The 93,875-nt window shown below is 50.5% G+C and carries 78 protein-coding genes and 1 tRNA gene (1 of these 79 cut by a window edge); 53 read left to right on the top strand and 26 right to left on the bottom strand.

The genetic code is table 11. From position 1 onward, the window contains the following. Positions 1-11: 11 nt before the first annotated feature. From BMY09_RS07780 to BMY09_RS07730, 11 genes are all read left to right on the top strand, one after another. Positions 12-5,903, top strand: coding sequence for a Calx-beta domain-containing protein (locus BMY09_RS07780; RefSeq protein WP_091356218.1), 5,892 nt, complete (start codon positions 12-14; stop codon positions 5,901-5,903). Positions 5,904-6,036: 133 nt separating this feature from the next. Further along, positions 6,037-8,217 (top strand): type I secretion system permease/ATPase, encoded by a 2,181-nt coding sequence (locus BMY09_RS07775; RefSeq protein ID WP_091356215.1) that lies wholly within the window; start codon positions 6,037-6,039, stop codon positions 8,215-8,217. After that, entirely contained in the window at positions 8,217-9,698 is a 1,482-nt protein-coding gene (locus BMY09_RS07770) for an HlyD family type I secretion periplasmic adaptor subunit (RefSeq protein WP_091356212.1), read from the top strand. Before BMY09_RS07775 ends, BMY09_RS07770 begins: the two co-directional genes overlap by 1 nt. A 35-nt stretch (positions 9,699-9,733) precedes the next feature. Then, complete coding sequence (locus tag BMY09_RS07765; protein WP_091356209.1) at positions 9,734-11,086, top strand: TolC family outer membrane protein; 1,353 nt, start codon at positions 9,734-9,736, stop codon at positions 11,084-11,086. A 118-nt stretch (positions 11,087-11,204) separates the two neighbouring features. After that, positions 11,205-12,089 carry a tRNA 2-thiocytidine(32) synthetase TtcA gene (ttcA, locus tag BMY09_RS07760; RefSeq protein WP_091356206.1) on the top strand — a complete coding sequence of 295 codons (885 nt, stop codon included), beginning with the start codon at positions 11,205-11,207 and terminating at the stop codon, positions 12,087-12,089. A gap of 18 nt (positions 12,090-12,107) precedes the next feature. Further along, positions 12,108-12,560, top strand: coding sequence for a YaiI/YqxD family protein (locus BMY09_RS07755; RefSeq protein WP_091356203.1), 453 nt, complete (start codon positions 12,108-12,110; stop codon positions 12,558-12,560). Positions 12,561-12,672: 112 nt separating this feature from the next. Then, positions 12,673-13,452 carry an enoyl-CoA hydratase gene (locus BMY09_RS07750; protein WP_091356201.1) on the top strand — a complete coding sequence of 260 codons (780 nt, stop codon included), beginning with the start codon at positions 12,673-12,675 and terminating at the stop codon, positions 13,450-13,452. Between the two features lie 170 nt (positions 13,453-13,622). Further along, positions 13,623-14,078, top strand: coding sequence for a thiosulfate oxidation carrier protein SoxY (gene soxY / locus BMY09_RS07745; protein WP_091356198.1), 456 nt, complete (start codon positions 13,623-13,625; stop codon positions 14,076-14,078). Next, positions 14,071-14,385, top strand: coding sequence for a thiosulfate oxidation carrier complex protein SoxZ (gene soxZ / locus BMY09_RS07740; protein WP_091356195.1), 315 nt, complete (start codon positions 14,071-14,073; stop codon positions 14,383-14,385). Before soxY ends, soxZ begins: the two co-directional genes overlap by 8 nt. A 200-nt stretch (positions 14,386-14,585) precedes the next feature. Continuing rightward, positions 14,586-15,260, top strand: a complete 675-nt coding sequence (locus tag BMY09_RS07735) for a hypothetical protein (RefSeq protein WP_091356193.1) — start codon at positions 14,586-14,588, stop codon at positions 15,258-15,260. 13 nt (positions 15,261-15,273) lie between these two features. Continuing rightward, positions 15,274-15,810 (top strand): elongation factor P hydroxylase, encoded by a 537-nt coding sequence (locus tag BMY09_RS07730; RefSeq protein ID WP_091356190.1) that lies wholly within the window; start codon positions 15,274-15,276, stop codon positions 15,808-15,810. 39 nt (positions 15,811-15,849) lie between these two features. On the opposite strand, the gene BMY09_RS07725 is transcribed toward BMY09_RS07730, so the two are convergent. The 3 genes from BMY09_RS07725 to BMY09_RS07715 all read right to left on the bottom strand — a co-directional run bounded on the left by BMY09_RS07725 (position 15,850) and on the right by BMY09_RS07715 (position 17,473). Next, positions 15,850-16,320, bottom strand: a complete 471-nt coding sequence (locus tag BMY09_RS07725) for a copper chaperone PCu(A)C (RefSeq protein ID WP_091356272.1) — start codon at positions 16,318-16,320, stop codon at positions 15,850-15,852. 74 nt (positions 16,321-16,394) lie between these two features. Further along, on the bottom strand, positions 16,395-16,997 hold the full coding sequence (locus BMY09_RS07720) for an SCO family protein (protein WP_091356187.1): 603 nt from the start codon (positions 16,995-16,997) through the stop codon (positions 16,395-16,397). After that, positions 16,997-17,473, bottom strand: coding sequence for a hypothetical protein (locus BMY09_RS07715; RefSeq protein ID WP_091356185.1), 477 nt, complete (start codon positions 17,471-17,473; stop codon positions 16,997-16,999). The genes BMY09_RS07720 and BMY09_RS07715 overlap by 1 nt, the downstream gene beginning before the upstream one ends. 303 nt (positions 17,474-17,776) lie before the next feature. On the opposite strand from BMY09_RS07715, the gene BMY09_RS07710 reads away from it, so the two are divergent. The 4 genes from BMY09_RS07710 to BMY09_RS07695 all read left to right on the top strand — a co-directional run bounded on the left by BMY09_RS07710 (position 17,777) and on the right by BMY09_RS07695 (position 20,710). Beyond that, positions 17,777-17,977, top strand: a complete 201-nt coding sequence (locus BMY09_RS07710) for a hypothetical protein (protein ID WP_091356183.1) — start codon at positions 17,777-17,779, stop codon at positions 17,975-17,977. 86 nt (positions 17,978-18,063) lie between these two features. Beyond that, positions 18,064-19,383 (top strand): deoxyguanosinetriphosphate triphosphohydrolase, encoded by a 1,320-nt coding sequence (locus BMY09_RS07705; protein ID WP_091356181.1) that lies wholly within the window; start codon positions 18,064-18,066, stop codon positions 19,381-19,383. Positions 19,384-19,419: 36 nt separating this feature from the next. Continuing rightward, positions 19,420-19,785, top strand: a complete 366-nt coding sequence (locus BMY09_RS07700; RefSeq protein WP_091356179.1) for a translation initiation factor Sui1 — start codon at positions 19,420-19,422, stop codon at positions 19,783-19,785. A 172-nt stretch (positions 19,786-19,957) separates the two neighbouring features. Next, positions 19,958-20,710, top strand: a complete 753-nt coding sequence (locus BMY09_RS07695) for a retropepsin-like aspartic protease (RefSeq protein ID WP_091356177.1) — start codon at positions 19,958-19,960, stop codon at positions 20,708-20,710. Between the two features lie 51 nt (positions 20,711-20,761). On the opposite strand, the gene BMY09_RS07690 is transcribed toward BMY09_RS07695, so the two are convergent. Next, a complete protein-coding gene (locus BMY09_RS07690; RefSeq protein ID WP_091356176.1) occupies positions 20,762-21,718 on the bottom strand; it encodes a methylenetetrahydrofolate reductase in 957 nt (318 codons plus the stop codon). Between the two features lie 234 nt (positions 21,719-21,952). Here BMY09_RS07690 and BMY09_RS07685 point away from each other — a divergent pair, with 234 nt between their 5' ends. Both BMY09_RS07685 and BMY09_RS07680 read left to right on the top strand, forming a co-directional pair. Beyond that, complete coding sequence (locus BMY09_RS07685; protein WP_091356173.1) at positions 21,953-22,510, top strand: DUF1285 domain-containing protein; 558 nt, start codon at positions 21,953-21,955, stop codon at positions 22,508-22,510. Positions 22,511-22,667: 157 nt separating this feature from the next. Further along, a complete protein-coding gene (locus tag BMY09_RS07680) occupies positions 22,668-23,519 on the top strand; it encodes an alpha/beta hydrolase (RefSeq protein WP_091356169.1) in 852 nt (283 codons plus the stop codon). Positions 23,520-23,640: 121 nt separating this feature from the next. Here the strand turns inward: BMY09_RS07680 and BMY09_RS07675 are convergent, their stop codons facing one another. From BMY09_RS07675 to metG, 5 genes are all read right to left on the bottom strand, one after another. Then, complete coding sequence (locus BMY09_RS07675) at positions 23,641-27,153, bottom strand: autotransporter outer membrane beta-barrel domain-containing protein (RefSeq protein ID WP_091356166.1); 3,513 nt, start codon at positions 27,151-27,153, stop codon at positions 23,641-23,643. Positions 27,154-27,365: 212 nt separating this feature from the next. Next, entirely contained in the window at positions 27,366-28,448 is a 1,083-nt protein-coding gene (locus BMY09_RS07670; RefSeq protein WP_091356163.1) for a TIGR03032 family protein, read from the bottom strand. A gap of 157 nt (positions 28,449-28,605) precedes the next feature. Further along, a complete protein-coding gene (locus BMY09_RS07665) occupies positions 28,606-29,589 on the bottom strand; it encodes a serine/threonine protein kinase (protein WP_091356161.1) in 984 nt (327 codons plus the stop codon). Positions 29,590-29,593: 4 nt separating this feature from the next. Then, on the bottom strand, positions 29,594-30,058 hold the full coding sequence (locus tag BMY09_RS07660; RefSeq protein WP_091356158.1) for a CYTH domain-containing protein: 465 nt from the start codon (positions 30,056-30,058) through the stop codon (positions 29,594-29,596). A gap of 194 nt (positions 30,059-30,252) precedes the next feature. Next, complete coding sequence (gene metG / locus BMY09_RS07655) at positions 30,253-32,298, bottom strand: methionine--tRNA ligase (protein WP_091356156.1); 2,046 nt, start codon at positions 32,296-32,298, stop codon at positions 30,253-30,255. A 507-nt stretch (positions 32,299-32,805) separates the two neighbouring features. On the opposite strand from metG, the gene BMY09_RS07650 reads away from it, so the two are divergent. The 11 genes from BMY09_RS07650 to BMY09_RS07600 all read left to right on the top strand — a co-directional run bounded on the left by BMY09_RS07650 (position 32,806) and on the right by BMY09_RS07600 (position 45,764). After that, complete coding sequence (locus BMY09_RS07650; protein WP_091356155.1) at positions 32,806-34,056, top strand: HDOD domain-containing protein; 1,251 nt, start codon at positions 32,806-32,808, stop codon at positions 34,054-34,056. 90 nt (positions 34,057-34,146) lie between these two features. Then, positions 34,147-35,241, top strand: a complete 1,095-nt coding sequence (gene trmA / locus BMY09_RS07645) for a tRNA (uridine(54)-C5)-methyltransferase TrmA (RefSeq protein WP_091356152.1) — start codon at positions 34,147-34,149, stop codon at positions 35,239-35,241. 219 nt (positions 35,242-35,460) lie between these two features. Next, positions 35,461-38,919, top strand: a complete 3,459-nt coding sequence (locus BMY09_RS07640) for an acyl-[ACP]--phospholipid O-acyltransferase (RefSeq protein ID WP_091356150.1) — start codon at positions 35,461-35,463, stop codon at positions 38,917-38,919. A 231-nt stretch (positions 38,920-39,150) separates the two neighbouring features. After that, positions 39,151-39,855 carry a DUF2796 domain-containing protein gene (locus BMY09_RS07635; protein ID WP_091356148.1) on the top strand — a complete coding sequence of 235 codons (705 nt, stop codon included), beginning with the start codon at positions 39,151-39,153 and terminating at the stop codon, positions 39,853-39,855. Positions 39,856-39,867: 12 nt separating this feature from the next. After that, a complete protein-coding gene (locus BMY09_RS07630) occupies positions 39,868-40,572 on the top strand; it encodes an ABC transporter ATP-binding protein (protein ID WP_091356269.1) in 705 nt (234 codons plus the stop codon). After that, the gene (locus BMY09_RS07625) at positions 40,569-41,828 is read left to right on the top strand and encodes an ABC transporter permease (protein WP_091356146.1); all 1,260 of its coding nucleotides are present in this window, start codon (positions 40,569-40,571) and stop codon (positions 41,826-41,828) included. The genes BMY09_RS07630 and BMY09_RS07625 overlap by 4 nt, the downstream gene beginning before the upstream one ends. 40 nt (positions 41,829-41,868) lie before the next feature. Then, the gene (locus BMY09_RS07620; protein ID WP_245756526.1) at positions 41,869-42,381 is read left to right on the top strand and encodes a DUF3299 domain-containing protein; all 513 of its coding nucleotides are present in this window, start codon (positions 41,869-41,871) and stop codon (positions 42,379-42,381) included. 147 nt (positions 42,382-42,528) lie between these two features. After that, a complete protein-coding gene (apbC, locus tag BMY09_RS07615) occupies positions 42,529-43,341 on the top strand; it encodes an iron-sulfur cluster carrier protein ApbC (protein ID WP_091356141.1) in 813 nt (270 codons plus the stop codon). Between the two features lie 120 nt (positions 43,342-43,461). Next, positions 43,462-44,028, top strand: a complete 567-nt coding sequence (dcd, locus tag BMY09_RS07610) for a dCTP deaminase (RefSeq protein ID WP_091356140.1) — start codon at positions 43,462-43,464, stop codon at positions 44,026-44,028. Beyond that, positions 44,025-44,666, top strand: a complete 642-nt coding sequence (locus BMY09_RS07605; RefSeq protein WP_091356137.1) for a hypothetical protein — start codon at positions 44,025-44,027, stop codon at positions 44,664-44,666. Before dcd ends, BMY09_RS07605 begins: the two co-directional genes overlap by 4 nt. 297 nt (positions 44,667-44,963) lie before the next feature. Beyond that, positions 44,964-45,764 carry a hypothetical protein gene (locus BMY09_RS07600; RefSeq protein WP_091356131.1) on the top strand — a complete coding sequence of 267 codons (801 nt, stop codon included), beginning with the start codon at positions 44,964-44,966 and terminating at the stop codon, positions 45,762-45,764. A gap of 43 nt (positions 45,765-45,807) precedes the next feature. Here the strand turns inward: BMY09_RS07600 and BMY09_RS07595 are convergent, their stop codons facing one another. Continuing rightward, on the bottom strand, positions 45,808-46,302 hold the full coding sequence (locus BMY09_RS07595) for a MarR family winged helix-turn-helix transcriptional regulator (RefSeq protein ID WP_091356128.1): 495 nt from the start codon (positions 46,300-46,302) through the stop codon (positions 45,808-45,810). Positions 46,303-46,528: 226 nt separating this feature from the next. Between BMY09_RS07595 and ectA the strand changes: the two genes are divergently transcribed. The 8 genes from ectA to BMY09_RS07560 all read left to right on the top strand — a co-directional run bounded on the left by ectA (position 46,529) and on the right by BMY09_RS07560 (position 53,742). Continuing rightward, the gene (ectA, locus tag BMY09_RS07590; protein ID WP_091356125.1) at positions 46,529-47,023 is read left to right on the top strand and encodes a diaminobutyrate acetyltransferase; all 495 of its coding nucleotides are present in this window, start codon (positions 46,529-46,531) and stop codon (positions 47,021-47,023) included. 56 nt (positions 47,024-47,079) lie between these two features. Further along, the gene (gene ectB / locus BMY09_RS07585; RefSeq protein ID WP_091356122.1) at positions 47,080-48,387 is read left to right on the top strand and encodes a diaminobutyrate--2-oxoglutarate transaminase; all 1,308 of its coding nucleotides are present in this window, start codon (positions 47,080-47,082) and stop codon (positions 48,385-48,387) included. 119 nt (positions 48,388-48,506) lie between these two features. After that, entirely contained in the window at positions 48,507-48,647 is a 141-nt protein-coding gene (locus BMY09_RS22130; RefSeq protein WP_175483465.1) for a hypothetical protein, read from the top strand. Positions 48,648-48,663: 16 nt separating this feature from the next. After that, positions 48,664-49,068 carry an ectoine synthase gene (locus BMY09_RS07580; protein ID WP_091356119.1) on the top strand — a complete coding sequence of 135 codons (405 nt, stop codon included), beginning with the start codon at positions 48,664-48,666 and terminating at the stop codon, positions 49,066-49,068. Positions 49,069-49,091: 23 nt separating this feature from the next. After that, complete coding sequence (gene thpD / locus BMY09_RS07575; protein WP_091356116.1) at positions 49,092-50,000, top strand: ectoine hydroxylase; 909 nt, start codon at positions 49,092-49,094, stop codon at positions 49,998-50,000. Between the two features lie 81 nt (positions 50,001-50,081). After that, a complete protein-coding gene (locus BMY09_RS07570) occupies positions 50,082-51,539 on the top strand; it encodes an aspartate kinase (RefSeq protein ID WP_091356114.1) in 1,458 nt (485 codons plus the stop codon). Between the two features lie 182 nt (positions 51,540-51,721). After that, positions 51,722-53,071 carry a magnesium transporter gene (mgtE, locus tag BMY09_RS07565; protein ID WP_091356112.1) on the top strand — a complete coding sequence of 450 codons (1,350 nt, stop codon included), beginning with the start codon at positions 51,722-51,724 and terminating at the stop codon, positions 53,069-53,071. A gap of 200 nt (positions 53,072-53,271) precedes the next feature. Beyond that, a complete protein-coding gene (locus tag BMY09_RS07560) occupies positions 53,272-53,742 on the top strand; it encodes a hypothetical protein (RefSeq protein WP_091356109.1) in 471 nt (156 codons plus the stop codon). A 74-nt stretch (positions 53,743-53,816) separates the two neighbouring features. On the opposite strand, the gene BMY09_RS07555 is transcribed toward BMY09_RS07560, so the two are convergent. Beyond that, positions 53,817-56,840, bottom strand: coding sequence for an EAL domain-containing protein (locus BMY09_RS07555; protein WP_091356107.1), 3,024 nt, complete (start codon positions 56,838-56,840; stop codon positions 53,817-53,819). A 117-nt stretch (positions 56,841-56,957) separates the two neighbouring features. On the opposite strand from BMY09_RS07555, the gene BMY09_RS07550 reads away from it, so the two are divergent. Further along, on the top strand, positions 56,958-57,767 hold the full coding sequence (locus BMY09_RS07550) for a substrate-binding periplasmic protein (RefSeq protein ID WP_245756525.1): 810 nt from the start codon (positions 56,958-56,960) through the stop codon (positions 57,765-57,767). 116 nt (positions 57,768-57,883) lie between these two features. Here BMY09_RS07550 and BMY09_RS07545 read toward each other — a convergent pair whose 3' ends face one another. From BMY09_RS07545 to BMY09_RS07525, 5 genes are all read right to left on the bottom strand, one after another. After that, complete coding sequence (locus BMY09_RS07545) at positions 57,884-59,194, bottom strand: TolC family outer membrane protein (protein ID WP_245756524.1); 1,311 nt, start codon at positions 59,192-59,194, stop codon at positions 57,884-57,886. After that, on the bottom strand, positions 59,191-62,265 hold the full coding sequence (locus BMY09_RS07540; RefSeq protein ID WP_091356104.1) for an efflux RND transporter permease subunit: 3,075 nt from the start codon (positions 62,263-62,265) through the stop codon (positions 59,191-59,193). Before BMY09_RS07540 ends, BMY09_RS07545 begins: the two co-directional genes overlap by 4 nt. 2 nt (positions 62,266-62,267) lie before the next feature. Next, positions 62,268-63,329 (bottom strand): efflux RND transporter periplasmic adaptor subunit, encoded by a 1,062-nt coding sequence (locus BMY09_RS07535; protein WP_245756523.1) that lies wholly within the window; start codon positions 63,327-63,329, stop codon positions 62,268-62,270. Further along, positions 63,319-63,954: a TetR/AcrR family transcriptional regulator gene (locus tag BMY09_RS07530; protein WP_091356099.1), complete on the bottom strand. Its 636-nt coding sequence runs from the start codon at positions 63,952-63,954 to the stop codon at positions 63,319-63,321. The genes BMY09_RS07535 and BMY09_RS07530 overlap by 11 nt, the downstream gene beginning before the upstream one ends. Before the next feature lie 184 nt (positions 63,955-64,138). Continuing rightward, positions 64,139-65,320 (bottom strand): pyridoxal phosphate-dependent aminotransferase, encoded by a 1,182-nt coding sequence (locus tag BMY09_RS07525; RefSeq protein WP_091356096.1) that lies wholly within the window; start codon positions 65,318-65,320, stop codon positions 64,139-64,141. A 251-nt stretch (positions 65,321-65,571) separates the two neighbouring features. On the opposite strand from BMY09_RS07525, the gene uvrB reads away from it, so the two are divergent. Next, positions 65,572-67,584, top strand: coding sequence for an excinuclease ABC subunit UvrB (uvrB, locus tag BMY09_RS07520; RefSeq protein WP_091356094.1), 2,013 nt, complete (start codon positions 65,572-65,574; stop codon positions 67,582-67,584). A 315-nt stretch (positions 67,585-67,899) separates the two neighbouring features. Then, on the top strand, positions 67,900-70,545 hold the full coding sequence (locus BMY09_RS07515; protein WP_091356091.1) for a bifunctional diguanylate cyclase/phosphodiesterase: 2,646 nt from the start codon (positions 67,900-67,902) through the stop codon (positions 70,543-70,545). A gap of 93 nt (positions 70,546-70,638) precedes the next feature. Here the strand turns inward: BMY09_RS07515 and ald are convergent, their stop codons facing one another. After that, on the bottom strand, positions 70,639-71,757 hold the full coding sequence (gene ald / locus BMY09_RS07510; RefSeq protein WP_091356089.1) for an alanine dehydrogenase: 1,119 nt from the start codon (positions 71,755-71,757) through the stop codon (positions 70,639-70,641). A gap of 450 nt (positions 71,758-72,207) precedes the next feature. Between ald and BMY09_RS07505 the strand changes: the two genes are divergently transcribed. From BMY09_RS07505 to BMY09_RS07495, 3 genes are all read left to right on the top strand, one after another. Next, positions 72,208-73,218, top strand: coding sequence for a response regulator (locus tag BMY09_RS07505; RefSeq protein WP_091356085.1), 1,011 nt, complete (start codon positions 72,208-72,210; stop codon positions 73,216-73,218). After that, the gene (locus BMY09_RS07500; RefSeq protein WP_091356083.1) at positions 73,215-74,183 is read left to right on the top strand and encodes a sensor domain-containing diguanylate cyclase; all 969 of its coding nucleotides are present in this window, start codon (positions 73,215-73,217) and stop codon (positions 74,181-74,183) included. Before BMY09_RS07505 ends, BMY09_RS07500 begins: the two co-directional genes overlap by 4 nt. 183 nt (positions 74,184-74,366) lie before the next feature. Next, positions 74,367-74,443 (top strand) — tRNA-Val (locus BMY09_RS07495). Between the two features lie 212 nt (positions 74,444-74,655). On the opposite strand, the gene BMY09_RS07490 is transcribed toward BMY09_RS07495, so the two are convergent. The 4 genes from BMY09_RS07490 to BMY09_RS07475 all read right to left on the bottom strand — a co-directional run bounded on the left by BMY09_RS07490 (position 74,656) and on the right by BMY09_RS07475 (position 79,652). Next, positions 74,656-75,843, bottom strand: a complete 1,188-nt coding sequence (locus BMY09_RS07490) for an FAD-dependent oxidoreductase (protein ID WP_091356080.1) — start codon at positions 75,841-75,843, stop codon at positions 74,656-74,658. A 146-nt stretch (positions 75,844-75,989) separates the two neighbouring features. Next, positions 75,990-77,183: an RDD family protein gene (locus tag BMY09_RS07485; protein ID WP_091356077.1), complete on the bottom strand. Its 1,194-nt coding sequence runs from the start codon at positions 77,181-77,183 to the stop codon at positions 75,990-75,992. After that, a complete protein-coding gene (locus BMY09_RS07480; protein ID WP_091356074.1) occupies positions 77,180-78,883 on the bottom strand; it encodes a molecular chaperone HscC in 1,704 nt (567 codons plus the stop codon). Before BMY09_RS07480 ends, BMY09_RS07485 begins: the two co-directional genes overlap by 4 nt. 136 nt (positions 78,884-79,019) lie before the next feature. After that, positions 79,020-79,652 (bottom strand): MarC family protein, encoded by a 633-nt coding sequence (locus BMY09_RS07475; RefSeq protein WP_091356071.1) that lies wholly within the window; start codon positions 79,650-79,652, stop codon positions 79,020-79,022. Positions 79,653-79,920: 268 nt separating this feature from the next. On the opposite strand from BMY09_RS07475, the gene BMY09_RS07470 reads away from it, so the two are divergent. The 11 genes from BMY09_RS07470 (at position 79,921) to BMY09_RS07420 (ending at position 88,470) form a co-directional block, all read left to right on the top strand. Continuing rightward, the gene (locus BMY09_RS07470; RefSeq protein ID WP_091356069.1) at positions 79,921-81,072 is read left to right on the top strand and encodes an iron-containing alcohol dehydrogenase; all 1,152 of its coding nucleotides are present in this window, start codon (positions 79,921-79,923) and stop codon (positions 81,070-81,072) included. Between the two features lie 322 nt (positions 81,073-81,394). After that, the gene (locus tag BMY09_RS07465; protein WP_091356066.1) at positions 81,395-82,729 is read left to right on the top strand and encodes a ferredoxin reductase family protein; all 1,335 of its coding nucleotides are present in this window, start codon (positions 81,395-81,397) and stop codon (positions 82,727-82,729) included. Positions 82,730-83,034: 305 nt separating this feature from the next. Beyond that, complete coding sequence (locus BMY09_RS07460) at positions 83,035-84,582, top strand: SLC13 family permease (RefSeq protein WP_091356063.1); 1,548 nt, start codon at positions 83,035-83,037, stop codon at positions 84,580-84,582. A 138-nt stretch (positions 84,583-84,720) separates the two neighbouring features. Then, complete coding sequence (locus tag BMY09_RS07455) at positions 84,721-85,035, top strand: hypothetical protein (protein ID WP_091356061.1); 315 nt, start codon at positions 84,721-84,723, stop codon at positions 85,033-85,035. A 109-nt stretch (positions 85,036-85,144) separates the two neighbouring features. Next, positions 85,145-85,741: a M15 family metallopeptidase gene (locus BMY09_RS07450; protein WP_091356058.1), complete on the top strand. Its 597-nt coding sequence runs from the start codon at positions 85,145-85,147 to the stop codon at positions 85,739-85,741. 103 nt (positions 85,742-85,844) lie between these two features. Next, positions 85,845-86,312 carry a zinc ribbon domain-containing protein gene (locus BMY09_RS07445; RefSeq protein ID WP_091356055.1) on the top strand — a complete coding sequence of 156 codons (468 nt, stop codon included), beginning with the start codon at positions 85,845-85,847 and terminating at the stop codon, positions 86,310-86,312. A gap of 80 nt (positions 86,313-86,392) precedes the next feature. Then, complete coding sequence (locus BMY09_RS07440) at positions 86,393-86,725, top strand: YnfA family protein (protein ID WP_091356053.1); 333 nt, start codon at positions 86,393-86,395, stop codon at positions 86,723-86,725. Between the two features lie 28 nt (positions 86,726-86,753). Beyond that, positions 86,754-87,137, top strand: coding sequence for an SMU1112c/YaeR family gloxylase I-like metalloprotein (gene gloA2, locus BMY09_RS07435; RefSeq protein ID WP_091356048.1), 384 nt, complete (start codon positions 86,754-86,756; stop codon positions 87,135-87,137). A gap of 36 nt (positions 87,138-87,173) precedes the next feature. Further along, entirely contained in the window at positions 87,174-87,482 is a 309-nt protein-coding gene (locus BMY09_RS07430) for a DUF1272 domain-containing protein (RefSeq protein ID WP_091356045.1), read from the top strand. A gap of 59 nt (positions 87,483-87,541) precedes the next feature. Beyond that, positions 87,542-88,093: a DinB family protein gene (locus tag BMY09_RS07425; RefSeq protein WP_091356044.1), complete on the top strand. Its 552-nt coding sequence runs from the start codon at positions 87,542-87,544 to the stop codon at positions 88,091-88,093. A gap of 8 nt (positions 88,094-88,101) precedes the next feature. Then, complete coding sequence (locus tag BMY09_RS07420) at positions 88,102-88,470, top strand: DUF2306 domain-containing protein (RefSeq protein ID WP_091356041.1); 369 nt, start codon at positions 88,102-88,104, stop codon at positions 88,468-88,470. A gap of 21 nt (positions 88,471-88,491) precedes the next feature. Here the strand turns inward: BMY09_RS07420 and BMY09_RS07415 are convergent, their stop codons facing one another. The 5 genes from BMY09_RS07415 to BMY09_RS07395 form a co-directional block, all read right to left on the bottom strand. Continuing rightward, on the bottom strand, positions 88,492-89,697 hold the full coding sequence (locus tag BMY09_RS07415; protein WP_091356038.1) for a multidrug effflux MFS transporter: 1,206 nt from the start codon (positions 89,695-89,697) through the stop codon (positions 88,492-88,494). Positions 89,698-89,815: 118 nt separating this feature from the next. Continuing rightward, on the bottom strand, positions 89,816-91,156 hold the full coding sequence (locus BMY09_RS07410) for an aspartate aminotransferase family protein (protein ID WP_091356036.1): 1,341 nt from the start codon (positions 91,154-91,156) through the stop codon (positions 89,816-89,818). Between the two features lie 182 nt (positions 91,157-91,338). After that, positions 91,339-92,049, bottom strand: coding sequence for a response regulator transcription factor (locus tag BMY09_RS07405; RefSeq protein ID WP_091356033.1), 711 nt, complete (start codon positions 92,047-92,049; stop codon positions 91,339-91,341). A gap of 154 nt (positions 92,050-92,203) precedes the next feature. Beyond that, positions 92,204-93,679, bottom strand: a complete 1,476-nt coding sequence (locus tag BMY09_RS07400; protein ID WP_091356030.1) for a tripartite tricarboxylate transporter permease — start codon at positions 93,677-93,679, stop codon at positions 92,204-92,206. A gap of 20 nt (positions 93,680-93,699) precedes the next feature. Next, positions 93,700-93,875, bottom strand: the end of a protein-coding gene (locus BMY09_RS07395; RefSeq protein WP_245756522.1) for a hypothetical protein. The gene runs 391 nt beyond the window's last position; 176 of the gene's 567 nt are visible here — the last part of the coding sequence; its start codon lies off the right edge, out of view; its stop codon occupies positions 93,700-93,702.

The raw sequence follows: 93,875 nt of genomic DNA, 5'->3' as shown, positions 1-93,875 counted from the left end.
TGACCTTCACCGTGACCCGGAGCGGGGATGCGGCGGATGCCCAGACCATCGACTTTGCCACCAGCATTGGGGCAGGTGATAGCGCCGAAGCCAATGACTTCACTGGCAACAGCGGTACGCTGACCTTTGCGCCCGGCGTGACCAGCCAGACCTTCACTGTGCAGACCACACAGGACGGTATCTATGAAGGTGGTGAGACCTTCACTGCGACCCTGAGCAACAACTCAGCGGGCAGCACCATAGCGGATGCCACCGCCACCGGTACTATCCTGGATGACGGCACTGGCCCGGGTCCATTCGACCCAACCGGTCCGGGAACACCTGATAATGACGTTCCAACGCTGTCTGTCAGTAGCCCAACTGAGGGTGAAGGTGGACAGATGGAGTTCATTATCAGTCTGAGTAACCCGAGTCTTGAGACGGTCAGCTTCAGTGTTGCGACAGTTGATACTGGCAGCGCAACGGATACCACTGATTACAGTCCGGCTCTTGAATACTTCAATACGGGGTCTGGTTTGTGGGAACCTGTTTCAGGTGATCTCAGCTTTGCGCCTGGCACAACAACCCTTCAGGTTCGTTCTGCTACCGTGCAGGATGCCCTGGTTGAAGGCCCTGAAAGTTTCGATCTGACAGCAACGGTTACCGGCGGCAGCACTACAAACAGCAGTGCAACCGGAACAGGTACTATCACTGATGATGACCATACACCTGATGCTGTTAACAGCAGCGCTTCAACTCTGGAAGACACAACACTGACGTTTAGTGCTGCTGACTTCGGTTTCAGTGATGTTGATACCGGTAATACTTTACAGGCTGTTCGGATTGAGTCTCTGCCAACTGATGGCACGCTGTTCTTCAATGGCGTCGAGATTACGGCTGCGAACCTGGCCAGCTTTAATGCGGGTAGCAATGAGATAAGCAGTACTGATATCGGTTTGCTGACCTTTGAGCCTGCTCTGCATGATTCCGGTTATGACAGCTATAGTGCTGCGGGTGAGGGCGATCAGTTAAATGACTACGACAGCATTACCTTCAGTGTGTCCGACGGTGTTAACTGGAGCGTGACTCCTGCGACGCTGACGATCGATGTCACTCCGGTCGCTGATGCTCCGACACTCACCGTCGATGGCACACAGACCAGTGGTGGTGTTGATCTTGTTGATCTGATTACCGTTCCGGCTTCCGAAGGTCTGGTTAAAACAGTTTATACCAATGTGGGGATCAGTCCGGCCACAATCGATAGCAGTACGATTGAAACGATTGCTGATGGTCTGATCGGCGGCACAGCGACTGTCGAAACTCAGCCTTATCGCGATGGCGGTAATGGTGTAGATAATATTCCTGTCGATAATCTCGAAGTCACTACAGGTGTTATTTATCTTGAAGCGGGTACAACCCTGTCGTTCAATGGTTATTCCGATGATGCTTTCCGCATAGAGCTCGGTGGTACTACATTGATTGATACCACTGGAGATGCCTATGGAGACTACGATACGTCTACTGTAGGTACTGCAGCGGTGGGATCCGGTACTGTATCTACCTATGGCGACTTTACTGCGGCATCAGCCGGCTACTACACCTTCGAGATGTATATCTACAACCATATTGGTGCAGGTGACCTGTCGGTTAACGTCAGTGTTAATGGTGGTGCAAGTCAGCCATTCGATACTGCTGCGGTTAATATGTACACCGGTATTGATGCGGTAGATGCCGCTCAGGGACAGCATTCAGATCTGATTCTGACGTCCGGCAGTGATGGTGGTTATTATCCTGTAGAGCTGAATAAAGGGTATGAAGGTACTCCGATCAAATTGACGGCTGTCGATTCTGCTTTGGTCGATACCGATGGTTCTGAAGTGCTTAGCAGTATTGTTATCTCCTCTATTCCTGACGGTTCAGTGTTGACCGATGGCACTAATAGCTTTACGGCTACTGCAGGTAATACCAGCGTTGATGTGACCAGCTGGAATCTGGATAACCTGAGCTATACCGGTTATACCGATCTGCCGAATGGAGCTAGTGAGGTTCATACACTGGTCGTAACGGCTACCTCTCAGGAGCTGGCGAATGGTGCCGTGGTTGATACAGCTACTTCAACCGCTAATCTCAATATTACGGTGATCGAAACTGACGACCCATCAGTGATTACCTCTGTTGATACCGTTTCAGTCTCTGAAGAGGGGCTGATAAATGGACTTATCGATAATACTGGTGATCCGGTTGATACGACCGATGATGCGTTCGCAACAGGCGTTATCAACTTCACTGACTCGGATAGCAGTACGTTTAGTGTGTCTCTGACAGGACTTACAAGTGTTACGTCTGAGGGTAACCCAATCAACCTTACCTCTGGTGGTGATGATGTTGATAGCTGGAGCTGGGATGCGGCTAGTCAGACGCTGACAGGAAGTACCTCTGCCGGGGTCGATGTTCTGACGATTACGCTTGATCCGGTTGTTTCTTCCGGATCAAACAACAGTGTGTCATACACCGTTAATCTGCTTGCGCCAGTTGATCACCCGGTGAACAGTACAGAGGATATTATGGATCTGCAGTTTGGCGTTGCTATCTCTGATGGCTCTAATACTGTGAATTCCAGCCTTAATGTTCGCATTGAAGATGACCGCCCAGTGAGCGGTGATCTGAGCAACTCGCTTGAGGTGCCACTGGCACAGTCCAACGTTATGCTGGTTCTGGACTTCTCTGGAAGTATGTCAGGTAGTAACCTGGCGAATATGAAGGCAGCAGTAATCTCGATGCTGGATTCCTACGATAATGCGGGTTATACCGCAATTCAGATTGTCAACTTCAGCAGTACAGCAACTGTGCCAGGCGATGGTGGCTGGATCAGTGTCGCCGATGCGAAGTCCTATATCAACGCTTTAACTGATGCCGATATGGGCGGGGCAACAAATTACGATGCAGCCCTGGCAGCAGCACAGACCGCTTTTGCCGAAACAAACGGTTATATCGCAGGTGGCAAGAATATATCTTACTTCCTCTCTGATGGTGTACCTACTTCCGGTAATGAGGTCGATACTGCGGGTGACCAGGCCGCATGGGAAACCTTTGTTACTAACAACAACATTGATTCCTTCGCCGTTGGTTTTGGTGGCGCGGCGGTTACATCTCTCGAGCCGATTGCTTACAACGGTGTTGATGCAACGGAGCGCCCGGCAATTGATGCAACGGCTGCAGGGACAACTCTGACCGATTCTCTGTTGGCAACTGTTTCTACTGCTATCCCGGGTAATCTGTTTGGGTCTCTTGCCTCGGGCGGATTTGGTGCCGATGGCAATGGTCATGTACGCACGGTGACTATCGATTCAGTCACTTATACGTATGACAATATCGCCGGTACTATTACCAATAGTGCGGACAGTAATGTCATCAACGATAGTTCTGTAGTCATCACTACGTCTCTGGGTGGCCTGATAACCATCAATATGGATACGGGTGTTTACTCCTATGAGGCGGATCCAACCTTTACGGTGGATTTTGCTGAGACTATCGGCTTTACCATGCAGGATGTCGACGGTGATGTTACCTCTGGTATTGTCACTCTTGATGTCAGCAGAGAGGTGAAACCGACGCCGACATTGAATGCGAATGCGGCAGACGTTTTTGAGGCTGACATGGCTGATGGCACAAACAGTGCTGGTACCGGTGAAGTGGTTACCGGTAATATTCTGGCCGACGATACGATTCCAAATGGTTTATCCCTCAGCACATTGAGTATTGCCGGAGGTACTACGGTCGTAAATGGTAATCTCATTACGGTTACTACGGCAGAGGGCAATACGCTGGTAGTCGATAGTACTACCGGTGATTACACCTATACTCTGATTAATGCTGTCGATCATACTCAGTTGATAAATACGGGTAATACCATCACTCTGGCCAGTGATACCTTTAGTGGTTCTCTGGATGGCTGGGGCGGTAGTAACGTTACTCTTAACGGCAACCGGATGCTAATCGATGGTAATAACGATACCGCAACCAAAACGTTCGACTTTGGTCAGAATTATGCCAATCAAACCGTAACAGTGTCCTTCGATTTTGAAGCAACGACTAACTGGGATGGTGGCACTGACAACTTTGTTGTGACGGTAAACGGAACAGATGTTATCAATGACTCTCACACTGGAGGCACTCAGGCTTACTCTTTCGATATTACCCTGAACAATCTGGGACAGGCTGATGTTGTGTTATTGAATAGTAGTAGCTCAAACTTTGAAGATGCCTATATCGATAACTTTACAATCAGCGGGCCTGAGATCGTTGCTGTAGGAACCGATACTATTGTGGACAGCTTCACCTATGTGGTGACTGATCCCGGCGGTACGCCTTATACCTCGACTCTGGATGTAACGATCCATGACGATGTACCACAGGTGAACAATAGCATCGCTGTCTCTGTCGATGTTCCCGAGTCAGTCGACAGTAATGTCATTATGACTCTGGATATATCCGGTTCCATGACATCAGCTGTAGGTGGTAGCACTCGATTTGAACTGGCTAAACAGGCGATGATTGATACCATCACTGCCTATCAGGCTCAGGGTAACGCTAATGTCAATCTGACATTATTCGGTACACAAGGCGCCAATCTGGGGTGGATGAGTGCTGCGGATGCAATCAGTTATATTAATCTGTTGAGCATGGATACCGGCTCTATTCAGTATAACGGGGCCGCTATTACAGGTCTGACGGATGGCTGGACTAACTACGAAGCAGCCGTGGCCGTGACTGAGTCTGGTTATGCCGGAGCTCCTGCTGCGGATAAAACGGTTGCTTACTTCCTCTCCGATGGCGCACCGACAAAGGAATATGATGACACAACCACGACTCCAACTGATGTAACAGGTCAGAATACACAGGATGGTGTCGATACAGGTTATCTGGATAATACTTATCTGAATTCCTGGGATAGCTTCATCAATGGCAATAACATTGCTCTTGAAGTTGTTGGTATCGGTACAAACCTTAGTACAAGTTATCTTGACATGGTTCAGGTTATTCCAGGCAAGAACGCTCAGGTTGTCGCTGATATTACGACCCTGAGTGATGTATTGCTGTCTACTGTGGCGACTGTAGAGGGCAGCTTGTTTGGCGCTGACGGTGATAGTGGCATACTGTTTGGTGCAGATGGTGGTCATATTCTGGAGCTGAGCTATAACGGCGTAACCTATAGTTATGACGCAGCAAATCCAATACAAACTATCGCATTGTCTGAAGGTGATATGGATCTGAATTTTGAAACCGGATCTTTCACTTACACATCGAATGTTAGTAATGGTACCGACGTCATTGAGAACTTCATCATCAGTGTCAAAGACAGTGATGGCGACAGCTCTCTCAATCAGCCGCTATCAATGCTTATCGGAAAAAATCAGACTCTCACAGGGACTGATTCTGGTGAAACGCTGGATGGCGGCGCTGGTAACGATATCCTGGATGGTGGTTTAGGCAACGATATACTGATTGGTGGTTTAGGTGACGATATACTGATTGGTGGAGCCGGTGACGATTTGCTGATCGGTGGTGCCGGGGCTGATACCTTCGACTGGAATGGCGGAGATCAGGGGACTATCGCAATGCCTGCCAGCGATCATATTCAGGACTTTGTTGTGGCTGATGATAAGCTTGATCTTTCAGGCCTGCTTGATTCATTGGGTATGACAGATCCTGGTGTGGTTGAGTCCTATCTGAGCCTGACTGAGAATGCATCGAACGAGGCCGTATTGAGTGTTAAGGATAGTGCCGGTGGCAACGTTGTGCAGGAGATTGTGCTGGACAATGTCAGTATCCAGGATCTCAAAACCGATCTGAGTATTGATCAGGGCGCAACTAATAATGACCTGCTGAATCAGTTGATTGATCAGTCTAAACTGATTGTCTGAAACTGACTCGGGTGGCTCTCCAGGGAGCTGCCCGTTTTTTTGTTTAGCATATAGCATCGAACAGCTGTTTGATGTCAGGGTTTGAAACAGATAGCTACGGCTAAATATTTGTTTATTGAGGCAAAAAATAACAGTGACACAACCACAATCAGACTGGATTTTTGGCAGCAGTCGGGAACAATTTGTTGACCCTTTGCTGGATGCCCTGGTGCTTTTGAGTAAGTACTATGGCACACCTGCGTCTGAAGACTCTCTCAGTAGCGGGTTGCCTCTGGTCAATAACCGTTTAACGGTGGAATTGTTTCCCCGTGCAGCTGAGCGTGCGGGTTTATCTGCGCGGCTGGCTGACCAGCGGTTGCTGAAGATACATGAGTTGCTACTGCCCTGTGTACTACTGTTAAAGAATCATAGCTGTTGTATTCTGATGTCTATTGATCATCAGGCGGGTAGTGCCCGGATATTGCAGCCGGAGAGCGGTGATGGTGAGGTTGAAATTGGCATAGAATCGTTGGAGGAGATCTATTCAGGCCACCTGTTCTATATTCGCAAGAAGTACCAGTTTGATCAGCGTAGTCCTGATGTTCTGAACACCCGGGAGGGGCATTGGTTCTGGAGTACGTTCCGCAGCGCTTTGCCGATTTACCGTGATGTGCTGCTCGCCTCTTTGCTGATCAACCTGTTTGCTGTGGCATCACCGCTGTTTGTGATGAATGTGTATGATCGTATCGTACCCAATCTGGCATTCGATTCTCTCTGGGTATTGGCGATCGGTGTTGGATTGGTGTTCGTCTTTGACCTGATTCTTAAACACCTACGGTCATATTTTATTGATGTTGCGGGGAAAAAACTTGATCTGCAACTATCAGCAAAAATATTTGCCAAAGTGATGGGAATCCGTCTGGAAGCCCGGCCTCTGTCTGTGGGGGCTTTCGCTAATAATCTGCAATCGTTCGAAACGATTCGTGAATTTATTACCTCTGCAACACTGGGAGCACTGATAGATCTGCCTTTTGCGCTGCTGTTTCTGTTGGTGATATGGATAGTGGGTGGCCCACTGGCCCTGGTGCCACTGTTTGTTATGGTGGTTCTGGTAGGCTATAGCCTCTATATTCAGAAACCACTGGCAAAACAGATTGAACTGACCTCTAAGATTGCTTCGCAAAAACAGGCCACTCTGGTTGAAGGTCTGACGGGGATTGAGGCGGTTAAAATTAATGGTGCTCAGAGCCAGTATCAGGTGATCTGGGAGCAGGCTGTCAGCAAGATGGGGCAGCATGATATCCAAACCCGTAAGCTGGCCAATGGTGCTTCAACACTTTCCGGCTTTATGCAACAGATGATGACTGTTGGTATCGTTGTGCTGGGTGTCTATCTGGTCGCTGCAGGTGAGCTGAGTATGGGGGGAATTATTGCATCGGTGATGCTGAGTGGACGCGCAGTTCAGCCTCTGGCCCAGCTCTCTCTACTGGCAACCCGGTATAATCAGGCTAAGGCATCAATGAGCCTGATTAATAATGTAATGGATATGCCTGTTGAAGAAGAAGAGGGTAAAAGTTATGTCAGTCGGCCTAAGCTGAAAGGGCAGATCGAGTTTGATAAAGTCAGCTTTGCCTATCCGGGACAGCAAAGTTACGCCCTGCATGAGGTAAGCTTTGTCATCCGTCCTGGGGAACGGGTTGCCCTGATTGGCGGAATTGGTGCGGGTAAAAGCTCGCTGGAAAAACTGATACTGGGGCTGTACCAGCCAACGTCAGGTGATGTTCGGATCGATGGTGTTAATATCGCACAACTTCACCCGGCAGATCTGCGTCGCAATATCGGTAGTATTACTCAGGAAAGCCACCTTTTCTTTGGCAGTATCCGTGACAATATTATTATGGGGGCACCCTTTACCAGCGACGAAAATCTGCTGCGTGCTGCCGAGTGGGGAGGGGTAACCGAATTTACCAATCATGATCCTGACGGGCTGGAGCGACAGGTTGGCGAGGGAGGCAGACAGTTATCCGGAGGGCAGCGTCAGTCTGTTGCTGCAGCCCGGGCGATTGTGATGGATCCGCCCATACTGCTGCTGGACGAACCTACCAGTCAGTTGGATAGAAAGTCGGAAGTGAGGCTGATGAATCAGCTTAAATTACTTGATCAGAGTAAAACCGTTATTCTGAGTACCCATAAATCAGGTCTGCTTGATGTGGTTGACCGGATCATTGTTTTGGAGAATGGGCGTCTTGTTGCAGATGGTCCTAAGGCTGAAGTCGTTAACTGGTTACGCGAAGGCGTCAATCAACAGAAAGCCAAAAGGGAGGCTCAGGCCTGATGGGTGATATGCACACAGATCGGGTGCCGGTTTCTGCTGAAGACAACTCTTCGAAAGAAAACACTGCACTGAGCGCAGTGACTGAAGCCCGGCGCGACAAAACCGTGGTTGCAGATGAACTACATGATTTTATTGATAATGCGGCTGCCAGTGTATTGCTGGATACGCCGAGAAGTTCACGCGTGCTCCTCTGGGGGGTTGTGTGTTTTGTGGTTGTCGCCATCGTCTGGGCCTATTTTGCTGAGCTGGATGAGATCACCCGGGGACAGGGGAGTGTGATCCCTTCACAACAGATTCAGGTTGTGCAGTATCTCGAAGGTGGGATTCTTAAAGAGCTGTATGTCAAAGAGGGGGATAAGGTCGAAGCGGGCCAGCCTCTGTTGCGTGTGGATGAAACGCGGTTTTTATCGGACTTCAGGGGGCAGGCTCAGGAGCAGGCCTATCTGGAAATATCGATAGCCCGTCACCGGGCAGAACTGGCTAGTATTCAGATCAGCGATGAGGCCGTCAACAGTGACTGGCAGGGGCAGGTTAAGATTGTGCCTAAGCCTATCTCAATGGATGAAGACTGGCAGAAACGCCATCCCGATCTGTTAGAGCGGGAGCAGTCTCAACTGGAGGAATATCTGCGCAATCTGACTAACCAGTTGGAGATTATTGGCCGACAGATTCAGCAGGGTGATCAGGAAGCGAAGGAGCTGGAGTCTAAAATCAGTCACCTTGACCGCTCCTACCGGCTGAGTCTGCGTGAACTGAAAATGACGCGACCGCTGGCGGAACAGGGAGTTGTTCCTGAGATTGAGCTGATCAAGCTTGAAAGGGACCTGAATAGCTACAAACAGGAACTTGAAGGAGCAAAACTGTTATTGCCTAAAGTGCGGCTAAGTATTCAGGAATCGGTTGCGAAACGTCGCGAAATCGCGTTAAATGCACGCAGTGAAAGCCAACAGAAACTGAATGAAAACCTGGCTCAGCTGAATCAGAAAACTGAGGCTCAGGTGAGTTTACGTGACCGGGTAGACAGGACAACAGTCGTGTCACCAGTGCACGGCACAATTAAAACCATTTCGGTAAATACCATCGGTGGTGTTATTCAACCGGGTATGGATCTGGTTGAGATCGTACCGACAGAAGATCATCTGCTGATTGAAGCAAAGATCTCTCCCAAGGATATCGCATTTCTGCGACCTGGGCTGAGTGCTGTGGTGCGGCTGACTGCGTATGATTTTTCAATCTATGGCGGTTTAAAAGGTACACTGGAGCATATCAGTGCAGATACCATTGAAGATGAGAAGGGTAACCTTTATTACCTCATCAGGGTGCGCACTGAAAATACAGATCTTGGGCGAGGAGGCAACTCCCTGCCAATTATTCCTGGCATGATGGCGACTGTTGACATTATGACGGGTAAGAAGAGTGTACTTGATTATTTGCTGAAGCCTATTTTCAAGGCGCAGCAACAAGCTTTACGAGAACGATAACGTTAAGATGGACTTTATCCGGGGGGAACGGTTCTATGGGTAAGATAAACAGGGTTGGCGTGTGCGCGCTGACGTTACTCGCATGGTCAGGCACAGTCTCATCGCAGACTCTGGTGGAAGCAACATCATTTGCGATTGGTAATTCACCTGAAGTCGCAATTGTAAAAAGTCAGTATCTGAGTCGTATCGAGCAGATCGGTGTGTCCAGAGCGGGCTACAAACCGAAAGTCGATGCCGCGCTGGGCTGGGGCGGTGAGTGGACCAATAGTCCATCTACCCGTGCGGCAACCGGCAGCTCCGACTATGTTGATCTGGAGCGTGGCGAAGCGTCACTGACCATGAGTCAGTTATTGTACGATGGTCTGCGGACTAAAAATGACAATGACCGGACCACCGCAGAAGCGGAAGCTCAGCGCTATCAGCTCTGGAGTGTCGCAGAAAACACCACACTGGAAGTTGCTGACGCTTACATGACCGTGATTAATGCTCAGGAAGCGTCTGTTCTGGCGGCAGCTAACCTGGAATCCCATATAGAGATTCTGGATGGTATTCGTAAGCGTTCAGAGCATGGGCTTGGATCTGCTTCCGATCTGTCACAGGTTAAGGGGCGGTTGAGTCGGGCGCATTCCAACTACCTGGCGACCGATAATAATGTTCTTGATGCTAAAGCCCGCTACTACAAGGTTGTCGGACAGGAAGCGATCGGGCTGGTAAAACCCGCAGCGGTGGATCAGTATATGCCGGTCTCCTATGAGCAGGCACTTGAAAGAGCGGGTAAGGTGCATCCGACACTGTTGTCTGCACAGTTTGATGTTGATGCCGCTGTTGCTCAGCTGAAGACCCGGGACTCAGATTTTCATCCAGATGTTCGTCTGGAACTGGGAGGCACCTGGAATAATAATCTTGATGGAGCCGCTGGATATAACAATGATCTGACAGCGATGATCCGGATGCGTTATAACCTGTTTAACGGTAATGCAGACAGCTATCGTCAGAAAGAAGCGTACTACCAGTTGATGGAGGCCAGTGCGATTCGCGACCGGGCACAGCGGGAAGTGGCTGAAGGTATGAGCCTGTCCTGGAACGCCTACCAGCTGCTGGAACGTCAGATGGAGTTTCTGGAAGCGCATGTGATTGAAGCTGAGAAAACGCTGGATGCATACAAGCAGCAGTTTAAGCTGGGGCGCCGTACTCTGGTTGACCTGCTGGATGCAGAGAATGAACTGTTTGAAGCGCGTAAAGAGCTTCTTAAAGCCGATAAAGATCGTATCATGACACAGTTCAGGGTTCTGAATGCAATGGGTGAGTTGTTGACCGTTCTGAATCTTGATCGTGAGTCAATCCTGACCAGCGAAGACCAGGCAGAGATCTCCGCTCTGCGTGACTAAGCTAAAGCGTCTGTTTGTTCGCTGTGATCAGTTTTGATCGCAGCGGATTTGCAGGCTGATTATTTTGTTGTTATCCGCTATAATCGCCGCCTTTTTAAACTGCTTCCAGAAAGTGTATATGAGCGAAGAACTGGCAAAACAACAGAAAACCCGGCTAAACAAACTGCAAAAACGCCTGCGTCGGGAAACTGGTCGCGCAATCGAAGATTTTAATATGATCGAAGATGGCGATAAGGTGATGGTGTGTCTGTCCGGTGGTAAAGACTCTTTTGCCATGCTGGATATTCTGATGAACCTTCAGAAGAGTGCCCCGATCAGTTTTGACCTTGTTGCCGTTAACCTGGATCAGAAGCAGCCAGGCTTTCCCGAACATGTGCTGCCTGAGTATCTGACTCAGGTAGGTGTGCCGTTTCATATTGTCGAAAGAGATACCTATTCGGTTGTTAAAGAACTGGTGCCGGAGGGTAAAACTACCTGTGCATTATGTTCCCGTCTGCGTCGCGGCACGCTGTATGGCTTTGCCGAGCAGATCGGGGCCAATAAGATCGCCCTGGGACATCACCGTGATGATATTCTGGAAACCTTCTTCCTCAACATGTTTTATGGGGGCAAGCTGAAATCGATGCCGCCGAAGCTGGTGAGCGATGATGGCAAGAATATGGTGATCCGTCCGCTGGCCTATGCCCGCGAGAAAGATATCGCGGCCTATGCTGAGATGCGCGGATTCCCCATTATCCCCTGTAATCTGTGCGGGTCGCAGGATGGCCTGCAGCGTCAGGTAGTTAAAGAGATGTTACAGGACTGGGATAAACATCATCCGGGACGTATTGAAACCATGTTCCGCTCATTGAGACATGTGGTTCCCTCCCACCTTGTCGATACTGAGCTGTTTGATTTTAAGGGGCTGCAACGCGGCTTTGCCCATGGTATCAGTGATCCTGACAATAGCTTTAGTGCTCCGGCGAAAGAGATGCCGGAGATGATCGACATTCTCTCACTCTGATCACAACCGGACCCGTCTATGAATATCTGGGTTGATGCGGATGCCTGTCCTAATGTGGTGAAGGAGATTCTGTTTCGCGCGGCACAACGTTTGGGTATTAAAACGGTTCTGGTTGCTAATCAGTTTTTATCAACGCCGCCGTCTGCTTTTATCAGTGCGGTGCAGGTGCCTGCCGGGTTTGATGTTGCTGATAACTATATCGTGCAGAAGTGCAATGCAGGAGATCTGGTGATTACGGCCGATATCCCGCTGGCTTCCGAGGTGCTGGAAAAGGGGGCACATGCACTGAACCCCCGGGGGGAGTTCTATACCCCTGAAAATATTCGCCAGAGACTGAATATGCGTGACTTTATGGATCAGCTTCGCAGTTCTGGCATTGACACCGGAGGCCCTGCCAAACTAAACCAGCAGGATCGTCAGCTGTTTGCCAATCAGCTGGACCGGTTTCTGGCTAAACAGTTGCGTCAATAACCCATGCAAGCCTGCCTACTTCGCTTTTAGTCTAAAAATAGGGGATATCCTTTATTTTTTGCCGGTTTTGCTTTAGCGTTTGCTCTAACATAAAACAATAACTGAGGCCGCTATGAGTGACACCCTATTGATCCGTGAGGATGCTGATGGTATCTGCACACTGACACTAAACCGCCCTGATGCATATAACTCTCTCTCTATGGAGCTGATGCAAGCGCTCATCGCCGCATTTGACGCGATTGCTGAAGATATCGCTGTCCGTGTTGTTATTTTGCGGGGTAATGGCCGTGGATTCTGCTCCGGTCATGATCTGAAGCAGATGTTGGGAGAGGGAGAGGAAAGCTATTATCAGTGCACCTTTGAAACCTGCTCAACGCTGATGCAGCGAATCGTAAATCTTCCGGTTCCGGTGATTGCACAGGTTCACGGTGTCGCGACGGCGGCGGGTTGTCAACTGGTCGCCAGTTGTGACCTGGCGGTGGCCAGTGAAACCGCACGTTTTGCGACGCCCGGGGTTAATATCGGTCTGTTTTGTTCGACGCCGATGGTAGCTCTGAGTCGTGCCGTGAGTAAGAAACATGCGATGGAGATGTTGCTGCTTGGTGATATGATCAGTGCTGAAAAGGCGGCTGAAATAGGCCTGCTGAACTGGGTCGTTCCTGAATCATCTGTGGGACAAAAAGCCGGGGAGGTGGCTACTAAAATTGCCGCCAGCTCACGTAAGGCGATCTCTATCGGTAAGCTGGCCTATGCCCGTCAGATAGATAAGCCTCTGGAGCAGGCTTACATCGAATGCAGTCGGGTGATGACGGAAAATATGCTTACTCACGATGCTGGTGAGGGGATTGATGCCTTCATTCATAAGCGAAAACCAGAGTGGCAACATCGCTGAGCAGGGGGCGCCTGTTATTGCTTCCTGTTGAGGTTGTCAGAAGAGGAAGGGCGCCTGAGTTCAATAGATTTATATTGTCTCAAATTAGTGAGAAACCCGTGGGGATGCGTTATCTTGCCCGGGGTGAGGGCAGGATAGGCAAGAGTAGCGAAGCATAGAGGGCTGAAACAATGTTGAATCGGCGTGCCATTGTAAAGGCGATCATCAATGGTGGGGCTTTGGTGGGTGTTGGGGCACTGATGCCGAGCCTGGCAATGGCGTGGAATAAAAGCGCTTTTGCTGCACAAAGCCAGGGGTTTGCCGTGAAACTGTTGCTGGGTGGCGTGCCTGTTGCCAGTGATCAGGTTAGTGTTAAAGCGCCCCGCATCGCTGCTGATGGGGCTATGGTGCCGGTTACAGTAAAGACCTCACTGGCCAATGTTGAGTCCATCAGTCTGTTTGTGGAAGCCAATCTTCACCCTCTGGTGGCTCAGTTTATTATCCCGCCAGACACTGAGCCGTCGGTGTCTACCCGGATCCGGATGCGTGAGTCATCCAGTATTACAGCGGTAGTCAAAGCGGATGGTCAACTGTTGAGCGCCTCGCAGGAAACGAAAGTGACCAACGGAGGGTGCAAAGATGGCTGATATGATAAATGTTAGCGCCCACATGCAGAACGGTATAACTCAGGTCAAGCTCAAGGTTCGCCATAGTATGGAGGATGGACAGCGCACCGATAAAAAGACCGGCCAGATAATATCGGCTAAGTTTTTGCGCGAGATTAAAGTGATGCATGAAGGGAAGCCTGTTTTTGCTGCAAATCTCAGTACCGCCATCGCTGAAAATCCTTTTCTGGCCTTTAGCTTTTCCGGTGGGGCTACGGGAGAAACGTTGACGATTAGCTGGGTTGAGAATACCGGGAAGTCCGGTAGTCAGACGGCTAAAATCGAATAGCTTAGTAACCTTTTGTTGATTGCAGTCACCTTGCTGAGCTTCGTATTGTCCTGGATTATGCGGCCTGAATAGCCTCTTCTATGCAGTTCGTCCGATCTGTATTAACCCAGGTCAGCGAATCTCTTCATGTCAGGGGAAAAGCGGTTCTACTCAGCCTGTGCATCCGTTAGAATGGGCGCACAAATGAGAAGGAGAAGTTTGTGAACCGAGTCGCTTTATTATCCCTTCTGAGCATATTCACACTGGCTGGCTGTAATGCCGCCAATGTCCAGCCGGAAGCCAGTTCACCCGCTGGGCCATCTTCGGCTGCGCAGCAGGCGGGCTCACCACCGGATACCCTGGATCAGTCTGCACAGTTCGATCAGTTGAATGGACGTATCACGCTGTTACAGGAGCAGTTTCTCGAACTCAAAGTACAGAACAGCTCTGTTGCTGAGCGTGTGCAGTTGTTACTGACCCAGTTTCAGGTGCTGGCGCAGGAGGTTAAACGTTCGGCTGTTGAAAAACCTCAGGCTGCAGAGCCAGATCCCGGCTTGTCGGACATGATGCAACGGCTGGATCAGCAGTTAACTGAGTTACAGCAGATTGCGCCGGAGCTGGGCGGTGGTGATCCATTTAAACTGGCCAGTTGCTATACCGCGAAAGGGCAGTGGGTAATGATTCGTTACAATCGTTTTTCCGGCGAGAGCTGGATCTCTGCCGCTAACAGCTGGCAGCCACTTGAAGAGGAACAGACACCATCAATCTCCTCCTACGATATACAGTTGTTGCCTGCTAACAGTGATGTCAAAGGGTATGTTGCCGCCCGTATCGACCATAACAGTGGTGATAGTTGGTGGCTGAATCAGCAAACCTGGGTTAAATATCAGCAGTAAGAATATCGACAAAATGACACAACCGACCCCTGAAAGCCTGATCGGTCTTTTTAACGGACTTTTCAGCGAAACACTGAATACTGAGCTGGTCAGAGGAGACGATGAACCGATCTATCTGCCAGCCGATGCCAGCCATCCCAAACACCGGGTTATCTTTGCCCACGGTTTCTTTGCCAGTGCGCTGCATGAGATCAGCCATTGGTGTGTTGCCGGCGAGCAGCGTCGTCAACTGGTCGATTTTGGTTACTGGTATAAGCCTGATGGCCGAACAGCTGAAGAGCAGGCCGAATTTGAGAAGGTTGAGGTTAAACCGCAGGCGCTGGAGTGGCTGCTGTCGGAGGCTGCAGGCCATAAATTTCATTTCAGTGCTGATAATCTTGGCAGCGATATCGGTGCCAGTAAGGAGTTTAAGTCGGCTGTACTGTCGCAGGTTAAGCGTTATCTTGTCGATGGTTTGCCCGAACGTCCAGCAGCCCTGATTAAAGCGTTGCAACACTATTATGCTACAGCGCCACTCAGCGCCGATCAGTTTTCACTGGATGGAAAATAAAAAAACCGGCAGAAGATGCCGGTTTTTTTGTTTCAGATATCAGGGCGTTTGTTTTTTCATCCCATTATGCATCTGCATATTACCCATGCCAGACATGACATCCATCACTTTGATATCCAGCTTCTCTGAGCTGCCATCGCTGAAATTCAGTGTCAGATCAATGGTCTGATCTTTAGCCAGGTTCTGCTTCAGGCCTATCAACATAACATGAAGGCCACCGGGTTTCAGTTCTACCTGCTCATTGGCTTGCAGGGTTATCTCCGGAATCCTGCGCATTTTCATCACCCCGTTTTCCTGAGTGTGAGTATGCAGCTCGGCAACCTTGGCAACTGAGGAGGACGCTGAAACCAGAGATACTTCTGTATCGCTGTTGTTCGTCAGCGTCATAAAAGCAGCACTGTTAGGTTGTCCCGGTGGCACAGCGCGGGCATAGGGGTGGTCGACCCGGACCTCGGCAAAAGCGGAAGCTGAAAGTGTCAGTGCGGCAACCAGCGTAATAAGCTTTTTCATAACGTTTTTATCCATAGTGATAGTGGAATTGTTGATAACATCCTGTGTCGAAGACCAGAGTGCCTTGTCGGTTATTAAAGCAGTGCTTTTATCTCAGTCTCCAGTTTTTCAGGTGGTGTGCCGTGGGCCACAGTGCTGCTCAGTTCACCCTGTTTATTGATCAGGTAGATACGGGAGGAGTGATCAACGGCATATCCCATCGCTGAATCCTTCATATCGACAATGCGGTAAAATGCACCGTACTGTGAGACCGTCTGGTCAATTTTTTCCCGACTGCCGGTGACACCAATAATAGACGGGTAGAAGAACGCGCTGTACTCAGCCAGCTTTTCCGGGGTGTCACGGTCAGGGTCCACGCTGATAAAGATGGGTTGAACCTGCTCCCGCTGATCGGGATCGAGGTTTTTCATCGCCTGAGATATCACCGCCAGAGAGGTTGGGCAAACATCCGGACAGTGGGTATAGCCAAAATAGATCAGGACCACTTTGCCTTTAAAATCGTGCAGGGAAACATCGCCATCGACCCCCTGCAGGGTGAAATCCCCCCCCAGGGTTTTCAGCATTGGCTGCCCCGGTGAACCACTTTGCGGGGACAGTATATAAGCGGTGACGATGCCTGCGAGCAGGGCCAGCGTCAGGAGTAACAGGTTGCGTAGTGTCGTCAGGTTGCTTGCCATTATTTTGCTCTGAATTCAAACCATGTGTTGATTGGTCCGGCAGCGGTTTCTGCCGAGACGGTCAGTCGCCATAACATCTCACCGGTGGTGCAGATGGCTAACTCACCCTGTCCACTAAAAGCTCCGGGGCTGCTTTCGTCAGCGGTTAGTTCAGTCTGATTGATGCCCATATACATTTCACTGCCCTGCAGATCGATGATTACTTTGCTGGCGCTGGTCCCATTAATGCTGACCCGGTAGTTCAGCGGTGTCAGTGAGCGAACGGGCCTGGGTTGAATATCCACAGACAGACTTACTTCCCCCATATCGACCGTGCAACTCTGCTGGTTAAGATCGCAATTGCTGGCCATCCCAGGCGATTGCACAGAGGGTAAAGCAAACATTTTTGAACCCAGCCATATTGCCAGAATGAATCCCCCCAACAAGACCAGGTACAGGTATTGCGGTTTACTATTTTTGGCTACAGTCTGGCCCATCAGTGGATCTTTCCTCTGCAATGAATTGTCCCCGATCCAGGTGCGGATCTGAATGTGGCAAATTGTCGCATTATCAATGGATTAGTGAAACGTTTCCTGGTTGAGACATGTGGAACAGAATAAGATGTTATAACTATATTTGTTTAAAATCTAAACGATATATAAGTGTTATAGCGTTGATATTAAAGAGCAATACTGGATTATTGGTACGGGGTTTGTCTGGTTTTGGTATGAATTATTAATGTTATAACCGGTAATAGATCTATACTGAGAGTTGTCTGCTGTAGCTCTGGGGGGGGATATATGCAACCACACTGTCGGGATTGCCAGTTTCTGATCGAATCGAAGTTTGACACTGAGCCACATCCGGGTCTGAAGTCTCTGTTAAAAAAACCGGTAGCTGAGATCTACCAGTGCCGTCACTGTGAAAGCTGTTTCATCTTCACCATGCATGATATTTCTCTGGTTGTGCCTGATGAACCGGAAAGTAATAACCACCGCTGATTCTCACTCTGCCGTTATCAGTAGCGATTGATTTGCCTGGTCTGATACCGCACACTGGAGCAAACAGAACCTGATGGATTGTAATAATGGAGTGGGACAAACTTCTGACAACGAAACGGTATGGTCATGAGAACCTGACACCTGAAGAGGTTGGACGAAGTCATTTTCATAAAGACCATGACCGGATAATTTTCTCCAGTGCCTTTCGGCGACTGGGCCGCAAAACTCAGGTACACCCGCTATCTCTGAATGATCATATCCATACCCGCCTGACCCACAGTATTGAAGTGGGGAGTCTGGGGCGCAGTCTGGGGATCCGGGTGGGGGAGCTGTTGCAGGATCAGTTACCCGCATGGATCAGCCCGCACGATCTTGGCACGATCGTACAATCGGCCTGTCTGGCCCATGATATTGGTAACCCCCCCTTTGGTCACGCCGGGGAGTTTGCTATCCGGGACTGGTTTAAACACAAAGCCCCCAAACACTATCTTGAAGAACTATCTGCGGCGGAGCTACTGGATCTGCAAACCTTTGAGGGTAATGCTCAGGGTTTCCGGGTGGTTACCCGGATCGAGAATAATCTGTTCGATGGAGGACTGAGGCTCACCTATCCGACGCTGGGGACTCTGCTGAAATATCCCTGGACGGTGGAACGCGCAGGAAAAAAAGGCAAATTCAGCAGTTTTGGCACCGAGCGGGAGATTCTCAATGCGCTGGGCCGTGAGCTGGGGCTGGTTAAGCTGGGGGAGGACTACTGGTGCCGCCACCCGCTGGCTTACCTCGTCGAGGCCGCCGATGATATCTGTTATGCGATTCTGGATCTGGAGGATGCGATAGAGCTGAACATTCTGGGTTTTGATGATATCAAACCGATCATGCTGCAGATTTGTGGTGATCTGAACTATGAAGACGAGATCTTTTTCACCCAGGCGTCAGCACGACGGAAAATATCCGCTCTGCGCGGTATGGCAATGGAGAACATGGTTGAATCGACCGTCGCGGCATTTATGGCGAATCTGCCGCTGATTATGACGGGTGAATACCGCGGAGAACTGCTCGCCGATGGCGATGCCGGTGTGCGGGAAGGGTTGGAAAAAGCTAAAAAGCTGGCCCGTGAACGGGTATTTCCGGACAACCGTAAAGCAGAGCTGGAGGTGGGGGCGTACAGCACTTTGGGGAGTCTGCTGGATTCATTTTGTGCCGCAGCCTATGAACAGCATACACAGAGCAGTGACCAGCTGAGTTATCGTAGCCAGAAAATCATTAGCCTGATGGGGATACATAGCCCCGATCCGCAATGGCCGCTGTATCAATCCTATATGCGGGTACTCGATTTTATCGGAGGAATGACCGACAATTACGCCGCTTATCTGTCCCGTCAGATAGGTGGTATGTCAGTCAATTAACTGCAAACTGTAACCATAGGGTGTTTCGTTGTGTCGATGCGTGATCAGCTAAGTAATCTGGTATTTTCTACTGAAAAAGGGGCGCTGTGCCCAGCGTGTAAAGAGTCTGTCGATCACTGTGTGTGTGATCAGTTGGGAGACCAGGAACGACTTTCCAGTCTGGATGGCGTTGTCCGGATCCGTCGCGAAACTGCAGGCAGAAAAGGCAAGGGAGTCACCACCATCAGCGGCGTACCTCTGGCGGACAAAGCGTTGAAAGATCTGGCTAAAAAGCTCAAACAGCAGTGTGGCACCGGAGGCTCACTGAAAGATGGAATCATCGAGATACAGGGCGATCATCGGGAAAAACTCAAACAGCTGCTGGAGCAACAGGGCTTTACCGTAAAGCTGGCGGGAGGCTGATATGGCGCCACCCAAGCGTAAAAAGGTTTGCAAATACTGCCTTATGATCCGTTTTATGCTGCTGTTTCTGGCGATTGTTGCGGTTTTCCTGTTAAATGGCGTTTATCAGTTCTGGAACTAACTTTCTCACACCGGTAGGACGCCGGTGAAGCAAAAACAGGGAGCGAACGTTATGTACCGATCTATCAGGTTTTTATCTGTTATCCTGTGGGCGACAGCTGCGTTGTCCTCATTCGCGTCAGCAGAGATTCTGCATTATATCGATGCCAGTGGACGCAAAGTTTACGTCGATAGCCCCCATAAAATTCCCCCTCAGTTCCGGCACCAGAGCCAGCAGGTTGAGACGGTACGGATGACCGTTGAAGAACAACTGGCCAGTGAGCAAAGTCGTCAACAGATTAGTGAGGAGTATCGCAGGAAGCAGCAGATACGTGAGCTGGAAAGAACGCTGGCGAACATGACAACCCCGGTCAGAATTATGGGCAATCAGGTGCTGGTGCCGGTCAATGTTGTCTGGCGAGGCCGAAAAGCCAGCCTCAATCTGCTGCTGGATACGGGTGCCAGTATGACTGTGCTCCACCGCGACGGTGTCAGCTCACTGAATACTACCAGTCGTGATTCCAGTTATGCGCAGGTTGCCGGAGGTGGATTGATCAAAACCGAACGGGTGGTCTTCGACCGGATCGAACTGGGTCCCTATCGCATTGAAAACAAATCCACGGCAGTGATTGAGACCAGTGGTCCGCAACCCTTCGACGGGCTTCTGGGAATGGATATTCTCGGCGGAGGCGGCTACAACATCGATTTTGCTCAGCGTCAGATTGTCTGGGCACCTGGTAAGTATAAAGAGATGAGTGCTGCACTTGAAGCATTGAAGCATCCTCAGGCAGAGCCCGATGATGCTGTTGCAGTCGATAAGGAATAATCAAAAAAGCCCGCATTCATCGCGGGCTTTTTGCTAGAGTCATCGGCTCTATTATAGTTCCAGCTCTGCCAGTTTCAGATCCAGCGTGGCTTTGAGCAGTTTATAAAGGCGGATAGCGGCATCGATCTCCTCCTTGCGGTTGGTCAGGCTTTCAATATTCAGACCCAGAGGGATACCCAGGTTACCGCAGGCTTCCAGGATCTGATCCAGGTTGTTGCGGCAGATGCGGATAGATTCAGCCAGTGGGTTATGGGCGTCAAGAATCCGGTGACGGGTCGCCTGTGGCACTGAGATGCCCAGCCACTCCATAAACTCAAGTGTCTTTGCACTGCCACAAGGGGTAAAGGTGAGGATAATCCGTTTCGGTGCGACGCCCCGTTCTTTGCACTCCCGGGCATAAGAGCTTAGCAGGTCGATAGTGGCCTGCGGGTTGTAAACCGCCTGAGAAACAAAAAACTCGCACCCCTGTGCACTTTTTTCTAACAGTCGCAGATGCTCATTGCCCTTGCTGGCATGGCGCTCGGCAATCGTCACCCCACCCAGATTGAAATCAAGGCTGTGTTCCTTCAATGCCGTGTAGGCTTGTGGCAGCGTCAGTTTGATATCGCCATCGGCGGAGGGACTGCCGACCAGAACGATGTCCCGTACGCCATGAGGGCACCAGGCCTTGTCCAGCCACTCATTGAAATCATCTTTGTTGCGCTGAGAGACGCTTTTATAGGTGATCACCGGGCGGCCTGATTTCTCCCTCAGTATGGTTGAGTAATCCCGGGGATCATGGGTGTTCATAAACGGGAATGGACGGGGCTTGTCAATCCGGCTGCTTTCGTCCTGAATGTCGTATACGATGACACCGTCATAGTCGATCTGTTGCAGACGTTCCAGCAGCTTATTACCGATCTCAGATAGCTGCTCCATCGAAACAGAAGATTTCGGCGGGGTGGTGCCAATAAAATAGACGCCGCGTGTTGGGTCGGCGAATTTCTGTTTCAGTCGTGAGTGGCTCATCTGGGGTTCCGTAATTTGTGATCTTTGTGGTGCGACAGTGTTCTGGCTGCCAGTACTTCTTGTTAAGCACTTCTTGTTAAGTACTTCTCTTTAAGTACGAACTATTCTAACAATGAATGCCTTTCATGTGATTAAGTTATAAGGTGAAATTTTTTGCAGTTAATATGAGCCGATTTAATGTCGCTTGAAATACACTATAGATATCAGTGAGACCAAGCGTTAAGAGGGGGCAGTGTGAGTGAGAAAAAAAAAGCGGATTTGAAATCGATACAACAGCAACTGGATACAGACCATCGAGAACCCCGTTCTTTGCCTCCGGTTCACCTCTGGACTCCGGAGTTCAGCGGTGATCTGGATATGCAGATCACCCGTGATGGTCGTTGGATACATGAAGGCGGTGAGATCAAAAGGGCCGCCATGGTGAAGTTATTTTCTTCTATCCTGTGGCGTGAAGGAGAGCGCTATTTTCTGGTGACTCCGATTGAGAAGGTCGGCATTCAGGTAGAGGATGTGCCCTTCTTTTTCACCGCGCTGGAGGTTCACGACGGAGAGGCAGGGCAGGAGCTGGTGTTTACCTCATCAACTGATGATGTTGTTATCGCTTCCGCAGGGCATCCGTTACGGATAGAGATCGATCCGGACACGAATGAACCCTCTCCCTACCTGATGGTGCGTTATGGCATGGAAGGCCGGTTAAACCGTAATGTCTTCTATCAGCTTGCGGATCTGGCAGAGGAGCGGGATGGCGTGTTCGGGGTAGAGAGTTGTGGGCAGTGGTTCAGAATCGGTTAGGGTCGATCGCTTTATAAGCCGTAGTTCGAATGTCACAAAAGGCGTGACTTGCTCGTTACCTGATAAAAGCCTTCTTTACATAGGGATTGGTCTTTAGAGGGTTAATGATTTTGTAAGAGGTAGTTGTGTTGATTGGGGCAGTCCAGATAGACAGGATATGAAGATAATTAACATTTTTAATGTCGGAGTCTTCTCGATCGCTTTAGTCGTCCTCGCGGCCTGTGTTAGCGTTCCCAGCGTTTCGCAGCGCACAGATATCTCAGATCAGCTTGCTGTAAATCAGGGTTGGCAGTCTGAAGTTATAGAGACTCCTTTATTTGATTTAATGAGTTATCAGTCCAAACAGAAACAGGCAGCACCCCTGCTTACGGTCTATATCGAAGGGGATGGTTTTGCCTGGCGGACAGCTTCCATCCCCTCCACAGACCCTACGCCGATAAATCCAATCGGACTGAAACTGGCTCTTATTCACCCTGATGGTAATGCCATTTATCTGGCACGACCATGCCAATATGTCGGCGGCAGCACTGCAAGGAACTGTGATAACGCCTATTGGACCGGTAAGCGATTTTCAGAGGAGGTTATTGCGGCAACTAATCAGGTGATAACCGAACTTAAAGCACAGTTTTCTGCAGAACAGTTGCAGCTAGTCGGCTATTCCGGTGGCGGGGCTGTTGCCGCATTAATAGCTGCTCGGCGAGATGATGTGATTCGCTTGATCACCATAGCAGGTAATCTTGATCATCAAGCCTGGACGGATGCGAAACAGCTTTCTCCACTCAGGGGGTCGTTAAATCCCGCTGACGCCTGGCTGGCGCTTACTAATATAGAACAGATTCATCTCATCGGAGGTAAGGATCTGATTGTTAGTCCATCTATTGTTCAGTCCTACAAACAGCATTTTAAGGATGATAGCCAGATAAAGATCATTACCTTTCCTGACTATGATCATCACTGTTGCTGGACAGAGCGATGGAACACTTTATCGGCTAATTATCTCAGCCGTTAGTGACCACATGTAGTTGTTATCTTGAACGACAGGTATGAAAAGGAAAGCATGTAAAAGGAAGACATAATAAAGGATGATAATAGCCATCCTTTCTGGGGGCTCCCTATCTTCAAGCAACAGATCAGAAGTGAACTTTAAAGCCAAACTCACCTTCCACTGAGTGGCTGTCGCCCTGATTCTCTAGACTGCTGCCGCCGGTTACTGAGGCAAAGAGTTGATAGCGTGTCGAGCCTTTATTCCAGCTGTGCCTGATGCCCGCCCCAAGCTCCGCACTCCAGTCATCAACCGAGTTGGTCAGTTGTGCACCACTGACGTTGACTTGAGTTTCATCTTCAAACTCATGGATCACATTGGCGAGTATAAAGCCCTGGGAGGCACCATCATCCGTAAACTGCTTCGCCAACTCTGCTCCGATACGAGCCTTTAGACTGTTGCTGTCTGATAACTTTACCAGTTCTGAATTGGCCCCGGTAAAGTTATCGCTATCAACTTTGGCATAAATAAGTTGTGCTTGTGGGGTGACCTGTAAGCTTTCGCTTAGGGGAATTTTATGTCCGGCTTCTATTGAGGCACTATAACCCTCAGCAGAAATATCATTTACTTTGCCTGCGCCACTGGCTGACAGGTCGGTTGTGTACCAGCTTTTTTGTGCTTGCAGATCAACATAAGCACCATTAATAAAGGTCCATGTACCACTGACGCCAAGGTTATAGTTCTCGGTCTCCAGTTTGCTGTTACCCGTGGAGGAGCTTACATCTGTGTTTGCCTGCCCATAACCGGCATTAACGCCTGCGACAAAACGACTAGCTGCGGTATCTGACAGGGTAAAATCAACCCCGATCTGAGCACGCCAATGGTTGGTATCGAAATTAGCACCTGTGGTTGAATCGGTGCCATCTATGCTCCGTTTACCGCTGGCAATACGTAGCCAGACCGGTGTATCAATAGCGGTGTCATCACCACTGTTAGCGCCGGTAATACGATTGCGGGTACGGTCGGCCAGAGAGGGCAGAGCCTCCAGCGTTAACAGGCTTTGCCCAAGCGCTTCAACCCCTGATGCAAATGGAGTGTAGGCATGGCCGCCTGCTGTTCCAACAGATTGTAATACCCAATCATTCCCCATCAGCGACAGAGCATTATAATTAAATGCGCCATTAACCAGCGGCGTTGCTAAGGTGAAATCTCCGGCTTTGGTGGTGCCGTCAACGGAGATCAGAGTAATGTCATTACCCGTAGCAGGGCCGGTTGATATGTCGTTGACTCTTACCTGAGTACCACCCGCCAGGACGTTACCGGTTATTGCTAATGTATCAGCAGCGTCGGTTGCCAGATCCGTATCAATCAACAAATCGCCCCCGCCGGTAAAGTTGCCGTTAACTGTGGCGCCAGCATCTACCGAGCTGTTTTGCAGGTTGATAACGCCGTGGTTGAAAACATCACCATCGACCGCTAGCGCAAGCCCGGTTGCGACGTTTAGTGTACCGCCATCCAGTATGATTTTGTTGCTTCCGCCTGTTGAGCGGATTGAGCCGGTAGCTGAAGCGCCGGTATTGATGGTGACGGTGGTATCCCCCGGGCCATCTTCGATCGCTATCCCCGATGCTGCGCTGACAGATGAGCCGGTGTTAAGAGTGATAGAGCTATTGTGAGTATTATAGTTGTCGATGCCTGCTCCAGATCCACCCGTTACTGTACCACTGACGGTGATACTGGTAGTGCCTGTATCATAAAGGTTGCGTGCGGAAATACCTGATTTACCTCCGGTTACAGCGACAGAGTTAATGGTAAGGTCAGTGCCTAGGTTTATTGCAGAGATTCCTGTAGATTGTGCTCCGCCAGTTACAGTGCCGGTACTGGTTATATAGGTTGGGCCCTTACCATAGTTATTAGCGGAAACTCCTCCGTAGTGGCTGGTAACAGCAGCAGTGGAAATGGTAAGTTGAGTGGCTGTAAAATAATTTTTGGCATAAATCTGGCCAGAAACGTCCCTCGAAGTGGTAATGTTGGTTGCGCCTGTGCCGTAATTACGTGCGGCAATAGCTCTATAGTCACTTGTTATGGTTGCAGAGTTGATGGTGAGGTCAGTGGCTGTTCCATAGTTATTTGCTTTAATTCCAATACCAAATATACCAGACTGGGTCACTGATACATTTCCGGTGGTGATGCTAGTTTCGCCAGTACCTCTGTTACTGACAGTGATAATACCTCTGTTAAGGTGATTAGGGCTTAAATCGTGATCTGTTACGGTGGCAGCGGTAATGGAAATATCTGTGGATGTAACATAATTACTGGCGGAAATCCCACCAACGACATTACCTGTAGAGGTAATTCTAGTTTCGCCTGTGCCAGAATTATTTGTAACAATGGCTCTTTCGGGTCCAGAAATATCGACTGCACTAATAACAATATCAGAGGCTGAATAACGGTTTCCGGCAACTATCCCGCAGCGATGTAAGCCTTTAACCGTACCGGTAGTGGTAATATTGGTCTTACCCGTGCCATTGTTGCGCGTAAAAATGCCATCTATCTGTCCGATTACATCGGAAGTCTTAATCGTAAGGTGGGTGGATTGTCCAAAGTTTTCAGCATCAATTCCTGAATAATCTAGGCCAGTTACCGTCCCTGTTGAGCTAATACTGGTCGAACCCAAACCATTGTTAGTTGATTTAATACCGGTAAACCCACCCGTTACCGCGACAGTGTTGATGATTAGTTCGGAGGATCTATTTTCACTACGAGCGTTGATGCCATAATCTGTTACACCGGTTACAGTGCCGGTAGTGGTAATGGTGATTGCCCCAGAGCCTTCGTGGAAAGCCGAAATGCCCGAATTTCGACCCGTTACGACCATAGTCTTGATATTAAGGTCAGAGGCACGTGAAACGTTACCGGCAGAAATTCCACCTGTAACGGTATCAGTACTGGTGATACTAGTTGCGCCCGTGCCTGCGTTGTAAACTGAAATACCTTGCCAGTAACCAGTTACTCTGGCCGCGGTAACGGTAAGATCGGTGGCTGTTGTAGAGTTAGTGGCGCTAATACCAATACCAGTACCAAAATAATTAGCTGTACTATTTACTTCTTGGCTAGAAGTAATGCTAGTCGCCCCTGTACCGAGATTGTTTGCAACAATACCACCGTTGTAACCAGTGACTGTGCTAGTGTTAATGGTAAGGTCTGTGGTTGTCGATCCGTTATAGGCATTGACGCCGTTTCTATTCTCACCAGATACTTCTCCGCTAACAGTAATGGTGGTGGCACCGGTTCCATTGTTACGTGTGTTAATGCCGTAGTTCCTACCCGTTATCACAGATCCATTAGTGTCAGCGAAACTGATGGATGAGCCAGAGCTGTTTCTTAAATCTATTGCATTACCGCCAGTACTGGTCGTATCAATACCAAAACCAGCAGATGTGGTGACTGTTAATGGATTAGCACCAGAGTTTAATGTCTGTGTAACATCGGTTGCGTTGTTTTCAGCGCCGTTACAGATATAGGTATTGGCTGAGCCACCGGGTAGACAGCTACCGGCAAATGCCTGGCGAGAGCCATAGCCTGATAACAGTGTTGCCGCAATTGAGGCGCCTAGTTTCAGGCGTTTAAAGGGGGTGCGGGCGGTCTGCTGTAGCCACATTGTTAATACGTCCTTGTGATGCTTGTTTAGCTAACAGAACTATCGGAAGCTGTTGCTTGATATTGTTTACCAATCTAACTCAATCTTGAAAGTTGTTAAATAGCTTGGCTAAGTTTTAATTTTAAATATATTAACGTTATAAAATGCCATAATCAGATCGATAGTTATGCCGCCGCTATTAACTGTCGTTATCTGTGCTTAGCTGTCTATCCTTAGCTAAGTACTGATGGCGCAAAGGTCACCAGATTAGCGGCTTCCGGTGATTCCGGCGGAACTGCCATTGGACATGTGCTTTCAGGAATAACTTCTAAGTCAAACAGTTCAGCGATATTGCCATCTATTCTGAACCAGTCCACACAGCTGAGAGTTGTCAGGTCGATAATTTGTACGCCACACCAGGGGTCTGAATCGGCTTGTTTTAGCTTTTCATCCAGAGTAAGTCCTTCAAAACGCTCATAGCGGGGCTTAGATAAACCAACAAAGGCATAGTTGCCATAAAAGGCGAGGCCTCGGGTAAAACCGGGGCAAAAGACTTTGGGTTCAAATTGTCCTGTACCATCTGCTTGCATGTTTACAATACCCAGTTCACCGGTGCCCGAGTTAAGCAGCCAAAGCTTACCATCGTGTATTCTCGGGGAGTGTGGCATAGACAAACCTTCACAAACAATTTTATTGGTTTGAACGTCTACCACTACGCCACCATCGCTACGGCGGTCACGCCAACCGTCAATGGTGTTGGATCGGCTTACTGCGGTTACATAACGGGGCTCGCCGTCCTGCATCGCCATGCCATTGAGGTGGCAGCGGTCTTCATCTATCAGGGCGGAAATAAAGGGTGGGCGCCATAACTCTGTAAAACTATGTCGTTCTGATACGGTGGCGATGCAGTTGAAGCGGGTGTTGATGAAAACCGGTTGGTCAGCGTTATTAATACCCACGTCGTGGGCATCTAAATGTCCAGTGACATGAACCCGCCTGGGTACAAAACAGGTATCAAAGGTATGGTTGACTAGCTGGTCGGGCTCCAGAATGTTTTCGAAACGCATGATTTGATAGCCTCCAGTCATGGTCAGGCTACCTTTTTTGTCCATGCATAAACCCATCGGCTTAGGCAGAACTGTTTGGTGAACGTTAATGCCATTCTCCAGGTTGCGGCCAATAAGATAGAGCAAACCGGACTGATATGAGGTGAAGGCGATGGCGATATTGAGGTTATGTAGCCGGGCAAATAATCCGCCCGAGACAGAGTATTCAACATTATTAGCAGAGAGTGGCGTTTCGGCGGTGTCTTTCATGGCATATGTGGCCGTATCGGTTGTACTGTTGAATGTTGTTTATTGATCATTGTTGATTCTGAGGGGCAAATGGCAAAACATTACCACAGGAGTAAGAATACTTCGCGCATAGTTGAACGATTCTGAACAAGGAGCACTAAACAAGAATTAATAGTTCCTAATTATACAGCTGCAACGGTGCTTCCTGCAGGGCGAACAGTTGCTCCCTGAGTTCCAGGATATGTTCGCTCCAGTAGCGTACTGTGTTGAACCAGGGGAAGTTATGGGGGAAGGCCGGGTCTTCCCAGCGGCGGGCGATCCAGGCGGCATAGTTCATGATGCGCAGGGTTCGCAGGGTTTCCGTTAGTCTTAGCTGAGCGGGGTTGAAATCACAAAACTCGCTATACCCCTCAATGATTTCCAATAGTTGTGCTTGCTGACTCTCTCGTTCGCCCGACAGTAGCATCCAGATATCCTGAATGGCGGGTGCCATTCTGGCATCATCAAAATCAACAAAATGTGGAGCGTCATCCCGCCAGAGCATATTGCCGATATGGCAGTCGCCATGCACGCGGATGCGGTTGATCGGTTCACAGATCTGCCAGTTTTCCTCCATCAGCTTTAGCAGGTCCGCTGTCAGCGTGTCGTAAGAGGTTTTCAGTTCCGCCGGAATAAACTGTTCGCTGATCAGTTGCACGCTTTCATGACCGTAGCTGGCGATATCGATCTCTGGACGGTGGACAAACGGACGGCTGGCACCGATAGTGTGAATCCGGCCGAGCATCCGGCCCAGGGTAAACAGGTTATCCATGTTGTCCAGTTCGGGCGCGTGACCGCCCTTGCGGGGAAACAGGGCAAACATAAAGTCGCCATAGGTAAACAGGCTTTCACCGTCTCGAATCAGAGGGGCGACCACGGGCAGTTCCTGTGCTAACAGTTCGAAGCAGAACTGGTGTTCCTCCAGAATCTGCTCCCGGCTCCAGCGGGCAGGGCGATAAAACTTAGCGATCAGTGGTTCACTTTCCTCAATGCCGACCTGATAAACGCGATTCTCATAACTGTTCAGACCAAATACCCGCCCATCACAAAGATATCCCAGGCTTTCAATAGCGTCCTGAATAAAGCTGGGTGTGAGGTGTTCAAACGGGTGCAGTGAGGTCATCGGTTTACCAGTTTTTGAAAGGGTTAGAAAGCAGGTTGGAGTTGTAGTAGCGTTTATCACCGGTGACCTCTTCGGTCACCCAGTCGGGCAGTTCAGGTTGTTCATCTTCACTGTCCAGTTCAACCTCTGCGACGACCAGCCCTTCATTGTCTCCGGCAAAGATATCCAGTTCCCAGAGGTGACTTTTATGGGTGATGAGATAACGGGTCTTATCCACTACCGGGCCGGTGCATAACTCATTCAGCATCTGCCGGGCATCGCTTACCGGAATCTCATATTCAAATTCACTGCGGGAGATCCCTTTAGTTTCGCCTTTAAGGGTGAGAAACGCTTTATCACCCATAATGCGAATCCGCACCGTGGTTTTATCAGCGGTCTTGATATAGCCCTGACAGATGGTCAGTCCCTGAGCTGGCAGGTCGACTTTATCCATATTTACGAGAAACTTGCGTTCAATTTCCTGCGCCATTTCAGACTCCAATAAAAAAGGCACTCACAAAGTGCCTTTCAAGATAACTAAGATAAACCATTAAAGATAACGTTAAGAGTAGTCATTGGTGTTGGAGTACAAGGCGCAGATTAATTTATGATGCGGAGTGTACTGTTGTACATGAGCAATCAGAAATTAATCTGCAACGCAGTAATTCGATACCAGGGACGCTCTTACATAATCCGCATGCCAGGCTGAGCCCCTTCGTGGGGTTCAAGAATCCACAGATCTTTACCGCCGGGGCCGGCGGCCAGCACCATCCCCTCTGACATGCCAAACTTCATCTTCCGCGGGGCCAGGTTGGCCACCATCACGGTCAGTTTACCTTCCAGATCTTCTGGATTGTAAGCAGACTTGATACCGGCAAAGACATTGCGGGTCTCTCCGCCGAGATCCAGTGTCAGCTGAAGCAGTTTATCGGCGCCTTTGACATGCTCTGCTTTAGCGATGCGGGCAACCCGCAGATCAACTTTGGCGAAGTCATCAAAGGTAATCTCATCCGCGACCGGATTTTTCTCCAGTTCTGTTTTCTCCGCAGTTGGGGCTGCCGGTGTTGCTGCTGCAATTGCCGCCAGTGTTGCTTTACTGTCTTCGATCATCGCGTTGATGCTGTCTTCTTCAATACGCTGCATCAGCGGTTTAAACTTATTGATCTGATGGTTCAGCAGTGGGGTTTTGATTGCACCCCAGGCAAAACCGTCAATATTCAGGAAGGCTGCGGTGTCTGCCGCAACCTGAGGCAGTACAGGGGCCAGGTAGGAAACGATCACCCGGAACAGATTGATCCCCATGGTGCAGCAATCCTGTACCTGCTGCTCTTTGCCTTCCTGTTTCGCCAGAACCCAGGGTTCAGCAGTATCAATATACTGGTTGGCTTTATCGGCAAGGTGCATGATCTCGCGCATCGCTTTACCGTATTCACGGGCTTCATAGGCGTTTGCAATCAACTCACCAGACGCGACTGCTTCGTCATACAGGGCAGGCTCTGCCAGTGTGTCAGCCAGTTGGCCTGCAAACTTCTTATGGATAAAGCCAGCGCAGCGGGAGGCGATATTAACGACTTTGTTGACCAGGTCGGCGTTTACCCGCATGCGGAAATCATCCAGGCTCAGGTCGATATCATCGATACCGGAACCCAGCTTGGCGGCGAAGTAGTAGCGCAGGTATTCCGGACGCAGATGCTTCAGGTAGGTTTCCGCCATAATAAAGGTGCCACGGGATTTGGACATCTTCTGACCGTTAACGGTCAGGAATCCATGGCAGAACACTTTGGTCGGTTTGCGGAAACCGGCGCCTTCCAGCATGGCGGGCCAGAACAGGGTGTGGAAGTAGGCGATATCCTTACCGATAAAGTGATACAGCTCGGTATCGGAGGCTTCATTCCAGTATTCATCAAAATCGACAGAATTTTTTTCGCACCAGTTTTTAAAGCTGGCCATATAACCGATAGGGGCGTCCAGCCAGACGTAGAAATATTTGCCTGGTGCATCGGGGATTTCAAATCCCCAGTAGGGCGCGTCACGGGAGATATCCCAGTTCTGCAGACCCGATTCAAACCACTCATTGAGTTTATGAATCATCTGCTCCTGCACACAGCTGTCGACCCAGTTGCGCAGGGTGTTTTCAAAATCAGCCAGTTTGAAGAAGTAGTGTTCAGACTCTTTTTCAATGGGTTTGGCACCTGATACAGCGGAATAGGCGTTTTTCAGCTCGACGGGGCTGTAGGTTGCACCGCAGACCTCACAGGAATCACCGTACTGATCCTGGGCACCACATTTAGGGCAATCGCCCTTAACGAAACGATCGGGCAGGAACATCTCTTTTTCCGGATCGTACGCCTGGGTAATAGTCTTCTTAGCGATATGGCCGCCATCACGCAGACGGGTATAGATCAGCGAAGCAAAATGCTTGTTCTCTTCAGAATGGGTGGAGTAGTAGTTATCAAACCCCACCATAAAGCCTGCGAAATCACGCTGGTGCTCCTGGCTCACCTGGCTGATCAGAGCCTCGGGCGTAACCCCCATCTGGTCTGCCTTCAGCATAATAGGCGTGCCATGGGCATCGTCCGCACACACATAGGTGCAGTGGTTACCGCGCTGGTTCTGGAAGCGGGTCCAGATGTCAGTCTGGATATACTCTACCAGATGACCCAGATGGATCGGGCCGTTGGCATAGGGCAGAGCGCTGGTGACAAGAATCTTACGTTGTTTATCAGTCATGATTCGGAGCAGGTCTAGGTTGCAGAGATAAGCGCGCAATTTTACTCTTAACTGACTGAAATTACAGCCAGGAAGGGCGATCTTTTTTATCCGGTGATGATTCAAACACGCAGGTTTAAGTTAACTATACTGGGTAACAATCGGTAGACAGCTTTTTTAAATAACGCTACAACCTGTTAAGGAACATTTGTTACGTTTCAGGAACAAAGTAGTCTGTAACGGTTTATCGCATAATTGTTGTTGCCTTAACGGTGTAATTTAACAGCTATACTGTAACCTTTACTGACAGTGCCTTGAGCGTCTGATACGGAAAATACTAAGGTATGTTTATCAGCTTATTCAGACGATTTTAGGGCCGCATAGAGCATCGCAGGTAGCTGCAGTGATGGGTTAAATTGAGTAAAGGTTGCAGTACTGCACAGATCTGTTTCCATCCGGTCACTGATCCGGAGATGGCACGTTAAGGAGACGAGTGGGGTAGCCACTCTATTGAGGAGATGGAGGGTCATGTTCGAATATATTCTTAAGGAAGATAAAGTTGCGGTGCTCTGGCTCGGTAAGCCGCTGGCTGATCTGAACAATGTGCCGGCAGAGCTGAAGGGCCGGGTTAGTATCAGTCTGGCTAAGGTTCCTGAACAGGCGATGGAGATGCTTGGTCGCCAGGATTATCAGGTGATTGTTGTTCAGCTGAGTCAGGACGATTTTGAGTTTAGTTATAACTGGTTGCGCAAAGTGGTCGCCAAATATCCGGGGGTTATCCGGATCATGCTGAATGACGGCCTGCAGAATTATCAGGTGGCCAAAGCGTCAGAGCTTTGTCACCGTTCGCTGCTGTTCACTTCTGGGGTTACCGAGCTGTTTCATGAGGTAGGACAGAGTCTGCGTCTGATTCAGTCGAGTAATAAGCCGGTGGTCAGGGAGTACGTCGGTGCGATTGAAAGGCTGCCATCCCTGCCGGGCGTGTATGTTGCCCTGAATGATGCGCTGGCGTCTGATACCACTGGTGCAGCGGATATCGCCGCTATCATCGAGCGGGACCCGGCGATGAGTGCGAAAATCCTGCAGCTGGTGAATTCTGCTTTTTTTGCCCTCAGTAGTAAGGTGTTTAAAATCAAAGATGCGGTGGTGATTCTGGGGGTCAGGCAGATTCGGGATCTGTTTCTGGTGTCGCGCATATTTGAACACTATCCGCAGGATAGAAACTGGTCTGGATTTTCGTTCGAAAACCTCTTTGACCGCTGCATGGTGGTTGGCCGGTTTGCCCGGGCGATCTGTCGCGAACAGCGGGTGAGTGCCGATATTGCCGATAAGGCGTTTCTGGCTGCCCTGCTTCAGGATATCGGTATGCTGGTGATCGCTACCCGTGAAGCGGAGCATTACAGTGAGGTGCTTCAGGAAGCTGCGCTGTTGAATCATCCTCTCTATGCCATCGAAAAACTTCGCCTGGGGGTCACTCATATGGAGGTAGGTGCCTATATGCTGGGACTGTGGAACCTGTCGCCGGAAGTGGTTGAGGCGGTGCTTTATCACTCTAATCCAAACGCTACCTCCAGTGAAAAGTTTACCCCGTTAACCGCCGTGCATCTGGCAGACTCTATTCTGCCTGATGTGGTTAATGTGAATGATTGTCGTATCAGTAGCCAGATCAGTGAGAAGTATGTGACCCGTCTTGGGCTGCAGAATAAGCTTCCCCGTTGGCAGCAGATGTCTGAAGATTTTGCTGCACAGCTCTATTCCGGAACCGGGAATGGTTTCTGAACCGGTTCCTATAAGCAGTGAAAGCTTGGAGTGATCGGGGCAGGCTGATAGAATGCGCGGCCTGTTTTGATTCTATATTCCGAGGTTTAGATGGCGCTGCCTGTTGTTGATCCGTCCCAGTATGATGCTCAGCTGAGCGAAAAAAAAACTGACATCGAACAGCAGTTTGCTGACTTCAATCTACCCGGCATTGAGCTGTTTGAGTCGGCCACAACCGCCTATCGCCAGCGCGCCGAGTTTCGGGTGTGGCACGAAGGTGATGATCTTTACTATGTGATGTTTAAGCCGGGGGACAAGCATCAGCACAGCCGGCTTGAATCCTGCCCCATGGTATCTGAACCGATTCAGCAGGTGATGTTTAAGCTGCTGGACTATTTACGCCCCAATGAACTGCTGCGTCGCCGCCTGTTTCAGGTCGATTTTCTCAGCACCCTGTCCGGCGAACTGATCGTCAGTCTGCTATATCATAAGCCCCTTGATGACGCCTGGATTGAGGAAGCCCGTAAACTCAAACAGCATTTCGGTATCCATTTTATCGGTCGTAGCCGCAAAACCAAGATCGTTCTCGATCAGGATTATGCGCTGGAGAAAATGCGGGTTGATGGCCGGGAACTGATCTACAAGCAGGTCGAAAACAGTTTTACTCAGCCCAATGGCGGGGTGTGCGTTAAGATGCTGGAATGGGCTGTGGATGTTACCCGTGACGCCGGTGGCGATCTGGTGGAGCTGTACTGTGGTAACGGCAACTTTACCATGGCGCTGGCAGAAAACTTCGATAAGGTGATTGCCACTGAGATCGCTAAAGTCTCTGTGGATGCGGCGCAATATAATATTGCCGCTAACCAGGTTGATAATGTGAAAATCCTGCGGATGTCCAGCGAGGAGTTTTCCCAGGCATTGCAGGGGGTGCGCGAGTTTCGTCGTCTGAAGCAGAGTGGTGTTAATCTGGCTGATTATAATTTCAGTACTGTTCTGGTGGACCCACCACGTAGTGGTCTGGATGATGAAACCGTTAAGCAGGTCGCTGAGTACGATAATATTGTCTATATCTCCTGCAACCCGGAAACACTGCAGCAGAATCTGAAGCAGCTGACCCTGACCCATGACCTGCACCGTTTTGCGCTATTTGATCAGTTTCCCTATACCCATCATCTGGAGTGTGGGGTATATCTGACAAGGAAGTAGGTTAGTAACAGGTTTGAATCTCTCAGATCTGCAAATATCCACCCTGGGTATTATTAATTAATACTCTTTGCGCGCAGTTGGTGTTGCGTTAACGATAAAAAGATACTTTAGCGATCATTTTATCGGGAGGTTGTATTATGCTCAGCGCTATCTTTTCAGCACTAATGGTCGTGTCACCGGCATTTACCGTTGCTTATTCGTTCTATCAGGGAGAGTAGGATGTCAGCACTTCTTCGTATCAATGGCTTTCTGGCGTTTATTGCCATCGCCTTTATCAATGCCTTTGTCGATCTGGGTCATAAGATCATTATTCAGAACACGCTGTTCAAAGCGTATGACGGTGATCTGCAGATCGTTCTGACGGCCGTGGTCAATGGGCTGATCCTGCTGCCGTTCATTATGTTATTTACCCCTGCGGGGTTCCTGGCAGATAAATACCCGAAAAATCGGGTGATGAAATATTCCGCCTGGGCTGCGGTTGGTGCAACGCTGCTGATAACCCTGTGCTATTTTCAGGGTTGGTTTATCGCAGCCTTCGCGCTGACCTTTATTCTTGCGCTGCAAAGTGCCTTCTACTCACCGGCTAAATATGGCTTTATCCGTGAGCTGGTGGGGGAAGAGAATATTACCGAAGGTAATGGCTGGGTTCAGGCGGTGACCATGGTCGCGATTCTGTCAGGTATCGCGGTATTTTCGTTGCTGTTTGAGATCCGTGTAAACGGGGCGTTTCAGCTATCACCCGAGCAGAGCCTGGAGATGATCGCCCCATTAGGCTGGTTGCTGGTGATAGGCTCGGTGTTTGAGCTGATACTGGCATACCGGTTGCCGCAAACCCGCGATACTGACCATCAGGTTCACTACGACTGGCAGGCCTACCGCAGCGGTAAGACGCTGAGTCGCAATTTATCGATGATCTACCATAACCGAACCATCTGGCTTTCAATCATCGGGGTGGCGCTGTTCTGGTCGGTAAGTCAGGTGATGCTGGCGGTATTTCCTGCGGTGGCTGAAAGCCACCATGGTATCCACAACACCTTTATTATCCAGGGGACCATGGCGCTGGCGGGTGTTGGTATTATGGTCGGTTCGGTGCTGGCCGGCCGCTGGTCGCCACACTATATCAATATTGGCCTGATTCCACTGGGGGCGGCGGGTGTGGCTGCCGGGCTGGTGTTACTGCCGCAGGCTTCCTCGGTGTTCTATCAGGGAGTGGTGTTTTTTCTTATCGGCCTGAGTGGTGCGCTGCTGAATGTACCGCTGCAGGCACTGATTCAGTTTAACGCTGGTCGGGGTGAGACCGGTAAGGTGCTGGCGGGCAGCAACTTTATTCAGAACATCGCAATGCTGGGGTTTCTGTCACTGACGGTACTGTTTGCCTGGGCTGGGATTGATGGTCTCTGGCTGCTCTGGTTGCTTGCACTGTTGGGGGTTGTGGGGGCGTTGTTTGCTATCCGGTTGTTGCCTCAGGCACTGGTGCGGGTGCTGGTGGCTGGTCTGATAAAGCGTAAATACAATCTTCAGGTGCTGGGCTTTGAGAATCTGCCGCGTTCGGGCCAGGGTGTGCTGTTGCTTGGTAACCATATCAGTTGGCTGGACTGGGCGATGATTCAGATGGCTTGCCCGCGTCATATCCACTTTGTCATGGAACGCTCAATCTACGAGCGCTGGTATCTGAAATGGTTTTTGTCGATGTATCGGGTAATTCCGATCTCCAGTGGTCATAGCCGGGATGCATTGCAGGCAGTTGGTGAGCTGATCAGCGCCGGACATGTAGTCTGTCTGTTCCCCGAAGGAGCAATCAGTCACACCGGTCAGATCGGTGAGTTTAAAAAGGGGTTTGAACGGGCCTGTGAAGAGGCTGAAGGGGTGATTGTGCCTTTCTATCTGCGTGGATTATGGGGCAGCCGTTTCTCCCGCTCCACCGATAAGATGAAGGTGATTCGCCGGGGCGGTCTGAAGCGTGATGTGATAGTCGCCTATGGCCAGCCGATGCCGGTGAACAGCAGCGCTTCAGAGGTGAAGAAGAAAGTTTCTGAGCTGTCGATACATACCTGGGAGCGTTACACTCAGACCTTTCAGCCGCTGCCGCAGAGCTTTATTCGTACAGCAAAAAGTGCCATGTCCGATATGGCGATCAGCGATGTGCAGGGGGAGCCGCTGAGTTATCGACGCCTGCTGACCGCCGTGGTGCTTTTCAGTCAGCGTTTGAAACAGACGCCTGGGCAGCGTTTGGGTGTGTTGCTGCCAACCTCCAGTGCCGGTGCGATCGCTAACCTGGCGGGGCTGTTTGCCGGTCGGACACTGGTGAATATCAATTTTACCGCCAGTGAGCCTGCTCAGTTGGCCGCGCTGGAGCAGGGCGAGGTGGAAACTATTCTCACCGCCCATAAATTTGTCTCTAAACTGAAGGCCCGGGGAGTCAGCACCGAGGCGCTGTTTGAGGGGCGCCAGGTGATTTACATGGAGGACCTGAAGGCGGGCATAGGTAAAGCGGAAGCCCTGGTGACAATGTTTCTGTTGAGTGTGGTGCCCGCTACTCTGCTGCAGGGGTGGCTGGGGGCGGGTACCAGGATGGATGATACCGCCGCTATTTTATTCTCCTCCGGTAGTGAAGGCGCACCTAAAGGGGTGATGCTCAGCCACCGGAATATTCTGGCAAACCTGCGCCAGATCGCCGATGTTTTGAATGTCCGTGAAGATGATTGCATTATGGCGACGCTTCCGCTGTTTCACGCCTTCGGCCTGACAGTGACCACCTTTATGCCTTTGATAGAGGGTTTGCCTGTGGTGTGTCATCCGGATCCGACTGATGCTGTGAACATAGGCAAAGGGGTGGCTAAGTACCGGGCAACGATGATCTGTGCCACCTCCACTTTTCTGCGCCTCTATACCCGCAGTAAAAAACTTCACCCTTTGATGTTTCAATCGATCCGTGTTGCGGTTGCCGGCGCCGAGCGACTCGATCCTGCGGTGCAGCAGGCGTTCGAAGCTCGTTTCAGAGTGCCGGTTATTGAGGGGTATGGTTCGACTGAAACGACGCCGGTTGCCAGTGTGAATCTGCCCGACCATCTGTCTGTTGACGGTTGGTTTGTGCAGGTGGGTACCCGTCCTGGTACCGTAGGGCTGGCACTGCCGGGGTCGACTTTCCGTATCGTCGATCCGGTAACTCTGGAAGAACTGCCAACCGGGGAAGATGGTCTGATTCTGATCGGAGGCACCCAGATTATGAAAGGTTATCTGAATAATCCGGAGAAAACCGCCGAGGTGATTGTCGAAATGGATGGCCTGCGCTGGTATAAAAGCGGCGATAAGGGCCATCTGGATGATGATGGTTTCCTGACAATCGTCGATCGCTACTCCCGATTTGCCAAGTTAGGCGGAGAGATGGTCAGCCTGGGGGCGGTCGAACAGGAGGTCAGAAAACATCTTGCGGATGATGAGTCCGCCCTGGTGGCCATTAATCTGCCGGATGAACGCAAAGGTGAGCAGGTTGTGTTGCTGGTGGATGCGGATATCGATCCGCAAAGCTTCAGAAGTCATCTCGCGAGTCAGGGGGTGCCGCCACTGATGTTGCCAGCGAAGGTGTTCCGGGTTGCTGAGATCCCATTGTTGGGCAGTGGTAAAACCAACTATCCGGCGGCAAAACTGCTTGCCGAACAAATGCTGGTTTCAGGCTAAAAGCTGTTTTATCAACCGGGTCCTTTCTGGCCCGGTTTCTCCTCTGTTGTATCTCTTTAAGCTGCTTGCTGCTGCCTGGGCGTCGGGATTTATTTTTTCATGTGTATAGAAATGCTTCGCCTCATGCGCGAGCTTTACGTGACATTTTTGCGTCTGAGAACCACGTTTACTGTATTTATATTATGTTATACTGTAACATTTATGTTTTCGTAAATATTGAGGGTTTGGCGGATGAAACTGTTGGGTGGGGTATTGCTATTACTGGCTGCGCCGGTTGTAGTCGCTGAGGGGATTGAGCGTCAGTATGAAAGTCATGAGCACGGTAAAGCAAGCATGACAGTGGTTTTAGAAGACAGTGAGTTGCAGATTGAGATTAAAACTCCAGCAGCTAATATTGTAGGGTTTGAGCATGCGCCTGCGGATGAACAACAACAGCAGGCACTGGCCTCAGCCCTTGCACAGTTGAAAAAGACCGAGCAGTTGTTTGGCTTTCCAGAAGGTTCTGCCTGTCATACAGAGCTGGCGGACGTTGAAACGACTATGGTGGACAGTCATGATGATCATGAAGCGGATCACGATCATGAGGCGGATCACGACCATGAAGCAGATCGCGACCATGAAGCAGATCACGGCCATGAAGCGGATCGCGACCATGAGGCAGATCACGATCATGAGGCAGATCACGATCATGAGGCGGATCACGACCATGAGGCAGATCACGATCATGAGGCGAGTCACCAGCATGACGGGCATACTCACAGCGACTTTATGTTGTCATACCGGTTTCACTGTGGGTCTCCAGCATTGCTGAAGGGTTTTTCTGTTGAGCTGTTTGAGTATTACCCACAGATGCACCAGCTTCAGGTGCAGTTAATTGGTCCGGCCGGACAGAGCTATCAGCAGCTGGATGATGAAAACAAATGGTTAAACTTTTAACCGATGGATGATATGAAGAACGCTGTTATTGAGCTGGATAAGGTGGTCTTTGGCTGGCCTGAGGGCCAGCCTGTTCTGGATATTCCAGCGCTGAACGTTGCCGCTGCCGAGCGGGTGTTTGTCAAAGGTCCTTCAGGAAGTGGTAAAAGTACCCTGCTCAACCTGATTGCTGGCATACATACCCCTTTGCAGGGGCGTATCTGCGTATTGGGACAAGCTTTGCATAGCCAGGGGAGTGCCTGGCGGGATAATTTCAGAGCTGATCATATTGGACTCATATTTCAGCAGTTTAACCTGCTGCCTTACCTTTCGGTGCTGGAAAATGTGATGCTGCCCTGTCGTTTTTCGATGGCGCGTAATACACGGGCCACGGAGCGCTATGGATCACTTGAGAACGCTGCGACACAGCTGCTTGAGCATCTGGGAATCCCCCGTGATTCGTTGCACCGTCGAGGGGTGACACGGCTCAGTATTGGTCAGCAACAGCGGGTTGCTGCCGCCAGAGCATTGATTGGCAGTCCTGAACTGGTGATCGCAGATGAGCCAACCTCTGCTCTGGACAGTGATAGCCGCAACGCGTTTCTTGAACTGTTGATTCGTGAATGTGATCTGTCTGAAAGTACTCTGGTGTTTGTTAGTCACGACAGCTCACTGGAAACACACTTCAGCCAGGTTATTTCATTGCGTGATCTTAATCATGCAAAGGAGTTGGTGTGAAAGTTGTTTTGATGCTGGCTCTGCGAAGCCTTTATAACCGGCGCGTGACCGCTATCATGACGATGATCTCTATCGCTGTCAGCGTTGCACTATTGCTCGGTGTCGAAAAAATACGAACGGAAGCGAAGCAGAGCTTCAGTTCGACTATCTCGGGTACAGATCTGATTATCGGCGCTCGTTCCGGGTCGGTGCAGTTGTTGCTCTATTCGGTATTTCGCATAGGTAATGCCACCAATAATATCAGTTGGAAAAGTTATCAGGAGATCGCCTCTCAGCCTTCTGTGGAATGGACGATTCCCATATCGCTGGGCGACTCACATCGGGGCTACCGGGTGCTGGGGACCACCGGGGACTACTTTAAGTACTACCGCTATGGACGTAAACATCCTCTGGTTTTTCGTGACGGGCATCCGTTTGTTGCGCTGCATGATGTGGTATTGGGGGCCGAAGTCGCGCAAACACTGGGGTATCAGCTAGGTCAGAAAGTTATCATCAGTCATGGTATTGGCAGTACCAGCTTTAGCAAACACAAGGATCAGCCTTTTACTGTTGTGGGCATCCTGAAACCAACCGGGACGCCGCTGGATCGTACACTGCATGTGAGTCTTGCGGCGATAGAAGCGATCCATATTGATTGGCAGTCGGGTACCTATATACCGGGGTCAGGGGGGACAACTCCTCTGTCAGAACGAAAGCTGGAGCCAAAACAGATTACTGCGATGCTGGTGGGGCTGAAGTCAAAGCTGTCGACTTTCCAGCTGCAACGGTCGGTTAATAACTATCGTAAGGAAGCGTTACAGGCGATTCTGCCCGGCGTAGCGCTGCAGGAACTCTGGGGGATGTTGGGGGTGGTTGAAAGCACCCTGTTAGTCATCTCAGGGTTTGTTGTGGCGACGGGACTGTTCGGTATGCTGACGGTATTGATGACCAGTTTGACTGAGCGTCGTCGGGAGATGGCAATTTTGCGGTCGGTTGGCGTCAGACCCTGGCAGGTCTGCTTATTATTAGTACTGGAGACCGGCGGTCTGACGCTTGCAGGTATTGTGTTGGCGATGCTGTTTCTCTATGGTGGTCTGGCGATCTGCATTCCGCTCATTGAGAGCCATCTGGGGCTCTATTTAGAGCTGAGCTTACCCGGACTTTATGAGTTAAAACTGTTGTTGTTAGTCTTTGTTACCGGCCTCCTGTGTGGTTTGATACCCGGCTATACTGCCTATCGATACAGTCTGGCAGATGGTATGACGGTGCGTTTGTAACTGAGTGAGATGAGAAATGTTAGCTAGAGTGGTTGTTTTGGTGAGTATTCTGATCGCTGTCTGTATCGCCCCGGTGCGGGGTGAAACGGTTCAGGGAGAGGCGGTTGAGACGATCGACTGGGACCTGTTGATGCCAGAAGATTACTCGCCGATGGCTGTCTTTGATACCAGTCAGTTCTCATCATTGGATGATTATGACCCTATGGCTGAAATAAAACTCAAAGCGATGATGGAAGCCCTGAGTTCTGCCCCGGTTGTTAAGGAGATGGATGGCAGGATGATCCGTATCCCCGGGTTTGTTGTGCCGCTGGTGGAGGAGGGGCAGAGTGTCACAGAGTTCTTTCTGGTACCCTATTTTGGTGCTTGTATTCATGTTCCGCCGCCGCCTTCGAATCAGATTATTCATGTGACCTTTGAGCCGGGCGTTAATGTAGAGAACCTTTACGATGCTATCTGGGTTGTAGGCAAGCTCAGTGTCGAAACCACCATTCATCAGATGGGAACCTCCGGATATACGATGGATGCCTTTAAGATTGAAGCTTATAAAGAGTAAGCAACAGAGCTGAAATTGTGGCACCATGCTGTGCATCGGGTTTCTGCTCGTGGAACTTTTCCGCCGCTTCATGCATAATATCTGACTAATATAGTTGGTTATTAGTGTCTATATGCATAGCAAAGCCACAGGCTAAGGTGTTATTTGATGCAAAATATAAAGAATATTGTTGCTGTCGCTTCCGGTAAAGGGGGCGTGGGTAAATCGACAACGACGGTGAATCTGGCATTGGCGATGGCTGCTGAAGGCTACCGTGTGGGTATTCTTGATGCGGATATCTATGGCCCGAGTATGGGCACGATGCTGGGGGTTGCGCCGACAACCCGGCCGGAGCCGGCGAGTGAAAACGCGATGAAGCCGGTCAGGGCACATGGTCTGGAGGTGATGTCTATCGCCTTTCTGATTGATGATGCGCAACCGATGGTATGGCGTGGACCGATGGCCAGTGGTGCTTTGCAGCAGTTGCTGACGCAGACCGAGTGGGGCGATCTGGATTTTCTGTTTGTCGATATGCCGCCGGGCACCGGGGATATCCAGCTGACTATTTCGCAGAAGGTGCCGGTCAGTGGTGCTGTGATTGTGACAACACCGCAGGATATCGCCCTGCTGGATGCCCGCAAGGGGATTGAGATGTTTCGTAAGGTCGATATTCCGGTTCTGGGAATTGTCGAAAATATGAGTGTACATATCTGCAGTGAATGCGGTCATGCCGAGGCGATCTTCGGCAGTGGCGGTGGTTTAGATCTGTCCCGTGCTTATGACGCGCCGTTGCTGGGCCAGCTGCCACTTAAAATGTCTATCCGTGAGGCCGTTGATGGAGGAAAACCTACCCTCGTTGCCGATCCTCAGGGCCCGGAATCGATGATCTATCGTTCTACAGCCCGTCAGGTAGTTGAAACACTGCAAAACAGGAGTGGTGTGCAGCCGTCGATGCCGAATATTTCCATCAGTCAGGACTGATCTGGCACCAAGCCCGTATCAGTCACCGACCGCATTTTTTTTCTGAAAATGCGGTTTTTTTTTAGCAAAAACGATATTATGTGCGGCCGCACAAAATAACAGAGAACTGGAACTGAAAAGATGGGTATCAAATCAGACAGCTGGATTCGCCGCACTTCAATTGAACAGCGCATGATCGAACCGTTTGAACCGGGTCAGGTACGTCGTCGGGGTGACGATCGACTAATCTCCTATGGTACATCCAGCTATGGTTACGATGTTCGTTGTGCCGACGAATTTAAAATTTTCACTAACATCAACTCATCTATTGTCGATCCGAAGAACTTCGATGATGGTAGTTTTGTTGATGTGAAATCTGATGTTTGTATCATTCCGCCTAACTCATTTGCGCTGGCGCGCACAGTTGAGTATTTTCGCATTCCCCGCGATGTACTGACGATCTGTCTGGGCAAGAGTACCTATGCACGCTGCGGTATTATCGTTAACGTGACACCGCTTGAACCTGAGTGGGAGGGGCACGTAACACTGGAATTTTCCAATACGACGCCGCTGCCGGCGAAGATTTACGCCAATGAGGGGGTTGCTCAGATGCTGTTTCTGGGGGCTGATGAGGTGTGCGAAACCTCATACAGAGACCGTGATGGTAAATATCAGGGGCAGACAGGAGTGGTTGTTCCCCGTACATGATTGAGTCGAGCGATAAAATCCAGAATTTCTGGCAGCAGGTAGAGCAGACTATTGACCGGCTGCTGACCAGTGAGTCTGAAAATCAGTTTGAAAACGAATCATTATTGCTGGAATACAGCAAAAGCCTGAGAAGTATCGACGCCAATCTGACCTTTCACTTCGAACGTGAAGAGGGTGAGGGCAATGTTGAGATGATTTTCGGCTGTGATGGTTATCCCGAATCGATTACTTCGGTATTAACGCTTGTGGGGGCAGCGCCGGATATTGGCGGTGTGCGTTTCGTCGCGTTTAATAATCGCTATGATCCGGTACCTGCCACGGTGAATTTTGGTGATGAGCAGTTTCAGTTAGATGAATTCTGGTTTGGTTATCGGGTCGAATCGGGGCGCTACCACCTGGATATCTACATGCACGATCTGCCGGAGTCACTGGATATGGAGCCCCGTATTGAAGCGGTGATGATCTATCTGGATGCTCTGATTGGCGAATACGACCTTATGACCCGGGTTTCAACCCTGGACTGGTATGACCTTCCGGTTGACCCGGTTGATTATGCGTTGCAGCCGCTGTCTGAGCTGCGTAACTGTTTTGACCAGCAGCGCAACCTGATTAGCCCGATCGGGCTAACCTATCATTAATCCGGGCTTTGAGCCGTCGCTTTAATTGTCGGATAGTATATAGATGCTGCCCTCTTCATCCTCTTCGCCAGTAAACGTGCTCCAGGGTGCCTGACTAAACATGATTCATCCTCTCGTTGTGTTGATCCGCAGAGGTATGAAATCCGGCCCGTTATTGAGGATTCCTGCCTCTTAATACTGCTTCGGCTGTGATTGTATAAACATTAATAGAGTTTTTTCACTGGCCTGTTTTGTCGAAGACCGGCTAAAGTTAATAATATAGTTGAATCTGTAGTTGGCTGCAGAGCGGAGACAAATATGAGTCAGTTATTAACCCGACTGATAGAACAGGTCAGAGCCGATTATCTGCAGCTGATGGAGCAGGATGATGGCCGCTATCCTTATACCTCTGCAGAGAAAATCTGCAATGAGCGCCTTTATCTCAGCGCTGATGAGCTGGCGCCGATAGTCGCTGAAGATCCGACTTTGCTGGCTGCGCGCCGGGGTAATCTTATCGCCAGTGAAAGTGAGCGTGATAATCCCAGTGTCGGCATGATTATCTGTGCCAATATCGTCGCGGCGATGATGGAAGGGCTGGTTGATGTTGCTCTGGAGCATGGCTGGTTGTCAGTGGACGGAGAGGGGCGGCTGATGATCGATGCTGAGGAACTGAAGTTGCCAGAGCCGCTGGCAGCTAAAGTGGATTACAGTGTTTCAGAGATTGCGCGTGAGAATCTGCTATTGCCGGGGGAGAGTCTGCTGACCCGGGTGATGAACGGTGCCGAATCTGCCTATGCTCAGCGGCTTAATGATGAACCGCAGAATGCTTACTCCCTGGCGCTGCAGGTTGCTTCCGAACACTCCCTGTTTGCCCCTGACGATATTGCCCCGCTGGTCGAGGAAAATCCGTTGCTATTAGGCTTGCGCGGCGATGGCATGGTGGATGAGGAGATGTTTGAGGGAGACCCGCCCGCGGGCATGATTGTCAGCGCTCATCTGACTCAGATGGTGGTTTCTCAATTGCTGGAGCTGGCGGTAGAGCAGGGAGTGCTTGGCAGTGACAGTAGTGGTCATCCGCTGCCGCCGGAGGATGGCAGTGCGGGGCCTGTGATTCACTGATCGTTGCTGGCCCGCATCGGTTGTTGCGGGCTTTGTGCGGAGATCAGTTTTTTGAATACTCCTGCTGGGAGCGGTCCAGTTCGCCGATATCCAATAGTGGTGCTGCGTCCAGATGCTGAGCGTTGAGCATAAAGGCGATCCGCTCCAGGCTGGAGACGATCATCGACTGTTCCCAGTTCTGCATATCCTCAAAGTTCCGGACAAAGATATCCTGCTGGGTTGTCGGGGCGCCTTTCATCAGCTCAACCCCTTTTTCCGTCAGGCTGACCCAGACTTTCCGTTTGTCCTCTATACCCCGTTCCCGGGCTATCAGCTCCTTTCTTTCAAGTCGGTCCAGAATACTGGTGACCGTTGCCTGAGTCAGAACCATCTCCTTTGCCAGCTCACCCGTGGTTAACTGAGTATTTTCCCGCAGGGTCTGCATCACCATTAGTTGAGGTGGCGTTAACCCGGTGCTGCGGCTGATATCCTTATCCTGCATATCGGTTGAGCGGATGATCTGGCGCAGTAATACCAGCGCTTTCTGGCTGTTTTCCATGGGCTGTCCTGAAATTATTTTGGTTGGCTATTCTACGGAGTTTTATCTGTGTTTTCTAGAAATAGCTGGCTATGCAGAGGGGATGATTTGTATTTCTAAGTATATATTTTGGCTATTACCGCCTAATAACCGTTTGTATAGGTTGTTTAACGGGGCTTAGTATGTTTTATAATATAAAAGTAATTAGTAAAGCTAAATAAATGTAATTCTAAATATTAGAGGAACGATGGATATCTCAAGCGTAATTTTACGCACCCCTACCGCTGCCGATGGTTTTGCAGTGAATTACCTTATCAATAACATTCCCGAACTCGATAGCAACTCCTGTTACTGTAACCTGTTGCAGTGCAGCCATTTTTCTGAGACCTCAATACTGGCTGAATATGAGGGTCAGGTGGTTGGTTTTATCAGTGGTTATCATAAGCCGCAGACCCCGGACACGCTGTTTGTCTGGCAGGTCGCAGTGTCCTCAAAGGCCCGTGGTTGTGGGCTTGCAACGCAGATGTTGTTGCAGCTTCTGGCATCAGGTGGAAACCGTTCGGTGTCACATGTTGAGACAACAATCACAGAGGATAACGCCCCCTCATGGGCGTTGTTTACACGTCTGGCTAAGCAGTGTAGTGCCCCCCTTGAACGAGCGCTGATGTTTGATCGTGCAGAGCACTTTAATGATCAGCACGATTCAGAGTTCCTGGTCCGTATCGGTCCACTCCATCGTTAATATTTCGTAGTTCTATATAAATTGTCCCTTAATTCTTAATAAATATGAGTATTGTTATGAAAATTTTTGAACAGATTGAATCAGAAGTTCAGTCCTATGCACGTTCGTTTCCCCGTGTTTTTAACAAAGCGCAGGGGGAATTCCTCTATGATGAAGATGGTAAGCGCTATCTTGATTTTCTCGCCGGTGCCGGCACCCTGAACTATGGTCATAACAACCCTGTATTCAAAGAGAAACTGCTGGAATATATCCACGCAGATGGGATCACCCATGGCCTGGATCTGCATACCAAAGCTAAAGGTGAGTTTCTCGAGGCGTTTAATGAAAAAATTCTTAAGCCCAGAGATCTGGATTATGTGATGCAGTTTACCGGGCCTACCGGAACCAATGCGGTGGAGGCTGCGCTGAAACTGGCGCGAAATGTCACCGGTCGTGAAAATGTGATCAGTTTCACCAATGGTTTCCACGGCGTCACGATGGGAGCCCTGGCGGCGACCGGTAACTCTCACCACCGTGGTGCTGCCGGTGTTAGCCTGAGTGGCGTCAGCCGGATGCCGTTTGATGGTTATCTGGGCGATGATATCGACACCACCGTGTATCTGGATAAAGTGCTGACAGATTCCAGCAGTGGTATCGATAAGCCCGCCGCTGTCATTGTGGAAACGGTTCAGGGGGAAGGGGGCATCAATGTTGCTTCTGTGGAGTGGCTGCGACAGCTGGAAAAAGTGTGCCGTAAGCATGAAGTGTTGCTGATTGTTGATGATATTCAGGCCGGTTGTGGCCGAACTGGCACCTACTTCAGCTTTGAAGAAGCGGGCATAAAACCGGATATCGTCACCCTGTCTAAATCTCTGGGTGGCTACGGTCTGCCTTTCGCCGTTGTACTCTTTAGTCCAGAGCTGGATCAGTGGAAGCCGGGTGAACACAACGGTACTTTCCGGGGTAATAACTTCGCGTTTGTTACTGCGAAGGCTGCGATTGACCATTACTGGTCTGACGATGCTTTTGCCGCCGATATCCAGAGTAAGGGGCGCTACATCAAAGAGCGACTGGAGCAGTTTGTTGAACAGTATGGTGATGGTAATTTTTCAACCCGGGGCCGGGGCATGTTCCAGGGTATCAACTGTGTCAGCGGAGAGCTGGCTGACAAGATTACCACTCAGGCGTTCCAGAAAGGCCTGATCATCGAAACCAGCGGTGCCGATGACCAGGTCATCAAGCTGTTCTGTCCGCTGGTTATCAGCATGGAAAACCTGGCCGCTGGTGTTGATATTCTGGAGAGTGCAATCCGTGAGGTATGTGCCAAAGAGGATAGCTTCCCCGAGCAGAAAAAGTATTTTGATCAGGTTTCTATGGCCAGCTAAACATGGCCGAGCAGGATCTGATTCATATCTGGAGAGGGGAGCGGGTATTGCTCCCCGAGAGGCCACAGCGGTGTCTCTACAGGCTTCACTGCCTCAGAGGGTCGGGATTGATTCGGGTGATGTCCCGATCCCGGCCATATCGGCTGAAGTCGGCGCAAAGCATGCTGATTCCGGCTGATGAGGTGGTTACCGTCTCCGGCAGTGAGGATATGGTCATCACCCTGAAGCCCGCGTCAGATGCAGAAGCAACTAAAAACTGAATATTAAGGAAACAAAATGATTGTACGTGATTTAGCAACAGCCGAGCAGAGTAATCGTCGAATTGTATCTCCCGATGGTAACTGGGAAAGCACCCGGATGCTGCTGAAAGATGACAATATGGGATTCTCATTTCACATCACCACCATCTATAAGTATGCTGATTTTGGCATGCATTATCAGAACCATCTTGAATCGGTCTACTGTATATCCGGTGAGGGTGAGGTTGAAACGGTACCTGAAGGAAAGAAATATCCGATTAAACCGGGTACTCTCTATATTCTTGATAAGAATGATAAGCATATCTTGCGGGCTTTTGAAGAGATGCAGATGGCCTGTGTTTTTAATCCGCCCCTGAACGGTAAAGAGGTTCATAACGCGGAAGGCGCGTATGAGCTGAATGCGGAAACAGTGACTGCTTGATTATGAATATGAGAGGAATGTTTATGGCGGGTGAACCAGAGTGTGAAGACCTTTACCCATCACGACAGGGTGTTCATCGTATTACCCAGCGCCAGGATCCAACGGTCTACGCGCCTAAGGGGCGGGTTGCGCCCATCTCTGATCAGCAGATAAATGATTATGCAGAGCAGGGGTTTATGGTGCTGGAGGATATGTTTTCAGCGGTTGAAGTCAACATGTTTCAACAGGAGCTGGAACGGTTACGCAATGATACGGAGGTGAAACAGTCGGGTGAAACCATTACCGAGCCGGAAAGCGGCGAAGTGCGCTCGGTGTTTCGGGTACATGAAAACAGCCCTCTGTTCAGGAAGCTGGCGGCCGATCCGCGCCTGGCAGAACTGGCACGGTATATTCTCAATGATGAGGTGTATATCCATCAGTCCCGTCTTAACTATAAGCCGGGATTTCGGGGTAAAGAGTTCTATTGGCACTCAGACTTTGAAACCTGGCATGTGGAGGATGGGATGCCCCGGATGCGGGCACTGAGTATGTCGATTACATTAACGGAAAACTTTGACTATAACGGCCCGTTAATGCTGATCCCCGGTTCCCATCAGCAATATGCGGCCTGTGCCGGAGAAACGCCGGAAAATCACTTTCAGTCCTCTTTGAAAAAGCAGGAATATGGCGTGCCTTCTGATGATCAGCTAAAGCAGATGGCTCAATCCGGCGGGATTGTGAGCGCCAAATGTAAACCTGGCAGTGTCATCGTTTTTGACTGTAATGTGATGCACGGTTCAAACGGAAATATTACGCCGGAACCGCGTTCCAATGTGTTCTTTGTTTATAACGCCATGAGTAACCAGGTTGTTGCGCCGTTCTGTGATCAGCCTCCCCGTCCGGAATATATCTGCAGCCGTGAAAATATTTCGGCAGTTCCGCCTGCTGAGTGAGCTGTGAGCCGCTCTGAGCGGCTTAACTTTTGAGCGGCAGTGACTGTTGCAATCATCTTATAAACTGAAAATTTGAGAGTTATGCACACTATAGAAAAGATCGGCGGCACATCGATGTCTGATTATGTGTCGGTCCGGGATAATATTATTTTTAAACCCTCTAATCCTGACACACTCTATCAGCGAGTGTTTGTTGTCTCAGCCTATGGCGGAATAACGGATAAGCTGCTGGAGCACAAGAAGAGCGGTCAGCCGGGCGTTTACGGCCTGTTTGCCAGCAGTATGGAAGATAAAAGCTGGCTTCAGGCGCTGGAGCAGCTTAAATGTGAGATGTACGATCTGAATCTGCAGCTGTTCGGTAAAGGTGAGCTGTTGATCAGAGCGAATAATTTTATTGATGAACGGTTGCAGGATGCCCAAAAATGCCTCACCGATCTGCACAGCCTGTGTATGCATGGTCATTTTGCACTGGATGCCCACCTGGCCACCGTTCGCGAGATGCTCGCCAGTATTGGTGAAGCCCACAGCGCCTGGAATATGGTTGAGCTGCTTAAGCGTGATGGTGTCAGTGCCTGCTATGTTGACCTGACTGGCTGGGATACGGATCGGCATATGTCACTGGATGACCGCATCCGATCAGCGTTCCGCTCGATCGATCTGGATAGCCAGTTGCCGGTGGTGACCGGTTATGCCCACAGTGAAGATGGTCTCATGTCCTCATTTGATCGCGGCTACAGTGAGATGACTTTCAGTCGTCTGGCGGTGCTGACTCAGGCCCGGGAAGCGGTTATTCACAAAGAGTTTCACCTTAGCAGTGCTGATCCACGCCTGGTGGGTGAGGGTAATGCGGTGCCGATTGGACGCACCAACTATGATGTGGCAGATCAGTTAGCCAATCTGGGGATGGAGGCGATCCATCCGAAAGCGGCGAAAGGTTTGCGGCAGCACAATGTTCCGTTGCGGGTGAAAAATACCTTTGAGCCGGAACACACCGGCACCCTGATTACCGGAGACTATGTCAGCGATACTCCGCGGGTTGAGATAATCGCCGGTTGTAAGGGGGTCTATGCACTGGAGCTGTTTGATCAGGATATGGCGGGCAGTCTCGAAGATTATGATCGGGAAATTCTGGCGCTGATTAAGCGTTTTCGCGCGCATATTGTGTCTAAGGATGTTAATGCCAACACCATCACCCACTATCTGGCGACCAACCTGAAAACGGTTAAGCGGATTCGTTCAGCATTGGCCGAGAGGTTTCCTGAGGCTGAACTGGATCAGAAAAAAGTGGCGATCGCCTCGGCCATTGGCAGTGATATGGAGGTGCCTGGAATTCTGGCTAAAGCGGTATCCGCTATCGCAGAAGGCAATATCAGTGTCCTGGCGATTCATCAGTCGATGCGGCAGGTGGATATGCAGTTTGTGATTGAGGAAACCGATTACGATAATGCGGTGAAAAGCCTGCATAAAGCGCTGGTGGAGGTACATGACCACGGACGGGCGATCTGTCTGGCGGGTTATCCGATACAGCCTGTTAACTGATAGTTTGCATGATTTTCCGCTCTGGACTGAGACTGCAAGATGATTAAAATATCAATGATTGAAATATAGCGTTCTTTTCAACGGGTTGCGGAGTAGAGTATTCAGTTGAGTGTTTATGGGTATCCTTAACACGCTGCGACCGTACTGAATTGTTCAGGGAGCTTATCAATCAGGAGTAGGGTATGTCTCAGGTTAATCTGCGCATCGATCAGATCCATGAAGCGATCGAGCGACAAGACGATGTTACGCTGAATAACCTGCTGGCCGAAGTCAGCAGTAGCGAAACAGCCCGTCTTATTGAGGCTTCTACCCCGGAAAATCGCTCAGTTATATGGGCATGTCTTGATGTGCAGAAGCGCGCCGGGGTGCTGAAAAGCATTCATGGCAAAGTGCGTCAGTTTCTCATCGATAATACCCCGCAAGAGGCTTTGTTAGAAAGTCTGTTCCTGTTGCAGCCGGATGAACTGGCTGATATCGATGAAGATCTTCCCGGTACCGTAATCAATGCGATGATTGCAGCGATGGATGAGCTGCGCAAACGTCGCTATAACAGTGTTAAGCACTATCCGGATAACACGGCGGGTGGCCTGATGGACACCGATGCGACCGCGGTCAGAGCCGATGTGTCGGTGCTTTCTGTGCTGCGGTATCTGCGTTTGCTGCGCAATAAAGAGGGTGAAATGCCCGAGCAGCTGGATAGTCTGATGGTGGTGGACCGGACCAATAAGCTGTTGGGGGTACTGCCGCTCAGTGAAGTTGTCTCACTGCCGCCCGATACTCTGGTGGCCGATATTCTGGATGAGAGCTTTCAGGCGATACCGGTCGACGCCAGCCAGGAGCGGGTTGCCCGCATATTTGTCGACTGTGATCTGCTGTCTGCACCGGTGGTTGATCATAACTATCGCTTATTGGGTCGCATTACCATTGATGATGTGGTCGATGTGATTCAGGAACAGGCCGACGATAAGTTATTGCGCTCGGCTGGTCTGGAAAGTAATGCGGATATGTTTTCGCCGGTATTAACCAGCGCCTACAAGCGGGGTTACTGGCTGGGGATCAATCTGATTACTGCGTTTGTTGCGGCCTGGGTGATCGGCTTATTTGAAGCGGTAATTGAACAACTGATTGCACTGGCAGTACTGATGCCGGTGGTGGCCAGTATGGGCGGGGTGGCGGGGTCGCAGACGCTGACGATTGTGACCCGTGGCCTGGCGCTTAACCAGATTGGCCGGAGTAATATCCCGCAACTGATCGCCCATGAAGCCTCCGTGGTGTTTCTTAATGGCCTGGTCTGGGCGCTGGCGGTGGCGGCTATCGCGCTCTATTGGTTTGGTGATCCGATGCTGGGTGTCGTGTTTGGCATGGCGTTAATGATCGTGCTGGTTACCGGTGTTATCGGGGGGATCTTTATTCCGTTATTGCTGCAACGGATGTCTATTGATCCCGCTGTGGCGGGCAGTGTCGTGCTGACCACGTTTACCGATGCTATCGGTTTTTTTTCCTTCCTGGGGTTGGCAAAACTGCTTATCTGACTCTTAAACCACTCCAAAGCAAGCCCGAGCGTCAACTGCTAAGCTAAAACAGGGTTAAGCAAGTAGGGTTAGGCAAGCAGGGGGAGGCAAGCAGGATAGAGCCATCGCATGATAACTGCTGTGTTGCGCTAAGCCGAAGCAATCTTCTTAACCTAATAGATAATGAGCACCAATAACAGGTACCAGACAACGAGGTAAGGATGGAATTTATTACTGTTGGCGAAACTATCAACTGTGTACGAGTCTTCAATGATCCCGATACCGGCGAAGAGAAGCGGTTGGTGGTGACATCGTTTAATGCGCAGGTTGACCGGGTCGCTCCCCATGTAGCTGCGGCACTGACTCAGGATGAGCGGGAACAGCTTGCACACTGGCTGACTGACCGAACCCGGTTGCAGTCTGTACTGGAAGAGAAGTCGATTGAAACGACTATTCTGGAAACTCTGCCTGCGTTGATGGCGCAGGCAGTCGATGCGCTGGATAAGCTGGAAACGTTGGATCGTAAGACCTATGAATCGATCACTCAAAGCCTTAAAGCGCTGAGCGACGCTCTGGAGCGGGCAGAGTCTCACACCACCTCACATTCAGTTGAACTTGATCAGATGCAGGATGACGAAGCACTGAAAGAGCGTCTGGATGTGATCCGGGATAATCTGGAAAAAAGAAAATAGCTCAAAAATATCATTATCGGGACGCCGTTCCTCCAGCCGGGATAGCCGAAGAAAACGCCCCGCAGCCGCTGACGTTATTTTTCGGCCGGTGTTGTGGTTTGTTTTTGCAGCAGGGTTAACAGCGTATCACCGGTCATCGGCCTGGCCAGCAGATAGCCCTGGATCATGGGTGAACCAAACTGCTTTAGCAGATCCAGCTGACTCTGTGTTTCCACCCCTTCAACGACTGTTTTCAGGGACAGGGAACTGGCCAGGGAGATCATGCCTGAGACCAGTGACTGAGTGTCCTGATTAGACTCAAGGTCATCAATAAATGACTTATCAATTTTGAGTCGCTGAACCGGATATTTTTTCAGATAGCTGAGCGATGAATAGCCGGTACCAAAATCATCGACGGCGATATCAACCCCCATCGAAACCATGGATTCCAGTTGCTGATAGATCTTTTGTTCTTCAAGTAACAGAATGCTTTCAGTAATTTCAATGATCAGGTCGGAACCCTTGAGTTTCAGGGCTGTTATTTCCTGTGTCAGCTGTTCCTCCACATCCCCTCTGAGAAACTGCGAGCTGGAGATATTGATACTCACTTTGGGCGCATGTTTACAACTATCCGAAAGCTCACGGGCAAACTGACAAGCTTCATGGATCACCCATTTGCCAATCGCGTGAATCAGAACTGATTCCTCAGCGATGGCAATAAACTCATGGGGAGAAACCGTGCCCCGCTCAGGGTGTTGCCAGCGGATCAGCGCTTCTACCGATTCAATGCGATCGCCATCGATGGACCATATGGGTTGGTATAGAAGGTAGAACTCATCTCTTTCCAGCGCTTTAAACAGATCCTGCTCAAGTTGGCTTCGGCGCAGTGAGTCTTCGTTCAACTGCTGGTTAAAATATTCCCGGGTGTTGCGACCTCTTTGTTTTGCCTTATACATAGCGTTATCGGCATTCAGCAGAAGGCGTTCCGGGGTTGCAGCATTATCGGGATAGATTGCGATACCGATACTGCAGGAGATATAGGCCTCATTGTTTTCAAGCTGATAAGTTTGTACAAGGCTGTGCAGGATTTTCTGGGCAATCTCTTCGATGGATGCGATGCGGGTTAATTCGGTAATCACCACCGCGAACTCGTCTCCCCCCAGACGCGCGACCGTATCGGTTCTGCGAATGCAGGACGTTAACCGTCCGGCAACCTGTTTCAGTAACAGGTCCCCTGCAGAATGACCAAATGTATCGTTGACGTACTTAAAGCGGTCAAGGTCTATATAGAGCAGGGCGGTTTTTGTCTGGCTGCGGTCGGACAGCGCGAGTGCCTGTTTTAAGCGGTCTTCAAACAGATGGCGGTTGCACAGGCCGGTCAGTGTGTCGTAATTCGCCTGTTGGATAATGATCGCTTCATCCTGCTTTCGCTGGGTGATATCACTGAACAGTGCAACATAGCCCTCATGTTCGCCGGCGGGGTTAAAACGGCAGGATATCGTCAGCCATTGGGGATAGACCTCTCCGTTCTTTCGCTTGTTCCAGATCTCTCCCTCCCAGGCATGAGTCGCTTCCAACTGATGGTTCATCTCCTGATAAAAACTGCTGGGATGTAAGCCTGATTTCAGAATCGAGGGGGTTTTACCCCGGACTTCTGATTCACTGTATCCGGTGATCTGCTCGAAGGACTCATTAACCATCTGAATACGGTTGTGCTGATCTGTCACCATTATTGCTTCTGCTGCAACACTGAATACAGCAGAAGCCAGCCTGAGTTTTTCCTGTGCTTTCTTCTCTTCGGTGATCGGTTGCTTCAGGGCAATATAATGGGTGATCTCTCCCTCTTCATTGATGAGCGGGCCGATGGAGGAACGCTCCCAGTATAAGCTGCCATCTTTGTGCTTATTATGAAATTCACCCTGCCAGGTTCCCCCCTCTGACAGTGTTTGCCACATTTTTGTGTATTCAGTATCAGAGGTCTCTCCGGATTTGAGAATCCGTGGGTTGCGTCCGATAACCTCATCTTTGCGGTAACCGGTGATCTTTTCAAAGCATCCGTTAACGTATTCGATTGTGCCGTCCGGATCGGTTATAACGATAACGGTGGGGCTGTGTTCAACCACCTCGGAGAGCAGTGCGACCTCTGCTTTCATCTCCATCGCTCTGTGGCCATTGCGAACCACAAACACTGCCCCCACAATCAGGATAATGTTTGATATGAGCAGGATCAGCAGCAGACTCAGTTTCTGTTGCAACCAGAGGAAAAAAGAGCCCTGATGGTTAACCACGATGGCAACCGCGAGAGGGTACTTGGTCAGTAAGCGGATCGCAGTGGTGTTGAGGGGGAGAGTCCCGAAAGTGTTATTGACCCAGTGTTCATCAGCTCCTTCCGATAAAATGGCTTTCAGATGCTGAATAACATAGGAGCGGTTTGGCCCGTATAATCCTTTCTGTAACAGGGTGTTACCCTCGAGATCCGTCAGGTATACGCTGTCGCTTTTTTCCAGATCGAGGTCGCTGATATAACGGGTAAGGTAGCTGGGATTAAAGGTCGCAATAATGAGTAGCCTTTCTCCCTGCCGGGAGTCGGTTTCAATGGCGATGGGGATAAGTTCCCGCAAACTGGCCTCATCAGGGAAGGTGCCTTGTGCTGGAAGAAAGCGACCTTTAAGGGTGTTGCCTATGATTAACCCTAATGAGTAGGTGCTGCGGGCGGATTGATCCAGCCCTAAAATGTTCAGATTAATATTTTTTGGCGAGGTCGTCTGAGTGTCTATCAGGGTGTCGCGCCCCTTAATCACCACAATCTGTCTAAGCTGAGGGGCAAACTTCAGGATTTTTAGTGCTCTGTCACGGATTCTTGCTGTATGTCCCTTTCCCAGATCGCCATCCAGCAGATCATCGGACAGTGACACCAGGCTGACCTCGAGTCCCTCCAGGGTTCGGGTAACGGTGCCCTCAATCATTCGCGCATAGAGAGCAGAGCGTTCAGTGCGTTCCTGAATACTCTGCATAAAGCTAAACCAGAGAACAACAATAAACAGCAGGGTGGTGGCTAACACCCCCCCATAGACCCATCTGGCGAAAGAGGGAGGCTTCTTTTGATTAGTACTACGCATAAAATTACAACTCGCATCAAAGAAGCGGAAGAAAAACGATCATATATCAGTTGCAGGCTTGAAATGAATCAGAACATAGAACTTAATTGACCCCTGACAGCAAACCCGGAGATAAGAATGATGCCGTTTAACTCTAAAATCATGCTCTTTATCGCATTATCGCTGCTGACGATCTCAATTAACAGTGCCAGTGCCAGTGCCAGTGAACGTTCTGAAAAAATTATCCAGGCAGGCCAGATCCGGGTCTGTATCTGGCCTGATTACTTTGCCATCAGCTATCGCAACCCCCGCACCGGGCAGTTGGAAGGGATCGACATCGATATGGCCCATGAACTGGCCGACTCCATGGGGGTCGGGTTACAGTTTGTAGAAAGTTCTTTTTCTAAGCTGGTGAGTAATCTGAAAAATGACGCCTGTGACATCGCGATGCATGGTGTGGGTATCAGAGACAGTCGCAAGCCCTTTATGGAGTTTTCACAACCCTATCTGGCCAGTGGAATCTATGCCGTCGGCACCAAGGATAATACCGGAATCAGCCGCTGGGAGGATATTGACAGGACCGGTGTGGTGGTCGTGGTGCAGAAAGGCACCTATATGGAACCGGTAGTGAAACAGACTTTTAAGTATGCCAGTGTCTCCGTTGTGGATAGTTTTAAAGCCCGTGAACAGGAGGTTCTGAGCGGCAGAGCCGATGTGTTTATGACCGATTACCCTTATGGCAAGCGGATGGCTGCACTGACGCAGTGGGCGGTGCTGATGGCGCCGAAAAAACCACTGGCAAAAACCTATTATGCTTATGCCGTGCCGAAAGGGGAGATCGATTGGTTAAAAGAGGTCGATGATTTTCTTAAGGCGATGAAAAAGAGCAACAAGCTGTATCAGTCGGCAGTAAGAAATGGGTTAAGTGAGATCGTGGTTACTGACTGAGAGTCTCTCTGTTTGTCGCTATACAGCAATAAAAAAGGCTGATGTGATAGATCAGCCTTTTTTGCTTTGCATTCAGGAATAAGAGTGTTCCCTCAGATGTCTGCTCTTATTTCGCTTTAGTTGGCCAGCATCCACTGATCCAGACCGAGGATATCATCCGGGCTCAGCGTGCCCACCTGCTGTTTAAAACTGAACAGGTTCTGGATGTAATCGAAGCGGGCATTGGCATAATCCCGTCTGGCTGAATAGAGTTGCTGTTCGGCCTGCAACACATCGACAACATTTCGGGTGCCCACGTTAAAGCCCTCTTCCGTTGCTTTCAGGGCGGTCTCGCTGGAGAGGATGCTCTGTTTGCGGGCCGCTACACTGAGGACATTGGTCTGCAGGTTGCGTAGCAGGTTACGGGTCTCCTGAATCACGGCACGCAGGGTATCATCTTGTGTATAACGGGCCTGTGCAAAGCCGTATTCGGCCTGACGACTTTTCGAGCTGGTGGCACCACCGGAGAAGATCGGTACTGATAGCGTCAGACCGATCTGGTTGGTGTCTTCCCAGTTGTCATTGCCGGTAGGCTTACCTTTATCCCGATCATAACTGGCGGTCAGCGACAGGGTCGGCAGGTGACCACTGGAGGCCGCCTGCGACTGACGTCGTGCAGCTTCAGTATTTGCCTGGGCGACTTTCAGTGACAGGTTGCCAGCCTGTGCTTTCTCAATCCAGGCCTGAGGATCGATTGGGCTGATATTCTCAATCGGGTACTCTTTGGAGAGGGGATCGATGCTGCCGACAGGCTCACCTGTGAGTCGCTCGAGTTCCTGGAAACTGTTGTCCAGATCACCCTCGGCCAGAATTCTGGCAACCTTGGCATTGTCATAGGTTGCCTGAGCTTCCTGAACGTCGGTAATGGCGATCAGGCCGACTTCAAACTGGGCGTTAACCTGGTCCAGACGGCGTTTGATCGCCCGTTCCTGAGCCTGCGCGGTTTCCAGGGCAGTCTGTGCTCTCAGGACACTGAGATAACTGTTCACGACCCGCAGAATCAGAGCTTGCTGGGCCTGATCAAACTGCAGGCTGGCCGCTTCAGATTGCGCCTCTCCCTGCTTGTAGGTAAACCAGGAAGCTGCGGAAAACAGTGGCTGACTCAGGCTGACGGTATAACCGTGATTGTTGTAATTCGCATTTTCCGCTTCGATCCAGGTGGTATTGCCGGTCAGTGAGATGCTTGGCAGCAATCCAGCCCGGCCTTGCGGCAGGGCTTCTTCACCCGCTTTGGCACCCGCCTCAGCGGCCTTCAGTTGTGGATCCTGATCGAGGGCCTGCTGATAGATCTCCGTCAGTGCTCCGGCGTTTACCTGGGGAGCAATCAGGGCACAACTGATGGCGGTCGCCAGCAGAGTACGGTGTATTGTACGTTGAGTTGCTTTCACTGCTCTGATCCTTGTTCCATTAGTTGATAGTCCGGCTCTACTTTTTTGAACAGACGCCGTCCCAGATAGCTGTAAACCGTTGGTACTATAAATAAGGTTAACAGGGTACCAAAGGTCAAACCACCGACAATTACCCAGCCTATCTGCTGCCGGCTCTCGGCACCGGCTCCAAAGGCGACTGCCAGTGGTACGGTACCCAGCACCATGGCGCCGGTAGTCATCAGAATAGGGCGCAAACGCATGGTTGCTGATTCAATAATAGCCTCTTGTAGCTCACGTCCCTGATCCTGCAGCTGATTGGCAAACTCCACGATAAGAATACCGTGCTTAGTGATCAGACCGATCAGGGTGATCAGGCCGATCTGACTGTAGATGCTCAGGCTGCCGCCAGAGAAGTACAGGGCAAAGAGACCACCAAACAGCGCCGGGGGTACCGAGAGCATAATGATCATCGGATTACGGAAGCTTTCAAACTGTGCCGCCAGCACCAGAAAGGTGAAGATCAGCGCTAATATAGCAGTGACCATCAGGCCGCTACCAGACTCTTTAAACTCCCGTGACTGTCCGCCAAAGTCGTACAGGGTTTCCGGGCTGATCTCTGCCATCTGTTGCTCAAGAAAATCCAGCGCCTGTTTCAGACTGTAGCCGGGTGCCAGAATCGCCTGAAACTTAACTGACTTCATCTTATCGAAGTGGTTCAGTTCCTTAGGCGCGACACTCTCTTTAATGTCGACCACCGAGCTCAGCTGCACCATCGTGTTGTCGTTGGTGCGCAGATACAGATTGCTCAGGTCGCTGGGGCTGCGGCGCTGGCTGGGTTCAACCTGCAGGATAACGTCGTACTGTTCCCCCTCTTTCTTAAAGCGGGTGACATTACGGCTCGCCATATAGGTTTCGATACTGCGTCCGATCAGGTTGATATCCAGGCCCATCTCCGATGCTTTATCCCGGTTCACATTCAGTGACAGCTCGGGTTTATTAAGCTTCAGGTCGATATCGGGTTGCACAAACCCCGGGTTCTTTAATATCCGCGCCATCAGCTGGTCAGAAATGGTTTTCAGCTCAGCATAATCGGTATTCGACTTGATGATGAACTCCACTGGCCGGGAGACAAAGCTTTGTCCCAGGGAGGGCGGGTTCATGGCAAATGACATGGTACCGGTGACGCCACCAAACAGTTGGGGTGTCAGCTCGGCAACAATACTCTGCTGCTTCTGTGTCCGTTCGTCCCAGGGCTTCAGGCCAAGGAAGGTCATCGAGTTGGTTTCAGTCGGGAAGCCGACGATGGTAAAGTAGCGATTGCCGCTGGGTTGTTTGGCAATCATCCCCTCAACCTGTTTGGCATAGCGGTCGACATAATCGACCGATGCGCCATCGGGAGAGATCGACATCGCCAGAATAGTACCCCGGTCCTCCACAGGCGCCAGCTCCTGCGGTAACTTAGTGTACAGCAGACCTGCACCCCCCAGACTGACCGCCATAATCAATACCGCCAACAGGCGAGAGCGCAGTACTTTCTTCAGCAGCGACTGATAGCCGTTGGTGAGACCCTGAATCCAGCCTTCAATCAGATTGAAGATCGCACTGTGGCGTTTTTCATGATGCAGCAGGCGTGAGCACATCATCGGTGATAGCGACAGGGCGATAAAGCCGGACACCAGCACGCCGCCAGCCAGCGTCAGGGCAAACTCAGTGAACAGTTTGCCGGTTCGTCCCGGTGTAAAGGCTACCGGTGCAAACACCGCGACCAGTGTCAGGGTGGTGGCGATAACCGCAAAGCCGATCTCTTTACTGCCTTTAAAAGCCGCCTGGATAGGCGATAAACCCTCCTCAACATGGCGGTAGATATTTTCCAGCATAACGATGGCGTCATCGACCACCAGACCGATCGCCAGCACCATCGCCAGCAGAGTCAGGGTGTTGATACTGAAGCCCATCGCCAGCATCAGGGCAAAACTGCCGATCAGTGACAGCGGGATCGTTATCACCGGAATCAGGGTCGCCCGCAGATTTCTCAGGAAGAAAAAGATAACTGCGATAACCAGTACGCTGGCTTCAAAAATAGTTTTGAACACAGACTTGATCGACTCAGAGATAAAGATCGAAGAGTCATAGGCTATTTCAACATTCACCCCTTCCGGCAGCGCGGCTGTAATCTGTGGCAGACGCTCCTGGATACCGTTTGATACATCCAGCGGGTTGGCTGTTGACTGCTTAACCACCCCGAGGGCGACGGCGGACTTGCCTTTGAAGCGGGATTTACGACGTTCATCTTCCGGGGCGATCTCCACCCGGGCAACATCACGGACTCTGACCGCATAGTTGTTGTCATTGCGGATGATGATATCTTCAAACTGTTCAATGGTGTTCAGATCAGTTTTTGCCAGGACGCTGAACTCCCGTTGATCACTCTCGATACGACCGGCAGGAATCTCTACGTTCTGACTGCGTAACGCGTTCTCAATATCCTGTGGAATAACCTGATAAGCCGCCATTCGAGCAGGGTCCAGCCAGATGCGCATGGCAAAGCGACGATCACCGAACAGCATAACGTTGGCAACACCATCTACCGTTTGCAGCGGGTCTTTGACCATCTTATCGGCAATCTGTGAGATCTCCATCATACTGTGATTGTCGGAGGAGAGTGCCAGCCAGAATACCGGTTGCGCGTCCGCTTCCGTTTTCGCTGTGATGGGTTCTTCAACATCATCGGGCAGGGCGCCCCGCACCCGGCCAACCCGGTCACGGACATCACTGGCCGCATCGTCAGGGTCACGGGTCAGCTTAAAGGTAACCGTGATCTGGCTTTTTCCCGAGCGGCTAACCGAGCTGATGTAATCGACCCCTTCGATGCCAGACAGCGAATCCTCAATAATCTGAGTTACCTGCGTTTCTATAATCGACGAACTGGCACCCGGGTAGTTGGTTTCAACGGTGACCACCGGCACATCGATCTTAGGATATTCCCTGACCGTCAGACGGTCGTAAGACACTGCGCCGACCAGTAATATCAGCAGACTCATAACAGTCGCCAGTACCGGTCGTTTGATACTGATTTCAGAAAGGATCATATTCAGGCTCCCGGTTGTTCAGCCGAAGGCTGCGCGGGTTGTTCTGTACCATCAACAAAAATAGGTGTGACAGGTGAGCCAGGGAATAGCTTGATCTGCCCGGCCGTTACGATCACCTGGCCTGTTGCAAGACCCTCGAGAATATTTACCTCTCCTTCGCGACGCAGACCCAGTTTAACCGGCGACATCGCTATTTTTCCGTCGTTGACAGTCATAACGAAGAAGCTGTTGTTCTGAGGGATAATCGCCTCTTCAGGCACCATCACCGCGTTTTCATTGGTGCTGGTGATAATCTGAATACGGGCAAACAGGCCCGGACGCAGCAGGTTGTCACGGTTCTCGATTCTGGCGCGGATAGCAATATTGTGGCTGCGCTCGTCGATGCTGGGGGCGATGGCGTAGATGGAGCCATTGAATGTTTCACCCGGCAGTGCGTCGACCTGAACCTTAATCTGCTGTCCGTTGTGGATATTGGCCAGCTGATTTTCCGGCACTTTAAAGTCGACTTTCATGGTCGCGATATCGGTCAGCTCCACCAGATCCTGACCGACAGTGACATAATCGCCAGGGCTGAATTTCCGCAGTCCGATAACGCCGTCAAACGGGGCCTTGATAGTCATTTTATCCAGCTGAGTCTGAGCCACCTGTTGTTGCGCCTGATCCACCTGAAGCTGAGCCAGGGAGGAGTCCATATCCTGTTGTGAACCTACTTTTTTCTTAACCAGACTGGCTGCCCGGTTGTAGGCGATACGGCTCAGATTAACACGGGCCTTACTTTCCTGAAGCTGAGCTTTGTACAGGGATGACTCAAGTACGATCAGCGTCTCACCCGACTTAACGGTGGAACCCTCGGTGAAAAGAACCTTCTCAACACTGCCGCTCTGTTCTGGTCGCAGGATGATTGATTCGTTGCCACTCAGACCACCGACCGCTTCGATCATATGGATGAGTGATTTGCTCTGTACGTGGATTACCTCAGCGGGAAGTCCCTGAGCATGTACAGCAGGTGTACAGGTCAATATCAGGCTGAGGAGTGTAGGGGGCAAGAACTGTTTAAATTTCATTATTATCTCCATCCTTAGTCTCAGGATTTTCCAATGGTGCATACAGTGTATAAATAACGTCGGCCACTTCTCGCAGAGGGGTGGTTGAAGCTTCAACTTTGGTGCGTAGCAGTGCGCCTTGCCAGCTATCCCAGAACAGTTGTGCCAGAGCCCTCGCGGAAAGGTCATTGCGGAAGCAGCCCTGTAACTGACCCTCCTTAAAACTCTCTTCGATGCAGTCGATCACGCGGTTACAGGACAGACTGATAATCTCGCGAAATGAGTTACTGGCGTTACCTACCTCACCCATCAGGTTGGTTAATAAACAGCCTGTCGAATCAGGGTCATTCTCATAATCAGCGATGAACTGGTCGATCGCAAGACGGAATCGCTCAAGAAGATTACCTTCGATGGCGTTGGTCCGTTTTTCCCATTTTGCATCTTCAAGCTGATGGCTGTATTCCAGCACTTCTACAGCAAACTGCTCTTTACTTTCGAAGTAGTTATAAAAAGAGCCTTTCGGCACCTGGCAGGTATCGAGAATCTCTTTCAGGCCGGTGCCGTGATAGCCTTTCCGATTGAATAGCTCCATGCCTGTTTGCAGAATCCTTTCTCTATTGTGTTCATTGCGCTTCGGGCGGTTCATGTTAATTAGACCGGTCGTCTCATGAGTGGAAAAGCAATTATAGTTCCCACTGAATGAAATGCAATGTCGTTTAGATTAAAGTTTTCTGCTTGCCTGAGCATGACCGGTGTTGCTGTTGCTCAGGGTATCTGTGATCAGCATAAAAAAAGCCGGGCTTTGCCCGGCTTTTTGTTTAGCGATAGCTTTATTTTTCCAGCGCGGCTTTGATCCGGCTGATGGCATCGGCCAGTATTTCCAGTGAGGTGGCGAAAGAGAGGCGCATATTTCCCGGTGCGCCAAACGCTGATCCCGGTACCAGTGCAACACCGGCTTCCAGAAGCAGGAACTCAGCCAGATCGATATCGTTTGCAAAGCGATCATCTTTATCGATGATTTGCTGAAAACTTGGGAATGCGTAGAATGTCCCGTCAGCCGGAATACAATCGACCCCGTCAATCTCGTTGAGTTTTTCAACCACGAAGTCATGACGCTGTTTGAACGCCTTAACCATCTCTTTCACACACTCCTGATCGCCATCCAGTGCAGCTTGCGCGGCAACCTGAGAGATCGACGTCGGGTTGGAGGTGCTCTGAGACTGAATCTTCTTCATCGCGCCAATCAGCTGGGCCGGGCCTGCGGCGTAACCAATCCGCCAGCCGGTCATCGAGTAGGCTTTAGATACGCCATTGAGCACGATGGTGCGATCATACAGTTCAGGGCAGACATTCAGAATGTTGATGAATGGCGTTTCAGTGAACAGGATATGCTCATACATGTCATCAGTTGCGATCAGTACATCTGGATGCTTCGCCAGCACTTCCCCCAGACCTTTCAGCTCTGCTTCTGTGTAAGCAACGCCGGTTGGGTTGGATGGACTGTTCAGCACCAGCAGACGGGTCTTGTCTGTGATCGCTGCTGCCAGTTGCTCTGGGGTGATTTTGAAGCGTGCTTCCTGGGTTGTGGTAACAATCACGGGTACGCCTTCGCCCATCAGCACCATGTCGGGGTAAGATACCCAGTAGGGTGCTGGGATAATCACTTCATCGCCAGGGTTCAGCAGGGCCAGTGACAGGTTGAAAAAGCTCTGCTTACCGCCACAGGAAACCAGAATCTGATTGGCTTCATAGTCAAAACCGTTGTCCCGTTTGAATTTTGCAATAATCGCTTTTTTCAGAGCGGGCGTGCCGTCAACAGCTGTGTATTTTGTGAAGCCGTTGTTAAGGGCATCAATAGCAGCGTTTTTAATGTGATCCGGGGTGTCGAAATCAGGTTCGCCGGCCCCCAGGCCAATGATATTTTTACCCGCTGCACGCAGTTCAGCAGCACGGTTAGTCACTGCCAGTGTCGGAGAAGGTTTAATGCTGTTAACGCGATCGGAGAGTTGCATTGTCCTAGCTGTATCCTCTGAAAAAATGTGGTGCTGTACCACGGTGTGTTCAACCGATAAATGATACCGGAATCCGGGATGCGGAAAAATCCTTTTCGACGCGGAATCAGATTAAAAGTAGTATTTATTTCAATAAAGAGGCAACTATTTCTGCAAAACAGATCAACGCTAAGGCTGAATGATCATTCAGCAGAAAATATTTCTTACAGGTATAATAGTCCGCTTCAGTTTTTGGCCCGTACAGATCATCTATGAAACAGCGTTTTCAGGTTCAGTCAAAATTTCAGCCCGCAGGAGATCAGCCTGCCGCCATCGCAGGGCTGGTCAACGGAATTCAGGCCGGTCTGGCCTCGCAGACACTGCTGGGGGTAACCGGTTCCGGTAAAACCTTTACCATTGCCAACGTGGTGGCTGAATTGCAGCGGCCAACGATCGTTCTGGCACATAATAAAACGCTCGCCGCCCAGCTTTATGGTGAGTTCCGGGAGTTTTTCCCCAATAACGCCGTCGAGTATTTCGTATCCTACTACGACTATTATCAGCCAGAGGCTTACGTTCCCTCCTCAGATACCTTTATCGAAAAAGATGCGTCGATTAATGAGCATATCGAGCAGATGCGTTTGTCTGCCACTAAAGCGCTGCTGGAGCGTGAAGATGCCATCATCGTTGCCACGGTCTCTTCAATCTACGGCCTGGGTGATCCGAAATCCTATCTGGGGATGATGCTGCATCTGGACCGGGGAGATGAAGCGGACCAGCGGACAATTCTGCGTCGTCTGGCGGAACTGCAATACACCCGCAACGATATCGAGCTGCATCGCGGAACCTACCGGGTTCGCGGTGATGTTATCGATGTGTTTCCGGCGGAGTCGGAAAAAGAAGCGATACGTATCGAGCTGTTTGACGATGAGGTGGAAAACCTCAGCTATTTCGATCCGCTGACCGGGGAGGTGCTGCGGCGGGTTCCCCGCGCCACCATCTATCCCAAGTCTCACTATGTTACCCCGCGGGATATTCTGGTTGCCGCAGTCGACCGGATCAAGGAGGAGCTGGTCCAGCGGCTTAAGCAACTGCGGGATAACGATAAACTGGTTGAAGCGCAGCGACTTGAACAGCGGACACTTTATGATATCGAGATGATCATGGAGCTGGGCTATTGTTCAGGTATTGAAAACTACTCCCGCTACCTGTCAGGCAGGGACCCTGGACAGGCACCGCCCACCCTGTTTGATTACCTGCCGGACGATGCGTTGGTGGTGGTGGATGAGTCACACGTGACAATCCCGCAGTTAGGGGCGATGTATAAAGGAGACCGTTCCCGTAAAGAGACGCTGGTGGAATATGGCTTTCGACTGCCATCCGCTCTGGATAACCGGCCTATGAGGTTTGAGGAGTGGGAAAGGCAGGCACCGCAGATGATCTTTGTCTCGGCAACACCGGGTAAGTATGAAGCTGCAAACGCTGGCCAGGTCGTGGAACAGGTGGTACGTCCCACCGGTTTGCTTGACCCAGAGGTTGAAGTGCGTCCGGCCCGTAATCAGGTGGATGACCTGCTGGGGGAGATCCATAAAGTTGCCGCAAAAGGCGAACGGGTGATTGTCACGGTGCTGACTAAACGGATGGCTGAGGATCTCACCGAGTATCTGGATGAACACGGTGTTCGGGTGCGTTATCTGCACTCCGATATCGATACCGTGGAACGGGTTGAGATTATTCGTGATCTGCGTATCGGAGAGTTTGATGTGCTGGTGGGTATCAACCTGTTGCGGGAGGGTATCGATATGCCGGAAGTGGGGCTGGTGGCGATTCTGGATGCCGATAAAGAGGGTTTCCTGCGATCCGAAACATCCATGATTCAGACGATCGGTCGGGCGGCGCGGAATATCAATGGCCGGGCTATTCTCTACGCCGACCGGATTACCGGCTCGATGCAGCGGGCGATGGATGAAACCGGGCGTCGGCGGGAAAAACAGATGATTCATAATCAGCTTCACGGTATCACTCCGAAGGGAATCATGAAGTCAGTTGCCGATATTATGGAAGGGGCTTCTGCCATTCCCGGACGTAAAAGTAAGTCGGGCCGTAAAGTGGCTGAGCCAAGCGCTGAATATCAGATCGATCCGAAACAGCTCAGTACCGCTGAGTTGGCGAAAACCATGAGTCGCCTGGAAGATCAGATGTATGAAGCGGCAAAAAATCTGGAATTTGAAAAAGCTGCGCAATACCGCGATCAGTTGGAAAAACTCAAGCACAGCGGATTATAAAAATAGACTTATTCGCAGTGTCGGACCGGATGGGTGTTCTTTGATTCCGGGCTTTAGTCATGAGGCTGGTCGATAGATCCGTGGGGAGGTCAGATTTGATCTCTGCTATATATATACAATAATACAGTTGTTTGAAATTAATCGGCTGCTCAATCTGGGTAGTCGGCGCTTATATATGGCAGGTAAATAACGTTACAGACGTGTACATTTAGACCCAGTTCACAAGGGATTGTAATGTATGCATCGTTGTCTTAATTTTGAAGCCATTGATATTTTGTTTATCCCTGATCCTGACCTAATTGCCGGAGCCCTTTTATGAAAGCCAGAGCGGTTCTTTTTGCTCTGACCATCCTCTGTTGTCTTGTCGCGGCTACCGGGGTGATCGCTAATTATCTTAATCTGGTTAGCTTTAGCGAGCGTGATGCTCAACGCAACGCTGAGAATACCGTTGATCTGCTGCAGCATGAACTGGATGCCGTATTCGATGGCTATTACCGGCAGGTAGCATTTCAGGCGGTGTTGCCTGAGATCCAGAACTATCTGCTTGGAGAACACACAGATGTTACCCCTCTGCTGAATCACGTGTGTACTCTGTCCGGCGCTTCGCTCTGCTATATCCTCGATAAGCAAGGCATATTTGTGGCCGCCAATGATTTTCAATTTAAAGCTCAGACACTCAATCAGGACTTTGCCTTTCGTCCCTATTTTAAAGAAGCGGTGGCATCTGGCGCTTCTGTCTATCCGGCGCTGGGTGCCAGTACCCATGAGCGGGGGGTCTACTTTTCTCACCGGGTGCTGGATACTGATGGGCAATTTATCGGGGTTGTGGTGAACAAATACCCGCTACAACCTTTAGAGCAGGTATCCTGGCAGCATGCGGGTCATGTTGTGTTGTTGGACCGCAACGGAATAATCTTTGCCTCCAACAGACCGGATTGGATTTTTAGTAGTCTGTTACCACTGGATCCGATGCAGCAGGCGACCATTCGACAAACAGGCCAGTATGGTACATTGCCAGAACCCGGGGTTGAGTTTAAGTGGTTGCCCGATGGTGTCATTCAGGGGGACTCCGGCGAGCATTTCCGCGCCTACCAGGCCAGTGTTCAATATTTGCCAGGCTGGTCCTTAACCTATCTCGACAGTACTGATCTTTCTCCCTTTAGCAGTCGTCGTTCGCTATGGCTGTGGTTAATGATCGGCTTCAGCCTGGTGGTCATTGGCATGGTGAGTTTTCTGTATCGCCAGGGGAGCAGACAAATTTTGCTTCGGCAGCAGGCTGAAGCTGGCTTAAAGCGCAGTGAAACACGGCTGCAGCAATTATCACAGGTGTCTACTGAAGCGATTATCATGCACCGGGGCGGGCAGATTCTGGACTGTAACCCCGTGGCAGAGGAGATGTTTGGTTATAAGCGTCGGGAACTGATGAATCTACCACTGCTGCAGTTGTTCAAAACGGACCATCAGCAGGATGTCGAGCAATACTATAACCATGATGAGCCCGGCTTCGAGGCGGAAGCGATACGGGCCGATGGGGTGTTGTTCCCGGTTGAGGTCAGCTATCAGTTTACTCAGATTGACGGTGAATCCGTGGGGATGAGCTGTCTCAGAGATATTTCAGAACGAAAAGAGTATGAGCATCGGGTGCAGTATCAGGCTCAGTTCGATGCCCTGACTAATCTGCCTAATCGCAAGCTGATGCGGGCCCGATTAAACCGGTCGATTATCAATGCCCAGTCAAAAGGCAATCTGGTTATCCTGATGTTTATCGACCTGGATGACTTCAAAAAAATCAATGACACTCTGGGGCATGAGGTCGGGGATGAACTGTTGGTGATGGTCGCCCGGCGGTTGCAGGATGCTGTGAGAGAGGATGATACTCTGGCGCGGTATGGCGGTGATGAGTTCATTTTGTTACTGGAGAATCAGGATAACCTCTATAACGCCGAAATTGTGGCGCAGAAAATTCTGAAGATGCTGGCGATGGCGTTTCAGATACAGGAGCGTAGCTTTTACATCAGCGGCAGTATCGGCATCGCTGTCTCTCCGGGGGATGGTGTGGATCCGGATGAGTTGCTGAAAAAAGCAGATACGGCCATGTATCGGGTTAAAGAGCAGGGACGCAATGGCTTCAGCTTTTACTCTCCGGAGATGAATGATTACGTCTTAGGTCGTCTGGAGGTGGAACAGCAACTCAGGGGTGCGCTGGAGCACAATGAATTCTGTATGCATTATCAGCCGATCTACTGTCTCAACCGGAAAAAGGTGATCGGTGCTGAAGCGCTGATTCGCTGGAATAACCCCACACTGGGGCTGGTCTCGCCGGAACAGTTTATACCGGTAGCGGAGCAGACCGGACTAATACTGCCGATCGGCGAATGGATTATACGGGAGGTCTGTGAGCAGGGCGTTCGCTGGCGCCGTAGTCTGGGGGAGGATTACCGAATCGCTTTGAATGTCTCTCCCCGACAGTTCCGTGATGGACAGATAGTGCCGGTACTCTTGCGGATTTTTGAAGAAACGGGCTTTGACCCCACCTGTTTAGAGATTGAGATCACCGAAGGTTTGTTGGTGAGAAATGATGACTCTACTGCTCAGACATTATCACAGCTGAAGTCGCTGGGGATCTCGTTATCGATGGACGATTTTGGCACAGGCTATTCATCGTTAAGTTATCTGAAACAGTTCCCCTTCGATGTGATTAAGATCGATCGTACCTTTGTGCGTGATCTGGCCGATGACCCGGGCGATCAGCAGTTAGTAACGGCAGCACTGGCGATGGCTAAAGGGATGGGCCTGAAAGTAATTGCCGAAGGTGTTGAGAATCAGTTTCAGATGGATTTTCTAGCCAGTGCCGGGTGCGATGCTCTGCAAGGATACTATCTGGGGCGGCCAGTATCAGCAGAAGAGTTTCAGGAAAAGATCATCCCATCGTCCGAGTTCAGAAAAATGCTTGAGGTATAAACCAACACTATCGACAGATAGTGTTGGCTTGCTGGCCAGAGAGCTGGCTCTGTGAAGATCGGTGCGATTGTCAGTAGTTATTTTGAAGCGTTATTACTGCGCTATCGCTGTTTCAGGTGCCAGGTAGTCGTAACCTAAGTCTGATGCCACTGCCTGGCAGGTGATGTTGCCCCGGTGGACATTTAAACCATTGCGCAGGTGTGGATCATCCAGCAGTGCCTGTTGATAGCCTTTATCAGCGAGGGCAACAGCAAATGGCAGGGTGGCATTGGTCAGCGCAAAGGTCGAGGTGCGTGCCACGCCACCGGGCATATTGGCAACACAGTAATGGATGATACCTTCCACCTCATAGGTAGGGTCCTGGTGGGTGGTTGCATGGGATGTTTCAAAGCAGCCCCCCTGGTCGATAGCCACATCCACCAGTACCGAGCCATTTTTCATCTGCTTCAGCATTTCCCGGGTGACCAGTTTCGGGGCTGCGGCGCCCGGAATCAGTACTGCGCCGATCACCAGATCCGCAGCGATCACCTCATGCTCAACAGATTCAACACTGGAGTAGAGCGTCTTCAGCCGTGGTCCATACTGTTCATCCAGCAGCTTCAGGCGGGCGAGTGACCGGTCCAGTATGGTGACATCGGCACCCAGGCCCATTGCCATACGGGCGGCATTGATACCGACAACACCGCCGCCAATCACGGTGACTTTCGCTGGTGCTACACCGGGAACACCGCCGAGCAGAACACCCATGCCTCCCTGCGCCTTTTCCAGTGCGTGGGCTCCTGCCTGAACCGCCATCCGGCCTGCTACCTCACTCATCGGTGCCAGCAGCGGTAATCCACCCTGCGCGTCGGTAACCGTTTCATAGGCGATGGCAATACAGTCAGATTCAACCAGTAAACGGGTCTGTTCAGGATCCGGCGCGAGGTGAAGGTAGGTAAACAGCAGTTGTCCCGGACGCAGCATTCTGCACTCGTCAGGCTGAGGCTCTTTTACCTTAATAATCATCTCGGCGCGGTCGAAGATCTCCTCAGGGGTGTCGATCAGTAAAGCTCCGGCCGCTTCATATTGTTCGTTCAGCAGACCTATCGCAGTGCCTCCGTCACGCTGCACCATCACTGTATGGCCATGGCTCACCAGTTCACGCACACCGGCTGGCGTCATACCGATGCGGAACTCATTGTTCTTTATCTCTTTAGGGATACCGATCAGCATATTCAGTTCTCCTGCAGGTGAAATAACAAAATAATCCTTCGCTCACTTAAAGTTAGCACCGGTTATGGGGATTTTTCCGCCAAAAAAAAAGCAGAATTCAGAGTTTTCGCTGGCATAGAGATCAAATATCAGAAAGATTAACAGTGAAATTTTTTAAATGAATGCTACTGGTCAGGAGCGGTTTTGCTAACACCGTTGGTGTCGGTATACCCAGAGCGGAACAATAGCAGGCCGGATCACCAACTCATTAGTCTATTGTTATCAGGGCAAACGTTAAGTAAGGAGTCCCTAAGGCGCGTGTCAGCGATATCCCGTGACGGCCTGATAAGGAGTTGCTAACTATTTAAAAAATAAAATTAAATTACCTATATAAATAGTAGTCATAATTGTGTTCCAGTTGAATATTCACTAGTCTCTACTACTATTCCCTGTTATTTCACAGGGTGAGGCATGCAGAAGAAAGAAATGGAGAAGGTAAGCGTCTTGAGTGATCCCGTCCCTATTGTCATATGCGATGATTCCCGTTTGGCGCGTAAGCAGATGGCTGCTGCTTTACATGGCTGGAATGCGGAAATTACTTTTGCCGAACTAGGCCAGCAAGCGCTGGATGCTGTTCGGGCTCAAAAAGGCGATATTCTGTTTCTGGATCTGAATATGCCGATCATGGATGGCTATCAGGTGCTGGAACAGATCCGCAAAGAGGACCTGCCAACCCTGGTGATTGTGGTGTCTGGCGATGTCCAGCCTGAGGCCAGAAAACGGGTGTTAGAGCTTGGGGCGCTGGAGTTTATTAAAAAGCCCTGTTCTCCCGAGATTATTGCCGATGTTCTCAACCGCTATGGGTTACTCACCGAGTTGGAACATCCTGATAATCAACTGCCCGGTGAAGAAGTCATTGAACTGCCGGATTACTATCAGGAAATTTCCAATATAGCGATGGGGCAGGCCGGGGCCATGCTCGCCAGCTTGCTGAATACGTTTGTCGATCTTCCGATTCCAAAGGTAACGCTGGTGTCTCCGGATGCCATTGACGCATTGCTGCTCTCGGCTTCCAGTGAGGGCTTTAACCTTGTCAGTCAGGGGTTTGTGGGACCTGATCTCGCAGGGGAAGCGTTACTGGTGATAAAGCGTAGTAATCTGGATAACATTACCTGGCTGAAGGACCTTCAGGGGGATGTGAACCGGCGCGAGGCTGAATTAGAGATGTTTCTTTCTAATGTCCTGATCGGTGCCTTTTCCTCCAGTTTTTCCAAGCAGCTGGATATCTCTTTAAGCAGAGCGACACCGATAATATTACGTAATTTTACAGGGATGACCGAGCAGAACGCCCAGTGGCAGAAGACGCTGATGATCTCTATCGATTATCAGTTGAATACTCAGGGTTTCCATTGTGAGCTTCTGGTGATTTTTACCGCAGACTCTCTGCCTAAATTAAAGGAAATGACGGGATATTTTTCATGACAGGAGAGATACTTCAGGAAATCGAAGACCTGCACTGGAATCTGGGGTTATTGCAGAACCTGGAAGTGGGGCTGGTTGTGGTTGACCGCGATAGTTATATCTGTATGTGGAATGGCTTTATGGAAAACCATTCCGGCATTTCCGCCAGCAAAGCGGTTAATCAGAACCTGTTCTCTCTTTATCCCGAACTGCCTGCGCTCTGGCTCAAGAAGAAGATTGAGGCGGTTCTGTTGCTTAACAATACTGCCTATATCTCCTGGGAGCAGAGGCCATATCTGTTTCCGTTTAAGAGTAACAGGCCGATTACGGGGAGTGCGTTTTATATGTATCAGAATGTCACTCTGCTGCCTTTAAGTTCGCCGTCCGGACAGGTTGACCATATCGGCATTCTGATCTACGACGTCACCGATAATGCGATAAGCCAGCAGAAACTGGAGGACGCGAATCAGCAGCTACAATCCCTGAGTCGGACCGATGGGCTGACGGGGTTGTATAATCGCGCCTACTGGCAGGAATGTCTGGAAAAAGAGTTTGATCGCTTTGCACGACTGCAGGAAACAAGCTCCGTTATCATGTTTGACATCGATCACTTTAAAAAAGTGAATGATACCTATGGTCATCAGGCCGGTGATCTGGTGATTCAGACAATTGCGCAGACTCTGCAGCAATATGTGCGTAAAACGGATATCACTGGCCGTTATGGTGGCGAAGAGTACGGTGCTATTCTTGTCGGTACCAGCGGAGCAAATGCGCTGGTGTTTGCTGAACGGTTACGTGCTGCCATAGAAGCCACTGTGATGCCCTATGGCGAGCATAAACTAGCGGTCACCATCAGTCTTGGTGTTTCAGAAATATCATTTGCGCAGGCCAGTGCTCTGGAATGGCTGGAACAGGCCGATCAGGCGCTTTATAAATCAAAGCAGAATGGTCGAAACCGGGTCACCCTCTTCGATAATGAGGGCTGATAAGGCGCCAATAGCATCTATTTTGTCAACATTTATACCGCCAGTAGCGGCGGATGATGGGCCGGCAGGTTGAAGGGATCGGCATTTTACTCAACATAGATGAAATAAAGGTTATAACGCGGAAAAAATTATTCAATAAACTATTGAATAGATTGGATGCAACCGTATAATACGCATCACTTCAGGACTATAGCTCAGTTGGTTAGAGCGCTACCTTGACATGGTAGAGGTCGGCGGTTCGAATCCGCCTAGTCCTACCAGATATAAAAGAAACCGCCTTCGGGCGGTTTTTTTGTGTCTGGATTGCGGCTGAAAACCGAAAATTCGGCTTGAGCTCAGCAAGACAGTATCGAAGCATGCGACCGTGGCCCAAAGGGGCAGTGCAGTTCTCTGAGGCAACACTTAGCCTGCTTTCTGCCGATGCTTAGACAATACCTGGCCAGGTTATCAGTCTTTCAATTTCCCACGCGTGTTAATCTGGTTGAAGCTTTCCCTCAACCCGCGTTAGCTTTAACTGAGCCGTATCAGCTATCGCGGTTCGTAAAGGTAAAACCCCCTGCAACTGATCAATCACCCGGGCGGCAGTGAGTCGGTAACCGGTGAGTTTTCCTCCCAGTATCGAGACAAGGCGTGGGTTCTTCGGATCATTGACCGAAATAACGGTTTCCCGGGGCCGGTTAAATGGCGAAGAGGAGGCCTTAGGCAAGACCCGCAGCCCTGCCCAGGCGTTCAACACCCTGGCATCATGATCGGGGAAGTAGTGCTGATAAATCGATTGCAGATAATTGATCGATGCCTGGCAGGGAATAAGCTTATCCGGATCGCCTGAGTAGGGCGTTTCGGTAGTGCCAATCAGGGTGCGATCTTTCCAGGGCAGGATAAAAACACCTCTGTGGTCGGTGGGTGATTCGACATAGCAAGCGGCCGTTAAACCGTTATCCGGACACTCTATATGGGTCCCTTCGATACACTCAAAAGCATAATCGGGCTGGGGAGGCGTAATCCGGTCGCCCATGTTGATACCCCATGCTCCCATAGCGTTAACGATGGCCAGGCATTTGATATTTTTGACAACGTCACCAACCTGATACCTAATCTTACAGTGGTCCTCGAAGATCTCCGCCGAGGTAAACCTGGCTGGACAGCAAAGCTCGGCACCAAGTTGACAGGCGGAGTACATCACCGCCCGGGTTAGTGCCGCATCATCGGTCTGGGCATCGGAATAGGAAAACACCGCTTTCAGTCCCCGGGTCTGCAACCCGGGCAGGTTACTCCACTCTGAGTGGGATAGGCAGGCTGATAAGGGAGCCGTTGAAAAACCAGTTAGCAGGTCATAGGTCCATAAACCAAGACGAACACTGAGGGGGCTGCGTGATGAGTTGTCATAGAGGGGGATATAGAAGGTTTTACGATGGATCAGATCGGGGGCCAGTTTCAGTAGCAGTTCCCGTTCCCTGAGGTTTTTGTGCACCAGATGGATCTGTCCACTTTCGAGGTAACGCAGTCCCCCATGGATCAGCTTGGTCGAACAGCTCGAGGTCCCCGCCGCCAGTGCGGTTTTCTCCAGTAACAGCACCCGGTAACCCGCTGCAGCCGCCGCCTGTGCCACTCCCACACCGTGGATGCCACCTCCGACTATGACCAGCTCAGTCTCTTCCATATGCCCCCCCGGTGACTGCTCGTTTTACTTATTGAGTATAGTCGCACCTTTCCTGGTAAAGTCTAACGGTAAGGAGCAAACATATTTGAGCCAGGGTTCCAGCAGCGCGGGGCCGCTGCTATCGCAAGATTGCTCCGAAGGGATTCTCAACGTTTAATGACTCTTGAGTAACTGAAACGGTCGTGCAACAGGCGCTGATCGCGGAAGAAGATGTTTATCCAGATCGTTATCTTGAATGCGATCAACGCCAGTATAAACATGGAAGAGCGCAGTGATGTGTGCAGGATACCGAGTCTCTTCCCCTGCTTACTAACCACTTTCATACCAAACAGAATTTTGCCCGGAGTCCCCTGCAAAGAAGACGACTCCATCACCGGGGCCAGTAGCAGATAGAACAAAACACCAACGATGCAGTCGAGTATCAGACCATCGCTGTCTGTACTGAGTATAGGCATACCCATTTTTCTCAATAGAACGGCAGCGAATACCATTAACAGCCAATCGAGAAACGTGGCGAGCAACCGCGAAAAATAATTGCAGGGAACCATCTCTCCAACATGCACTTCGGGCGCTGTCCATTTGAAAAGCGGCTCTTTGATTACAGCGATTGCCTGCATCACGGACTCAACCGCTTCAGGACCAAATTCATCTTCCAGCAGATCTCTGCGATCACCCCATTGAAACAGGTTATCCAGGAATATAAATACGTTGTTGCTAAGCATCGGCCTGGGTTGCATCCTGCTCAGGCAATCAGCAACTCTCTCAAAGGTATAGTTTGATAGTTCTGATTTGAACTGGATATCCAGCAACGCTTCCCTGTCGTTGAGGAACGCCCATGCCCCGATCTCGTTGAGGGTGTTATCGCTGGCTGTTATCGCATTAACGTTTTCCGTGATGTCGTGCCATTGTTGCTTTAAAAAGGCATGCTCTGCGTCCAGGTCAATCCTGGCAATATCTTCCAGTTCCTGTTGATAGGGTTGAACGTCGCGATAGTCCTGGAGAGAATGCTCTGATGGCTCTTCAGGGTCGTCTAAAACAAACTCAAAGTACTCTTCACTCTGGGGTTTTTCAGCGGCAGAAATACCCTTATCAATCACCTGAGTCTCAACCCTTTGAGTTTCAATCTCAGGTGGTTCTTCTACTCGTTGATGAACGACTTGTTTGTCTGCAGTAGCGGTGTTTTTGGCAAATTGGCACGCCTGTTTATAGGCTGCATGCAGACGCTTAAAACCTTCCGGATCTTCATCCGGTTTTGTAACCTTTAATTTGGCTGCATAGGCGCGTTTGATAACCTTCAGATCGGCTGTGCTATCGATATCAAGTATTTGCCAATAACTCATGAGAAAAGATTATCTTCTTCCAGACCATCGAGCATTTCACTGAACTGTGCAGTTACCTTCTTAATTTCAACTGGGTTTTGCTTTTCCAGCACCAGTTCAAAATGGGACAACAGATTGCTGATGTAATCGCGCTTGTCCCCCAGTGAACATTCATACAGACGCTCTGCCCGCGCAATTAAGACGCGGTTTTCTGCCTGCTCGCGCGGGTGAAATTTTAATTTAGCGAGCTTCTCTCTGGATTGTTCGATCTCTTTATCGGTTAATCCGCTGGCTGAATTGATAATAGTGGTGTGCTGGGTCAGGCCGGTTGAATTGACCGTTACATCAACGTCCAGTAAGCCATTCATGTCGTAGCTGTAGCGTACGTTAACAGACTCTTCTCCGGCTTTAGCAGGTGGCACTCTGACTTCAAGCTCACCGAGATTGACGTTGTTTTTAACCAGACGGCTTTCACCCTGATAGACATTGATAGAGACTATTTTCTGGTTGTCGCACACTGTATAAAGCGTGCGTTCAATGCTAACCGGTACGATTGAGTTGCGCTCAATAATCGGCATAAACAGGCCTCCCTGTTTATCATTTTTATCACCCTCATTGTGTATTTCTACACCCAGTGTATAAGGGGCAACATCGGTCAGAACCACATCATCCAGATCAGCGTGTTTCTCCTTCAGACCCGCCTGAATCCCTGCACCCATCGCCACCACCAGATCAGGGTCGATATTTGCTGCTGGCATTCGCCGGAACATGCGGGTAATCAGCGAACGGAAGGCAAACATCCGGGTTGCACCACCGACCAGTACGACTTCGTCAATTTCAGCTGGGCTGACCCCTGCATCTCGTAAAGTACGCTCTATGGGGAGTTGTATACGGTGAAGCAGAGGGTGAACGATACGATCAAACTCTTCACGGCTCAGTCTGAAAGGCTGTAGCTGCGATTTCACCGCCTGCTCAATGACAATTTCGCGTTCAGAGCTTAATTTTCGTTTGGCGCCTTCCATGGCAGCATAGACGCGTTGCAATTCATTAGCGGTCAGCGAGCGTTTAGCTATTCCGGTTTTTTCGAAGTAATGATTAACCAGCATCTCCAGAAAATCTTCTCCCCCAAGGCGATTATCTCCTGAAGACGCGTGTACCTCGATCACACCATCGAAGTACTCCACCAATGAGACATCAAAGGTTCCGCCACCCAGGTCGAGGATAAGGAATTGCACGCCATCGCGCTTATCATGCAAGCCGTAAACCATCGCCGCTGCGGTGGGTTCATTGATCAGCCGATCTACATTGAGTCCCGCCAGTTCAGCGGCCAGCTTGGTTGCTTTGCGCTGAACGTCATTGAAATAAGCGGGGACACTGATCACTGCCTGGGTAATCGTCTCCCCAAGATAGGCTTCGGCATCTTCTTTCAAACTGCGTAATATTAATGAGGATAGTTCTGCTGCCGTAAAACTTCGTTTGCCCAGATCAATCGTGTAATCAGTACCCATGTAGCGTTTAAACACCGCAACTGTACTTGCGGGGTGGCTGATCAGACGATGACTGGCCGACAGACCGACAAGAATCTCACCCTGCTGGTCTATGCCTATGACTGAAGGCGTAAGAAACTCATTTAACTGATTGGGAATAAGCGTCGTTTTACCATCTTTCCATATTGCACAAGCGCTGTTGGTTGTGCCCAAATCGATCCCGAGGATTGTCATTGTTCCATCTTCTTTAGTTTTTCAACGGCCTATATTCTAACTAATTTAAGTGCGATGTCTTCATATATTCTACAGTTGGCTAATCGTGTCAACGCGTCACATCAGGCGGCGCAAGTCATCTTCGTTGGCCTTTTATCTAACCCGCTATTGCACCTCTGATCCCCTCAATCAGCATCTGTACCCCGATCACCGCCAGAATAAGTCCCATCAGCCGGGAGATAACCTTGATCGCATTCTGGCCTAAATATAGTGCCAGCCACTGCCCACCTATAAAGGCGATGAAGGTCAGGCAGCACATCGCAGCAAACGCGATCAATACCCGGGAGATCTCTCCTACCGTGGATTGCGCGGCAAAATTCATCGCGGTGGCAATGGTTCCGGGACCGGCAAGAATCGGGATGCCCAGGGGGGTTATTGAAATATCCACCGATGAATCGACGCTTTTTTCATTATCACTGCTGCTGGGGGTGTGGATACTGGAGTGTTCTCCCTGCAGCATGTGATAGCCAATTAACGCGATCATGATGCCGCCGGCGATTCTGAAGGCGGGTAGGGTAATGCCAAACATTGTAAAGATCTGGCGCCCGCCGATGGCAAAGAGCGCAACGATCAGAAACGCCACAATCACTGAACGCAGCGCAATTAAACGGCGAGTACGGTTATCAAAGTCATCCGTCAGGCCAATAAACAGTGAGGAGTTGGCAACAGGGTTCATAATGGCAAAAAAGGCCATAAAAACGGTTAGAAAATGCACCGTTGTATTGTCCATTCTGATATGTGTCCTTTTAACAATAGCTACGATTTACCAGAGTGTATGGCAGATTGGATGTTGATTGTAACAATATCGTCGGCAGCAAATAACCATCTGGTGATTTTGTCTTATGTCGGCCGGGTGGAAAATTAATGGTAAATCAATGGCTCAGATCAACATGCGCCGGAGGGTCCTCGGATATAGTGGCCGTCAAAAATAAGAAAGTCACCGGGTCGTCAGTCAGTATCGACAGACCGATTCTTATATTTTTATCGAGGCTAAGATTATGACAACACAAGCGTTTTTTGTACCTAATGTATCGCTGATGGGGGCTGGATGTTTTAACACTCTGCCGGAGCGTGTAAAGATGCTCGGTGGTAGCAAGCCGCTGGTGGTGGCAGATAAGGGGATGACCTCTCTGGGGTATACTGCCCGCCTGACGGAACTGCTGGGCAGCGAGGGGATCCCGAGTGTCGTTTATGACGATACCGTGCCAAACCCGACCGATGATAACGTTGCTGAGGGCCTTGCCGTTTATCTTGAGCAGGGTTGCGATATGCTGATCTCTCTGGGCGGCGGCAGTGCGCACGACTGTTGCAAAGGGATCGGCCTGGTTGCATCCAGTGGCGGTTCAATCCATGACTATGAAGGGGTGGATCAGGCAAAGGCTCCGCTGCCGCCCTATATTGCGGTGAACACCACTGCGGGAACCGCCAGCGAGATGACCCGCTTTACCATCATCACCAATACCTCCAATCACGTTAAAATGGCGATTGTTGACTGGCGGGTTACTCCGGATGTCGCCATCAATGATCCTGAGCTGATGGTTGATATGCCGCCAGCGCTGACCGCGGCAACCGGAATGGATGCCCTGACCCATGCCGTTGAAGCTTATGTTTCCACAGCGGCTACACCGATTACTGATGCCTGTGCCCTGCAGGCGATCCGTCTGATCGGACAATACCTGCGTAAAGCGGTTTCCCGGGGCGATGATATGGTTGCCCGGGATAAGATGGCCTATGCCGAATATCTGGCGGGGATGGCGTTTAACAATGCCAGCCTGGGGTATGTGCATGCGATGGCGCATCAGTTGGGAGGTTTCTACAACCTGCCGCACGGTGTGTGTAACGCTTTGCTGTTGCCCCATGTCTGCCGGGTCAATATGATCGCCGCGACTGAGCGGTTTGCCGATATTGCCGATGCTCTGGGTGAAGTCACTGAAGGTTTGTCTGAACGTGATGCTGCCTTGCTGGCGATCGATGCGATTGAAACACTGGGCCATGATGTGGGCATTCCGCTTACGCTGTCTGAGCTCGGAGTTAAAGAGGAGGATATTGAAACCATGGTGGCAAATGCGCAGAAAGATGTCTGCCGCCTGACTAACCCCCGCACCCTGAAGGATGCAGAAGTTGCCGCGATCTATCGTGCTGCACTATAGGTATTCGGGGCTTTAATCGTTTTTAGTCGCTGACCCGCAAGTCATCCGTCAGCAGCATAAACGCCGGAGCGTAAAGCTCCGGTGTTTTACTTCGCAAATCTTTACACAACATTACATTAACGGGTCTTCATCCTACATAGTCATAGCCGATAGAATAGACTGTGAGCAGAGTTGTTGTGGATGATTAAAATAACCCATTTTTAATGACTTCCCGATAATATACTGTCCTGCTCACCGGAAGATTCCGGGTGAAGAGGCCGCTGTGCATCTGCCAAATGACAAAAGATGGAATTTTTGATTACACCCCAAAAGGATACCCATAATGAAACCGATTAAGACCCTCTTTGCCCTGTTATTGGTATTACTGACAGGCGTGTGGCTGATTGCTGATACACTGATTCCGGAGCCGTTCAGTTACTTTGCTTTTCGCGCTGTATTCGTACAGTACACGGGTGTCATCGCAATCGGGGTGATGAGTATGGCGATGTTGCTGGCGCTTCGCCTTAAATGGCTGGAACGTTATCTGGACGGTCTGGACAAGAGTTACCGCCTGCACAAATGGTTAGGTATTACGGCACTGGTGGCGTCTGTGGTTCACTGGTGGATGGCACAGGGGAGTAAGTGGATGGTTGGCTGGGGCTGGCTGGATAAGCCTGTCCGGGGTCACCGACCTGAGGAAACCCTTGGACTTATTGAGGGACTGTTGCGTAGCCAGCGGGGCTTTGCTGAATCGGTGGGGGAGTGGGCGTTTTATGCGGCAGCGGTGCTGATGGTTCTGGCACTGATTAAACGTTTTCCCTATCACCTGTTCGTAAAAACCCATCAACTGATCTCTATTGCCTATCTGGTTCTGGCATACCACTCTGTTGTGCTGCTTAAGTCTGAATACTGGTTGCAGCCGGTGGGTATACTGATGGCGGCAATGCTGGCCGGTGGTTCAGTCGCCGCAGTTCTGGCATTGACCGGACGCATTGGTAAAGGGCGAAAAGTGACGGGACGGATTGATCATCTCAGCCACTATGATGGCCTGCGAGTGCTTGAGAGTGAGGTCGTGCTTGACGAAGGCTGGCAGGGGCATGCTGCCGGACAGTTCGCTTTTGTAACCTCAAATCCCCAGGAGGGAGCACATCCCTACACCATTGCTTCGGCCTGGAACCCTGCTGACCGACGCATCGTTTTTATTACCAAAGCACTGGGAGACCATACCGGTCGTTTAAGGGATCAGCTGAAAACCGGTATGCCGGTCACTGTTGAGGGGCCTTATGGCTGCTTTGATTTTAAAGAGGATCAACCACGTCAGATCTGGATTGGTGCAGGCATCGGTATTACCCCCTTTATCGCCCGGATGAAAGAGTTGGCGAAGATACCCGGAGATAAACCGATTGATCTGTTTCATCCGACCGCAGATTTTGATCAGCGTGCAGTCGACAAACTGACTGCGGATGCGGCAGCAGCCGGAGTGACTCTGCACTTGCTGGTCAGTGGCAAAGAGGGGCGTCTGGACTGTAACCGAATTTGTAGCACAATACCTCAATGGAACGCTGCAAGTGTCTGGTTCTGTGGCCCTGCGGCGTTTGGTCAGTCACTGCGTAAAGCGTTTATCGCGAAGGGAATGGCCGCCAGACACTTTCATCAGGAGCTGTTTCAGATGCGCTGACCCGGCTGCTTTTCCCCCTGACCAGCGGGCGGGGGCTGCGTTTGCCGCTGCTGCCGGTTGAGCAGGGTCAGCGAAGTGGCGGATAAACGTTATTATCTTACGCTTTAAGGTTTACTCCCGACAGACTCTTGATTATCCTGCAACCGCCTGAAGTCTCCTCAGGCCCATTAATCTCATTTTGTCCTGAATGATTATTTTTACCGGGAACTACTGAACGCATCTGTTCTTTTCATTAACCCGGCCTAAGCTTACAGACAGTGTAAAAACCTGTTAAATACGTCTGCCACTCAGCGAGATACAACCCGATGACAAACGATGACAAGAGCGTCCATGCTCATGATGAAGATTTTCTATCCCCCGGTGATCGCCGCGATCCTGATTATAAGGATCGCGCAGAACCCGAAGGGTCGCCGGTAACCGGCCTGCGATTGGCTGGCCTGCTGGGCGGGCCGGTTGTGGCGGGGATAATTCTGATGATCTCAGCCCCTGCCGGTATGCCCCCGGAGGCCTGGCGTCTGGTAGCAATGGCTTCCTGGATGGTGATCTGGTGGTTGAGTGAGGCGGTGCCTATTCCTGCCACGGCTCTGTTGCCTATCGTGCTGATGCCGTTGCTTGAGATCGATAAGATTAAACCGGTAGCGGCTAATTATGGCCATCCTCTGATCTTCCTGTTTCTCGGTGGGTTTCTGCTGGCGGCAGCGATGCAGCATGTGGGGTTACACCGGCGTATCGCATTGCAAATTGTCAGCCGGGTGGGGACATCCCCTGCCAGAATCATTCTTGGCTTTATGCTGGCAACAGCCTTTCTGTCGATGTGGATCTCTAACACTGCCACCACAATCATGATGTTCGCAGTGGGACTGTCGGTGATCGACTTTGTTGCCAAGCAGACAGAGGATAAGGCTGTGGTGCGAAATTTCGGTGTTGCCCTGATGCTGGCGATCGCTTATAGCGCTTCGATTGGTGGCGTGGGTACATTGATCGGTACACCGCCGAATGCACTGCTGGCGAGCTTTCTGCAAAGCAACTACAACATCGAGATCAGTTTTTTCAACTGGATGCTGCTCGGTGTGCCCGTCGTTGTCATTATGTTGCCGATCACCTGGTTGCTGCTGACGCGACTGTTGTTCCCCTCTCATCAGATTGCGATTGATGATCCGAGTGTTGTCGTGCAGCGGGAACTGGCTGCGCTGGGAATCATGTCCCGGGGTGAAAAACTGGTTGCAGTTGTGTTCCTGAGCGCTGCTATAGGCTGGATTTTCCGTAAATTTATTGTTGATCTGACCGGCTTGCCGCTGGATGACACCATGATTGCACTGCTGGCTGCGCTGATCTTGTTTGCCGTGCCGATCTCCCGTACGAAAGGGGAGTTTGCACTTGACTGGGAAGCCGCGCGCAACGTCCCCTGGGGGGTACTGTTGCTGTTCGGCGGTGGTCTGGCGCTGGCAGGGGGCTTTAAAGGGACTGGTCTGGCGGAGTGGATCGGTAACGCTGTTGCTGGTGTTGATGTCAGTACTCTGGTGCTGATACTGCTGGTGACCGTGGCTATCGTCTATCTTACCGAGATCACTTCAAACACTGCCTCAACGGCGACTTTCCTGCCGATACTGGCGGCGGTGGCTGTCGGTCTGGGGTTAGACCCGGTATTGCTCTGCGTACCGGTGGCGCTGGGGGCTTCGATGGCGTTTATGATGCCGGTTGCCACGCCGCCCAATGCGATAGTGTTCTCCTATGAGCTGATGGAGTTGCGGGATATGGTACGTGCCGGTTTTCTGCTGAATCTGGTCGCTATCGCCGTCGCTTTCGGGCTCTTCATTCTGCTGGCCAATCTGGTTTTCGGCGTCAATATCTGATCTCTGTCCCGGCCTGTATTCCCCGCAGGCCGGTGTTTCTCCTCTCGCTGTACTCATCGTCTGCGCAATAGATTTTTTGAACAAATGTTTAAATCCCATCTACACTCAATAAAGTTGAGTCGGTTGAAGGGAAAAATAATGGACGAGATCTCAGCAGGTGCAGTTCAGTTAAAACCTGAATATATCGTTGGTCTTTCCATTCTGGCAACGGTGGGATTAGTGGCGATGTGGGGGCTGTTCTGGCACTCGGTGGCTAAATCTCAGTCGAATGTGATGGATATTCTCAAGAGTCCGTCATTTTTTAAAACCGTGACGGTCATGGGTGTTATCGCTGCCACCGTGGTGTTGAGCCTGGCGGGCAGACTTGAAGGTAATATTACCGGTGCAATTCTGAGTGGGATTGCCGGATATGTGTTGGGGCAGCTGTCGGGTAAACATGAAAACGAGAAGTAGGCTGCAATGACCTTTCACTCCCTGGCGGGTTGATATCTGCCATAAGGAGCCCCTCCGGTTTATAACGCTGAAGTCAGATTCTATCACTTGAAAAGGAGGAGTCTTTACCATGCGACGATCTGAAATAGTCCGTTTACAGGAACGAGTGGGTACTCTGGGGGATGGCTTCTGGGGGCCGATGAGTATCGCTGCTTGTCAGCAGCACCTGAAGAGTATGATGCCCTCTCCCCACCCGTTTCCGGTTGAAGGCTCGCCGGAGTTTACCGAGTTTTATGGCCCCCATGGCGATAAAGATTACAGCCCTCCCAGTGAGAAAATTAGGCTGCCCTTTACGCTCTATTATGGTGATAAGCCGGTGAAATCCCTGTGGGTGCATGCCAGATGCGCCGCAAGTTTGCTGCGGGTTTTTGAGCGGTTAGCAGAGGTCTATCCTGATAAAGCATCCCGCGAAAGGGCAGGCATTCTTATCTACAATGGGCTTTATAATCCCCGCTTAAAGCGCAACAGTCTGAACTCATGGTCGATGCACGCCTGGATGAACGCCATCGATATTAATGCTGGCAAAAATGGTAATAAAACCTCATGGCCAGTGAACGCATCAATGCCGATTGAGGTTATGGAGTGTTTTGCTCAGGAGGGTTGGTTGTCTGCCGGGGCGTTCTGGGGGCGCGATGCGATGCATTTTCAGGCGACAGCACCGTTATAATGAATTACCTGTTATCCTGCCACTGAAGAGGGGTAGCCTCCAGTCGGCTGGTAGTTGATATACCGCAATCTCTGAAAATAATGACGACGGGTGGAACCCAAAGATGGCAATGATTAAATGTGAAGAGTGCGGCCACGCGATATCTGATAAAGCGGAGCATTGTATCAGTTGTGGGTATCCCTCAGGTTCTGCCATTGAGGAACCAGCAAAACAGACGGGGGCGAGTGGTGCCTGGTCTGCCGTGACCCGTTCCAGAACACCGATCAATCTGTTTGCTATCGCGATGATGTGCTGTGCATCGATTCTGGGAATGAGTGCCACCCAGATTGATAGTCCTGAATCGCTGAAAGCGTTTACCTATACGCTGCATGTGTTCATGGCGGTGACCGGAATGTTCTTTGTCACCATTCTCTTCTGCCGTAAAGGTGTTTATCATCCGGATGATCTGGCGAAAGCGAAACGTGATGGCCTCAGCGATGAGATGGGGCCGGACCAGCCGGTGATCGCTGCGGTAGTGATTATTATAATGCTGAGCGCTTACGCTGCTTTTCAGGCGGTATACGCTAGCTGAATATTTCCGGCTGGGGTACTGACGCAGATTTACTGACCGATTCCCGGTTATATTATCCAGCCAATGGACGTTCTCTTTTTATGTTTGAAATTAAAACCATCGCCCTTTTTATGGTCACAGCCGTTGCTGAGATTGTTGGCTGCTATCTGCCATACCTCTGGCTTAAACAGGATAAGAGTATCTGGCTGTTGCTTCCTGCAGCGCTTAGCCTGATGCTGTTTGCCTGGCTGTTATCCCTGCATCCTACCGCCGCCGGGCGGGTTTATGCGGCCTATGGCGGTGTCTATATCGTTGTCGCGTTGCTCTGGTTATGGCTGGTGGATGGTATCAAACCGACCTCCTGGGATCTGCTTGGGGGGATGGTGGCACTGACCGGTATGGCGATTATTATGTTTGCACCAAAATCGCTTTAATTGCTTATCAGGGATACCAGGAGATCATATGTTAGCTGGCGTACACCATGTTGCGATCATCTGTTCAGACTACCCACAGTCGAAACATTTCTATGTGTCGATACTGGGGTTAGAGGTAATCGCTGAAAATTACCGGGCGGATAAAGATTCATACAAGCTCGATCTCAGGCTGCCCGATGGTCGTCAGATTGAACTGTTCTCTTTCCCTGACCGTCCCGCCAGACCCAGCTATCCGGAAGCTCTGGGGCTTCGTCATCTGGCATTTTTAGTGGGTTCCATTGACGCGGCTGTGGCGCATTTAAAGCAGCACGGTATTACTACAGAGCCTGTCCGCACCGATGAATATACCGGCAAACAGTATACATTTTTCAGTGATCCGGATAATTTACCTCTGGAACTGTATCAATCTTAACTTGTTATCGATGTAATCGTTACCGGGGAGGTACAGATGCTAACGATTCGACCCAACTGTGAATGCTGTGATAAAGATCTGCCAGCTGACTCCACTGAGGCCTGCATCTGCAGCTATGAATGCACTTTCTGCCGTGATTGTGTGGCAAACAGGCTAAATAATGTCTGCCCTAACTGCGGCGGAGGATTCACCCCCAGACCGATCCGTCCTGCTTCGGAGCACCGTCCGGGGGTTAGCTTACAGCATCATCCGGCATCGACGGATCGGGTGCATACACCCTACAGCCCGGCAGAGATCAGAGCATTTACTGATTCAGTAAAATCGATTAAACCGGAGAATCGTTAATTTACCTGTTTAGGGACCTATTGCTCAGCAGGACGGCCCAGAACCAAAGGAAAATGTTAATGAACATCAGACAGCATTTCATGCTGATGGCGGATTACAACATGCGTATGAATGGTCAGGTATATGATGCCTGCGCCAGGCTGGATGCGAGTAGTTTAACGGCAGACTGTGGTGCATTTTTTGGCTCAGTGCTGGGGACTCTCAACCATATTCTGGTGGGGGATCTGCTGTGGCTGTCTCGATTTTCGCGCCATTCAGACCGTTATCATGCGCTGATCAGTTTGACTGATTTGCCACAGCCAGAACAACTGAATGATACTCTCTTTGCCGATCTTTCATCATTGAAAAACGCCCGCACCAGAGTTGATAGCGCGATCAAACAGTGGTTATCTGAGGAAACTCTGGACAGTGACTTTAATCGCACTCTGGTCTATGCCAACTCAAAAGGGGCGGTCAGTGAACGGGATTTCGGCGAATTAGTCAGTAACCTGTTTAATCACCAGACCCATCACCGGGGACAGGTTTCTACCCTGCTGAATCAGCACGCTCTCGATGTGGGAGTCACCGATTTTTTGATTGATATACCCGATCTGCTTAAAGACTCTGCATAGGCGAGAAGATGTACACCTATATTCATCTTACTGCGGCATTGTGGGCGTTGCTTGTTGGTCTGGTTCAGTTGTTCCGGAGCAAGGGAACGACGCTGCATAAGGGGCTGGGGTGGTCGTGGATGGCCGCGATGATTATCACATCCTTGTCCTCATTCTGGATCAGCGGATTTATCGACTGGTTTTATGGCTATGGGCCGATTCATCTGCTTTCGCTCTGGGTACTGATCTGTGTGGTTGTGTCCGTAAGGGCTGCCCGGCGAGGCAATATCCGCTACCACCGGTCCTTTGCCGTCGGGGCTTATCTGGGCACGGTTGGCGCGGCAATGGGGGCCGTCTTAATGCCGGGGCGTTTACTGCATGAGCTGTTTTTCGGTTAAATCTCTCTGCGCTTTAGCGGACTAGTGGTGCTGCTCACCCTGGCTGCCTTTGATCGCAAAAAACGATGCCATCAGAGCCAGAAACAGCAGCACCGTTGGCAGCATATAGATACTGATAGCGATCAGGAGGGGGGTTATCTGCGCCACCAGTGAACCGATGGTCAGTTGCATAAAACCCAGCATCCCCGTTGCCGTAGCGACTGCGCCTGTGGTTGATGACACCGCTGCCGCCTGGGCATTGGGTTGAATCAGCCCGCGGCCGAAAGTAAACAGTGCCATCGGCAGAAACAGCGCAGCAAAGCTGAGGGGGAACAGGTTAAACAGCGCTAGCATCAGCACCGCACCACCGGCCGATAGTGCACAGCCATAGAGCATCATTTTTCGGGTGCCGATGGTGGCAGAAATTTTTCCCGCCACCAGGCTTCCCAACCAGAATCCACCGGCAACCATCAGAAACCAGTTACCGTAATCGGCTGAGTTTCCCATCAATATGGCATCGACGATAAAGGGTGAACTGTTCATAAAGACAAAAAAACCGCAAGCGGCCATGGTGGCAGACAGTGCGCAGTAGATATAACTACGGGAGGAGAGAACGGTCTTATAGCGACTAAAGCTACTCAGCAGAGTGCCACTGCCTTTTTGATGCCCGGCGGTTTCGGGTAAGCGCAACAGCGCCCCCAGCCAGACAATGCTGCCCAGAACCATAGACACCCAGAAAACCGATTGCCAGCCGACCGCCAGGTTAAGATAGCCACCCATTGTGGGTGCCACTGCCTGAGCGGTCGCTATACCCATGGTGATATAGCCCAGCATGCCGGCGGCTTTGTCTTTACCATGCTGGTCCAGAATAATACTGCGGGCCAGCAGCATGCCGGTACAACCCCCGGCGGCCTGCAGTATACGGGCCAGCAACAGATGCCAGGCTTCGAATGCAAAAATACCGATCAGTCCGCCAATAATATGCAGCAGGAAACCCCAGAAAAATACCGGTCGGCGGCCATAGCGATCTGCCAGAGGACCACTGATCAGTTGTCCGATCGCCAGTGTGAGCAGGTAGAAGGTATAACCGAGCTGAATGATAAAGGGGGTAGTGTTGAACTGTTCAGCCAGCACTGGCATAACAGGTGCGTAGAGATTAAGCGCCACCGGACTGGCAATGGCCATACCGGCTAACAGTGCGACAGGGGTTTTTATCTGGACAGTTTGGGTATTACTGGATGTCGGCATATTCTGTAACTGAAAATACTTAATAAGTTAACAGAATACAGGAAGGGTGATGAGACCGCCAGATTAACTGGCGGTCCCGAAGGGTGTTCTAATGACGGAATGCCATTGCAGATGATGCTTAACGGTCGACCTCAGTGAAGCCTTGCAACAGTGCAGCAACCATCTTATCAACCTCCTCTGTACCAATTGTCAGCGGTGGAGAGATGATGATTTTGGTGCCAACCGGACGGGCAATAACGCCTTCACGCAGGGCGACAGCGGCGATCTGATTGGCAAAGCCACCCATTGGATCGATCGGGGTACGGGTTTTTTTGTCGCTGACCAGGTCGATAGCTACCATCAGACCTTTACCGCGTACTTCGCCTACGGATGGGAAGTCGCTGAGTGCATTTTTCAGCTTGGCTTTCAGGTCTTCACCCTGAACAGCGGCATTGCCTGGCAGATCTTCATCCTGAACAATCTTCAGAGAGGCCAGCGCAGCGGCGCAAGCGACCGGGTGACCGGAGTAGGTGTAACCGTGCATCACTGCACCACTGAAGTTTTCACAGCTCTCGATACCTTTAGCAACCCGTTCGTTGATAACGGTGGCACCAAGAGGGATATATCCGGAGTTAATACCTTTAGCAAAACACTGGATATCGGCGGCAACACCCCATCCACGCACACCAAACATGCTGCCGGAACGACCGAAACCGGTCACAACTTCATCGGCAATCAGCAGAACGCCGTATTTATCGCAGACTTCACGAATCAGCGGCCAGTAGTTCGCCGGGGGAACGATAACGCCACCAGCACCCTGGACAGGTTCAGCAATAAAGGCGGCAACGGTTTCAGGCCCCTGGAAGATAATCTCAGCTTCCAGTTGCTTAGCACACAGCTGACCCAACTCTTCAGGGTCTTCACAGTTCCACGGGTTACGGTACAGCCATGGCGCATCAATATGAACACAACCAGGCAGGACAGGCTCATAGTTGGTACGGAATACGGTGTTACCATTGACGGAGGCTCCGCCGAAGTGAACGCCGTGGTAGCCTTGTTTCAGCGAGATGAATTTATAGCGTTGTGCCTGGCCGACGGCTTTCCAGTACTGCCGGGAAACCTTTAGTGCGGTTTCGACCGCATCAGAGCCACCGGAGCTGTACATGACCCGCGCCATACCTTCAGGCTTAGTCATCTCAATGATCAGATCAGACAGTTCTTTGACACGGGGATGGGTGACACCATCAAAGATCTGGAAATACTCCAGTTCATCCAGCTGAGCTTTAATCGCGTCTTTAACTTCAGTCCGGTTATGTCCGACGTTAACGTTCCACAGGCCGCCGACACCGTCAACCAGCCACTGACCTTCGCGATTCTGAACGTAGTTGCCGTCACCTTTAACAATTTCAAGAGTGCTGTGCGAACCTGGAACGCCCGGATGTACCATCGGGTTCCATAACGTTTTTGATTTTTCACTCATAACATAACTCCGGATGCTTCTTTTATTAATTCCGTAGCGATACAGGTGAGTGCTGACAATTCCAGCAATGCTACGGGGTTGAGTTAAGTATGAATGGATCAGTTGAACAGGGTATCAACCAGAAGGTTGATAAAGGAGTAATTTGTCGCCGGTCAGCTCATCCCTGAGACTGAAAGTTCTGATCAGTGCTGGTTATACAGTTGAGAGGTTATTTCAGTTTTACTGTTAACCCCGGTTTTGCAAAAGATATGCTGCAGATGGGTTTTTACCGTTGCCAGACTGCAATCAAGACTGGCGGCGATGGTTTTGTTAGGCAGGCCCTGACTGACCAGCTCGACAACCATGCGCTCTTTAGGGGTGAGCTGGTACTGCTCACAAAAGCTTTCAAACTGGCTATGTTTTGGTGCATCCAGACTCTGTTCCAGTGAAAACTGCATAAACTGATGCAGTTGCTGGGCTTTACGAAGATCTTCACTGCGCATCTCAGGTTGTTGTTTTGAGGTGAACAGGGCAAATCCTGCAATCAGTTTGTTATCAACCCGTAAAAACAGCTCAACAATATCCTGTACGCCCCAGGGGGAGATAAAGTCCCGATAGTAGGGGTGATGATAGCGCTCCTGGCTGTTCACCAGATCGTTCATTTTGACCACCGTAGCGTCAGTTTGCTCAACAAACTGAGTCGGGTGCAGGGGATCCATCTTATAGAAGGTATCCATATACTGCCGGTGCATTGCCGGCTGCAGCTGCCATGTTTTATAGCAGATAGGTTTTCGCTGATTGTCGACCAGATAGGTGACAGCCTTGGATACATTAAGAACCCCGGTCAGGAGCGACAGACATTCATCCTGAAAACTGTACAGACCAGCAGGGTAAATATTGTTGTTTGTTTTCATTACCGGATCTCCTGATTTAAATCAAGAGATTCAGAATACGTCAACTGACCGCCAAAAACAACTTAATATATTAAGTTGTTTTTGGCGGTCTGCGATTTGCGATTGTATTTATTCGTTTAGTATTTGATCAATAAGTGGTTTTCCACTCAATAATCTAACGCTTTGCTTTCAGGGTGCTCCACAGATAGACCGTAATGGACAGGATAATCATTGAGAACAGAGTCAGGCTGATAGGGCGACTGACAAAAATACTCAGATCGCCATCGGCCACGCCCATTGCCTGACGGAAGCGTGTCAGGAATACGGGACCCAGAACCAGACCGAGAATGATCGGCACGGCTGGGATGTCATTTTTACGCAGAATATAGCCAAACACGGCAAAGCCCAGCGCTATCAACGCATCAGAGAACTGATAATTCTGGCTGTAGCTGCCGACAAACCCCAGCACCAGTATAAAAGCGCCGATAAAACGTCCCCGGATACGGGTGAGGTTAACGATCCATTTAGTTGCGAATGTCAGGTAGATAAATACCACGATATTCATCAGGAACAATGAGATATAGAGGCCCGAGATAAACTCCGGACGCTCGGCGAACAGGGTCGGGCCAGGCACATAGTTATGTACCATGAATACAGCCAGAAGCATCGCCATCAGCGCATCTGCTGGGATACCAAATGCCAGCAGAGGAATCATCACAGATGCCGTTACCGCATTGTTGGATGTTTCTGATGCGATAATACCTTCCGGAGCACCATTACCAAACAGTTCAGGAGTTTTGGAAAACTTTTGCGCCAGGGTATAGGAGAAAAACTGCGAACCAAACTCGCCGACACCGGGCAGCAGCCCCATGACAACCCCTAAAGCAGCAGAGCGAAATACGGTGATTTTGTGTTTCATAAGCACAAAAAAACCGCCGAACAGACCCTCTCCCTCAAGTTTGGTGACACTGGAATCGTTGCCACGGGCAGAGAGCAGGACAAATGCCTGAGACATGGCAAACAAGCCGATAACCGCTGGTACCAGTGGAATACCGTTGAGCAGCCATTCCTGATGGAAGGTGTATACCTGAGTGCTGAATGAGCGGTCGAGACCAATGGTGCCGAGAAAGATACCCAGTCCCAGCATCATGGCGGCTTCGATAACATGCCGGCGGTGCGCCAGCACAACAAAGATCATCCCCAGCGCCGAGAGCATGGCGAATTCGGCAGAGCCGAACAGGCGGGCAACCTGAGACAGAACCGGGGCCAGCAATACCAGTGATAAAACACTGATAATGCCACCGACAAAGGATGACGTGTAAGCGATAGACAGGGCTTTCTTTCCCTCGCCCTTTAACGTCATCGGATAACCGTCATAGGTGGTTAACACCGCGACCGGGGTGCCCGGCGTATTCATCAGGATGGCGGGGATTGCACCGCCGTACCAGGCGCCTCCGTATACCCCCAGCAGCAGCGATACGCCGGCCAGTGGTTCCATCGAAAAACTAAGAGGCAACAGGATTGCAATGACACCAGCAGGCTCAAGCCCGGGGATCGAACCGATAGTGACGCCGATGAGTGCGCCGATAACAATAGCCAGCATCACATTGAGTGTGCCAACCTCATTCAAACCTAATAGCAGGGTTTCCATAGCAGAATTACGTCTTAAACTTAAAGGTATTGGTTAGCAAAGTCAGACCAGAGATCCGGTAGCAGGCTGTACAGCCAGACATCCGGCAGCCAGAGACTGACGCCAACACGGAAAATCAACACCATGACTGTCAGTGTACCCAGGGTTGCGAGGAACCAGGTTCGGTCCAGCAGTCTGCACATCCACAAAAGTGTCG

This window comes from Amphritea atlantica (assembly GCF_900111095.1).
Taxonomy (GTDB): domain Bacteria; phylum Pseudomonadota; class Gammaproteobacteria; order Pseudomonadales; family Balneatricaceae; genus Amphritea; species Amphritea atlantica.
This window is presented reverse-complemented; position numbering and strand designations above follow the sequence as displayed.

Excerpts from the sequence above, each read along its gene's own strand:
- BMY09_RS07450 (WP_091356058.1), top strand. The coding sequence starts at position 85,145 with ATGCGACGATCTGAAATAGTCCGTTTACAGGAACGAGTGGGTACTCTG.
- BMY09_RS07730 (WP_091356190.1), top strand. The coding sequence starts at position 15,274 with ATGACACAACCGACCCCTGAAAGCCTGATCGGTCTTTTTAACGGACTT.
- BMY09_RS07705 (WP_091356181.1), top strand. The coding sequence starts at position 18,064 with ATGGAGTGGGACAAACTTCTGACAACGAAACGGTATGGTCATGAGAAC.
- BMY09_RS07600 (WP_091356131.1), top strand. The coding sequence starts at position 44,964 with ATGAGTCAGTTATTAACCCGACTGATAGAACAGGTCAGAGCCGATTAT.
- BMY09_RS07695 (WP_091356177.1), top strand. The coding sequence starts at position 19,958 with ATGTACCGATCTATCAGGTTTTTATCTGTTATCCTGTGGGCGACAGCT.
- BMY09_RS07515 (WP_091356091.1), top strand. The coding sequence starts at position 67,900 with ATGAAAGCCAGAGCGGTTCTTTTTGCTCTGACCATCCTCTGTTGTCTT.
- BMY09_RS07420 (WP_091356041.1), top strand. The coding sequence starts at position 88,102 with ATGTACACCTATATTCATCTTACTGCGGCATTGTGGGCGTTGCTTGTT.
- BMY09_RS07445 (WP_091356055.1), top strand. The coding sequence starts at position 85,845 with ATGGCAATGATTAAATGTGAAGAGTGCGGCCACGCGATATCTGATAAA.
- BMY09_RS07525 (WP_091356096.1), bottom strand. The coding sequence starts at position 65,320 with ATGCAACTCTCCGATCGCGTTAACAGCATTAAACCTTCTCCGACACTG.
- thpD (WP_091356116.1), top strand. The coding sequence starts at position 49,092 with ATGGCGGGTGAACCAGAGTGTGAAGACCTTTACCCATCACGACAGGGT.
- BMY09_RS07675 (WP_091356166.1), bottom strand. The coding sequence starts at position 27,153 with ATGTGGCTACAGCAGACCGCCCGCACCCCCTTTAAACGCCTGAAACTA.
- BMY09_RS07440 (WP_091356053.1), top strand. The coding sequence starts at position 86,393 with ATGTTTGAAATTAAAACCATCGCCCTTTTTATGGTCACAGCCGTTGCT.
- mgtE (WP_091356112.1), top strand. The coding sequence starts at position 51,722 with ATGTCTCAGGTTAATCTGCGCATCGATCAGATCCATGAAGCGATCGAG.
- BMY09_RS07570 (WP_091356114.1), top strand. The coding sequence starts at position 50,082 with ATGCACACTATAGAAAAGATCGGCGGCACATCGATGTCTGATTATGTG.
- BMY09_RS07465 (WP_091356066.1), top strand. The coding sequence starts at position 81,395 with ATGAAACCGATTAAGACCCTCTTTGCCCTGTTATTGGTATTACTGACA.
- dcd (WP_091356140.1), top strand. The coding sequence starts at position 43,462 with ATGGGTATCAAATCAGACAGCTGGATTCGCCGCACTTCAATTGAACAG.
- BMY09_RS07720 (WP_091356187.1), bottom strand. The coding sequence starts at position 16,997 with ATGGCAAGCAACCTGACGACACTACGCAACCTGTTACTCCTGACGCTG.
- BMY09_RS07770 (WP_091356212.1), top strand. The coding sequence starts at position 8,217 with ATGGGTGATATGCACACAGATCGGGTGCCGGTTTCTGCTGAAGACAAC.
- BMY09_RS07755 (WP_091356203.1), top strand. The coding sequence starts at position 12,108 with ATGAATATCTGGGTTGATGCGGATGCCTGTCCTAATGTGGTGAAGGAG.
- BMY09_RS07460 (WP_091356063.1), top strand. The coding sequence starts at position 83,035 with ATGACAAACGATGACAAGAGCGTCCATGCTCATGATGAAGATTTTCTA.
- BMY09_RS07430 (WP_091356045.1), top strand. The coding sequence starts at position 87,174 with ATGCTAACGATTCGACCCAACTGTGAATGCTGTGATAAAGATCTGCCA.
- BMY09_RS07530 (WP_091356099.1), bottom strand. The coding sequence starts at position 63,954 with ATGAACCGCCCGAAGCGCAATGAACACAATAGAGAAAGGATTCTGCAA.
- BMY09_RS07400 (WP_091356030.1), bottom strand. The coding sequence starts at position 93,679 with ATGGAAACCCTGCTATTAGGTTTGAATGAGGTTGGCACACTCAATGTG.
- BMY09_RS07725 (WP_091356272.1), bottom strand. The coding sequence starts at position 16,320 with ATGAAAAAGCTTATTACGCTGGTTGCCGCACTGACACTTTCAGCTTCC.
- BMY09_RS07455 (WP_091356061.1), top strand. The coding sequence starts at position 84,721 with ATGGACGAGATCTCAGCAGGTGCAGTTCAGTTAAAACCTGAATATATC.
- BMY09_RS22130 (WP_175483465.1), top strand. The coding sequence starts at position 48,507 with ATGTCCCGATCCCGGCCATATCGGCTGAAGTCGGCGCAAAGCATGCTG.
- BMY09_RS07555 (WP_091356107.1), bottom strand. The coding sequence starts at position 56,840 with ATGCGTAGTACTAATCAAAAGAAGCCTCCCTCTTTCGCCAGATGGGTC.
- BMY09_RS07710 (WP_091356183.1), top strand. The coding sequence starts at position 17,777 with ATGCAACCACACTGTCGGGATTGCCAGTTTCTGATCGAATCGAAGTTT.
- BMY09_RS07500 (WP_091356083.1), top strand. The coding sequence starts at position 73,215 with ATGACAGGAGAGATACTTCAGGAAATCGAAGACCTGCACTGGAATCTG.
- BMY09_RS07690 (WP_091356176.1), bottom strand. The coding sequence starts at position 21,718 with ATGAGCCACTCACGACTGAAACAGAAATTCGCCGACCCAACACGCGGC.
- BMY09_RS07550 (WP_245756525.1), top strand. The coding sequence starts at position 56,958 with ATGATGCCGTTTAACTCTAAAATCATGCTCTTTATCGCATTATCGCTG.
- BMY09_RS07535 (WP_245756523.1), bottom strand. The coding sequence starts at position 63,329 with ATGAAATTTAAACAGTTCTTGCCCCCTACACTCCTCAGCCTGATATTG.
- BMY09_RS07605 (WP_091356137.1), top strand. The coding sequence starts at position 44,025 with ATGATTGAGTCGAGCGATAAAATCCAGAATTTCTGGCAGCAGGTAGAG.
- BMY09_RS07425 (WP_091356044.1), top strand. The coding sequence starts at position 87,542 with ATGAACATCAGACAGCATTTCATGCTGATGGCGGATTACAACATGCGT.
- ttcA (WP_091356206.1), top strand. The coding sequence starts at position 11,205 with ATGAGCGAAGAACTGGCAAAACAACAGAAAACCCGGCTAAACAAACTG.
- BMY09_RS07595 (WP_091356128.1), bottom strand. The coding sequence starts at position 46,302 with ATGGAAAACAGCCAGAAAGCGCTGGTATTACTGCGCCAGATCATCCGC.
- BMY09_RS07480 (WP_091356074.1), bottom strand. The coding sequence starts at position 78,883 with ATGACAATCCTCGGGATCGATTTGGGCACAACCAACAGCGCTTGTGCA.
- ald (WP_091356089.1), bottom strand. The coding sequence starts at position 71,757 with ATGCTGATCGGTATCCCTAAAGAGATAAAGAACAATGAGTTCCGCATC.
- BMY09_RS07640 (WP_091356150.1), top strand. The coding sequence starts at position 35,461 with ATGTCAGCACTTCTTCGTATCAATGGCTTTCTGGCGTTTATTGCCATC.
- BMY09_RS07540 (WP_091356104.1), bottom strand. The coding sequence starts at position 62,265 with ATGATCCTTTCTGAAATCAGTATCAAACGACCGGTACTGGCGACTGTT.
- ectA (WP_091356125.1), top strand. The coding sequence starts at position 46,529 with ATGGATATCTCAAGCGTAATTTTACGCACCCCTACCGCTGCCGATGGT.
- BMY09_RS07700 (WP_091356179.1), top strand. The coding sequence starts at position 19,420 with ATGCGTGATCAGCTAAGTAATCTGGTATTTTCTACTGAAAAAGGGGCG.
- BMY09_RS07715 (WP_091356185.1), bottom strand. The coding sequence starts at position 17,473 with ATGGGCCAGACTGTAGCCAAAAATAGTAAACCGCAATACCTGTACCTG.
- BMY09_RS07485 (WP_091356077.1), bottom strand. The coding sequence starts at position 77,183 with ATGAGTTATTGGCAAATACTTGATATCGATAGCACAGCCGATCTGAAG.
- BMY09_RS07470 (WP_091356069.1), top strand. The coding sequence starts at position 79,921 with ATGACAACACAAGCGTTTTTTGTACCTAATGTATCGCTGATGGGGGCT.
- soxY (WP_091356198.1), top strand. The coding sequence starts at position 13,623 with ATGTTGAATCGGCGTGCCATTGTAAAGGCGATCATCAATGGTGGGGCT.
- gloA2 (WP_091356048.1), top strand. The coding sequence starts at position 86,754 with ATGTTAGCTGGCGTACACCATGTTGCGATCATCTGTTCAGACTACCCA.
- BMY09_RS07680 (WP_091356169.1), top strand. The coding sequence starts at position 22,668 with ATGAAGATAATTAACATTTTTAATGTCGGAGTCTTCTCGATCGCTTTA.
- BMY09_RS07415 (WP_091356038.1), bottom strand. The coding sequence starts at position 89,697 with ATGCCGACATCCAGTAATACCCAAACTGTCCAGATAAAAACCCCTGTC.
- BMY09_RS07410 (WP_091356036.1), bottom strand. The coding sequence starts at position 91,156 with ATGAGTGAAAAATCAAAAACGTTATGGAACCCGATGGTACATCCGGGC.
- BMY09_RS07635 (WP_091356148.1), top strand. The coding sequence starts at position 39,151 with ATGAAACTGTTGGGTGGGGTATTGCTATTACTGGCTGCGCCGGTTGTA.
- uvrB (WP_091356094.1), top strand. The coding sequence starts at position 65,572 with ATGAAACAGCGTTTTCAGGTTCAGTCAAAATTTCAGCCCGCAGGAGAT.
- BMY09_RS07660 (WP_091356158.1), bottom strand. The coding sequence starts at position 30,058 with ATGGCGCAGGAAATTGAACGCAAGTTTCTCGTAAATATGGATAAAGTC.
- BMY09_RS07630 (WP_091356269.1), top strand. The coding sequence starts at position 39,868 with ATGAAGAACGCTGTTATTGAGCTGGATAAGGTGGTCTTTGGCTGGCCT.
- BMY09_RS07650 (WP_091356155.1), top strand. The coding sequence starts at position 32,806 with ATGTTCGAATATATTCTTAAGGAAGATAAAGTTGCGGTGCTCTGGCTC.
- ectB (WP_091356122.1), top strand. The coding sequence starts at position 47,080 with ATGAAAATTTTTGAACAGATTGAATCAGAAGTTCAGTCCTATGCACGT.
- BMY09_RS07560 (WP_091356109.1), top strand. The coding sequence starts at position 53,272 with ATGGAATTTATTACTGTTGGCGAAACTATCAACTGTGTACGAGTCTTC.
- BMY09_RS07665 (WP_091356161.1), bottom strand. The coding sequence starts at position 29,589 with ATGACCTCACTGCACCCGTTTGAACACCTCACACCCAGCTTTATTCAG.
- apbC (WP_091356141.1), top strand. The coding sequence starts at position 42,529 with ATGCAAAATATAAAGAATATTGTTGCTGTCGCTTCCGGTAAAGGGGGC.
- BMY09_RS07505 (WP_091356085.1), top strand. The coding sequence starts at position 72,208 with ATGCAGAAGAAAGAAATGGAGAAGGTAAGCGTCTTGAGTGATCCCGTC.
- BMY09_RS07490 (WP_091356080.1), bottom strand. The coding sequence starts at position 75,843 with ATGGAAGAGACTGAGCTGGTCATAGTCGGAGGTGGCATCCACGGTGTG.
- BMY09_RS07765 (WP_091356209.1), top strand. The coding sequence starts at position 9,734 with ATGGGTAAGATAAACAGGGTTGGCGTGTGCGCGCTGACGTTACTCGCA.
- BMY09_RS07750 (WP_091356201.1), top strand. The coding sequence starts at position 12,673 with ATGAGTGACACCCTATTGATCCGTGAGGATGCTGATGGTATCTGCACA.
- BMY09_RS07475 (WP_091356071.1), bottom strand. The coding sequence starts at position 79,652 with ATGGACAATACAACGGTGCATTTTCTAACCGTTTTTATGGCCTTTTTT.
- BMY09_RS07580 (WP_091356119.1), top strand. The coding sequence starts at position 48,664 with ATGATTGTACGTGATTTAGCAACAGCCGAGCAGAGTAATCGTCGAATT.
- trmA (WP_091356152.1), top strand. The coding sequence starts at position 34,147 with ATGGCGCTGCCTGTTGTTGATCCGTCCCAGTATGATGCTCAGCTGAGC.
- BMY09_RS07405 (WP_091356033.1), bottom strand. The coding sequence starts at position 92,049 with ATGAAAACAAACAACAATATTTACCCTGCTGGTCTGTACAGTTTTCAG.
- metG (WP_091356156.1), bottom strand. The coding sequence starts at position 32,298 with ATGACTGATAAACAACGTAAGATTCTTGTCACCAGCGCTCTGCCCTAT.
- BMY09_RS07670 (WP_091356163.1), bottom strand. The coding sequence starts at position 28,448 with ATGAAAGACACCGCCGAAACGCCACTCTCTGCTAATAATGTTGAATAC.
- soxZ (WP_091356195.1), top strand. The coding sequence starts at position 14,071 with ATGGCTGATATGATAAATGTTAGCGCCCACATGCAGAACGGTATAACT.